This window comes from Sinorhizobium americanum (assembly GCF_001651855.1).
Lineage (GTDB): Bacteria > Pseudomonadota > Alphaproteobacteria > Rhizobiales > Rhizobiaceae > Sinorhizobium > Sinorhizobium americanum.
In genome coordinates, this window is record NZ_LNQC01000063.1 from 1 (window position 1) to 96,661 (window position 96,661).

The following is a 96,661-nucleotide window of genomic DNA, read 5'->3' on the forward strand; positions in this document are numbered from 1 at the left end:
GCGTCCCAAGAAACGATGTCAGCCGGCAAACAACCTTGCAAAACCGCAGAAAAACAGGCGTTTATGGATGGGCACTAGCTAAGGCCGGATTTATCGTCGCCGGTCCCAATCATCCCGGCACGACAAGCGGCGACTCCACCCCCGCCGACACGCCGAAGCTGTGGGAGCGCACACATGATCTGTCCGCCGTGATCGACAGGCTGACGACCGACCCGCATTGGAGCGGCGCCATTGACAAGGACCGCATCGGCGTTGTCGGCTTTTCGCTCGGAGGCGCCGCCGCCATGGAGATCACCGGCGCCCGGGCTAACCTCGAAGCCTACGCCCGCTACTGCGATTCCTACAAGAAGTGGGATTGCGCCTGGTATGCTGGTCGACGAGGCTACGTCGACGACAAACCGGTCGAGGTCGACAAGGTCGACTTGCGCAAGGTCGACCGGGTGCGCTTCGAACAATCGAACCTCGACCGGCGCATCAAATCCGCCGTCCTGGTCGACCCGGGTCTCGCGCAAGCCTATGACGCGCAAAGCCTGAACGAAATCGCCATCCCGATGAATTTCATCAATCTCGGCAGCGGCGGAACGATCCCCGCGGCGGTGATCGCCTCCGGGCTGGCAGCGCTGTCGCCCAATGGCTCTTACGCCACCATCGCCGGGGCCGACCATTTCAGCTTCCTGCCCGAGTGCAAGCAAGGTGCGGCCGCGCTGCTGAAGTCGTTCGGAGAGGTCGACCCGATTTGCGACGACGGCAACGGACGATCCCGCGCTGATGTCCATTCCGAGTTGATCAAGCTCGTACGGGAAGCGTTGTGGAGATCCCTCAAGGAGCGTTCGTGAGATCGAGCCTTAAAGCCGCCGATCATCGAAGCGATGGACCGGGGTTCCCGCCATCGGGCTGCGGGCGGCGAAAATGCCGCCCGCCCGGCTCTCCTTAAGCGTGCCGGCCGGGCGCAGGGAGGTGACGAAAAGCGTCTGGCGATCCGGGCCGGCGAAGCAGGGCATGGTGGGCGCGGGCACAGGAAAGGGATGCGCCTTGATCAGGCGGCCTTCCGGGGAAAAGCAATTGATGACGCCGGCCGAGACGCCAGCGCTCCAATAATTGCCCGCCACATCGGTCGCCGCGCCGTCCGGGCGTCCGCTCGCCTCGTCGAGATCCGCCAGCCGCTTGCGGCCGGAAAGTTCGCCGGTCGCCGGATCGAAGCGCCAGCGGTCGATCCAGGGACCGCGCGAATCGGAGTGGAACAGGACCGTGCCATCGGCGCTCCATGCAAGCCCGTTCGAGCAGACGATATTTTCTATCTTGCGCTCGACGGCGCCGGTGGGCGTCACGCGATAAAGCGAGGCGATCGGCCGCCGGTCGACAGCGACCTCATGCATGGTGCCGACCCAGAAGGCGCCGTCCGGCCCCACCTTGCTGTCGTTCAGGCGCGTGTCCGGCCTGTCCGCTTCGATCGCGGCGATCTGCCGGACGATCGCGCCGCTTTCCGGATCGAACAGCACGATCCGATCGCGCTGGGCCAGGACGAGACGACCGGACCATGCGAGCCCGAGGCTGCAGGCGCCGCCTTCCAAAGACCACTCGATGTGATCGGCCCCGGAAAGATCGGCGCGGTGAAGCGTGCCGCGACCGATATCGACGAAGAACAGGCAGTTCCGGCGGTCGTCATAGACCGGGCTCTCGGCCACGTCGCAGCGCAAGTCCATCATGCACTCAAATGTCAAGTCGAAAGACATGTTTTGCACCACACTCTGAGACCGGGCATTTTTCGGAACGCCATCCGATCCGACTATCTAAAGGAATTCATGAGATTTACCTCTCCCTCTTTTTCTTTAACATTGCTCTTGCCCCGGCTCAACTTGTAAATTAAACATACAGGAAACGGCCAGGGAGATTTCCATGAAAACGACGCCCGTCACTGACGCCGACCTCGGCGCTTCCGTCCTCTCGGTGCCGCCTCTGGCGCGCGACGCGCAGGGCGTGCCGAGCAAGGCGGAAAATCGCCGGCAGGTGGACTGGCTGCGCTCGGGCGGCGTGACGACATATCTCTATGGCGGCAACGCCAATCTCTATAATTTCGGCGTCATGGATTTCGGCCGGCTGCTCGACATGCTCGAGGAGATCGCGCCGGCCGACGGCTGGATGATTCCGTCGATCGGCGCCGATTTCGGCAAGGCGGCCGACCAGGCGGCCATCCTACGAGACCGCGCCTTTCCGACGGCCATGGTCCTGCCGCTCTCCTTTCCGGCAACGCCGGCAGGGCTGGCCTCCGGCTTCGCCAGGCTTGCCGAGATCGGCGGGCGGCCGCTGATCGCCTATATCAAGAATGACGGCTTCATGCAGGCTGCCGACGTCGCCCGCCTGTTCCGCGACGGCGCCATCACGGCGTTGAAATATGCGGTGGTGCGTCCGGAGCCGAAGAAGGATCCATATCTCGCCGACATCCTCGACGCCGTCGGCTCCGGCGAGCGCATCGTCAGCGGCATCGGCGAGCGGCCGGCGATCGACCACATGGAAATGGGCCTGGCGGCCTTCACCTCCGGCTCGGTCTGTGTCGCCCCGCATTTGTCGACGGCAATCCTGAAGGCCGGGCGCGAGGGTCGGTTCGCCGAGGCAAGGGCCATCCGCGAAACCTTCCTGCCACTCGAGGATCTCCGCGACGCCCATTCGCCGATCCGCGTCCTGCACGAGGCGGTGCGGCTTGCCGGTGTCTGCGAAACGGGACCGATCGGCGACTTCCTCACCAATCTCGACGGCGCCGAACGGCTCGATGCGATCGGCAAGGCGGCGCGTGAGCTGAAAGCCAGGAGCGAGGCGGCGGCCGAAGGCACGGCGCGGCGGGCGGCGGGCGCCTGACGAGCAACTGGCGATGGCGTCTGCCCCACCCCCCTCTGGCCTGCCGCACACGACCGATCACGGCAGCTGCCCGCCACCCCTAGAGATCGCCGTAGGACCCGGTGACGCGAGCGCGGGACTCGGTCAGATGATAGCGCATGTGGAGGCGCGCCAGGTCAGCGTTCTGGCTGGAGATGGCAATGAAAATCTTGCGATGCTCCTCGAGAACCCGCCGCCGCCTATCTTCCGAGCCCTGCCGCGTGAGACCGAGCGCCATGCGCATCGAACCGCTCATGATATCGCGCAGGTCCTGCAGCAACCGAGGGAAAAGCTCGTTTCCCGCCGCCGCGGCAACGGCGAGGTGGAAGGCGAAATCCTCCTCCCAGCCGGTCTCGCCGCGCTGAAATGCAGTCTCGAGCGCCGCAAGCGCCTCGCCGATCTGGTTCAACTGGGCTTTCGTTCTGCGCATCGCCGCCAAGCCGGCGGATTCGGTCTCGAGCGCCAGGCGCGGCTCGAAGGCCCTCAGATAGCTGGCGATCTCCGCCGAAGCGGCAAAATCCGTCAGCCTGTTGGAGGGCCGCGACTTGACGAAGGTACCGATCCCCTGGCGCGACACCACCAGCCCGTCCGCCTGCAGCCGCATCAGCGCCTCGCGGACGACCGGCCGGGAGACCTGGAAGTCGCTGCAGATACGCGCCTCGGAGGGCAGCTTCGCGCCCTCGATCAGTTGGCCGCTGGTGATCTGCTCGAGGATCTGGCCGTAAAGCACGTCGGCAAGGCGCTCGCGCCGCGCCGGTTTCAGTTTCAACGATACATCGTTCAAGTGCCTGGTCTCGCCTGTCATCTTTCTGGACAGGTCTAATTTAGCCGAGCGGATCGCGAATGCAAAGGAGGTCGCGGATGACCAAACGCAAACACCCAGAAGACCTTAGGAGCTTCCGCTGGTTCGGCGCCAAGGACCTGCGCTCCTTCGGGCATCGCTCGCGTCTCTACCAGATGGGTTACGACCAGCAGGAAATCGCCGCCAAGCCTGTCATCGCGATTATCAACACCTGGAGCGACATCAACCCCTGCCATGCGCATCTGCGCGCCCGCGCCGAGGAAGTAAGGCGCGGCGTCTGGCAGGCCGGCGGCTTCCCGGTCGAGCTGCCGGCCATGTCGCTCGCCGAGACCTATGTAAAGCCGACGACGATGCTCTACCGCAACTTCCTCGCCATGGAAGTGGAGGAGCTCATCCGTTCGCATCCGGTCGACGGCGTCGTGCTGCTTGCCGGCTGCGACAAGACCACGCCGGCGACGATCATGGGGGCGATCCAGGTCGACCTGCCGACGATCTTCGTGCCGGCCGGGCCGATGCTGCGCGGCAATTATCGCGGCCAGCACCTCGGCTCCGGCTCGGATGTCTGGAAATACTGGGCCGAGAAGGAGGCCGGCCAGATCACCGAGCCGCAATGGAACGAAATGGAGCGCGGCATCGCCCGCTCCTACGGCACCTGCATGACGATGGGAACCGCCTCGACCATGACGGCGCTCGCCGATACGCTCGGCCTCTGCCTTCCCGGAGCCTCCGCCATTCCCGCCTCGGATGCCGGCCATTCGCGCATGGCAGCACTTTCCGGGGCCCGCATCGTCGAAATGGTCTTCGAGGATCTGAAGCCCTCCGACATCCTGACCGCCAAGGCCTTCGAAAATGCGCTGGCGGTGCACATGGCGATGGCCGGCTCGACCAATGCGATGATCCACCTGATCGCCATGGCGCGGCGGTGTGGCGTCCAACTGACGCTCGAAGATTTCGACCGCATGTCGGCAAAGGTGCCGGTGCTCTGCAACATCCGCCCGACCGGCGCGTTCCTGATGGAGGACTTCTATTACGCGGGAGGGCTTCTGGCGCTCTGGAAGCGGCTGGAGCCGCTGCTGAACCTTCGGGAACGCAATGTCATCAGCACGCTCGGCGCGGCAATCGAGCATGCCGAGGTTCACCTGCCCGACGTGATCCGGCCGCTCGACAACCCGGTGGCCGGCCGCGGCGGCACAGCGATCCTCAAGGGCAATCTCGCGCCCGACGGCTGCGTGATGAAGCCGGCGGCCGCCAACCCGGAGTTGCTCAAGCACCGTGGCCCGGCGCTCGTCTTCGATGATTACGACGCCATGATGCGGGCGGTGAACGACGAGGACCTCGACGTCACCGCCGAGACGGTGATGATCCTGCGCAATGCAGGTCCGGTCGGCGGACCGGGCATGCCCGAATGGGGCATGCTGCCGATCCCGAAGAAACTTTTGAAACAGGGCGTGCGCGACATGGTCAGGATCTCCGATGCCCGCATGAGCGGCACCAGCTATGGCGCCTGCATCCTGCACGTGGCGCCGGAATCCTTTGTCGGCGGGCCGCTGGCGGCGGTTCGCAACGGCGACATGATCGCCCTCGACGTCGCCGAGCGGACGATCACGCTCGAGGTCGAGGCGGCCGAGATCGACCGCCGGCTCTCAGAATGGCAGCCGCCGGAGCGCGACTATTCGCGCGGCTATCTGAAAATGCATGCCGAAAACATCCAGCAGGCGCCGGAGGGCTGCGACTTCACCTTCTTGCAGTCGCCCCACAAGCTGCCTGAGCCAGAGATTCATTGAGGCATTCGGATGATCAAGCGACTTCTGGTAACGGGCGCCGGCGGCCGCCTCGGGCATCATCTGCGCGAGCCGCTGAAAGGATCGGCGGAGATCCTGCGCCTCTCGGACATCGTCGATATCTCTCCCGCCGCGCGGGGCGAGGAAGTGGTGCAATGCGACCTTGCCGACCGCGAGGCGGTCGACGCCCTGGCCAGCGACTGCGACATGATCCTGCATCTCGGCGCGATCTCGGGTGAAGCGAGCTTCGACGCGCTGCTTCAGGGGAATTTCCTCGGCACCTACAATCTCTACGAGGCGGCACGAAAGGCGGGCGTCAGGCGCATCCTCTTCGCGAGCACCAACCACGTGATCGGCTTCCACGCCGTCGGCGAAACGCTCGACCACAAATCGGAACGACGGCCGGACAGCCTCTACGGCGTCAGCAAATGTTTCGGCGAGGACCTTTCGCGGTTCTACTACGACAAGTTCGGCCTCGAAACAGCCTGCCTCCGGATCGGAAGTTGCTTCGAAGCTCCGAAGGACCGCCGCATGCTCTCCACCTGGCTCAGCCCCCGCGATTTTCTCTCGCTCGTCCGCAAGCTCATCGAGGTCCCGACGATCGGCCATCTGGTGCTCTACGGCGTCTCGGCAAACCGCGACGCCTGGTGGTCGAACGCCCACGCCGATTTTCTCGGTTGGAAGCCGCGGGACACAAGCGAGCCCTATCGCGAGGCGATCGAGCAGAGCGAAAAGCAGCCCGCCGAAGGCAGCCATTACCAGGGCGGCCGGCTGGCGGCTATAGGGATACTCGGCAAGCGGTGAAACCTGAGCTAGGCACCGGAGCCTGAACACCGGTTTGGACCCGTCGCTGCCATCTGCGGGTGAAGGCGATGAACGACTGGCGTTTGCGCTGAGCGCGAGCTCCAGGATGGCCGGATGCAGACGGAGCGAGCTGGACGGGCCCTCCATATTGGTCTATATTTTATACCATGAATCGACTTCCAAGAAGGTCAGTGCTCATTACCGGCGGCGCCAAGGGCGCTGGAGCGGCAAGCGCCACCCTGTTTGCAGAGGAAGGCGCGCGCGTCATGATCGCGGATCGTGACGCTGACGCGGCGGAGGAATTGACTGCAAGACTTGCCGCTCGCAATCTCGATGTGCGCTTCGTTCACGCGGATGTGTCGCGACCGGAAGATGCCGAGGCCGCCTACCAGGCTGCCCGTGACGCTTTCGGGCAAGTTGATATCCTGTTCAACCATGCCGGAATCATTATCGTCAAACCTTTCCTGGAGTGCACGCTCGAGGAATGGGACGAGCTGATGGACAACAATGCCAAATCGGCATTTCTGATGTGCCGCCTCGTGCTGCCCGAAATGCTCGAGCGCGGAAAGGGCGTGCTGATCTTCACCTCGACCACCGGAGTCCGTGCCGCTACTCACCTGGAGGCGCTTTATTGCGCGTCGAAATCGGCCATGCATCAACTGGCACGGGCGTTGGCGGTGGAGTATCGTGACCAGGGAATCAGGTCGAATCTGATCTGCCCCAGTTTCGTGCGCACCCATCATGGCGAACACGAGATAGAACAATTGCGCAGCTACGGCGTCTTTGCTTCGGAGAACGATGTGAATGCGATGCAGGGTCGAATCTGCGAACCCGAGGAGGTCGCCGAAGTCGCGCTGTTCCTTGCCTCCGACGCATCCAGCTTCGTCAATGGAGCGGAACTCTTCGTCGACAATACGTTCACGGCGGTTTGACCGGTGCTCTGGGGCCTGAGGCAAGTCGAACCCCAGGCGGCCCATGGGCTCGCCGTCGATCTGTTGCAGCGCCAGATCCATTCCGGTCTGCTGTTGCCGGCTGAGCGGCTGCCGGCCGAGCGGCAGTTATCCGACCGGTTCGGGATCAGCCGCGTGACCCTGAGGGAAGCGCTGCGGGTGCTGGAGACCAATCAATACATTACGGTTCGGAGAGGTGCCCAGGGCGGCGCCTTCGTGACCGACGAGGACCGGCTCAGCCAGCTTGCGCGACGCCGGATGGCTCGGGCCCCGGCGGCGACCATGCGTGTGGTCGAATTCCTGGCGGTGAACCAGTTGGCAGCGGCGCGCCTGGCCGCAGTTCGACGCGGCATGGCCGATCTCAAGCGCATGCGCCAGGCGACGGACATGATGCGGTCCGCCGTCAACGGGCCGCAGCGCAAGCAGGCCGAGGCGCTGTTCTTGCTCGCTCTCGGTAACGCCACGCAGAACCCCCTACTCTCGCGCGCCATCGAAGACGGACTCGCGGAGCTGTTCCTTCCCTTCGAGAGGGCGCCGGCAGACGGTGCCGCCTCGCTCGCGCTGAATTCTTTCGAGGACTTGCTCCACGGGCTGGAGGGCGAGGATGCAGCCGCTTCAGAGGCGGCAATGGCGGATCTGCACGTGATTCTGTGGGATACCGTCCGTCGAATTACCAGAAACGCTGCCTGATATTTTACCCGCACCTAAAACAACGCGCTTGACACGGAGCCTAATGGTATTAACCTCATACCAATGATCCATTGGGGAGGTTCCGGAGCATGATGTCCGCTATTGCAAAGAAGCTGGTTGTGGCGGGGCGACTGGAGGGCCGGACGGCGATCATCACCGGCGGCGCGAACGGAATCGGTCGCGCTGCGGCGCAACTGTTCGCAGAAGCGGGCGCCAGAGTTGCGATCCTTGATATCCAGGCGGCTGCAGGACGGCATGCTGCGGCTGAAATCGAGAAAGCCGGCGGCGAGGTCATGTTTCTTGAGACCGACGCGTCGGACACGGCGGCCGTGCGCGCCTCGCTCGATAACATCGTCAAGACCTGGGGCGCAGTCGATACGCTGTTCAGCCACGCAGGCACGATCATCGTCAAGCCGCTGCATGAAAGCACCGACGACGATTACGAGCGCCTCATGAACATCAACGTTCGGTCTTCCTTCGTCGTCTGTCGCGAAGTCGTTTCGCACATGCTCGAAAACGGCGGCGGTTCGATCGTCATCACCTCCTCGATCGGCGGCGAAAAGGGGTTCGGCCTCGAGAGCCTCTACTGCATGACCAAGGGCGCCGTTCTGCAGCTCGCCCGCTCCATTGCCATCGAGTACCGCGACAGGGGCATCCGCGCCAACGCCGTGTGTCCGGGTTTCGTGAAGACGGCCCATGGCCTGCGCGAAATCGATGAGCTCGACGGGCTTGGCCAGAAGTGGAACGAGGCGGATCTGCATAGCGTGCAGGGACGTCTCTGCGAGCCGGACGAAGTGGCCGCAGCGGCGCTGTGGCTGGCGTCAGACGAGGCGAGCTTCGTCAACGGATTGGCCCTCTATGTGGACAACGGCTGGTACGCCAAGGGCTGAAACTGCAGCACCAACAAAAAGAAGGGAACGGACATGAAACGAGTTATTGCATCCGCCATGCTGGCGCTCACGCTGGGCGCAGCGTCACCATCCATGGCCTTCGAGCCGGAATCTGACCAGCCGATCAAGTTGATGATCGCCGACTGGTCTTCGATGCTGATCGACACCGAGATTCTCAACATCATCCTGTCGACCTACGGCTACAACGTCGAGAAGGTGGTCGCCGACGACAGCGCCCGCTATCCCGGCTTCGAGTCGGGCGACCTGACGATCGCGCTGGAAACCTGGCAGACAACGCAGGACAAGGCCTTCACCGCCTCGGTTGCGACCGGCAAGGTGCTCGACATGGGCGAACTCGGTCCGCATGCGAAAGAGGACTGGTGGTATCCGGCTTATATGGAGGAGAAATGCCCCGGCCTGCCGGACTGGAAGGCGCTCAAGGATTGCGCCGCGGCCTTTGCTGCGCCGGAAACCGCGCCCAAAGGGCGCTATCTGAGCGGTCCCGTCAGCTGGGGTGGTCATGACGAAGAGAGAGTGAAAGCGCTGGACCTTCCCTTCGAAGTCGTCCACGCCGGTACCGATGCGGCGATGTTTGCGGAGCTTCAATCGGCTTACGAACGCAAGGCGCCGATCCTGCTGTGGATATACGAGCCGCACTGGGCGCCGACGGTCTATGCCGGTTCCTTCATCAAATTCCCTCCCTATGAGGCGGCCTGCTATAGCGATCCGTCCTGGGGCGAGAACAAGACGGCAGCTTACGACTGCGGCAAGCCGGAAGGCTGGATCAAGAAAATGGCCTGGGCCGAAGGCGAGAAGGTCTGGCCCTGCGCCTACGACATCGTGCGCAAGTTCACCATGGACGGCAAGGAAGTCGGCGAGCTGGTCTACGAAGTCGACGTCAAGGCACGCCCGGTCGAGGAGGTTGCCATGGAGTGGGCGAAGAAGAACGAAGCCAAGTGGCGGTCCTGGGCAGCCTGCGCGCAAAAGTGAGGATGGTGACGCGGGCCGGTTGAACCCGGCCCGCATGCCGGAGGACGAGATGGCAGATATCCTCGCACGGCCGGACGGCGTGGCAGCATGGAGGCGCAATTGGGCCCATGCGGTTCTGCCTCTTGCCATTCTTGCGGCAACACTCTTCATCCAGGGGCCTCTGGCGCATCTGCCCGACTGGGCAGTTGTGCCTCTGGCCGACTGGGTTGGCGGTGGGCTGAATTGGTTCGCACGCGAAGCGACCATCGGCGGTGTGAAAGTCGCCGACATCACCCGTGCGCTGGCGACGGCGGCCGAAATGCCGATCGATTGGCTGAAGGTGCTGCTCGCTGAAGGCTGGGTGACGGGTGCAGGGTTCAACAAGATGCACATCGCGCCGCCATTGAGCTGGCTCGGCGTGATCCTGGCGACTTCGCTTTTGGCGCTGCGCCTCTCCGGACGCGGCCTGGCGCTGCTGACTTTGTTGGCGGGCGCTTACCTTGTCTTCTTCGGTCTCTGGCTTTCGGCCATGACGACGCTCGCCTCCGTCGTGCTTTGCGTGATCACCGCACTTGCGCTGGGGCTTGCGATGGGCATCTGGGCCTATCGTTCGCCCGGCGCAGAAGCCGTATTGCGCGCGGTCATGAACATCATGCAGACCGTGCCCGTCTTTTCCTATCTTCTGCCAACGCTGCTGCTGTTCGGATACGGACCGAGTGCGGCGCTGTTTGCGACGGTGGTCTATGCACTGCCGCCGATGGTGCACGCGACGGTGCTGGCGTTGCGCTCGGTGCCGGCTGAAACGCTGGAACTCGCACGGATGACGGGCTGCAGCCGGGCGCAGACGCTCTTGAAAGTCGAGCTGCCGGTCGCGACGCCGCGCCTCGCCATCGGCTTGAACCAGGTGGTGATGATGACGCTGAACATGGTGATCATCGCTTCCATGATCGGTGCGGGCGGACTCGGCTACGACGTGCTGCGGGCGCTGCGTCGGCTTGATTTCGGAGCGGGCTTCGAGGCGGGCATGGGAATTGTCGCCCTCGCCGTCGTGCTTGACCGGCTGACGCAGGTCGCGGCGCACAATCAGTCGACCGGGCGTCGAGGGCTCTGGAAGCGACGCGACACGGCCATCGCCGTGCTGCTGCTGCTGGTGCCGACGGCCGCCAGTCTTGCGGTGCCTGCGTTCGCAACCTGGCCCGACGGATGGACGCTGACGACGGCGCCGTTCTGGAATGGTGCGGTGAGCTTCATCAACCAGAATTTCTATGGCCCGCTGGAGGCGATCCGCACCGCCACGCTGCTCGGCGTGATGAACCCGTTCCGTGATCTGCTTCTCGCCGCGCCCTGGAGCGCCGTCGTGCTCCTTGTGGCGCTGGCCGGCTACGCGCTGGGAGGTCTGCGCACCGCGTTCAGTGTCGCGCTGTTGATGCTCTTCATCGTGGTGACCGGCTATTGGGAAGCCGCAATGTCTTCGGTCTACCTCACGGTCCTGTCGGTCGCGCTCGCGCTGGCCATTGGCCTGCCCTTCGGGATCTGGGTCTCCGCGCATCCCAGGCTGCACCAGCCGGTGCAACTGGTCCTTGATACGCTGCAGACCCTGCCGACGCTGGTCTATCTCCTGCCGGCGGTCATGCTGTTCCGCAACGGCGATTTCTCGGCCCTGATTGCCATTGTATCCTATGCTATTGCGCCAGCTGTTCGTTACGGCATGGCGGGCATGGCGCACGTTCCTTCGGAGCGCATCGAAGCGGGAATCATGTCCGGCTGCACGCCATGGCAGACTTTTCGTTTCGTGCGCCTGCCCTCGTCCCTGCCGACGCTGATCCTCGGCATCAACCAGACGGTGATGATGGCGTTGTCGATGCTGGTCATTGCCGCCCTGGTGGGCACGCGCGAGCTCGGGCAGGAGGTCTATACCTCGCTCGCCCGCGGTGAAACAGGTCCTGGAATCGTCGCGGGCCTCTGTGTTGCCTGTATCGCGCTCGTCGCTGATGCATTGCTGAAATCCGGCGCCGCCCGCGCCGCCAGGCATGAAGGAGCTGTCCATGTCTGAAGCCCATCTTATCTCTCCAAGCAAGGCTGTAGAAGCCAGGCCCGTTGCGCTCGAAGCGAAGGGTGTCTGGAAAGTATTCGGGCACGGTGCCGGCGCTTTCGGCCAGCTTCCGGCCTCGGCGCGTACCCCCGAGGCGCTTGCTTCCGCCAAGCTTGTCGGCGCCGTGCAGGATGCGACCTTCCGGATCGGTCGCGGTGAAGTGTTCGTCATCATGGGGCTCTCCGGCTCGGGGAAATCCACGCTCCTTCGCTGTCTTACCCGCCTGATCGAGCCGACGGCAGGCGAAGTCCGCTATGATGGCGCGGATATTCTGAAGCTCGGTGACAAGCCGCTGGTCGAGCTTCGCCGCCGCCGCATGGGGATGGTGTTCCAGCATTTTGCGCTGTTGCCCAACCGAACGGTGCTCGGCAATGTCGCCTTCCCGCTCGAAGTTCAGGGAACGCCCCGGGCCGAGGCCGAGGCGCGCGCGCTGGAACTGATCGAAACCGTGGGCTTGAAGGGCCGGGAGGGCCGGTTTCCGGCGGAGCTCTCCGGCGGCCAACAGCAGCGGGTCGGCATTGCCCGATCGCTGACCACCAATCCGGAGTTTTGGTTCCTCGATGAGCCGTTTTCGGCGCTCGATCCGCTGATCCGCGCCGATCTTCAGGCCGAGGTGCTGCGGCTCCAAAAAACCCATACGCGCACGGTGGTCTTTGTGACCCACGACCTGGACGAAGCCATCCGCATCGCCGACCGGATCGCCATCATGGAGGGGGGGCGGATCGTTCAGATCGGCACGCCGGAAGAACTGGTGACCCGGCCGGCGACGGACTATGTCCGCCGCTTCGTTGCCAAGGTATCGCCGGCGCGGGTGGTGCGGGTATCCTCCCTGATGGGTCCCTTCGGAGGTGGAGGCGTTACGGCGGCGGTGAAGGCGGATGCCACGATTTCCGAGATCGCGCCAGAACTCGTCACCGCTACAGGGCCACTGGCCGTGGTCGATCCGGGCGGAAGACAAATCGGATCGCTCGACCGGCAGCGGGCGCTCGCAACGCTTGCTGCAGGCGCCTGATCCTTACGCATCGAAGCGAATTCCGTCTGGGCGCGTTCGATGACGCCGAAGGATGATCGTGTCCGCATGGCCTGCGATTCTCGCGGCGCCGAATTCCTCGCGAGACGGCGACTGTTTCCGATGCCCTCCTGATCCGGTAGAATGGCGACCCGCTGCCCCATGTAGCTCCTCGCCGCTTCCTCGGATTCGTCATCCTCGGCGTAATTCGACCCTCCCGATGACCGTCGGCCCCAGTGACGGTGGGGACATCCTTCGGTTGCGCACTCCCCGAAAGAACTCGACAGAATAAGGCGCGCCTTATGCCGCGCCCATGAAGATCCTCGTTTGCCGAACGCAACCCCGAATACGCACAATGCAGTGTGGTCGGACCTGCCATTGATCAGGAATTCCACCACTCGGGAGGAGCTTCAAATGATCGAACACCGCATAGCGGCGGGCTTCGCCATCAGCGTTGCACGCGCAACGCCAACCACAAAGCGCGGGAAGTACGCAGCACCGGCGCTGTGAGCCTCTTTACAGTCTCAATCCGATCCTCGCGATTGGTTGATTTGTCGCGGCAATGCTCGCAGCGGTGACAATAAACGACTGCGCCGTCACGCGGGTTCGTCCGGAGACTTCCCGAAATGCCGTCGAGCCGTTTGGAAGGAGCCTCGTAACGACCACGGGGCCGGCCAGTGCGACATCCCGCCTCCCGAATACAAGCCGCAGAAACAGGAAAATGTGCATCGTCAGCAATGGAGGAGATCATGCTACTAGAGAGGGAAGCGGCCGCTTCAGGCCCAGCCGTCGGGGAGGAGACATCCGCGGCGTTCAAAAGACGCTTCATGATGAGGATGATCGCCGTCCTTACCGGCGGCATGCTTCTGGACGGCTATATCCTCGGGATCGTCGGCCCGGTGTCCGGCGAAATGGCCGCCGATCTGGGCGTTTCGGCGTTCTGGGAGGGCCTGATCGCCGCGGGCGCGCTGTTCGGCATCCTGATCGGCTCGCCGCTTGGGGGCTGGGCCGCCGACAAATGGGGCCGCAAGCCGCTGTTCATGCTGGACATGGGCCTGTTCGTGGTCTCTTCCGTCATGCAGTTGTTCGTCGGCTTCATGCAGTTCTTCATCGACTCACCCATGCAGCTGTTCGTGGTTCGCCTGTTGATGGGTGTTGCGATCGGCGCCGAATATTCTGTCGGCTGGCCACTGATGTCTGAATTCGCCCCTGCCCGGCTGCGTGGACGGCTCATGGGCCTGACCATCATCGCCTGGTACGCCGGCTTCATGATCGCCTTCGTCGTCGGCCACGTGCTGACCGAGTGGACTGACCTCGGCTGGCGGGCCATCCTCGGCACAAGCACCTTGATCGCGGCGGCCTTGTTCATCGCCCGGCTCGGCATGCCCGAGTCGCCGCGCTGGCTGTGGAACCAGGGCCGGAGGAGCGAAGCCCGCGCCGTCGCTTACCGGTATCTGGAGAGCAGCACCGACATGGCCGACCTGGAGCACGAAGACACCTGCAAGGGCAGCTTCGGCATGCTGTTCTCGCCGCGGTACTGGCGGGCCACGCTGTTCGTGTCGATGTTCTGGTTCTGCGCCGTCACCCCCTACTTCGCGATCGCCACCTTCGCCGACAGCGTGTTGAAGCAATACGGCCTCGGTGGTGGGCTCGCCGGCGGGGTCGGGCTCTCCGCCGTCGCCTTGGCTGGCGTTGTGGTCACGGTCCTGTTGATCGACAAGGTCGGCCGCCGCGTCCTGACCGTACAGCCGCAGTGGCTCGCCACCGTGCTCCTCGCGATCATCGGCCTCTGGGCCGACGCGCCGCCGGTGGTCGTGCTCGCCTTGTTCCTCGCCTTCTCCTTCGTCAACGCGGGGTACAATGTGTTGACCAGCATCTACCCGGGCGAGGTCTTCCCGACCGAGATCCGCGGGGTTGGGACGGGCTTCGCGGCCGCCGTCAGCCGGGTCGGCGCCGGCCTCGGCACATTCCTGCTGCCGTGGTCCATGACCAATCTCGGCGCCTCGGCGTCCATGCTGATCGCCGCCGGGATCGCGGCCCTCGGAGCCGCCTTGTCACAATGGCTGGCCCCCGAAACCAAAGGCAAGAGCCTCAGCGAAACGGCCGCCGGGTATTCCCACTAATGCGCGTCGCGTGCATTAGCCGGGCGGATTTAATCAAAACCGTATAAATCCGGGGTTGAACGAATCCGCTACCCCCCGCACTCCTGCGAGTGCCTTCTGTCTGAGAGAAACGGTGCCGGACCTCACTCTCAGACAGGAGGGTTCAGAAGGCCGAGATTAGCCACCTGCACTTGCATGATGAATGGCCCTGATCGTCTGGCCCGATGCGGCGCAAGCGGTCAGTTGCGCCTCTGGAAGAATCACATTGTGGTTCGAGTGTTACAGCGCCATTTGTGCGACTGTGTAATCGATGTTCCCTTAGGCGATGATGTTGGATGCTGCTCAAACGCCGTTATCTTCCCTCCCTCGGTTCATTCGCCACGTTCGAAGTCGCGGCGAAGCATTTGAGCTTTACGCTCGCCGAGAACGAACTCAACGTGACGCAGGCTGCCATCAGCCAGCAGATCCGCGGCCTCGAGAAATCGCTGGGTGTTACCTTGTTCATCCGCAAGCACAACAGCCTCGAGCTGACGCTTGATGGCCAGCGGCTCTTAACCGCCGTCAGTGGTGGGCTGGATATAATCTGCGACGCGATCAACGATATCAATGCTCCGTCTGACCCTCCGCTCATCACCTGTTCGGGCACCAACGCGGCGATCGCCTGCTGGCTGAAACCCCTCGTGGACAGGTTCCGTTCCGAACGGCCCGACGTCAGGTTCGTTCTTCTGGCCTCGGACGAGGACGACACATTGAGGAATTTCGACGAGGTCGATCTTTCCGTGATTTGTGGCAACGAACGCTGCGAGGTGGGGGAAAGTCTCTATTATCTCTTCTCAGAAATCGTCCAGCCGGTATGCAGCCGCGATTATCTCAATCAGCACGGCCCGTTTCCGGATGCCCAAAGCCTGGTACAGGCGGATCTGTTGGACCTGCATCGGAAGCATTGGACCGCAGATGCCATCGGCTGGCACCCAATCACCTGGGACGATTGGTTCCGGGCGAGCGGTCTCGACCTGCCGCACCTGTCGCCCAGCATGATCAGCAACAATTACCCGCTTCTTGTGAACGCGGCAGTCAGAGGAGAAGGGATCGTTCTGGGATGGCACCACCTCGTCAGATCGCTGATGGACGACGGCGCACTCTGTGCTTTGTTCGATGCGCCCCTTCACGTGGATCGCGGATACTATATGAAGGTGAATCAGGCATCTCTGGACAAACCGCATGTCCAGGAGTTCAAGGATTTCGTCCTCACGGGTCTGGCCGCTTCGGAACAGGAACGCAAGCCTCACGGAGCCGCAACTGGAGACGGCCCGTGAGCTGGCTTTGCCCGCGGCATCCTACATGGACCCAGTCTATCCATCGACTTGGAATTATGGAGCGAGACCGCGGCGCCGCATCTCAAGTCAGCTTTGACATGGCGCCGGTACATATCAGCAGCACATTCAGGCTGCCCGGGACTGCAGATACCGCCGAAAGCGGCCTTTGTCCCTGACTAATCCTACGGTGCCGGCGACGAGATTAAAATCCTCGGGTTCGAATCTTCAATTCGGTGGATATCCCGGACTTGAGTGAACTTCACCGGCCACGGTAGATCAGAGCGGCCGATGACTCTGCCGACAGCTGGTCCGCTTTGCGCGTCAGGCGCTCGCGCAGCGGCGATCGGATACAAACCGGATCCGTCGCGCTCGAATCTCCGGCAAGCGCCATCGCCTGGCAGCGGCAGCCGCCGAAATCGATCGTCTTGCGCTCGCAGGCCCGGCAGAGCTCCGGCATCCAGTCTTCACCGCGATAGGCGTTGAAGGCCTCGCTCTCGTACCAGATCTTCGCGAGCGAGCCCGCGCGGACGGTGTCGAAAGACAGGCTCGGGATCGTTTCGGCCGCATGGCACGGAAGCACGCGGCCTGACGGCGTGACGTTCAGGCCGACCCGTCCCCAGCCGCCCATGCACGCCTTCGGGTAAGTGGAGTGATAATCGGCCGGCACATAGTCGATCACCAGTATCCCCTGATATTTTTCGCGCGCCTCTGCCACGGTTTGCGAGGCACGGTCAGCCTGTTCGCGCGTCGGCAGCAACGCCCCCTTGTTGCGCTCGGCCCAGCCGTGAAATTGCACGGTTGCGACTTCGATACGACGCGCCTTCAGCCGGATCGCCAGCTCGATCATTTCGTCGAGCTCACCCATGTTCTGCCGGTGGCAGACGGCATTGACGGTCAGCGGAATCCCGGCATCCGCAACCCAGCCGGCAACGGCGATCTTCCGCTCGTAGCTGCCTCCATATCCGCTGATCCGGTCGGCGCTTTCGGGGGAAACGCCCTGGATGGAGAGCTGGATGTGATCAAGCCCCGCATCGGCCAGGCCCTCGATCCTGGCTGCCGTCAACCCAACACCCGACGTGATCAGGTTGGTATAAAGGCCGAGCGAAGCGGCCGCCTGCGTCAACTCGACCAAATCCCGCCGCGCCGCCGGCTCCCCGCCCGACAGGTGCAGATGCAGGACACCAAGATCGGCGGCCTGCTCGAAGACGCCGATCCATTCCTTGGTCGAAAGCTCCTCTTTCGCCGGCATCAAGGCGATCGGATTGGAGCAATAGGGACAGGCGAGCGGACAGCGATGGGTCAGTTCCGCGAGCATCGCCATCGGCGGCGGTACACGCGAATCCCTGCCCGTATCGGCAGCCAAGGTGAGGGTCTCCGTCATTCGATGACCTCCAGCATGCGGCGAATGGAAAGCTCCTGGACGAAAGCCATGACGTCGGCGGCGATCTCGCCGACCGGCGCTTCGAACGTTTCGGCAAAGTCGGCAGCGATCTGGTCGAGGCTCCGATTGCCATCAAGGGCACCGACAATTGCGACAGCGATGTCGTCCAACGCCATGGCGCGTTCCGGCGCCAGCAGGACCGTTCGACCGCGAACCGAATCCTCGCGCAGCCGGACCCCACGTGCCAGTTTGACGACGCTTGAGCCGGAAATCACGGGCGCTTCGACGGTCATTCCGCGGCCTCCCTCGCGACCGGTTCACGGACTACCCCCTCCCGGCCGTCCCAGGCTCCAGGTGGAACACGCCCGGGGGTCACATAGGCTGAATAAAGCGCATCAAGCTGGGACCACAGGACATCCGTCTTGAAGGTGAGCGCCGCGGCGCCGGCATCCTGCTTTTCTCTCGTGTCGGCGTGATCGAGGACGTAGGCGAGACCGAATTCGACATCGCTCGGCGCCTCGTTCAGCCTCTGGCGGAAGTAGGCAAGCGCCGCCTCGTCGGCGAACGTATAGTGCTCCAGAAGCCCGGCAATGCGTTCCGAATGAATTTTCGGCGCAAAAAGTTCGGTAAGAGAGGATGCGACGGCCTCGAGGAGCGGCCTCTCACGCACGAACGCCACGTAGGCGTCCACGGCAAAGCGGGTCGAAGGCAGAACGCCGCGTGTCGAGGCGACGTAGTCGGGATCGAGCCCGACGGCCTCGGCAAGGCGCAGCCAGCGGCGGATGCCGCCGCCCTCCTCGGTGCCGCCGTCATGGTCTTCGATCCGCGAGCGCCAGGCCCGGCGCAGGTCGGGATCGTCGCAGCGCGACAGGAAGGCGGCGTCCTTCATCGGGATCCGGCTCTGGTAATAGTAGCGGTTGATCACCCAGGCGCGGACCTGCGAGATCGTACAGCGGCCGCCATGGAGCATCGCATGAAAGGGATGCTTGTCGTGATAGCGCTCCTTGCCGATTTCCAGAAGCCTGGCATGAAAAGCTTGCTTGTCGGTTGCCGTCATCACAGCCGGATCTCCATGCCGTCGAAGCCGACTTCGAAGCCGCGGCCTTCGACGCACTCGCGCTCGGCTCCGGCCCGCCAGATCGGGTTCGTGTTGTTGATGTGCACATAGATCTTTCGCCGGATGCCGAGGGCGCCCAGCGTAACGAGGCTGCCGCCTTTGCCATCAATCGGCATGTGTCCCATGCGCCGGCCCGTTTTGTGTCCCGTGCCGCTGGCGATCATTTCGTCATCGGTAAAGAGGGTGCCGTCGAAGAACAAGGCGTCGGCACCTCTGAGGCGCGTGCCAAGGGCGTCGCTCAGCATGCCACACCCAGGAACATAGAAAACGCGCTTGGAGCCGACGCGCAGCTCTATTCCGACAGTGTTCTCGCTCTCGACGTCAAGCTCCGGTTCGCCGTTTTCGAGAAAGAGCGGAACCTTGCCCGGGACCGCGAAGAGACGCGCCTCGAGTCCCTGAAGCGGGGCGAACGGCTCGTCGATCGCGACGCTCCTCCGTGAAACCAGTTCGGGATCGAGAACGGCGAAGACGGGATTGTCGGCAAGGATCTGGCTGACGGCGGCGGTGGTGAAAACGGCCAAGGCCTGTTTTTCCCGTAACACGAGAAGGCCCGAGAGATGATCAATGTCACCATTGGTCAGCACTACGCTTTTGATGGGTGAGTGGCGCAGTCGGCGCGGTTGCAGGGGGCGATTGTCCTGGATTTGCTGGCGAATGTCCGGGGAGGCATTGAAGACAGCCCAGGCCTCCCCATCGAGACTGACCGCAAGCGACGATTGGGTCTGCGGCCGGAGCGAGGAGTCCGGGTCCCGTGCCATTGCACAGTTCAGACAACCGCAATTCCATTGCGGGAGACCGCCGCCGGCGGCGGCCCCCAGAACGATGACACGAAGTTCGGGCTTTTCGTTCACCGGGATACCTAATGAGTTGTGAGCCGAACGTCGCGCGGTTGAGCCTTAGAAGAGGATCGGTTCGTCCCCGTCCGCGGGCGCATAGCGGGTGATTTCCATAGCGCAGCTAACTTCGATGAATTTTGGTTTATGCCAGGACATGTCTCCTCCATTTGTCCAAAATGAGTGTGCCGCCCTGTGTTGCCGGCGCATCGCAACCAGGCCGAACACGAAACCAAGCTTTGCTATCAGAGCGTCGCCTGGGTGATTAGCCGGAGCAGCCTGTCGCCGTGCCGGCATACCCGGCCTCGCCATTGCCGGGTTCTCGCAAAAACCTTCTCCCGCAGACGGTCCTGAAGGCGCCGTTTGTGCGCGAGTCCTTCTTCCGCCAGGGTGAATGGTATCAACCGTCCTGGGGCCTCACAATTAAGACCAAGGTGGCGGTCGACAGCGATTTTCCGCGTTGGAGCCGGAACGGTGTCCGGCTCAACGGAACGCGTTGAGGGGATAAGGCTTGCTCACCACCGGCAGATATCGCGCCCCGGACGCAAGTACGAACTGCTCGAAGGAGTGCATCGCCGGGGTCGCGACCCGGTCCGAGCGCGATACGGTGAACCATTGCCGGCGGATCGGCGTGTCGACCACGTCGAGAATGACCAGTCGACCGAGCTTCACCTCCTGCTCGATGGTATGGGCCGAGATGAAAGCGATCCCCAGGCCGGCGATAACTGCCTGCTTGATGGTCTCGTTCGAAGCGATCTCGGTGCCGAGCTCCTCCAACTTGTGCGGCGTGTCGCTCAGGAAGATCTCGAGCGAGATACGGGTCCCCGAGCCCTTTTCCCGCACCAGGAACTGTTCCTGCGCAATCCGTTCCCGCGAAATTTCCAGCCTGCCCGCAAGCGAATGCCCGGCGGGAGCAATGAAAACCAGCGGATGATCGCCGAACACCTGTGCGCGCACCTCGAAGTCGCGAGGCGGCCGCCCCATCAACGCGATATCGATTTCGTGGTCCCGCAATTTGCCGATAATTTCGGCGCGGTTGCCGATGAAGAGGTTGATCTCGATCGACGGAACCTGGTCGCGAAAGGCGGCAATCAGCTGCGGCGCGAAATATTTCCCGGTCGACACGACGCCGAGACGCAGACGGCCGGTTCGCAGCCCTTTGATGGCACCGATCGAATCCTCGAGACCGGCGAGGCTGTCCTCCACCGCGCGCGCCGCCTCGAGAAAGGCAAGACCGTAGGCGGTCGGGACCATGCCGCCCCGCGTGCGGTCGAACAGGGGGACATCGGCGTCCCGTTCGAGTTGCTGAATCTGCAAGGTGAGCGCTGGTCCGGTCAGCCCCAGCGCCTCGGCAGCCAGGTTGATCTTTCCCAGACGGCAAACGGCTTCGACCGTGCGAAGTTGGCGAATGGTCACGTTGCGCATCCCAAAGAATAAGAAAATCTAACTGCGAAAGTCAAATGAATAAATTTTACAAACCACACCTTTGAGCCATTCTTGCCTGGACATCGTGTTGGAGGAGACGTCATGTCCGGCGCAACTCTCGAAGCTCATCTCGCTTCATACGCGGCTCACGGCGAGGACATCGCCCAAGACGTCGCTGCAATCGTGCAGAGGCTGGCGAAAGCCGCCCTTGATGTCCGCAAGATCGTCAGCCAGGGGGCGCTCGGCACTGCCTTAGGTGGAGTGCGGGATGGCGGCCTCAATGCGGACGGGGACCTTCAGAAGGATCTTGATCTCCTCTCCGACGACCTGTTCCTGTCGTGCCTGCAGGGCGCGCCGGTCGCCTGCTACGCCTCGGAAGAACTGGAAAATCCTGTCCTGCTCGATCCGAGTGCCCGCCTCGCGGTTGCCATCGATCCGCTCGACGGATCGTCGAATATCGACACCAACATCTCCATCGGCACGATCTTCTCTGTGCTTCCCGCCGCCAAGGGGCCGGAAGTGAACCCCTCCCAGTCCTTTCTGCAACCCGGAAACCGGCAGCTGGCGGCGGGCTTTTTCCTCTACGGAGCGCAAACCGCGCTGGTGCTCTCGCTCGGCAAGGGAACGGAGATCTTCGTCTTCTCCAGCCGGCTCGGCTGCTTCGTCGCGGCCTACAAATCGATCAGCATCCCGGACCGCACGAGCGAATTCGCCATCAACATGTCGAACTATCGACACTGGGAGGAAGCGATCCGCCTCTATGTCGACGACTGCCTGGCGGGTTCGGATGGTCCGCGCGAGCGAGAATTCAACATGCGATGGATCGCTTCGCTTGTCGCCGAGACCTATCGGATACTGGTCCGCGGCGGAATCTTCCTTTACCCCAGCGACGGCCGGAGAGGCTATCATCAGGGGCGGTTGCGGCTGGTCTACGAGGCCAATCCGATCGCCTTCATAATCGAGAACGCTGGCGGCTCGGCCACGACTTGCCTTACCCGCATCCTCGATCTCGTCCCGGACAATCTGCACCAGCGCGTACCGCTGGCTTTCGGTTCGCGTCGCGAGGTAGCGCGCGTCGCCCGCTATCACGTCGACCCCAACATGATTGGCGAACGCGCACCGCTCTTCGGCAAGCGCGGCCTGTTCCGCGCCTGAGGAGATCTCGATGTCAGCCAAGCACCCGATCATCTCCATCACCGGCTCGTCCGGCGCCGGCACCACGACCGTCAAGGACACGTTCGAGAAGATCTTCAAGCGCGAGAAAATCGCGGCGTCTTTCATCGAGGGCGACGCTTTCCATCGCTACGACCGCGAAACCATGCGCCGCAAGATAGCGGAGGAAAAAGCCCGTGGCGTCGACTTCACACATTTCTCGGCCGACGCGAACGAACTGGAAATCCTGGAACGTGTCTTTGCGGAGTACGGCAGGCGCGGCGTCGGACGCACCCGTCACTACGTGCATGACGACTCGGAGGCCGAAAAATACGGCGCTGCGCCCGGCACTTTCACGGAGTGGGAGGAATTCAGCGGAAGCGATCTCCTATTCTACGAGGGACTGCATGGCTGCGCCGTCACGGACATCGTCAATCTCGCCCAGCATTGCGATCTCAAGATCGGTGTCGTTCCGGTGATCAACCTCGAATGGATCCAGAAGATCCATCGCGACAAGGCGACGCGCGGCTACTCCACCGAGGCCGTGACCGACACGATCCTGCGGCGCATGCCCGACTATGTGAACTACATTTGTCCGCAGTTCTCGCAGACGGATATCAATTTCCAGCGCGTGCCGATCGTCGACACGTCCAATCCCTTCATCGCCCGCTGGATCCCGACGGCGGCCGAGTCCATCCTGGTCATCCGCTTCGCCAAGCCGCAAAGCATCGATTTCCCCTACCTGCTGTCGATGCTCAATAACAGCTTCATGTCGCGCGCCAATTCCATCGTGGTGCCGGGCGACAAGCTCGATCTCGCCATGCAGCTGATCTTCACCCCGCTCATCCACAAGCTGCTCGAGCGCAAACACCGCATGTCGTGAGGAGAACACCATGAATGTTTCGCAGCAGATCGAAACCCCAACTGTCGCATCGGAGCGCAACATGGCAGATGCCATCCGGTTTCTCGCCATGGATGCGGTTCAGAAGGCCAATTCCGGCCACCCCGGCATGCCGATGGGCATGGCCGACGCGGTAACCGTCCTCTTCAACCGCTTTATCAGGATCGACCCGTCGCTCCCCGACTGGCCGGATCGCGACCGTTTCGTGCTATCGGCCGGCCATGGCTCGATGCTGCTTTATGCGATCCACCACCTGATGGGCTTCGCCGACATGCCCATGGCCGAGCTATCGGCCTTCCGTCAACTCTGTTCGAAAACCGCCGGCCATCCGGAATACGGCCACGCCCTCGGCATCGAGACCACCACCGGTCCGCTCGGCCAGGGGATCGCAACCGCCATCGGCATGGCAATTGCCGAACAGATGATGACCGCGCGCTTTTCAAGCTCGCTCTGCAATCATTTCACCTATGTCGTCGCTGGCGACGGCTGCCTGCAGGAGGGCATCAGCCACGAAGCGATCGACCTTGCCGGGCACCTTAAGCTGCGCAAGCTCGTCGTACTCTGGGACGACAACCGGATCTCGATCGACGGCTCCACCGATCTTTCCACCTCGATGAACCAGCTTGCGCGTTTCCGCGCAGCTGGTTGGGATGCGCAAGCCGTCGATGGTCACGATCCTGAGGCCGTGGCTAAGGCGATCGAGCGGGCGCGTCGCACCCGCAAGCCGTCGCTGATTGCCTGCCGCACCCGGATCGGCAAGGGTGCTGCCAGCATGGAAGGCTCGCACAAGACCCATGGCGCGGCGCTCGGCGACAAGGAAATCGCGGCCACCCGCGAAACGCTCGGCTGGCCGCATCCGCCCTTCTTCGTGCCGCCCGAGATCAAGTCTGCCTGGGAAAGGGTGGCGCTGCGAGGCCGCATGACCCGCGAGTCATGGGAAATCCGTCTTGACGCCTCGCGCTCGAAGAAGCGCTACGAACAGACCGTCGGACGACAGCTGGACGCCGAGTTCGCCCCACTGCTGGCCAAATTCCGGGCCGCGCACCGCGCAAGATCCACGAAGGTCGCAACGCGGCAGGCCTCGCAGATGGCGCTTGAGGTCATCAATGGAACGACGGCCTTGACGATCGGTGGCTCGGCCGATCTCACCGGATCCAACTTGACGATGACGTCGCAGACCCAAGCCATCCAGCCCGGCAATTTCAACGGCCGCTACCTGCATTACGGTATCCGTGAGCACGCCATGGCGGCGGCCATGAACGGCATAGCCTTGCATGGTGGTTTCATTCCATATGGCGGCACTTTTCTGGTCTTCTCCGACTATGCGCGTGGTGCGATGCGTCTGTCGGCGCTGATGGGCCTTCCGGTCATATATGTTTTGACGCATGATTCCATCGGCCTCGGCGAGGACGGGCCGACCCATCAGCCGGTCGAGCATCTCGCCATGCTGCGCGCCACGCCGAACCTCAACGTCTTCAGGCCCGCCGACATCATCGAGACCGCAGAATGCTGGGAGATCGCGCTCGGCGAAAGGAGCAGGCCGAGCGTCCTTGCGCTTTCGCGGCAGGCCTTGCCGATGCTGCGCCGGACGGACGGGGAGGAGAATCTGTCGTCGCTCGGTGCCTATGTCCTGATGGAGGCGCAGGGCCCCCGCGACCTCACGCTCCTTGCCACCGGATCCGAGGTCGAGATCGCCGTTGCCGCGGCTGAACGCTTGCAGGTGGAGGAAGGCATCGAAGCGGCGGTGGTTTCGATGCCATGCTGGGAGAAATTCGAGGTCCAGGACCCGTCCTATCAAACGCAGGTGCTAGGAGACGCCCCACGCATTGCCATAGAGGCGGCCGGGCGCCTCGGATGGGATCGGTGGATGGGACCGGATGGCACCTTCGTCGGCATGACCGGCTTCGGCGCGTCGGCGCCGGCGGCAGACCTCTACCGGCATTTCGGCATCACCGCCGACCGTGTCGTTGCCGAAGCACTGAAGCTTCTCCGCAAACCATTACCGGAAAAGCCGCTTACCAGGCCCCCGTACCGGTCCGCAAACGGCGCATAACGTCGTCACAACATCGCAGGAGGTTTGACCATGGCCCGCATCACGCTCCGCCAATTGCTCGATCACGCCGCCGAGCGCATCTATGGCGTGCCGGCATTCAACATCAACAATATGGAACAGGGGCTGGCGATCATGGAAGCGGCACGCGGCTGCGATGCTCCCGTGATCCTACAGGTTTCGCGCGGTGCGCGCTCCTATGCGAACGACATCATGCTCGCCAAGATGATGGAGGCGCTCGAAGCGATGTATCCGGACATCCCTCTCTGCATCCATCAGGATCACGGCAACAACGTCGCGACCTGCCTCACGGCGATCCAGCACGGCTTCACCTCTGTGATGATGGACGGATCGTTGAAGGAGGATGCAAAGACCCCCGCCGACTACGCCTACAACGCCGCGATCACTGCGGAAGTGAGCCGCCTCGCCCACATGGTTGGCGCCTCCGTCGAGGGTGAACTCGGCTGCCTCGGATCGCTCGAAACCGGCCATGGCGAGGCCGAGGATGGGCACGGCTTCGAAGGCGCGCTCGACCGGTCGCAGCTCCTGACCGACCCGGACGAGGCCGCCCGTTTTGTCGCAGAAACCGAGGTCGATGCGCTGGCCGTCGCCATCGGTACATCGCACGGCGCCTATAAGTTTACCCGCAAGCCGACCGGCGACGTGCTCGCCATGGACGTGATCGAAAGGATCCACGATCGGCTGCCGAATACCCACATCGTCATGCACGGTTCCTCCTCAGTGCCGCAGGAATGGCAGGATGTCTTCAATGCCCATGGCGGCGAGATGCGCGAGACCTACGGCGTGCCGGTCGAGGAGATCGTGCGCGGCATTCGCTTCGGCGTCCGCAAGGTGAACATCGATACCGACCTGCGTCTCGCGGCGGCGGCGGCCTTCCGCCGGATCGCCAATACGAGCCGGAGCGAATTCGACCCTCGCAAATTCCTGAAGCCTGCCATGGACGCCATGTCGGCCGTCTGCAAGGCCCGATTCGAGGCCTTCGGTACCGCCGGCAACGCATCCCGCATCAAGGTCGTACCGATTTCGGAGATGGCCCGCCGCTATGCCAGCGGCTCGCTGAAACCCCAGACGGCGCGGTCGCAGGCCGCCTGAGCCCATCGACTAAGAGAGAAGAGGACGTGTCATGAACGCCGATGCAAAGACCGAGATCAAGGGCAGGGAACGCTACAGGGCCGGCGTGCTCAAATATGCGCAGATGGGCTACTGGAACGGCGACTACGAGCCGAAGGAAACTGATCTGATCGCGCTATTTCGGATCACGCCGCAGGACGGTGTCGACCCGATCGAGGCGGCCGCCGCCGTTGCCGGCGAAAGCTCGACAGCGACCTGGACGGTCGTCTGGACCGATCGCCTGACGGCCTGCGAACAATACCGCGCCAAGGCTTACCGGGTCGACCCTGTGCCGGGAACGCCGGGGCAGTATTTCTGCTATGTCGCCTACGATCTTATTCTGTTCGAGGAAGGATCGATCGCTAACCTGACGGCATCGATCATCGGCAACGTCTTCTCGTTCAAGCCGCTGAAGGCGGCAAGGCTCGAGGACATGCGCCTGCCCGTCGCCTATGTGAAGACCTTCAAGGGCCCGCCGACCGGCATCGTTGTCGAACGCGAACGGCTCGACAAGTTCGGCAAGCCGCTCCTCGGCGCCACCACCAAACCGAAGCTTGGGCTTTCGGGAAAGAATTATGGCCGCGTCGTCTATGAGGGACTGAAGGGTGGCCTCGATTTCATGAAGGACGACGAGAACATCAATTCGCAGCCCTTCATGCATTGGCGCGACCGCTACCTCTACTGCATGGAGGCGGTGAACCACGCCTCCGCCGTCACCGGCGAGGTCAAGGGGCATTATCTCAACGTCACCGCCGGCACGATGGAGGAGATGTACCGGCGCGCCGAATTCGCCAAGGAACTCGGTTCGGTGATCGTCATGGTGGATCTCATCGTCGGCTGGACTGCAATCCAGTCGATCTCCGAATGGTGCCGGCAGAATGACATGGTCCTGCACATGCACCGAGCCGGTCACGGCACCTATACGAGGCAGAAGAACCACGGCATCTCCTTCCGCGTCATCGCCAAGTGGCTGCGGCTCGCCGGCGTCGACCACCTTCATGCCGGCACCGCGGTCGGCAAGCTGGAGGGCGACCCGTTGACGGTGCAGGGCTACTACAATGTCTGCCGTGAGATGAAGAACGAGGTAGATCTTCCGCGCGGTCTCTTCTTCGAGCAGGACTGGGCGGATATCAAGAAGGTCATGCCCGTTGCGTCGGGCGGCATTCATGCCGGCCAGATGCACCAGCTGCTGGATCTTTTCGGCGATGACGTCGTGCTGCAGTTCGGCGGCGGCACGATCGGCCATCCGATGGGAATTCAGGCAGGTGCCACCGCAAACCGGGTGGCGCTCGAAGCCATGGTGCTTGCCCGCAACGAGGGCCGCGACATCGCCCATGAAGGCCCCGAAATCCTGCGGGCGGCGGCGAAGTGGTGCAAGCCGCTCGAAGCTGCCCTCGATACCTGGGGCAATATCAGCTTCAACTACACGCCGACCGACAGTTCGGATTTCGTCCCGAGCGTAAGCGTCGCCTGACATATAGCAAGTAGCAAGAAGGAGAGACGACATGCGTATCACCCAGGGATGCTTCTCGTTCCTGCCGGACCTAACCGATGAGCAGATAACCGCGCAGGTGGAGTATTGCCTCGGCAGGGGCTGGGCGATCGGCGTCGAGCATACCAATGACCCCCACCCCCGCAACACCTATTGGGAAATGTGGGGCAACCCGATGTTCGACCTGAGGGACGCCAAGGGCGTGATGATGGAACTGGAGGATTGCCGCAAGGCGCACCCGCAGGACTACATCCGCCTCAATGCCTTCGATTCCAGCCGCGGCCTCGAGACCGTGACGATGTCCTTCATCGTCAACCGACCCGACAACGAACCGGAACTCAGAATGACGCGGGCCGAGAGCCGCGGGCGCGGCCAGCGCTATGCCTGGGAAACGCAGCGGTAGAAGGAGTTGACAGATGCTGATGCCGGACGCGCCATCAAACACCGAAAGCCTGCCGACATCGATTAATCTCGCCGAGGAATACAAGGCCTCCGGCGTCGCCGAAATCCTCGACGAACTGGACCAGGAACTTGTCGGCTTGAAACCCGTGAAGCAACGCATCCGCGAGACGGCAGCCCTGCTGCTCGTCGAGCGGGCTCGCCGTGCCATGGGCCTCAGCCACGAGCCACCGTCACTGCACATGAGCTTCACGGGTAATCCAGGTACCGGCAAGACAACAGTCGCCCTGCGCATGGCCAATCTGCTGCACCGGCTCGGTTATATCCGCAAGGGACATCTGGTGTCGGTGACGCGCGACGATCTGGTCGGGCAATATATCGGTCACACGGCGCCCAAGACCAAGGAGATCCTGAAGAAGGCGATGGGTGGCGTGCTGTTCATCGATGAGGCCTACTATCTCTACCGCCCGGACAACGAGCGCGACTATGGCCAGGAAGCGATCGAGATCCTGCTGCAGGTGATGGAGAACAATCGCGACGATCTTGTGGTCATCCTCGCCGGCTACGCCGACCGCATGGATCGATTTTTCGAGAGCAATCCGGGCTTCCGCTCGCGCATCGCCCACCACATCGATTTTCCAGATTACGATGACGGGGAGCTCCTCTCGATCGCCGAGAGCATGCTGGCCCGCCAGGGCTATCGCTTCGACGCCAGGGCGACGGCGGTGATGGGCGACTACATCACCCGTCGCCGACGCCAGCCGCACTTCGCCAATGCACGCTCGATCCGCAACGCACTCGACCGGGCCCGGCTACGACAGGCGAACCGCCTGTTCGAGGAAAGCGCCGGCCCGGTCGATGCCGAGCAATTGTCGACCATCATGGGCCGCGACATTTCCGCGAGCCGCGTGTTCACAATGGTCGAGCCCAATCATCCGGAGATATCGTCATGAACGGGAAAACCATTATCGCCCCTTCTGTTCTTTCGGCTGATTTCTCACGACTTGGGGATGAAGTCGAGGCCGTCTGCCGGGCGGGCGCCGATTGGATCCATCTCGACGTGATGGACGGGCATTTCGTGCCCAATATCACCTTCGGCCCTCCGGTGATCAAAGCGATCCGCGACCGGACGAAAAAGGTGTTCGACTGCCATCTGATGATCGCGCCGGTGGCCCCGTATATCGGCGCCTTCGCTTGCGCCGGCTGTGACATCATCACCGTGCATGTCGAAGCGACCACCCATCTCGACCGCTCTTTGCAGGCGATCCGCGATGTCGGCTGCAAGGCCGGCGTATCGCTCAATCCTTCAACGCCCGAAAGCGTCATTGAGTATGTTCTGGACCGGCTGGACCTTGTCCTGCTGATGACGGTCAATCCGGGCTTCGGTGGCCAGGCTTTCATCCCGGCGGTCGTCGATAAGGTGCGCCGTGTGAAGTCGATGATCGGCAGGCGCCCCATCCACATCGAGATCGACGGTGGGGTGACACAGGAAACCGCGCCACTCGTCTCGGCAGCCGGCGCGGATGTCCTGGTTGCCGGATCAGCCATATTCAAAGGCGGAAGTGAGGAAGCTTACGCCGAGAACATCGCCGCGATCCGCACCGCCTCCGACGGCGCAATGATGAGGGCAGCTTGAGACCATGGCCGCTTCAGCTCCTGTCTGCGATTTCGGCCGGCCGGCTGTGGATGCCAGGCTTCCTGGCGTCGATGGCACCAGTCATTCCATATTCGAGCAGGCGGGCGGGAAGGGGCTGGTGGTTGCTTTCATCTGCAACCACTGCCCCTATGTGAACGCGGTGATCGCCCGTATCGTGCGGGACGCGACCGAGCTCAAGGCTCACGGCGTCGGCTTCGTGGCAATCAGCGCTAATGACGCCGAGGCCTATCCGGAGGATTCGTTCGACAACATGAAGGTCTTCGCTCGACGAAATGCCCTCGCCTTTCCCTATCTCTATGACGAAGACCAGGCGATTGCCAAAGCCTACGGCGCAGTCTGCACGCCGGACTTCTTCGGCTTCAACAAGGATATGAAGCTGCAATATCGCGGGCGACTCGACGCCTCTCGCAAGGAGATCGGCCCTGCCGATCTGCGACGCGACCTTTACGAGGCCATGGTCATGGTTGCGCTGTTCGGCAAGGGGCCGGCGGAACAGCAGCCCTCGATCGGCTGCGCCATAAAGTGGAAAACACCAGCCTCTCAGCTCTGAACCGAAGCAATGCTGTCGTGCAGCGCCGACCGGCGGACGATCGGCGACGCGGCGGTGGAGGACGCCCCTCGTCGACTTCAAGGTGCATCAGACCCCGCCCGGTGGCATGCCTCCCAGGCCGGGAAGCAACGGGCGGGGTCCGAGGGAGGAGGCTTTTGACCTCTCTGCGGCAGCAGTTCAGGGTGCTTTAGCGGCCGCTACGCGTCTAATTGGATGCGCGGCGAGTCAGGACGGCAGGACGCCAGACTGCTTGGCGACATGGGTGGCGATCGCGTCCATCAGCGCAGGAGATAGGCAATCGTAGGGTTGCAGCCCGAGTTCCGTCAGCCGGGCGCGGATCTCAGGCATCCTTTCCGGGTTGACGCCGCTTTCGATGATCGAAGATACAAAGGCGGCAAATTCCGGCGGCGACCAGCCCGTCTGGTCGCTAAGCTCGGTGTGGACGAAATCCAGACCGTAGAAGGCATGCTTGGTGTTCTCGATCCGGCCATACATGTGCGTCCCGCAATCCCTGCAGGCATAACGCTGGATGGTCGCGCTCTGATCGACGACCTGCAGTTTTTCCGAACCTGAGGCGACGTTCACCTTATCGCGGCTGACAACGGCGATTTGCGAAAAGATTGCCCCTTCCGGCTTCCAGCACTTCGTGCAGCCGCACGCATGGTTGTGCGCCGTCTGCGCGTCGATCGCAACGGTCACCGGATTGGTGGTGCATTTGCATTTCAGCGTGCCACCCAGGAAGCCTGGACTTGCCGGCGGGAAGCCGCTGTCGATGGACGGGTGTAGCTTGAGCATTAGTTCCTCCTATCTTCTGAATGTCTTCAGGTCCTTCCCGAAAGCAGGATCAACGCAAATGCCCTCGGCCGCAACATAGCGGAAAGTGTCGGTTTTCGGCGTTGGACGCTGCGACCAGCGTCCGCTCAGGCCTTCGAGCGCGGCATGGCGCGCCCTGCCTCGTCACGATCAGCCGAGTCACGAGCGCGAACAGTGCCGATTTGCCTGCACCGTGCAGCCCAAGCAGCGCACAGAACCGGCCGGGTTCCACGGTGAAGCTGACATCGTCGAGCGCCATGCGCGATCCGCTGACATGGTCTCAAGCCCGGTCATGATGCACCCCAGAAAACACTGATGCCGATCCTGTCGCCAGTTCGCTGGTAATCGTCGCCGGTCTCCCATGGAGGCGCAGATGGCGTCGGGCCAGCCGCTGCGCCTCGACATCCGAATGGGTCACGAGAATGACGGCAGGGCCGGTCTCCGCGATCAGCATCTCCGTCAGGGCCAGCATTTCCTCGGCGGTGGCCGGATCGAGGGAGACATAGGGCTCGTCCATCACGAGAAGGTCGGGCCGCCCGGCAAAGGCGCGCGCCAGCGCCAGCCGCCGCTGCTGGCCGAGCGAAAGCTGCCCGGGAAATAGCCTGGCCTTGTCGAGGATTCCCACCCGCTCCAGCCCCGAAAGCGCCGCTTCCGAACCGAGCTCCGGATGCACCAATGTGAGGTTCTCGGCGACGCTCCGCCATGGCAGGAGAACGGGTTCCTGGAACACCATGCCGATCTTCTCCGGGCGGCGAATTTTGCCGTCGAAATCGTGATCGATGCCGGCGATCAGCCGCAGCAGTGTCGATTTGCCTATCCCCGATGCGCCGACGATGGCGATGGTCTCGCCGACGTCCACCTCGAACTGGATGTCGCGGAGCACCTCCTCCTCGCCGAATGCCTTTCGCCTGACATCAACCTTGATCACGCCGTCCTCCAGCGCCGCACCCGGCGTTCCGACGGCTGCAGGATCAGCGCTTCGACGAGCAACATCACGCCGATGAAAGAAAGCGCGTAGACCAGCACCATGGCCACGTCGAAAAGCTGGAAATAAAAATGGATCTGGAAGCCGATACCGCTGGAGCGGCCGAGAAACTCGACCACCAATACGATCTTCCAAATCACCGCGATGCCGGAGCGGGCGGCACCGGCAATGAAGGGTGCAAGCTGTGGCAGGATCACGTGGCGCAGCCGCGCCAGCGGCCGCATGCGGTAGACCTCAGCCATCGCCCCGAGGCTCGGATCGAGTGCCCGCGCGCCCTCGCGCAAGATCGTGGCGACATTCGGTACCTTGTTGAGCACGACCGCAAGGATGGCCGCGGCCTCGTTCAGCCCGATCCAGAGATAGCAAAGCACAATGAGCACGAGGGCCGGCAGGTTGAGGAACACGACGAGCCACGGATCGAGCCATTGATCGACGGCGGGAACGCGTCCCATCAGAAAGCCGAGCGCCGCGCCGATGGCCATCGCCGGCACAAAGGCGCAAACCACGCGCCAGAGTGTCATGCCGAGGTGATAAGGTAGGGCGCCGGAGGCAAGGGCTTCCGCAAAGGGTCCCAATAGCATCCACGGCTGAGGCAGGACGGATGCGTCGGCCGTCAGTTCAGCCGCGGCAATCCAGAACGTGAGCAGAAGCCCCAACGACAATGCGCGCGCGACCGCGGGGTGTTGCAGCGTTTTACTCAAGGCGCAGGAACAATCCACTGGGCAGGCTTGTCGCTTTGCCCACGAGCTCCGCTCCGCCAAGCTCTGCCATCAGCCGCAAAAACCGGTCGGCGGCGGCCTCGTCAATCGGCTTGCCGCTCGGAATACCGGCGCGATAGCCGTCGCGCAACGCAATGAATTCGGCGTCGTCTCCAGCATTCATCTTGCCGCGCAAGCCGTCCCACACCTCATCATTGTCGCGCAGCAGATCCTTGGCCGCGCGCGATGACTTGTAAAGCCCCTTCACGATGTCCGGATGGGCTGTGGCATACTCGCCCTTCAACACATAGCCAAGCAGCGGCGTGTCGGGGTCGAGCTTGAGCGCCGCTGCGGCATCGGCGACAGAGATCACCTCGCGCATGCCCTTCGCCTTCATCTTCGCCAGGAAGTGCCAGAAATTGATTGTTCCCGCCGTCTCCTCGGAAAAGGCCGACTTGAAGATCAGCGGCGGCGCTGCGAACACCTGCTCGGTTTCGGCGGCGAGATCCATGCCATGTTGCTGCTTGGCATAGGCGCGCAGGATCAGCCAGCTCTTGTCGAGCGGCCCGCCGGCAATGCCGATCTTCTTGCCGGCTAGGTCCGGCAGCGTCTTGATGCCGCTGTCGTCCTTGACCACCAGCCCGCCGACCGCCCGCGAATAGGGGATGAAAACGTAATCCTTGCCGGCGGCACGCTGGTTGGCAACCCATATCCAGTCGGCGACCATGGTGTCGGCCTCGCCGCCCTCGAAAGCGACGCGCGTCGCCCCGTTATCCGCATAGTCATGGACCTCGAGCTCGAAGCCGTTCTTGCGATCGAACTCGTGGGTCTTGATGGTGGAGATTTCCCAGTTGACGGTGCCAGAGGCGAGCATCGCTGCCCGCAATTGCGGCAGATCCTCGGCCATGGCAGCCGCCGGCGCGAGCGCAAAAAGGCACGCGGTCAGAAACTGTTTCAAGGCGTTCATTGTCTCCCCCCAACTGACATCCCCGGCCACCTCACTCAATGGAAATCTGCACCTTCTGGCTGTCGCTCTTGGTGTCTGGAATCTTTATCTCATAACTGCCGGGCTTGATGGCGACAAATGACAGCGTCGCCGTGCCCGCCTCGTCGAATTCGAGGCTGTCGATCGCCATGGGGCGCACTTCAACGCCGTTGACGACGATCTCGTTCATCCAGATCGCGCGAAAGAACGGCGCACCGGTTAATGCCAGCTCCGCCGATCCGTCCGCGGTGATGCGCATTTCATAATAGGCGCCGGACTGTAGCGCGACGGCACCCTTGCCGAGCGGCTTGCCTGAACTGAGCGTAATCTCGATAGGTTCGCCCCGGTTGCATTTGGCGAGGAGCCCTGCAAAGGCGAGCTCGCCGCAAAGCGGCGCGGCAACGGCAGGGATTGTTGCAAAGAGCGCGGCCAGCACCGCGAGGATCAGTCTATGCACGATGAAAATCCTCCCCATGTGTCCTATTGCACCGGCCCCGCTCAATTCGGAGCGACCACCACTCCCCAGGGCTGCTCTCCGACTTGAACCGAGCGGATCACCGTTTCCTCTTTGACATCGACAATGCTGACATCGTTGGAATTGCCATTCGTGGTGATCAGGAATTCTTCGCCCGGGGTGAACGCCATCTGCCAGACGCGTTGCCCGACAAGCAGGTAGTCGAGAACCTCGTCCGTTGCGGCGTCGATCACCGCGACCCGGTTGGCCGGACCGAGCGCGACGAAAACGCGGGAGCCGTCCCTGGTCGCCTTGACGCCCACCGGCTGCAACCATTCCGGCAGAATGCCCGGCACGGCAAAGCCGATTTTCTTGGCAATTGCCGGTTCGGGCGCCGTCAGGTCGATCACCGAAACGGTGCCGCCGATTTCAGAGCTGACGTAAAGCTTCTTTCCGTCGGCTGTGAATTCGGCATAGCGCGGGCGCTGGTCCACCCGCACGTTGTGCACGATCTGGTAGGTGGAGGCATCGATGAAATGCGCCATATTGGTGGTTTCGGAGGTATTGATGATGGTCTTGGCGTCTGGGCTTACCGCGACGCCTTCCGGCTCGACGCCGACGGGGACTTCGGCCAGAACCTGGCGCGTCTTGACATCGACCACGGTCACCAGATTGTCGTCCTCATTCGCGACGTAGAGCGGATTGCCGGAAGGGTCGAGAGCGAAAAGCTCGGGATCAGGGCCTGACGGCAACGTATGCAGCTCCTTGTAGGTCTCGGGATCGAACACCCGAACGGTATCGTCGTCCGAAGCGCAGACATAGAGCTCCTTGCCATCTGGGCTGATCGTGATGCCGCGCGGCCTGTTGCCGGCCGGGAAGGTGGCGATCACCTCCCAACTTTCGCTGTCGAGCACCGTCACGTTGTTGCTGCGCTCATTGGTCACGAACACCTTGTTCGCCGCGGCAGGGTCGGCGAACATCAAAACTGCCGGCAGAAGCACCAGTGCGGATCTCAGCATCCTATCCTCCAAAGGCCTGGCAAGCGGTTTCAGGTGCATCGGTTCCCAGCGTGTCGAGCGGCGAATGCTGGTGCAGATAGCCGTCCTGGGGCGAAATCGACACCGTCACCCGACCGTCGGTCAAAAGGATCGGCTGGCGCAGTTGCCCGTTCCAGGCGCGGAAGGTCAACTTCTGGCCCTTGAACGCCGCCAGCTCGAAATCAGCCGAAAGCGCATAGGCCCTGACCGACACCGGATCGGCCTTGCCTGACTGCGTCACCGCCTCGCCGATCACGCGCATGGCAAGCCAGGCCTGGTAATCCTCCTCGCGCATGTTGCGCCCGCTCAGTTTTTCAAAGCGGCGTTGAAACTGCGTCGCGCCCCAGGCTTCATGCGCGGCATGCCAGGACACCGGGCGCAGGCCCGAAGATCCTGCAACGGGCCTCGCTTCCCAGGAATGATAAGGCAGGTAGGGTGCGAAGACGCCGGCCTCGTCGGCTGCGATGATCACGTCGTAGTCCTCGGCATCCTGGGTGAATACGGGGATCTGTTTTTGCACCATGACGTGGCCGGTATCAGTGCGCCGGGCGCCGCCGGTATCGACGAATTCGCGCTCCTCGACGATGGTCGCGCCGAATTTGGTGGCTGATTTCCGATAGCTTTCGGCCAGGAGACCATCTTGCGGATGCGAGCCGTGTATCAGCAGGATACGCGACCATTTCTTCCACATGAGGAACTGGACAACACTGTCGGCGAGCATAGAGCGGCTCGGCGCGACATGAAGGACATTGGCCCTGCAGTCGGCATCGCGCAGCGCCTCATCGCGAGCACCGGCATTCAAGAGCAGCACATCAGGTCCCGCCCGGTCCGACAGTGCCTTGAGGATGTCGCCTTCAGCGATCACCGTGATCAGACCGAAGCCTTCGGCCTTCAGCGCATCGAAGGCTGCTGCCGCGTTCTCCGGCGAAACCGCCTCCGTTTTCAGCGTATAGCCCATGCCGGTGAATGCGCCGGTCGTCCGATTGTCCTCATTCCCCAGCATGCCGCCGGCAAAACCCAGATCGGCAGGCGGCGCATCAAGGCGAGAGATCGGCGGCCCGGCGACACGGTCGACCCGCAATATGGCCGTCCTTACCTCGGCCGCCCGCGAAGGCAACGAGACAAGCATCGCCATGCAAAATGCAGCGAGCACAAGCGATAGGTTAGGCATTGCCGGAATGAACTCCCGATCTTCCTGACACTTTCTCGAGGAGGAGACTAACAGCGCGATTTGTGTCGCAAAACCGATACTTAAGGAGCGTAATTTAGCGAAACGGCAGCGCTCAACCGCTTAGCCCGCCGGCTCCTCGGCAGTCTCTGCCGGAAAGACTGCCGCAGGCGGATCAATCCGTCGGCTCGAGCGGCCCCGTTCCCATGTCGTTCAGAAGCGGCACGCCCGCATTCGCAAGGATGGCGTTGATCTCGGGCTGGTTGCGACGAATGAGCGAATTCAGCTTGCCCTCCCAGACCTTTTCGCCCTGCCGAACGCCCATGGTGATGCGGTAGAAGAGTTTGGGCGGTGCAGATTCCGACAAGAGCGGTGTCACCTTCATATCCGGATGGCTCGCCTTGACCAGCGGTGCACCGATAGGTCCCCAGAGGATGGCAGCGTCAATTGCACCGGCCTTAAGGTCTGCGAGCATCTCATCGGCTGGATCCTCGTGACGCCGATCGACCATCAGATGATAGCCCTTCGCCTTGGGCAGCAGTTCGTTTCTCGCCATATGGGTCGCCGGCGGCGTTCCCGCGACGATGCCGATCCGCTTGTCCTTGAGACGGGGATCGGACAGCGTCTTGACGCCTGCCAGCGGACCGGCCGACGCCACGACCAAGACATAGGCCGAGGTATAGTAGTGGTTGGTGTTCAGCACCAGTTCGTCGCCTTGGGCGTAGCCAATGACCACATCGCAGGCATTGGCCTGCAGCGTCTTTCGAATAAAGCCGGTCGCCATTGGGAACCAGGAATATTCCAGCGGCAGCCCGAGCTTGGACGCTATCAGCTCGGCAATCTTGTTCTCGAATCCCGTACCTGAGCGATCCGACATCGGCAGATTGGCAGGATCGGCACAGACCCGAAAGGCCCGCTTCGCGACGAGGTCGGACGTCTGAGCCGCAGCCGGCGCCGCGCCGGCAAACATCGACAGGAAGACGCCGGCGGCAGCGGCCAAGCTAGTTGTTGCCGAGGCAAGAGTTTTCAGCATCGCGGATCGCATCCGATTTCGGCTCCTTCTTGGCCGGGCGCCCCCTCGGCAGCGCGTCGGCTCCGCGGGCCTTCAGATACACATAGATGTCATCGAGATAGCACATCACGTTGACGTTCTCGCCAAACGCGGGCATCACCGAGTGCTCGGCAACGTTCACCTTCTTGCGTCCGTTCGTGACCACATCGATGAAGGCGTAGTAGTCCAGTGCTATCGCCGACTTCTTCAAGGCCGGGGCATAGCTCGAGCCCTCGCCCTCCGGACCATGACAGACATGACATTCCGCATGATAGCGGCGAAAGCCCGAATAGGTCAGCCAGTCGACCGTGCCGTCCTCGGCGATTTTGAAGGTGGGAACGTCGTCGGCGGTGTAGTAACGACCGTCTTCGTCGCGGACGGCGGTGATATTGTCCTTTGGCGCCTGCGCGTCTTGTGCGCCCGCGGCGCCGGCCAGAAGCGTCAACACGGCAAGAGTCATCGGTACGGCAGGTGTTATCTTGGTCATCTTGCGTCCTTTTAGGCGGAGAACGAACGGGCGCGGGTTCAGCGACCCGCGCCCGTTCATGGGCGAATTTGCCGGTTAATCTGGCAGCTTGAAAACGGTGAGCGTGCCGCCGAGCGCGGTGTAGTTGCTGAGGGCGGAATAGCCCCCCACCGCGCCGAGACCTTCAGTCGGATTGGTCAGGCCGGCCGCCAGACCGATGCCGGCCCAGCCGCCGACACCCGAGAGCACCGCCACATACTGCTTGCCGCCATGGGCATAGGTCATCACGTTGCCAATTACGCCGGATGCCGTCTTGAACCGATAGAGCTCCTTGCCCGTCGTGGCATCGACGGCTTTAAGGTAGCCCTCGAGCGTTCCATAGAAGACCACGTCACCGGCTGTTGCGAGAGCACCCGACCAGACGGAGAACGGCTCCGGCAGGGACCACTTGATCTTGCCTTCCTTGTTGTCCCAGGCAATGAAATTGCCCATGCCACCATGGCTATCCTTAGGCGGGTACATCGACAGCGTCGCGCCGACATAAGGCTGGCCGGCCGTATAGCTTACCCGGAACGGCTCGTAGTCCATGCAGACGTGGTTGGTTGGCACATAGAACAGCTCGGTCTTCGGCGAATAGGCCGCAGGCTGCTGATCCTTGGTGCCCAGCGCCGCCGGGCAGACGCCGGTCGTGTTCGTGTCCTCGCCGTTCTGCTCGGTGGAATACTGGGCCACGACCTCCGGCCGGCCGTATTTCTCCGATTTCGGATCCATATCCACTTTGGTCGCCCAGTTGACGACGGGATCGTACTTCTCCGCAACCAGGAGCTCGCCGGTTACGCGGTCCATCGTATAGCCGAAGCCGTTGCGGTCGAAATGGGTCAGCAGCTTGCGATCCTGGCCGTCGATCTGCTGGTTGGTCAGGATCATCTCGTTGACGCCGTCATAATCCCATTCGTCATGCGGCGTCATCTGGTAGACCCATTTGGCCATGCCGGTATCGACGTCGCGCGCAAAGACCGTCATCGACCAGCGGTTGTCGCCGGGCCGCTGGGTGGGGTTCCAGGTCGAAGGATTGCCGGATCCGTAATACATCAGGTTCAGTTCCGGATCGTAGGCATACCAGCCCCAGGTCGTGCCGCCACCGATCTTCCACTGATCACCCTCCCAGGTGGTGAGGCCCGAATCCTTGCCGACGGGTTTGCCCAAATGGGTGGTCTTTTCAGGGTCCATCAGCGTGTCGCTGTCCGGGCCCATGGAATAACCGCGCCACAGGAGCTTGCCGTCGGCCATCGAATAGGCCGTCACGTGCCCGCGGACGCCGAACTCGCCGCCTGATATGCCGACGAGAACCTTGTCCTTCACCGGCATGACGGTCGCGGTGTTGGTCTCGCCCTTGGAAGCATCGCCGTTCTTGACGCTCCAGAGCACCTTGCCGGTCTTGGCGTCGAGCGCCACGACCGTCGTGTCGGCCTGGTGCAGGAAGATCTTGTTATCCGCATAGGCCACGCCGCGATTGACCGTATCGCAACACATCACGGGAATGACGTTCGGATCCTGTTTCGGCTCGTATTTCCAGGCGATCTGGCCATCCTTGCTGAGATCCAGCGCATAGACCGTGTTCGGGAACGGCGTGTGAACATACATCATGTCGCCAACGACCAGCGGCGCACCTTCATGACCGCGCAGAATGCCGGTCGAGAAATTCCACGCCACCTGCAGTTTGCCGACATTGTCCTTGTTGATCTGGTCGAGCTTGGAGTAGCGCAGGTTGGCATAGTCGCCGGTTTGGATGGCCCATTGATTGGGGTCGTCGATGAGCTTCTGCAATTCCGAGTTGGCGAGAGCGATCTGCGCGCCGCCGCCTATCGACACCAAGGCAAGCATTGTAAGAAGTCGTTTCATTTCATCCTCCTCTTGGGTGCTGCCGATCAGGGCCGTTCAAACCTCTCGCCCCGGGAAAACCTTTCGGTCTCCTCAACTCCCGGTGTCGGCTTGCGATGCTGCTCCCCCTGCTGCTGGCAATTCATGAGCTTCCGGGGGCATCTTCCTCCTGCTTCCGTTTCGGCTCCTCCTTTTCACCGTTAGGGATACTTCGCCAAGTATGCGATTAGATCGGCGCGCTCCTGATCCTTGCGCAAGCCCGCAAAGGTCATCTTGGTACCTGGCAGGAACGCCTTAGGGTTTGTCAGGAATTCGCCGAGCTTGTCCGGCGTCCAAGTCAGCCCGGCCTCGGCCTCCTTGCTCATCGCGGCAGAATAGGAAAAGCCGTCGACCTTGCCGGCTGGCCGTCCGATAACGCCGGTGAGCATAGGGCCTGTCTTCGATTTGGCATCCGGACCGATCGCGTGACAGGCCTGACACTTGCGAAACACTTTTTCGCCCGCCGCCGGATCGCCTTGAGCGGGATCGAGTGCGAGTGCAGGCGCGGTCGCGCCTGCATAAATCGCGCCGAACACGGCAATAGCGGTCAATGCGGCACCAAGTCTTGAAGCCATACCTTCCTTCTCCCTTACGCGGCGTTCAGCCGCTCTGCATGCCAGCGCACGTGGTCTTCGCCAAAGCTCGCCACGAAGTAGTAGCTATGATCGTATCCGGCTTGCAGCCGCACGACGCCGGCCTGCCGGCGCTCCGCCAGCAGCCGGGCCATCGCCTCGGGTTGCAGCTCCGCCAGGAACTGATCCGCCGCGCCCTGATCGATGAGGATGTCGCCACGCCAGCCGAGTTCACTCAACAGCAGGCAGGCGTCGTAGTTGCCCCAATTGGCTTCATCGTCACCGAGATAGGCCGAGAACTGCTTACGGCCCCAATTGGACCGGGTCGGATTGACGATCGGTGCGAAAGCGGAAACCGAGCGGAACTTTTCCGGATTGCGAAAGGCGATCGTCAGCGCACCGTGGCCGCCCATCGAATGACCGGTGATGCCGCTGACCCCATTGAGCGGTAAGTGCTCCTCAAGCAAGGCGGGTAATTCCGTGACAATGTAGTCGTACATCTGGTAGTGCCGTGCCCAGGGCTTCTGCGTCGCGTTGACGTAGAACCCCGCACCCTGACCGAGGTCGTAGGCCTCGTCGTCGGCGACCCCTTCGCCGCGCGGCGACGTATCGGGGAAAGCCAGCGCCAGCCCCTCTTGCGCCGCGTGGCGCTGCAGGCCCGCCTTGATCATGGCGTTCTCATGCGTACAGGTGAGCCCCGAGAGATACCACAGAAGCGGCACCGGGCGCGTTCGCGCCTGCGGTGGCAGATAGAGGCCGAAGGTCATCTCGACGCCGCAGACGTCGGACGCGTGCCGGTAGACCGACTGCGTCCCGCCGAAACATTGATTTTGCGTTACGAGTTCCATCTTCACGCTCAATAGACGACCACGCTTCGGATGCTTGTCCCCGAATGCATCAGTTCGAAGCCCCTGTTGATGTCGTCGAGCGGCAGGGTGTGGGTGATCATCGGGTCGATCTCGATCTTGCCTTCCATGTACCAGTCGACGATCTTCGGTACGTCGGTGCGGCCGCGGGCGCCGCCAAAGGCGGTCCCCATCCATTGGCGGCCGGTGACCAACTGGAACGGCCGCGTGGCAATCTCCTGGCCGGCGCCGGCGACGCCGATCACCACCGACTTGCCCCAGCCGCGATGCGAAGCCTCCAGCGCCTGGCGCATCACCTTCACATTGCCGGTGCAGTCGAAGGTATAGTCGGCGCCGCCGATCTGGTCGGCGCCGCGCTTCGTCATGTTGACCAGATAAGCGACGATGTCGCCGTCGATCTCGGTCGGGTTGACGAAGTGGGTCATGCCGAACTTCTCGCCCCAGACCTTCTTGTCGTTGTTCAGATCGACGCCGATGATCATGTCGGCGCCGGCAAGCCTTAAGCCCTGGATGACGTTGAGGCCGATGCCGCCGAGACCGAAGACGACGGCGGTGGCGCCCATCTCGACCTTGGCGGTGTTGATCACCGCGCCGATGCCGGTGGTGACGCCGCAGCCGATGTAGCAGATCTTGTCAAACGGCGCGTCCGGATTGACCTTGGCGACGGCGATCTCCGGCAGCACGGTGAAGTTGGCGAAGGTCGAGCAGCCCATATAGTGGTGGATCTTGTCCTTGCCGATCGAAAACCGCGAGGTGCCGTCCGGCATGACGCCTTGCCCCTGGGTGGCGCGGATGGCGGTGCACAGATTGGTCTTGCGGCTGAGGCAGGACGGGCAGGCGCGGCATTCCGGCGTATAGAGCGGAATGACGTGGTCGCCCTTCTTCACGCTGGTGACGCCGGGGCCGACATCGACGACGATGCCGGCGCCCTCATGGCCGAGGATCGCCGGAAACAGCCCTTCCGGGTCGGCGCCCGACAGGGTGAAATCGTCGGTGTGGCAGATGCCGGTGGCCTTGACCTCGATCAGCACCTCGCCGGCCCGCGGGCCTTCGAGCTCGACTTCAGTCACAACAAGGGGTTTTCCGGCTTCAACAGCCAGAGCAGCGCGTGTGCGCATGAATGCCTCCGAGTAACGGCGTTATGTCAGGCGGCCAGCGGGCCTTGTGAGCAGATTACAGACGGACCAAAGCGCAAAGACAATTGCGACCTTAGTGTGTAAAACGCGACCTTTGGCTTCTCCCGTGGTCACCCTATACTGACGCTCATGCGACCACGGAGACGTCAAAGATGAGAGCCGCCCGTCATGCGCTTGGTCTGGCGCTTTGCCTAGCGCAAGTTCCCGCCATCGCAGGCGCCGCAGATTTTTCCGATCCCGACTGGCCCTGCATTCAGCGCAAAGTCGAGAGCCTATCCGCGGGTCTGATGTGGCCGGGGCCGGTCGTCCGTGTCCAGCTTTCGCCTGCGGCAGACGAGCTCGTGGAGACACTGTCGCTTCGCCGAGTGACCCTCGAAGAGGCGGAGACGCTTGTTGCGGCCTTCGTGGAGCGGAACAAGCAGGTCGACGGTCAAGTGCTCGGCACCATTTTTTACAGCGTTTTTGACAACATCGCCGGGACGCGTCAGCGGCTGATCGCGGGTATTGCCCGCTATTCCCGCAGCCAGATCGCGCTCTCGTCCCGCATCGACGGCAGCCGGGTCGAGATGGCGGGGCTTGTGCGCGAGAAGAACCCGGATTTCGACCGTATCGACAAGCTGGAGGAACAGATCGACTGGGACGAACGCATCTATCGCGATCGCTCGCAGGCGCTCACTTATGTCTGCGAAACACCGGTGATTCTCGAGAAACGCGCCTATGCCATCGCCCAAATCCTGCTCAAGCACATGCCGCGCTGAGCGTACCGACAACGACGCCCCGGCCTGCAGCGCCCGTGACGTCGACACGGACGGCTTCGACGACGCTCTGCAGAAGTAGCCGCCCGGCTACAGTGCCGCGTCGTTCAGACGCGCAAAGGACGCTGTAACACTTTGAATCCCGCATCGTGCTTTCCGAAAATCGATTCCGATCCGATGCGCTAGACTAAGGCATGTCGCCCATTGGCTGTTTTTCTCAAAGCCTACCCGGTTCAAAACAATGACTCAGCGGTCGACAGTGCCCAGTGACCGTCGCGCGTCCGAAAAGACGCGCGCCGCTGCAAAAGCTTGGGTTCAGAAGCAGAGCATTTCCGCCTCTGCCTGGGCACGCCTCAGATCGGCCACCATCGTGCGGGGAACCACCGCCGACTTGAACATGGCCACCTGCTCGCCTCCTGCCTGCTGGAGAGACAGTACGGTTTCGGCCTGGACATATTTGTCATAGGGCAGGATCGATGCGATCACATCAATCGAGCAGGAACATTTGCCGAGCACCGCTCGGCTCTGGCCGCTGACCGCCATGCAACCGAATATATAATCAGCCCGGACCTCGGTCGGATAATCGTTCAGCCGCTCGGACATGCTCTGGGCGTCCGCCGGCAGCGACCATGCGGCGATTGCCAGCGCCGATATGACAGCGCGCATCATCATGGCTTCTCCCCGGTCGCTTTGAAAGTGATCGCGTTGGAATAGCCAGCCTCATTCCCTCCGGAGGCGGCAGGAACGGTTGCAGCCAGCGAATAGTACCAGCCAGGAATGTCTTCCGACACGGTTACCGTGAGCGCCAGTTCGGAAAACCGCCCCATCCGCTCGCGCGCCTTGTCGTTCCTGAAGGGTCGAATCGTCACCACCCGTGCACGAATATCTGCGTTCTGATGGCGTAGCGACACCCGCATGATCTGCGCATCCCGCAGCAAGGCCTCCTTGATGCGGTTGCGCAGATAGTAGGGGCTGCCGCCCGATTGATTGGCAATATCGGCAAGGACGCTTTCAAGGAAGTACATGATGAGGGGATTGCCGACCGAAGCCGGATAGTCGCCAAGTCCGCGCGATCGGCCGCCGCGATGAAGTGTCATGGCGACATTGCCACTGGATATAATCTTGAGGTCGATGCTGTCGCTGCCGCCCACCTCAACTGTGTCGGCGCCCGAAACGACCCTCTCATAAACGATTGTGGTCTCACCTGTAGCCGCCTCGAGATCCTTCAGGGCTGTCGATCGGAAGAGAAGCTCGTAAGTCTGAGCAGCCGCCAGCGGTTCCGACGCGACACACAGCAGCGATAGGGCAAGCAGAAAAACAGCACGCACCGCGGACCTCCCGTTGTGAACCCGTGTTTGGGCTTGGCGCTTAGGCTAGCAATGGCTGCTTCGATGTCACGGGAGACCTTTGTATGTGTTTATTCAAGCCACGCGGGCGCGGGTGTTCCAATCGATCAGAGCGCGCAGCCGTGACAGTTGCACCGGCTTCGGGAGCACCGCGAACGACAATTCGTTGCAGAGCTGCAGAAATTGCCGCTGCCGATTGGCGGATATGATGATCGCAGGGATTTCGTCCCCCGCCAGCGCCCGCATCGTACGGATCGTTTCGATGCCATTGTCGCCGTCGTCCAACTGATAATCGACCAACACGATGTCCGGTGCTGTGCCGAATTCCTGCATCAACGTTGCCGCCTCGGCGGTCGAGCCGGCTGCCAGGACACTCGCTCCCCAGCTCTCGAGCATCTGGGTCATTGCGTGAAGCTCGTCGGCGTCGTTTTCGACGACCATGACGATGAGATCCAGACTGCCATCGAGTGCCGGCTCTGCCTTCTCGATCGGAGGAGCGCGAACACAGCCAGCCGCTGCGAGCGGCACCTCGATCGAAAAGGCCGACCCACGGCCGGGCCGTGAGATCAGACGGATCGGATGATCGAGATGCCGACAGGCCCGCTCGACGATGGACAGGCCGAGCCCCATACCGGTGCCTTTTCCCACACCGCCGCCGCGGGTAAATTCATTGAAGATCCGGCTCTGGTCCTCCTCCGAAATTCCAAGACCGGTATCCCAAACCTCGATCCTGAGCCGGCCGCCGCGCGGACGGCAGCCGACGAGAACACGGCCCTGCTCGGTGTATTGGATGGCGTTCACCACCAAATTCTGGACGCAACGCATCAAGTACCGCTGGTCGCTGGTCACCCAGCGAGTCGAAGGGACAAGGCGCAGGTCTATGCCCTTTTCTGCCGCCAAGGGGGCCAGATCTTCGACTACGCCTTGAAGCTGACGTCCAAGGTCGAACGAGGTGATGTTGAACTCTGCCGCCGAGCTGTCCAGGCGCGAAATATCAAGCAGCGCCTGCAAAAGCGACTCTGTCGAGGCAAATGAACGATTCAGGCGATTGACCACGTCCTCTGCTGCCGGCTGGTCAACCATGTCCGTCAGCATCGAGAGATAGAGTTTCGCGGCGTTGATCGGCTGGAGAAGGTCATGGCTGGCTGCGGCCAGAAAGCGAGTCTTGGAGGTATGGGCTGCTTCGGCCGCCTCCTTGGCCTGGCGAAGCGCTGCCTCGATCTGTGCTTGCTCATTGGCATGGATCTGCAGCAGGCGGTTGGCCTCGGTCAGTTCGGCGGTTCGCTCCACTACACGTTGTTCAAGCAGCTCCGCCGCTTCGGTTTCCTTCGTCACGTCCATGATCGACACTATGAAACCGTCGTCAGGCGAGGAATGAATGCGAATGTCGAGGCTCATCCCGTCGCGACGCCTCAACCGTTCCTGCACCGTCGCGCCGCGCCGCAGCGCTTTGAACCAGCCGGCGAATTCGGCTCGGCGGCCCTTACGCTCGAGTATCTCGTGGCGCTCGACATGTTCGACGATCCGCTGGAAGCGGCTTCCCTTCTTCAAAAGCGCAAGCGGCACGCCGAGAAGTTCGCCGAAGCGTTCATTGCGAACCAGCAAGTCCCCACGGGAGGAAAACGTGCAAATCCCAAGCGACATGTGATCGAAAGCGGCCTGCAGAAAATGCGTGTGCTGGTCGATGAGACGGTTCTTCTCGCGCCGGTTCTCCCTGACGATGTCGGTCACCTCGGTCTGCAGGACGGCAATGTTGCCGGAACTGGTCTGCCTGCACGAGATTTGGAACCAACGATCGTTTCTCAGCACCATCACGAAAGACGAAAAGCGCCGACCAGGCCTCTGGCCCGTCAGCAATAGCTGGGCGCGGCCGATAACCCCGTTTAAATCAGGGCTCAGATACCGGCTGGCATTGACGGCCGCGAGATAGTCATCGAACTCGAGCCCTGGCTTGATCAGTGGCTCGATATCCGGAAGCAAGTTCCGGAACTGGGCGTTGCAGACCTGCAGCCGGTCTTCGGAGAAGAGGGCGAAGCCGCCTTCCATCGCGACCATGGCGTCGGCAAGATTTCGCTGTATGCGCTCCTGCGCCTGGCGGGCAATTTCGAGCTCACTCGATGCTCGGTCGAGCGTGTCGAGGGCCTCTTCGAGATCCTTGGTCTTCTCCCAGACCGCGGTCTGCAGTGCGATGGCCGATTCGAAGAGCGAATAGGCGGAACCTCCGACTTCATGGCCACGCTCGGCGCGGTTAATCAACGCCTCGATGATCTTGGCCTGCTTGGCGATCTGGACTTCGTAGGGTTCGTCCGGATTGATCACAGCGGCATGCTCCCTTTCGGTCGGAAGAAGGCGACACCGACAAAGGTCTGGTTCACATGCACGCCCAGATGCTGTTCCCCATAGGTGTTGAACCCCACCACCCGGCGTTGCCGGAACTGTTCGGACGCTGCAGCGTCCAAGCCCTTGCGCTTGATCTCGAGCTTGCGCAGGTAGCAGTCGAAACCCAGAATGAAGTCAGGCGCTTCACCGTCCTTGTCTGCCACCGCAAGTCCGGAATCCAGCGTACGGATGATTTCCTTGCCGCGACCGAGCCGCAACAGCAGGCCGTCGTCGATTGCGGAAAGGAAGGTGAGCCCATGCTTGCCCTGATTCTGCTGGATTGCCCGCACATGATAGAGATTGCCGTTGCGCACGAGAACGGGGTTCTCGGCGAAGATCGTCGGCGACAGCTCAGCAACCGGCACTTTTACGAGCCTCGCATATTCCTCCGCTGCCGGGGAACCATTGATCTCCAGAACCAGCCGCTCTTCGGGAACGGCGCTCGTCACCACCATACAGGTTTCCGTGGGCTGAAAATGGTCGAAGCCCAGACCGTTGAAGGCGAGGTCGGTTTCCAGCAGCAGAAGAAGCGCGGCGTTGCTGTGGAACTCGCCATTGCGCAGGACATGCGTCCTCTCGAACCTGAGCCCGTCGCCGGCCGATCCGCCGAACACCGGGACATCCTTCAATCCGGCCTCCAGGGCCGCCATCAGGATATCCTCCTGTTTCGACAGCCCATCGGCAAAAATCAGCGCAAGCCGCTTTCGGCCCGGCGTTGCGCGAAACTGCGAGGCGAGCCGTTCCGTCTGCGACACGACCTCGGCAATTGAAACCGGGGAGATCGGTTTGAACAAGGTGGAGGCTACCCGGAAGTGCCGCCGCTCGAAGGCGATCGCCAGCAACGCGTCGTCCTCATACCCCCTTGGTGTTATCTGGCCCGCCGTTGTACAGCCGAAAACGACGGTATCCGGAAAGCCCGTCCGGACGGCCTGGGCCAGATCGTCGAGTTGAAGCCGGTGGGGCACGAACAAAAGGATGAAGCTCGGCCTTGCCGCCGTCAGTTGGCCTTTGAGCTCGGCAACGACAACCGCCGCATTGTCGGCACGCGAGACGGCGAGCCGCACGGCCTCCGGGGGTTTGCTGTCAAGATCATCGACAGCCGTCATGCGCCGTCATCCTCCGCGCCTACTGAAGGCTATGGCGGATTGAGACTTCGCGCACCAGCATCGCCGCCTGTGTGCGATTATGAACGCCCAGCCGGCGCAAAAGCGCGGTGATATGCGCCTTGACCGTCGCCTCGGCCAGCTGCAACTCGTAGGCGATCAGCTTGTTTGGCATCCCTTCGCAGATCAGCCCCAATATGCGGGTCTGCTGATGCGACAAATGGGCAATCTTGCGCGAAATAGCTTCCAGCGACAGGTCCGAAGCTGCCGGGGTGCGGGCAGGCATCGTATAGCCGGGCGGCACATAGGTCTTGCCGTTCCAGATATCATGCATCGCCTTGTAGAAGCTCTCCCGACCGATATCCTTCGGAATAAACCCCGCGGCACCGGCGGAAAGGACCGACTGGATGATCCCCTGCGACGTCATCGCTGAGATCACGATCACCGGAATCTCGGGTGTCTTCTCCTTGATCTTGAGAAAGGCGCTGAGGCCTGATGCATCGGGCAAGTTCAAATCAAGCATGATCAGGTCGGGTGAAAACCGTAGGCGCAATTGCTGCAGGGCTTCAGCCAGCGAGGTCGCCATTCGAATTCGGCGCGTGTTGAATGCGCTCTCCATCGTCGCAGCCAAGGCATCGCAATAGAGCGGATGATCATCGATCACCAATGCGGATTTTATTGAAAGCGGGTGAACGGACGAATCGGTCCGTGGCATGGCTCTCCTCCCAAGCATATTTGGGCGACGGGACCAGCCTCCGCTGCGTCACGCATTGCCGGAAATATCTCTGCTCCCAACGCTCTCATGCTCTCCCAGCACGACAGCGAGGAATTTGTCGCACAATTTTCGGGGGCAGGCAATTCCCGAACATGATGGCGTCCAGCCGCCCTAACTCCCTCAAGGTGGCGCGATGGCGCCGATATCGCCAGCGACACGCCGAGTCCTTTGGCTGCGGATTTCCTACGTGAACCTCCCTATGCTTGCGGCCAAGCCGGGACCATGGCCATCGGCGGGGTCTCGCGGATGATCGGGTGATCGATTTTGAGGCTGCCCGCCTGGAAATCGTGTCCGTGACCGGGGTGACGACGAAGGTGGCGAAAGTCAGCAGGTAGGAAAGCGCATTGTCCGTCCTTTAGTATTGGCGGCCGCGCCAGCCGAGCAGGCGCATCGCGTTTGCGGTCACCAGAACCGTAGCTCCGGTATCGGCGAGAATGGCAGGCCACAGCCCGGTCATGCCGAGGATGGTCGTCACCAGGAAAACTCCCTTCAGTCCGAGGGCGATGGTGATGTTCTGCCAGATGTTGCCCATGACGGTGCGGGACAGATGCACCATGTCGGGGATGTCCGCCACGCGGCCATGCAGCGCGGCCGCATCGGCCGTCTCGAGCGCGACGTCGGTGCCACCGCCCATGGCGATGCCGATGTCCGCCGCAGCGAGGGCGGGCGCGTCGTTGATGCCGTCACCGACCTTGGCGACGACGGCTCCCCCGGCCTTCAGCTCTCTGACGATCGTCTGCTTGTCTTCCGGCAGGAGCTCTGCCCGTGCCTCGATGCCCAGCCTGCCGGCGATCGCGCTGGCGGTACGGCGGTCGTCGCCGGTCAGCATCACCGTGGCTATCCCGTCCTCCCTCAGCGACCGGAGCGCAGCCGCAGCGTCGGGACGCGGCTCATCCCGCATGGCAATGAGACCCGCGACATCGGTCCCGACCAGCAGAACCGACACGGTCTTGCCTTCGTCGTTGAACGCCGCGATGCGGTCCTTCATCTCCTCCGGGAGGGGCGCGATCTGGTGGGCGGCCTGCGGCGAAGCCAGGATCGCGGTTTCTCCGCCGACGCTGCCGGCGACACCCCTGCCCGCCAAGGCCTTAGCGTTGAACGCGGGCGGAATCGGGGCCTTGTCGGCCTTCGCCCGGTTGAGGATCGCGAGCGCCAGGGGATGTGACGACCCCGCTTCGAGTGCGGCGGCCATCGCAAGGACCTGCTTTTCGCTGCGGCCGGCCGCGACGATGTCGGTCACCACGGGCTTGCCCAGGGTCAGTGTGCCCGTCTTGTCGAGCGCCACCGCCGTCACCCGGCGAAACTGTTCGAGCACGGCACCTCCCTTCATCAGCAGGCCCCGCCGTGCGCCAGCGGAGAGTCCCGCCGCGATCGCCGCAGGCGTCGAGATGACGAGCGCGCAAGGGCAACCGATCAACAGAACCGCCAGCCCCTTGTAGACCCATTCCAGCCAGGGTTCTCCCATGGACGCAGGCGGCAGGACGGCAACCGCAACGCCGATCAGGAGCACGAAGGGCGTGTAGTACCTGGAGAAGCGGTCGATGAACCGTTCGGTCGGGGCCTTGCTTTCCTGCGCTTCCTCGACGAGCTTCACGACGCGGGCGATGGTGTTGTCCGCCGCGGTCGCGGTCACCCGTACCCTCAGCACGGCATCGACGTTGATGGTGCCCGCGAATACCGTATCGCCGACCGACTTGCGTTTTGGGACGCTTTCCCCTGTCACGGGGGCCTCGTCGACCGCGCTCTCGCCGTCCACGATGGTGCCGTCGGCGGCGATCCGATCACCGGGTCGTACCATGATGGCAGCGCCGATCGGCAGCGCCTCGGCGGCGACCTCCTCGAAGCCGCCGTCGCGCTCGACGAGCGCCTGTTTCGGGACGAGGTCGGCCAGTCCGCGGATGCTCTGCCGCGCGCGTCCGGCGGCAACGCCTTCCAGCATCTCGCCGACGAGAAACAGCAGGACGACGGTTGCGGCCTCCTCCGTCGCGCCGATGAACACCGCGCCGATCGCGGCAATGCTCATCAGGGTTTCTATCGAAAACGGCGTTCCTGCAAGTGCCGCGGTGACCGCCCGGCGCGCCACGGGCACAAGACCCACGGACAGAGCCGCCAGAAAGGCCCAATGCTCGACCTGTGGAACGGCCTTGCCGAGCAGATAGGCAAGCCCGAGCGCGACCGCACAGCCGATCGTCAGCTTCGCCTTGGTGGTTCTCCACCACGGCGCCTCCTCGGCCGGTGGATGATGATCCCCCGCAAGCTCCTGCTTCGCGGGTGCGTCTGCCGCAGCGATCGTGAAGCCCAGAGCCTTCACCTGGCGTTCCACCGCCGCGAGATTGAGCGCCGGCTGGTGAAGCACGGAAAGCGTTCCAGCCGAGACCGACACGCCGACCTCGTTGACACCGGGGAGACGGGTTACGGCATTCTCTATCTTCCCGGCACACGAAGCGCAGTCCATTCCTCCGACTCGGTAGCGAGTTCTGACAGGCAAGCCCTCGTTCATGACGTCTCCTTTTACCAACGATCCGCACCCTACAACCTCTAGCCACTGGAGGGACAACAGCGTGGGCCGAAAAAATGTCCGTGGCACTGGGCGCGACAGCCGGACTGTCGGCGGATCGTCTGCTTGCTTCTAAGAAGACGACAGTTTGCTTCCCTTTGGACTATTCCGGGAGCCGGTGCGGCGCTTTCGGAAATGCGGCGCGTGCTCAGGCCGGGGCAGGCTGCTGTTCGTCGAGCAGGACGCAATCACGAGCGCGATGACCAGCAGCGCGAGGATGACGCCGCCGCCCAAATCATGCCGCTGCCCATCCTGCAGGTCGAGGATCTGAGCTCGTGCGCTGGAGCGCACGAGCGGTTCGGAGCAATGTCCAATACTCCTGCTGGACCGCCCTAAATCTTCACCAGCATGGCCGTCGCGTACATGAATGCGACGCCGACGGCGATCCCGGACATGACTGGCGTGGTCAGCAGGCCAGACAGGCGTCCCTCGTGCGTCCGGATCATCGATGCCGAGACCTCGACGATCACCTGCAGGATCGCGCCAGCGCCGATGGCGAGGGCAAGCGCCGCCCAATGGGGGGCGTAGGCGAGGCTGCCGAGCCACATGCCGAGAACGGCCGGTCCGCCTGCGAGCAGCGCCAGGGCGGCGAACCGCCAGAGCAGCGGCCTCGCCTTCAAGATTGGTGCGGCGATGGCGATGCCTTCCGTGATGTTGTGCAGCGTGAAGCCCATCACGAGGAAGGCGCCGAGGCCCGCGGCACCCGCGGCGAAGGCCGCACCGATCGCCAGGCCTTCGCCGAGGTTGTGCAGCCCAATGCCGAGCGCGATGTAGGTGGCGAGCGCAAGGCCGCTCGGCCTCCCCTCCCGCCGCGAAATCGCCATCAGCAACAGGAACGCCGCGGCGGCCGCGAGAAACACCATCGCCGAGCCCTGGAAGATGGCGGCGGATTGCCCCGCGAACTCCAGCGCCTCCTCAAGCGTGTCGATGAACAGGAAGCCGAGGAGGCCGACCGTCATCGCCAGCAGGAAGCGCATCATCCACGGCCCCGCTCCCCGGAGGGCCGGATAGAACATCAGGCCGATCGCCACCGGGAGGATGCCGACGAAGGCACCGAGCAGCGCCTGCGACGACAGGGTTGCGGAAGTCGCGACTGGCGTCGGCACGGCGACGGGAATCTCGTGTTCGAAGGTCGCGCCCGTATTGGTGACAAGGGTGACCTTGTGGGCCTCGCCCAGAACCCATGGGAAGGGGACCGAAATCCAGGCGGTGCTGCCGCGTGCGATCGGTCCGGGAGGGGTCTGCTCGAACTGCCAGTAGGCCGCGTCCACCTGAACCTGGGCAATGTTCATGGCCTCGGAGCCGCCGCCACGGACAAGAAGGCGCAAGCCGTCCTGATCAAGGACCGTGCGCTCGACCGTCAGGTTCTCCACGGGCGGCGCGCCGTTGTTGAAGCCCGCGAGCGGGTCGGCCGCCACCAGCCCCCAAAGCGCGGCGGCGAGGACGGCAAGGGGAGCCAGCAGCCACAGCAGGCCTGCGCGACGAGCGCGTCGTTCGGCGACCGGAATATCGTGATCGACGACCACTCGCTCGTTCATGACAGCGTCTCCACGACATCGAACATGCCCATCCAGCCGAGCTCGGTGAATTCTGACTGGTGTGCGTGAAACATATAGAGACCGGGCTCATGGCCCTGGTCTGCATAGTTGAATTCGAGAATGCCGCGCTGCGCCTGGCACTGGGTGATGAGGTCGACGGTTTTCAGCGTCGGCGTTAGCGTCGTTCCCTGGTCGAAATAGTTGAAGAAGTTGCCGTGCAGGTGGAACGAGTTGATCGGGTCGAACTCCGTCACATTGACCAGATAGACGCGGACCGGCCGGTCTCGCGCGATCTTGATCGGCCGCTTGGCGTAGCAGTGGGCAATCGTGTTGCAGGCGTAGAACTCGTTCTCGCCATCGAAATTGGTGTCGAAGGCGTTCATCACCATCGCCAGTTCCTGCCACTTACCATTCTCCGGCGAGCCCAGCAGCCGCGAGCGGGCGACGTCGGCGAACTCGGGATGCCGATCGGGGTCGGGATCGACGACGAACATGCCATACATGCCCTTGTGCATGTGTCGGGCAAGCGGCAGCGCATGGCAGTGGTAGAGGTGGCAGCCGAACGGCTTGGCGTCGAACTCGTAGACGAACTCCTCGCCCGGCTGGATGACGCCAGCGCCCGGAACGCCGTCCATCCGAGCACCGTGGATGCCGTGGAAATGCATCGAGTGCGGATGCGATCCGTAGTTCTTGAAGACGATCCTCAACCGCTCGCCTTCGGTGGCGCGGAGAGCGGGACCGGGAACGCGGCCGTCGAACGTCCAGGCCGGGAACATCACGCCCGGCGCGATCTCGATCTCCTTTTCCTCCGCCGTCACCTCGAAGCTGCGCAAGCGGCGGCCGCCGGGCAGCGTCGAAACCTCGCCTGTATACCAGTCCGTCAGCATGGAAGTCGGGTCGAAGCCGTTCCGTGCATAATCGACGTCACCGACGGTGATCATGGCGCCGTGGGAGGCTGCATGATCGGGGGTTGCGGGGTTAGGAGCGTACGGCCCGCCATGACTGCCGTGTCCCTGCGGCGCGCCCGCCTGTCCGAGAGACTCGCGGGCGGTCACCGAGGCCCCTGCCGTCGCGAGAAGGCCTGCGCCGAGAAAGCCCCGGCGACTGAGAAGGGATGGCAACCAGCCGCGCATGAACGAACCCTCATATAGCAAACTCAATCTATAGAAGCACGGTACCTATAATATAGCAATGGCTATAAGTGCGATTTGTCAGTTTCGGCTGCCCTCATCGTCGATGTGAGGAATTTTAGTGCGTTGCAATCTGGTATAGCCGCAGCTAAGATTTTTTCGGTAATGCGCAGAGGAAATGGCATGTCGATCAAGCCGACACCGGAGACATTTCAGGGCGTCCTCGTCGACGCGGATACGCAGGTCGAGAGCTTTCGCCAGACGCGAAACAGCCGGCGCACCGAACTCATCGAGGACTACGTCGAGTTGATCGCCGACCTGATCGCCGATGGCGGCGAGGCACGCCAGGTCGACATCGCGCAGAGGCTCGGCGTCGCCCAGCCGACGGTCGCCAAAATGTTGAAGCGGCTGGCGGCGGACGGCTTCATCCAGCAGAAGCCCTATCGCGGCGTCTTCCTGACCGCGCAAGGCAGGGAACTCGCCGAGCGAAGCCGGGATCGACATCAAATCGTCGAGAATTTCCTTCGTGCCCTCGGCATTAGCGCCGAGACCGCGCGCATCGACGCCGAGGGCATCGAGCACTACGTCAGCGGTGAAACACTGCAGGCGTTCAAGTCCTATCTCTCGAAGCAAGGCTGAGTCCGGCGGCGGGCTGTTGCTTGCCTGATCCGCGGATCGGCTAGCGCATCGGCCCGAAAATCGGAATCGATTTTCGGAAAGCACGATGCGTAGATTCAAAGTGTTACAGCGTCCTTTGCACGTCTGAAAAGACGCGCGGCGCTGTAGCATCGTATCGGCTCGGGACGGTCGGGGCTGTTCACGGAGGTTGCCTTTCCGGCGGACAGGGATGCTTGTCATCCTTTGCGCGCCTGCGCTGCTCGCCCCGACAATCTCCAATGCCCACTCGGCGGGCAAATCCTGGACCTATCCCCAGCTGCGATGCGCGGATGGCGGCGGCGGGAAGAAAATGCTTTCCGGCGCCGGCGGCTATCACATCTGTCTGAATCCGATCGAGGACGATTTGAACTGCTTCTTCGCGCCGCCCGGCGACGTTTGAAGCCATCGTCCTTCGCGACTGATGTTTAGGCTGCGCCTCAGCTCCCGTCGTAAGGGTCCGCGAGCGCCGCATCCGGCCGGCTGATCGGGTACTTGGTCGTCGAAATCTTCGCGGCCAGCTTGGCTGCGCCGTTTTCCTTCAGGAGCGCCCGGAAGGTCGGGTGCATGCCGCCGTCCACATAGCCGTTGACCGGAGTGGATGAATCCTCCGCGAGGAGCCCGCTGAGCTTCTTTTCTTCGGTCGCCAGCCTCGCGACCAGCCCGGCGTCGGTTTCTCCGGGTGGGCACGCAGCGAGAGGGTCTTTCGGCTCCCCTTCCACGAACTCCCTATTGAAGACGTACCTGCCGCCGCAGGCAGACACTGTCGGCTGGCGCTTCGTCACTTCGAAAATGTCGTAGCCCTGCTTCAGGTTGCGCCAGAAGCCGAAATTCGGATCGCTCCTGTGGCGGGCCATGTTTTCCGCCGTCATGCGGAACGGATAGGCCTGAACCTGGAACTGCTGCTGCCCGCCCGCGAGCGCGCGCTGGACAACCGCGTAGATTTCGCTGACGCCCTGGTCCGTCAGCGCGTAGCACCCCGACGACGAGCATGCGCCATGCACCATGAGGGCCTCGCCCGTATAGCCAAGCGCCGCCTCAAGCTTGTTGGGATAGCCGAGATTGAACGAAAGGTAGTACTGAGACTTGGGATTCAGCATCCAATTCGAGACGTGGTAGAAGCCTTCCGGTGCCTGGCGGTCTCCTTCCCTGGTCTTCGCGCCGAGCTTCCCCGACCATCGGCACATCGGGTAGGTCTTGAGCAAGGCATACTCTCCCGCCCTGTTCTGCTTCCAGACCTCAAGCTCGCTTTCCTGCTTGAAAATGCGCACAAGCACAGGGCTTTGCGGCGTACTGCCCTTCTTCGCCATTTGCGCGATCAGCTTCGACGAAAGCTCCGGCGTCGGATCGCCGAGGTCGTCGAGGGTCACGCAGCCTGAAAGCGCCAGCGCGAGCGCCGCAGCCACGAGGCTGCGACGGCATTGCCTCCTGCCGTGGAGCAGTCCGGCAAAGTGATATTGGGCAAAGGAAGCCACAGTTCGGATCATGCTTTCGTGATTCGTTGCGAGCATTGCGGATTGGTGAGTTCATATCATGGCGATGGTTGCGCCAGGCGGAAAAGTAGGTCGGTGGGGCGACCGGGTTGCACGCGAATATAAAACCTCAAGCTGCCCGAGACGCAAGGCATTGCCTGCCCTACACCACTTCCCGAGGGGCCTGAGGACATGCATGCTCACCAGTTTCCACCTGAAGTGTCGAGTGTCCTATGTTGTGGTCATGGCGCAGAGCCGCGTGGACATCGAACAGGAATTCGTCGCCGGGGCTTCCGGCTGGCATCACCAGGTGAGCCGTGAGAGCCGTTTGCGTTGTGCTGATCGGCCAGATGTGCAGGTCGTGAACTTCGGCTACCCCCTGCAATCCGCTCAGGAACGCGCGCACGCCCTCAGCGTCGACATTGTCGGGAACAGAATCAAGGGAGAGCGCGACGCTCCCGCGGAACAGCCCCCACGTCCCCCACAGAATGACGGCCACAACGACGAGGCTCACGGCGGGGTCGACCCAGGTCCAACCAGTCTGGATGATCAGCAACCCGGCGATGACTACCCCTGCCGAGACAGCCGCGTCGGCCACCATGTGCATGTAGGCGCCGCGTATGTTCAGGTCCCCCTTGCGGCCTGAAGCAAACAGATACGCGGTCAGACCGTTGATCAGAATGCCTATTCCGGCCACGAACATCACCGTCATACCTCCGACGGCCATCGGCTCCCACAGGCGCTGCACCGCCTCCCAGGCGATCGCGCCAACCGCCACCAGCAACAGCATGGCGTTTGCGAGGGCCGCCAGTATCGATGACGCTCCGAGGCCATAGGTGTATTTCGGCGTAGGCAGCCTTCTCGCCAGGAGCACGGCGATCCAGGCGACGACCAGCCCCAGGACGTCGGACAGGTTGTGACCTGCGTCGGCAAGCAGCGCCATGGAGTTCGCGTAGAACCCGAACAGGGCTTCGATGGCCACAAAGGCGGTGTTGAGCCCGATGCCGACGGCAAAGGCCGTCCCGAAGCTCGCTGGCGCGTGGACGTGGCCAAGGCCGCCGTGGAAGTGCTCGTGGTCGGAGCCGGCGCGTCGGTGGTCATGTACGTGGCCGGGAGCATGGTTCTGGCCGTTTTGCTTAGATGGCATCGGTTCACCCGCCACTGGTTGGTTCAGACTGCTTCCCTTCTAATCTCTCTAGTTACTAGAGGAACAAGGGTCAGGACTCAAAATTCATTGCCGAAAAATATCGTGCGACCTCGATCATGCCCGCGCTGAAGCGCGCTGTGCTCCCCGCATGGATTTCTAAGAAATCCCGTCCGTTCTGGAGGCGAGCGCAAGGGGCTGAAATCACCAGCGACATGATGGGCGTATTGTGCGCCCTGCGCCATCGTCGGGCGTAGTTTGAACGCGTATGCGCTGACAGCCGCGCAAGACAAGTCTCAGCTTAAATAGCTTCACGGCGACCAACAAACCAAACAACATGCTTGCGAATCCGCAGAATGCCGCAGCCCACCGCTTGTACAGCTGTGTAAGATATCACTCGTTGCCTGGAGACCTGAGGCAAAGCTATCGAAGTCATCCACGCGCATGTTCCCCTCCCTCCTCCCAGGGTAGACTGGCTACCGTCGAACAGGTCCCGACGGTAGCCGCATTTTCTTGGGAGGCCAGACCGCGTCAAACGCGAACCCTCTGGCACTAGGCTTTGGCACTCAGGCCCGCGCAGGAAGGTTGTTGTGCCGTAGCCAAGATCACCGCCTACCCTCCATGCATTCCCCGACGCGCCCTTCTATCAGGTCAGCCGCTCACGAGGACGCACAAGCTGAAATCGAGGCGGTAATCGCGCTCTCCCGAACCCGGGCGACGAGCTTGGATGAGACCTCCCCGATCATGCAAGCGCCGCGTACTTCGCCAGATTGCGCCGCAGCAGGTTCAGCATCGCATCCCTGCTCGGATCGCGCACCGCCTTCATCCAAGCCACTGCCAGGGGGAGTTTCTGCATCGGTTCGCCCGCCTCTCCTTGCAGCGGCAAGAACCGGACCCCGCTGGCCGCAAGCGTCGACGTCCAGCGAGGCACTATCGCGAGACCGATACCGGCCGCGACCATACTCACTATGGTTTGCTTCTCGTCCGCGACCTGGGAAATGCGCGGGTGCAGGCCAGCTTCCGCAAAAAGCATCAGCGTCAGGTCGTAACTATGTGGCCTGGATCTTCTGTCGGGCACGATGAGCGGCTGCTCTTTCAAATCGCTGACCGAAACGTTTCCCCTTTCGGCCAATCGATGCATGGTCGGAACGGCGACGACGGCTGTTTCGTACAATAGCTGCTCCACCACAAGATTGCGGCTCATTCCGGCTCGCGGCCTGATGAATGCCAGGTCCAGACCACCCGCCAAAAGCTTGGGGATGAGCCGGATGGATTTGTCCTCGAAGAGCTGCGTTGTCACATCCGGCAGGACGTCGCGAAAATCTTGGAGGAGCATCGGCAGCAGGCCAGCCGCCGCGCTGTCGATCGCTCCGATGCGAAAGATTTGGGTGCGTCGGCGTTGACTGGCTCGAAATCGCTCCGCCAGGCCATCTAACCGTGCCAGGATCGGCCGCGCCGCTTCCAGAAGCGCGACGCCGTCCTCGGTCAAAGCGACGCTACGTGTCGTTCGGCTGAGCAACTGGCTCCCGAGAGATTCTTCCAACAACCGCACATGCCGACCGAGTGAAGCGGGAAGCAGTCCCAACTTTTGGGCCGCCCTACCGAAATGAAGTTCCTCCGCCACGGCCACAAAGCATCTCAACTGTTCCAGTTCCAATTGCCGTACCCCCCAAGATTATATCGCTTGTTTATATAATCTTTTATCCATTGAGGAAACCGATTTGGCCGGATTACGGTCGAGAGAAGCCCAGCTCAAGGAGAAGTTGATGCGTGAATATTCCATCGCAACCATACCCGCCGACGGCATCGGACCTGAGGTTATCGCTGCCGGCCGGACAGTTCTTGCGAACCTCGAGAAGCGGCTCGGCGACGTCAAATTCACCGTCGAAAATTTCGACTGGGGGTCCGACTACTACAAGAAGCACGGTGTGATGATGCCGTTGGACGGGCTGGAGCAGCTCAAGAAATTCGACGCGATTTATTTCGGCGCCGTCGGAGCACCGGATGTCCCAGACCACATTACCCTTTGGGGACTCAGATTGCCGATCTGCCAGGGTTTTGACCAGTACGCCAACGTCCGGCCAACCAAGATTCTGCCTGGCATAACCCCTCCCTTACGCAATTGCGGCCGCGGCGACCTCGACTGGGTGATCGTGCGTGAAAACTCCGAAGGCGAATATTCTGGCCATGGCGGCCGCGCCCACCGCGGCCTGCCCGAGGAGGTAGGAACCGAGGTTGCCATCTTCACCCGCGTCGGCGTCACCCGCATCATGCGCTATGCCTTCAAGTTGGCCCAATCCCGCCCGCGCAAATTGCTCACGGTCGTTACGAAGTCGAATGCCCAGCGCCATGGCATGGTCATGTGGGACGAGATCGCCGCTGAGGTGGCGGAGGAATTCCCGGACGTGACCTGGGACAAGATGCTGGTCGATGCGATGACGGTCCGGATGACGCTCAAGCCGCAGAGCCTCGACACCATCGTGGCAACCAATCTGCACGCCGACATCCTCTCCGATCTCGCTGGCGCGCTTGCTGGCAGCCTCGGGGTCGCACCGACGGCGAATATCGATCCGGAGCGTCGCTTCCCCTCGATGTTCGAGCCGATCCATGGCTCAGCCTTCGACATTACCGGTAAGGGCATCGCCAACCCCGTCGCCACCTTCTGGACGGCTGCCCAGATGCTCGACCACCTCGGCGAGCAGGAGGCTTCGGCCCGCCTGATGCGCGCTGTCGAACGGGTCACTGGCGCCGGAATCCTTACCCCTGACGTAGGCGGTACCGCCACGACTCGGGAGGTTACCGGGGCCGTCTGCGACGCGATTCATTCCTCCAACGTCTAGGGACACGTGGCCGACGATGGTGTGGGACGATCAGAAAGCAAGGAAGGCATTGCGCCGGATCTTTGACGCTGCCGTCGGCAGTGCCGACCCGGCGTTGATCGTCCCGCAGCATCTGCCGCCGCCGCCGAAGGGTAGATGTGTCGTGATCGGCGCCGGAAAGGCATCCGCCGCGATGGCCGCCGCTTTGAATGCGTCCTGGCCGGAAGTCACTCTGACGGGCGTCGTTGTCACGCGATACGGCCACGCCGTTCCTGCCGGGCGCATCGAGATCATCGAAGCCGCTCATCCGGTGCCGGATGAGATGAGCCTCGTCGCATCGACGAAAATGCTCAAAGCAGTCCAGGGCCTCGCGCCTGACGACTTGGTGATCGCCCTGATCTCGGGCGGGGGGTCGGCCTTGGTGGTCGCGCCGGCCGGCGCGATGAGCCTTGGGGACAAGCAGGCCGTCAACCAGGCACTGCTTTCGAGCGGTGCGACAATATCGGAAATGAATGCGGTCAGAAAACATCTGTCGCGCATCAAGGGCGGGCAGCTCGCCTTGGCCGCCCGGCCTGCCAGGCTGCTGACCCTTGTCATCTCCGACGTGCCTGGGGACGATCCGGCCGAGATTGCCTCTGGTCCGACGGTCGCAGATCCGTCCACGGTCGAGGAAGCTCGCGAGGTCGTAAAGCGGTACAAGCTGGTCTTGCCAGCGTCTGCGCTTCGGGTGCTCGAGCAAGGGGAAGAAACGCCGAAGAGCTTGAAGCCGGAGCCGGACGTGCGTGTTGTCGCGGCCCCTGATCTTGCGCTTGCCGCCGCCGCCGAAGCTGCGGCGAGCCTCGGATTGAGACCGCTCATCCTGGGTGATGCGCTTGAAGGCGAAGCGCGCGAAATGGGTAGGATGATGGCCGGGATAGCGCTTTCGTCACAGGCCCGCGGGCTGCCGGTGGACGGCCCGGCTGTCCTGCTCTCAGGGGGCGAAGCGACGGTCACGATCGGGTCGGGTCCAGCCGGTAAAGGGGGACGCAACACCGAATTCCTATTGAGCCTGGCGCTCGCCTTGAAGGCGCGCGACGGGATATGGGCCTTGGCTGGGGACACGGATGGCATCGATGGGGTCGAAGACACTGCGGGCGCTCTCATCGCGCCGGACACACTCGTGCGCATGCACCGGTGCGGTTTCGATCCGAAGAAGATGCTCGCGCACCACGACAGCTATACGGCCTTCCAGGCGATCGGGGATCTCGTGGTCACTGGCCCGACTCTGACCAATGTCAACGACATCCGCGCCATCCTCATCAGCGGGAGCTAGCCCATGAAACTTGATCGGATCGACATCAAGATTCTCAACGCGTTGCAGAAGAATGGCCGAATGACGAATGTCGAGCTTTCGGAGATAGTCAATCTTTCGCCGAGCCCCTGTTTGATGCGCGTAAAAAAGCTGCAGACTGAGGGCTATATCGAGGGTTATTCGGCGCGGATCAATATTGGAAAGCTGGGGGAGACCCTGACTGTTTTCACCGAAATCACCCTGAAGAACCACCGCCAGATCGACTTCGCCCGCTTCCTGGCTACGATCGAGAAGGTCGATCAGGTAATCGAGTGCCACCTGGTCTCGGGAGGCTACGATTATCTTGTGAAATTCGTTACCACTGGAATTGAGGAATACCAGACGATAATGGAGCGGCTGATCGATAGGGAGATCGGTATTGACAAATACTTCAGCTTCGTCGTGCTCAAATCTCCTCTGGTCAAGGCGCACATGCCGTTGACGAATCTGTTTCGGCCGTAGTCTCTCATCAACACTTCGTCCTGCGGCAACGATGCCGTAGACCCGTTTGCTTTGGGCACAGACGAGCCGCTGTTTGAGCGTTGCGGATGGTTTTTGAACCGTTCAGCAGAAAATTCTGTGAACGGCGGCCCAGGCAGCTGTTTCTGCTTTGCCGGTCCGCGCGAAACGAATCGACACTTCAGCCGCTGTGCTAGCATGGTACCGGAGACACTCGCGGCGTCACGTGCTGCGTCGTTAGCCTCGCAACTAACGGAGGGGGCCCCGATGAAACTCGACCGGATCGACGTCAAGATCCTCTCCGAATTGCAGAAGAACGGCCGCATCACCAATGTCGAGCTCGCAGAGCTGGTCAATCTCTCAGCGAGCCCCTGTCTGATGCGGGTGAAGAAGCTGCAAGCAGAAGGGTATATCGAGGGCTATTCTGCACAGATCAATGTCGGCAAGCTCGGGCAGACGTTGACGGTTTTCACCGAAATCACTTTGAAGAACCACCGGCACATAGACTTCGCGCGTTTTCTCGCCGCCATCGAGAAGGTCGACTCCGTTGTGGAGTGCCACCTGGTGTCTGGCGGTTACGACTATCTTCTAAAGTTCGTCACTGGCGGTATCGTCGAATACCAGACGATCATGGAGCGGCTGATTGACATGGATGTCGGCATCGACAGATACAACAGCTTCGTTGTCTTGAAGTCGCCGATTGTCAAAGCACACATGCCGCTGACCAGCCTTTTTCCGGTTTAGCATTGCATGGGACGTTCCGTCCTGGCTCGAGCGTCCTCGGCTCGTGTCCGCCCAATCGCGCCGTTCCTTCAACGATGGGAGGGAGGGGACGTGCATTGTCTCCTCATTGGAGCGCGGTTGTGGTCCCATCGGCGAACGTGCTCTGATCCGCAGCAGCTCCTATGCAGGCATTCTCGGCGCGCAAGCCGGCGCCTTAGCACCGGCTTGCGTTCAATGGCCGGTTCGTCGTCGCTATGCGCGACGGTCGCCCGTCAGGCTTTCACGGCAGCGCGGACATCCGGGTCTTCGAGGGTCTGGTCGAGTGTCCTGCGGGTACGTTCGACGATGGCATCGACGTCGGCGTCGGTGCAGCAGAGCGGCGGCGCGTAGCCGAGGACGCCGTTGGCGAAGGCGCGAATGATGAGGCCGTTCTCCCAGGCGCGATCGAAGACACGGCGCGCCGGGTCGGCGGCGGCCGGCAGCGGGGTTTTCTTCTCCTTATCGACCACCATTTCGACCGCGGCCAGCATGCCACGGCCGCGCACATCGCCGACGAGCGGGTGCTCCTTGAGGCTTTCGAGGCCCGCCATCAGCCGAGCGCCCGCCTTGCGTCCGTTGTCCAGAAGTCCTTCCTCATAGAGCTTCAGGACCTCGAGCGCGACGGCGGCGCTCACCGGATGGGCCGAGTAGGTATAGCCGTGACCGACGGCGGCGGCACCGGCACCATCTGCGATCGTCTGGTAGACGTGGTCGGCCATGAACACCGCGCCCATGGGCACATAGGCGGAGGTGAGGCCCTTCGCCGTGGTGATGAAGTCCGGCACGATCTCGTCGTCCTGGCATGCGAAGAGCGGGCCGGTGCGGCCAAATCCGGTGATCACTTCGTCGGCGACGAACAGGATGCCCAGTTCGCGGCAGAGCTCACGCATTGCCTTCATCCAGCCCTTCGGCGGCACCAGCACGCCGCCGGAACCCTGGATCGGCTCGGCATAGAAGGCGGCGACGCGCTCGGGACCGATCTCCTCGACCTTGCGGCGCAGGGCAGCAAGGGAGGCATTGATGATTGCCTGTGGATCCTCGCCCACGGGATTGCGGTAGATGTAGTGCGACGGGATCTTGTGCTGCCAGTCGAAGGGGATGCCGAAGCCCGCATGAAAGAGGGGAAGCGCCGTCAAGCCGGCGCCAACGGTCGATGAACCGTGATAGCCCTGCTCGACCGAAATGAACTGGTCGCGCTGCGGCTCGCCGCGCGCGATCCAATAATAGCGGATGAAGCGGATCGTGCTATCGACCGCATCGGAGCCGCCAAGGGTGAAATAGACATGGTTGAGATCGCCTGGTGCGCGCTCGGCCAAGGCGGCGGCGAGCCGGATCGCCGGCTCGGAACCAAGCCCGAAATAGGTCGTCGCATAAGGAAGTTCGCGCATCTGACGGGTAGCCGCCTCGATGATCGTTTCGTGGCCATAACCCGCGTTCACGCACCATAGGCCTGCGAAGCCGTCGACGAGTTGTTTGCCAGATGCGTCGGTGACCGTCGCGCCCTTGGCAGAGGCGAGCACGCGTACGCCGAGCTTCTCATGGCCGCGATAGGAGGCGACCGGGTGGATCAGATGGGCGCGGTCGAGTTCGATGAGGGAATTGCTGTACATGGATATCTCCGGGGTCAGCCCAGCGCCTGGTTGGCGAGGGCAAAGATGGTGGGAACGGTCTGGGCAGGTTCGACCGGTGGTTTCATCATTGCGACGCCGTCGCCGACATGGGCGAGCCCCTGTTCGGCAAGCCAGCCGGACAGGCCGGCGGCGGCGGTGGTGTCCACCCTGAGGAATCGGCCGGGCCGCAGGGCGATGAAATGCGCGACGAGCGCCTTTGCATCCTCCAGATTGTCGGCGACGACTGGACCGATCACCTCGCCTCTGCCGAAGGGGCGGACGACCGCAAAGCCGGCGACCCGTCTTTCCCGGCGGACCACCGCAAACTCGCCGACCTTTGAAAGGCAGGAGAACAGATCGCCACGGTCGGCGCCAAAGGCGAGCCTATCGAGGTCGCCGATGGCGGTCATGTCAGCGGCGGATGCAGGCTCGGCTTCTGCTGGCGCGGCGATCTCTCCAACCACACCCTGGTGCTGCAGTATGCGACCGGTCTCCTGAAAGCCGAGCTTCTCATAAAGTGGCAGGCCCTCGGAGGTCGCCACCAGCCGGAGCGGCCGATCGCCGGCAAGCCGCAGGGCTTCATCCATCAGCCTGCGGCCGAGCCCGCGGCCGCGCATCGCCTCATCGACGATGACCATGTTGATCGTAGCGCCATCTTCCTTGTAGCACGTGACGAGCACGGTGCCGACCACCCGCTCGTGCTCGATCGCGACAACGCCCTTGCTTAAAGCGAGCGCCATCTGCCAGTCTTCCGGCCTATGCGGCCAACCTAGCTGGCTCGACAGGCTTACGGCTGCATCCAAATGTTTGGGCCGAAACGCGGCAACGCCGATCTGACTTGTCTGCATGGCTCCTCACTTCCTGCGTGGAAGTGTGGAGGAGTGACCTCTGACATATCATCTGAAGGCTGCTTTGTTCGCGGTATCTTATCGCTTTGGCTTCATCGGGAACCGCATCTTCTGCGGCATAGGAGATCGTTTGCACAGTTCCGGTGAGTTTGAACAGCCAAGTCGCCGCTGATCCCGGCTATGGAGGACGAATTTGTCTGCTCATGATAGCATCCTCGGCGACAGCTCCTCCAGTGACCCGTGAGTTCCTCAAGCAGCGGCAGGACGTCCAAAGTGGCGTTGAGGAATGCCGCGAGCGCGAGCGGCAGTGCCGCACCCCCCAGGTCAACCGCATGAGACGGCTAGAGTTGTGAGCCGCGGTCACCTATAGCCAGCCGTGCCGCTTGCGCGGGTGCGGCAAAGCCAAGCGGCCGAAAGCGTCGCTTCATTGGCGTAGTCGCGATCTGGATATCAGTGAGTGACGGCGGCGCATGTCTCGCCGGCTCTCTGCGTCCGACGCCCCGATGCAGCTCCGCAAGCATCTGCCAAAGCCGCCTCTGCATACGACACAATCTGCTTCTAGCGCCGCCAGATTCAGGCGACCCGAGGAGCCGAGCCGCCCGTATCATCATAACACATGCCCGCTCCATTTTTTCAAAGGATATGTACATGACAACCTTCCGTCCGAAATACGTCACCTTCGACTGCTACGGCACGCTGACCAACTTCCAAATGGCCGAGGCGGCGCGCGACCTTTACGGCGAGCAGCTGGACGAGCCACGCATGGCCGAGTTCATCAGAAATTTCGCCGCCTATCGCCTCGATGAAGTCCTGGGAGATTGGAAGCCCTATGCCGAGGTGGTGCACAATTCGATCGAGCGGACCTGCAAGCGCAACGGCATCAAATTCCATGAGGAAGCCGCCCGCATGGTCTATGAGCGGGTGCCGACCTGGGGCCCACATGCGGACGTGCCGGCCGGCCTTGCCAAGGTCGCCAAGGAGATCCCGCTGGTGATTCTCTCGAATGCGATGAATTCGCAGATCATGTCGAATGTCGAAAAGCTCGGCGCGCCGTTCCACGCGGTCTATACGGCCGAACAGGCGCAGGCCTACAAGCCGCGCCTCCAGGCGTTCGAATACCTGTTCGACATGCTCGGCTGCGGCCCGGAAGACGTCGTGCACTGCTCGTCCTCCTTCCGCTACGACCACATGTCGGCGCACGATATCGGCATCAAGAACAAGGTCTGGGTCAACCGCGGCCACGAACCGGCCAATCCCTATTACGGCTATGTGGAGATTAAAGATATCTCCGGTCTGCCAGGCGTCTTCGGTCTCTGAGCGAAAAGTGCGGGCGTTCCGCCCGCACTTTCGATCCCCCTCGATTGGAACGACACCGGTCTCGCGAAAGGTCCGGCTGGTCACCATCACACTTACCGGTGATCGGCGCGCTTTGAACAGTAATGGCTGCCGTTTGAACAAAACGGGCGGAGCTATCCGCTATTAAAGATATGTCTCCCGAGGATCTGGCATTGGCAATGCAGGGATCCGCGGAATCCCCAAGACTTCTATGAGAGGCTCACCCGCCGATCGCGCTCGCGCCCCCAACTCGCGATCTTGGCCATCCACAAAGGGTGAGGCCGGTGTGTCGAAATACTCGAGCTAAGATCGAACGACTGAAGTTGCCACTGCGTGCTCGCCTTGATCTTCCACCGAGGTCAGAAGGCAGCAGCAAGCGATCCACTGTCCCGTCAAGCTGTCATCGGCGGGCGCGGTACAGGGCGATGCGGTCCTGCATCCGATAGCCCTCAATGATCGCCGGCATAAACCACGGATTGCCACGGTAAAGGGGGATGAAGGCAGGAGGACGGAAGTCAAAGGCTGTGCGCGCTTGCTCGCCATGTCCTAGCAGCTTATGCGCCGCACGCGTTCCGATCCATGGCGCCCAGACGACGCCCGAACCGCAGAAACCGGTCGCATAGACCACACCATCCTTTTCGAAGATGCGGGGCAGCATATCGCGGTGCATGGCGACATTGCCAAACCAGGTGTGCGACAGGCGCACGTTTTCCAGTTCCGGGAAAAGGTTGATCAGGCCCCGTCGCAGAAACAGCTTTGGCGCAGCCGGATCGCCTACGCGCGAACTGTCGCGCCCTCCCAACAGAATGCGTTTGCCGTCGGGCGTCGGGCGGTAGTAGAACCCAAGCTGCCGGCCCTCGATCATCATCATCCGCCTTGGCATCAGCTGCGCCATCACTTCTGGCGCGAGCTCCTCGGTGACAATGATCCGGCTGCGCACCGGGACAAGCCGGCGGCGCAAGAAGGGAACCGCGCCGTCGGTATAGCCGTCTGTGCAGACCAGAACCTGGCGGGCCTGCACTGTGCCGGCTTCGGTCACGACACGGAATTCGGAGCCATCCCTCTCTACCGAAGTTACGCGTGTACCTGCATGGACGGTCAGTCCCGAAGCCAGCGCCACCCGCAGGAGTTCAGCGTGAAACTTGGCCGGGTGCAGCCCACCGATATCCATCCGGACCATGCCGCCGCGGTAGAAATCCGTGCCGATGTAATTGCGCTGTTCCGAATACGGCACCGCATAGGCGTCGATCCCCAGTCTTTTCGCCAGTACTTCGGCACTCCGGGCCGTCTTCTCGTAATCGTCGTATCCGATTACGCCCTTGAATTGGCCGACCAGCTGAAAGTCGCACTCGAGCCCTTCGGTCTTGATGAAATCATAAAGGAATTCGCGGGCGACCTTGCCCTCGGCCTCGATTGCAATGGCCTTCTCTTCGCCGAAGCGCCGGGTGATCGTGGCGTAATCTGGTCGAATGCTTCCGCTGGTGATTCCGCCATTGCGCGTCGAGGCCCCCTCGCCCGAGTTCATCGCATCGAAGGCGGCAACCGAACGCCGCTCGCGCGCCAGAACGAGCCCCGCCGACAGCCCGGCGTATCCGGCGCCTATGATCGCCACGTCGAGCTTCTTGGCCAGCGGCTGTCGCGGCAACGGTCTGACGGGTGCCTCCTCCCACCAGTAGGGGGTGTTCTTGTCTGCAATTCCGGATTCTTCCATGGTACTAACTTCTCGTTGCGTCCGGGGTTGCTGACGAAATGACAGGCGACGTACGACCGACCATTTCCGTCAGGTGTGATCACCGCGAACATCGAGCGCATCCCGCAGCCCATCGCCGATGAAGTTGAAGCTGGTGACCGCGATGGTAATGGCGGCACCGGGAATGATCGCCAGCCAGGGCGCGGTGCCCAGATATTGCTGCGCGCCGTTCAGCATGTTGCCCCAACTGGGCAGCGGCGGCTGAATTCCATAGCCGAGAAAGCTGACATACGCCTCCATGAGAATGGCGCGGGCGACGGTCAGGGTGGCCGCGACGATGATCGGGCCCATCGCATTGGGAAGGATCTCGCGGAACATGATATGCGTTCCGCTCAACCCCAGCATGCGACCGGCCTGAACGAATTCGCGCTCGCGAAGGGAGCGGACCTCGGCCTCGACGATCCGGGCCACTTCCATCCAGCTGGTGGCTGCGATGACGACGGTAATCATCATGGGGCTGGGCTTCAGGGCTGCGGAAAGCGCCAGCACCAGGAAGATCGACGGAAACGACAGAAATCCATCCACCGTGCGCATCAGCGTCGTGCCGAGCCAGCCGCCCCGGTAGCCCGCGAGCACGCCGACAAGGGTTCCGATCAGCGTCGACAACAGCATCGCGGAGAAACCGACCAGCAGGGAAATCCGTCCCGCCATGAACAGCCGCGCCGCCAAATCACGACCCAATGGATCGGTGCCCAGATAGTGGTGGCCGGTGAACGGCGGAGCAAAGCGTGCACGCAGATCGATATGGAGTGAATCATAGGGCAGCAGGTACGGGCCCAAGACGCACGCCAGCGTCAGGACGGCGATCATCACCATCCCGATGAGGGCCAGATGGTGGCTCATGAAGCGGTGTGCGGTTCGGCTGTTCCACCAACGCTCCTGGCGTGAATTTGCGACGATGGCGGTCATAACGGCGGCCTCCTGTTGAGCGTTCATGGCGCTTAACTCAGACGGATACGGGGATCGATGATGGCGACGACGATGTCGGCGACCAGGTTGCACAGCACCACAAGTATTGCCGAGAACATGAGCAGTCCCATTACCACCGGATAGTCGCTGTATCCGAGACTATCGAGAAACAGCCGGCCCATTCCCGGCCAGGTAAAAACGGTCTCGGTGACCAGAGCGCCGGTCAGGACGCTCGGAAGCTGCATTCCCGCCAGCGTGATCATTGGCAGCAGCGCATTGCCGACGACGTGCTTCATCAGGATCCGGCGCTCGCTCAGCCCCTTGGCGCGGGCGGTCTTGACGAATTCCTGACTGATGACATCAAGTGTCGCCGTGCGCATGTAGCGGCTCCAGATGGCGACATGCACCAGCGCCAACACAATGCTCGGCATGATTAGGTGATGGAGATAATTCAGGGCCGAGCCGTCGCCTATCGTGTACATGTTGCCGGCCGGCAGCCAGCCCAACCGGAGCGAAAAGACGTAGATGCCGACCAGCCCGAACCAGAAGGTCGGGATCGACAAGGCCACCATCGCGCCGACCGTCGCCAGATAGTCGAAAACCGAATAGCGGTGCGTGGCGCCACGAATGCCGATCCACGTACCTATGGCGATCGCGATGACGGTGGATGAACCCATCAACAACAGCGTTGCAACGAGGTGACGGCCAATCACATCCAGGACCGGCGCGCCGTCGCGGAAGGAGTGACCCCAGTCGCCCTGTACGAGGCGCCAGGCCCAGTCCAGATATTGCATCCACAGCGGGCGGTTGAGCCCCAGCTGCTCCCTCAGCCGATCGAGATCGTCCTGGGTCATGCTGGGATCAAGCCCGAATTGCGCCAGGGGGCCGCCCGGAATGAGATTCAGGACGACGAACCCGATGACCGAAACGATCAAGAGCAGGACGAGGCTCTGTGAAAGGCGATTGAGCAGGAAGCCGCGCATTGGCTCTCCTCCTTCATGACAGCGTCAATGAATGGCCGCCGCAAGCGGCGGCGGCCGCTTTAGGTCAGCTCTGCCAACGCCATGTTGTGGCATGCCACGAAGCGGTGCGGGTGTTGGCGTTGGGCTCGAAGCCCTCCAGCCCTTCCTTGCGCCCCAGCACGTTTGTGTAGGCAAACAGCGGCAGGAACGGCAGGTCCTCACGGACGATTTCCTGGACACGGTTGTAGATCGCCCGCCGTTCCTCCGGATCAAAGGTGCGGGCACCTTTTTCGAGCAGCGCATCGACCTCCGGATTGGAGTACTGGCCTGTGTTCGAACCCTTCCCGCCCTTCGCGGCAATTGCGCCGGTGTGTAGGCGGTTGGTGGCGTCCGGATCCGCCGCAATGAGATAGGTGACACCGGCGATCGCCGAGTCGAATTGCGACTTGAGCCAGAATTCGCCCCACATGACGGCCGCCGGCAGATTCGAAATGGTCATCTCGACGCCGATTTCTGCAAAGGTTTGCTGCAGGAACTGCTGCACCTGTTCACGCAGATTGTTCCCTGCCGTGGTCGCATTGGCGAAGGACAGCCGCACCCCATCCTTCGCACGTATTCCATCCGATCCCGGCACCCAGCCCGCTTCGTCGAGGATCTTGCGCGCCAGGTCGAGATTGAACTCCTGTGCCGGCAGGTTCGGATTGTAATAGTAGGACTCCTTCGGCATGAAGGTTTCGGTGAGGGTGCCGACACCGAAGTAGATCGCGTCGATAATCGCGTTCCTGTCCATCGCGGCATAGAGCGCCTTGCGCACCGCCGGGTCTTTGAATTGCGGCTTCTCAAGATTGAGATAGATCGACTCGAGCGATGCCCCGGGCTCCAGAGTCACCACACGGCCCGGCAATTTGCTCGCTTCCTCGTAGTGGTCGGCGGTAATGTATGCCTGGTCGACAACATCGATGTCGCCACTCTTGAACTGGGTGTAGAGCACCGTCATGTCAGGGATGTACTTGAATACGAGCCGCTCGACATAGGGGCCGTCCCCGAAGTATTCAGGGTTGGCGACGAGCTCGAGATGGTCGCCGGCAACGCGCTGCGCCCATTTGAATGCACCGGTGCCGACAGGCGCCTGGTTGAAGGCGGCAGCGTTGGGATCGGCCTCTTTCTCCAGAATGTGCTTGGGCACCATGAAGGTTTCGGCGAGGAACGACAGGTAGGGCGCGAAAGCCTCCTCCATGCGCCAGGTGATCTCAGTCGGCGAGACCACCGTGACGTCACGCACCAGGGAATGCCCACCCGTGCGCCAAGCGCGGAATTTCGGGTTGGTGATGAGTTCAAGCGTGAACTTAACATCCTCGGCGGTGAAGGGCTTACCGTCGTGCCAGCGAACGTCGTCACGCAGGCGGACGCGCCACTTCAGACCGTCCTCCGAGATGCCGCCGTTCTTCTGTGTGGGCACTTCGGCAGCAAGATTGGGCTGGAGAACACCCTTGGGATCCATGCGGAAAAGGGCGTCGAACAGGGAGAAATGGACCGCGTCGTCGACTTCGATATGTGCCATCAGCGGATTGAAGACGGTGGGTTCCTGCGAAAGTCCCACCACGACGCGGCCGGTCGGGTTTGCGGTTTCGGCAAAGGCGGGCTTGCCGAGCAAGTTTGGTGCGGCAAAGCACGCAACGCCGCCTGCTGCCATTAAGCGTAGCGCGTCGCGTCGCGAATAGGTCGATGTGGTCGTATGATCTTTAGTCATGATGTCTCCTCCCTAGTGACAAAATGAAGGTCGGCGGCTCTTAAACGTTCGCAGCAGCCGGCCGGGTGCTCCTCGGTCGCTCCCCGGGAATCGCGGTCACCAGCTCGCGCGTGTACGCCGATTGCGGGTTCAGAAAGATTTGGGACGGCGGGCCGTGCTCGACGATCCGCCCTTTTTGCATCACCGCAATTTCGTCGCAGATCTGGCTTGCGACGCGCAGATCATGGGTGATGAAAATCATCGACACGCCGGTTTCCCGCTGGATCTGGTCTAGCAGCTTGAGGATCTGGGCCTGGATAGAGACGTCGAGCGCAGAGACTGCCTCGTCGGCAATCAACAGCTTGGGCTTGAACATCAAGGCCCGGGCGATGCCGATGCGCTGGCGTTGCCCACCGGAAAACTCGTGCGGATAACGTCCGAAGGCGCCGGCATCGAGACCGACACGGGCCAGCAGCCCCCGCGCCTCCTCACGCGCCTGAGCGTAGGGCATGCCGTGCGCGACGGGGCCTACGGTCAGGATTTGTCCTATAGTCGAACGCGGATTGAGCGACGCGAAGGGATCCTGGAAGATCATCTGGATCCGCGGCCGCAGCGGACGGAATTCCGATTCCGACAGCCTGGCGATGTCGCGGCCCTCGAACAGAATGCGGCCGCCATCGCTGTCCTGCAGCTTGATCAAAAGCCTTCCGAGCGATGACTTGCCGGAGCCGCTTTCGCCGACAACGCCGAGCGTGCGTCCTGCGGCCAGTTCGAATGAAACATCCTTGACAGCCGGCACGATACGCTGGCTGCCGAACAGGGCACTGCCGCTGCAATAAGTCTTGGACAATCCTTCGACCTTCAGGATCGTCTCGTTGCTCGCCTTTTCCTGAACGACTCGATCCTCGCCAGTCAGGTGCGGGACGGCGGCGATCAGGCGCTGGGTGTAGGGGTGGGTGGGGGATTTGAGAACCTGCTCGGCGGTGCCTTGCTCGACAACGCGGCCCTTTTCCATCACCACGACACTGTCGGCGATCTCAGCCACGACACCGAAGTCATGGGTAATGAACATCACGCTCATGCCCTTGCGGCGCTGAATGTCTCGGATCAGCTTCAGGATCTGCGCCTGCGTGGTGACGTCGAGGGCCGTGGTCGGTTCGTCGGCGATCAGGACCGTGGGCTCGAGCGCCAGCGCCATGGCGATCATCACGCGCTGGCGTTGCCCGCCCGAAAGCCGGAACGGATACTGGTAGTACATGAGCTCCGGATCGGGCAGACCGACTTCGCTCAGCAGTTCGATGGCGCGGCTGCGCCGCGACGCCTTCGTGCCCACACCATGTGCCGTCAGGACTTCGGTAATCTGCTCGCCGACCGTCATCAGCGGGTTAAGCGCCGAGAGCGGATCCTGGAAAATCATGGATACGACGCGGCCGCGCAGTCCTCGCAGTGTTTTCGCCGGTGCGCCGATGATGGCCGTGCCATCGAGATGAATAGCACCGGACGAGACGGGGATCAGCTTCGGCAGAAGCCCCATGATCGTGTTTGCCGTTACCGACTTGCCTGAGCCGGACTCGCCGATAATGCACAGGATCTGGCCCCGCTTGAGATCAAACGAGATGTTCTCGACGGCGTGGGTCCGCTCCATGCCTTTCGGCAAGTCGACTGTCAGCCCACGCACCGAAAGCGCTGCGTCGTGTACGGAAACAGCCTGGATGCTAGCGGCCATCGAGATCTCCTCCCTCTTTAGGGGCGCCGGTTTTTCTGCCGTGGTTTGCGCGCCGTTCGCGGTTGCGCAATCCATCAAATGGCCAGAAACCGGCCGCTTATGTAAGCATCTGCTTTAATTCCCCGCCAGACCTTCTTGGTCTGTGGCGAAGGATGTCAGCCTGCAGCGTCGACTGCGTCACCAGGGCAATGATCGAACGGTACTGACGGTGCTTCTGTTACGGGTTGCTCGTACACAAAGCTCACGCCGATTCCTCCACTTACGGTATTTGATCGAAACTGCCTTGACGAAAGCTGCGGCGCTGAGCCGATAGGACTGCCGTCGAGGCCCTGGAGCAAGCGACCTCCTCCAGGTGCCGCTCCGATGCCAGTCACTATGACTGTATCTGTCCTAGGCGAGTCGCCGAAAACAGCTGCTGAGGCAGCACGAACTTCCGAACAGAATGCCGGTATTGGCATATTCTGTGCTTGGCGAACTCAGGAACTCGCCTGTGTGCAAAAGCCCCCGACGAAGATGGCCGGCAGCGGTCGACGAACACGACGGCCGTGGGATCGGGCTGCGACTGCAGAGTCATGTGGATCAACGCGGCAGAGAGACGGGTAGGGCGAACTCCATCGCCGCTCAGACGTATGCAAAAACGCGGAAGACTTGCGGACGGGGGGCAGCACGCTGCCTCATTGCCGTGGCTTCTTCGTGCGTTTCGCTGGGCGGAGCTCCACGAGCCTTCTGACGCGGCGCAAACATGGTTCAGGGAAGCATGTCCTTCATCCGGTAATAGGCACCCACAATCGGCAGGAACCAAGGCTTGCCGGTGTGCATCGGCACGGCGCGCCACGCCATGCCCTCAAGCGGATTGGCATCCTTTCGCCCCATCGCCATATCGGCCAGGGCGTTGCCCATCAAAGTCGACAGCTGAGCTCCGTGTCCCGAATAGCCCATGCTGTAAAGCACACCGTCGGCGCCGCCAGCCCGCGGATAACGATCTTGGGTGCATCCCACGAGGCCGCCCCAGCAATAGTCGATCTCGACACCCTCAAGCTGAGGAAATATGCCGACCAGTTGCTTGCGCAAGAGCTGACCGGAGCTGACGTCGGTCTTCTGGTTCGACTGTGCCGAAAATCTCGCCCGACCGCCGAACAGCATCCGGTTATCCGGTGTTAGGCGAAAATAGTTCGCGATGTTCAGCGAGTTGGTGAAGTTGCGGTTTCCCGGCACAGTGGCGGCAATCTCCTGTTCGGTGAGCGGGCGCGTGGCGATGATGAAGGAAGCGATCGGCATCATCCTTCGGGAGAAATAGCCGAACGCGCTAGATGTATAGGCGTCAGTCGCCAGAATAACCTGGCGAGCTGTAAGCGAACCGGTCGGTGTTGTCAGCCTCCATCCATTTGCTGCGCGCTCGCGGCCAATGACAGGGTTCCGTTCCCAGATTGCCGCACCATAACGATGGGCGGCATCGGCCACACCATTGGCGTAGCGGCCCATGTGCATCATGGCGGATTTCGGAGACAGGATCGCCCCGTGGAATGCATCCGAACGGACCTCATTGCGAAGATCCTCACGAGTGAGCCATTCGGCCGACGGGTCGATCTCGCGGCGGATCTCTTCGCACGTCGCCTGCAGCTTCTCGACGTGAGAGGGCTTGGATGCGAGCTTGAGTTTTCCGCCTCTGCGGAAGTTGCAGTCGATCTTTTCCTCCTCAATGAGCGCTTCGATCATGTCGATCGAGTCATCGTAGGCCCGCCACAACCGGCGCGCCTGGATTTCCCCGAATTGGAGCCTGGCGGCACTGAAGCTCGCGAAATGCCCGCTGTTGAGGTGCCCGCCATTACGGCCAGACGCGCCATAGCCGACATGCTCGGCTTCGAGCAAAGCGACTTTTACCCCGGACTTCGCGAGGTTGCGCGCGGCACTGAGGCCGGTGAAGCCGGCACCGATCACCGCGACCTCGAAGTCACCTGAGACAGGCCCGACCACGCCCCCGGCGAATGGAACGGAGGTTTCATGCCAGTAGGAGGCGAATTTCATTGCTGCACACCCTTCATGCTCATCTGAGCCTGCTTCGGAGACATAGAGTGTACGCCAGCTTCTACGGGTGAGGTGCGGCACAAGCGTTCTTGTTTCGCAACAACTACCTGCGTTGAATGGCGCAAACCACAGGATCTTCTGTTTGCGCGCAAACTCCGCGGCCTGCCTCTGCGGACCGCAGATTAGGATGCCGAAGAATATTGGTAATCGCGAGGGCCGCCCGTCGGAGCAAAGGGCGAAGTGCGGATGAAGATTCTACGGCCGAAATATGCTCGTCAGTGGCAGATGTCCCTTCACGACCGGCGATTTCTACGAAGCTGAAATATTTATCAATACCGACGTCCAACTCGACCAGCCGCTCCATGATCGCTTGATATTCGCTGATCCCGGCGGTCACGAATTTCAAGAGGTAGTCGTAGCCACCGGAGACCACATGGCACTCAATGAGCTGTTCGATCTTCTCAACGGTTGCGAGGAAGCGTGCAAAGTCGGTCTGCCGGTGGTTCTTCAGGGTGATCTCGGTGAACACCGTCAAGGTCTGCCCCAACCTGGCGACATTGATCTGCGCCGAATAGCCCTCGATATAGCCCTCCGACTCCAGCTTCTTCACGCGCATGAGGCAGGGGCTCGGCGATAGATTCACCACCTCCGAAAGCTCCACATTTTCATTCGGCCATTCTGCTGCAGGACGTGCAGTATCTTGATGTCGATCCGATCGAGTTTCATGGCGTTAGCTTTTGCTGATGAGAATAGCGAGCCTATTCGGCTGCCGAGGCAGCCGACGTTACACCTGCGCAACGGCCTCCTTGAGCGCGCATTCCATGGCTTCGAGGAACCGATCCACATGCTCCGCTTGGCAAATCAGTGGGGGACGCACCTTCAGCGTATCCTCGTTGGCGCCCGTCGTGCTGATGAGAACGCCATCATCACGCATGAGGTTTACGATATCCAATGCCATGGCGCGCCGGCTGGCCTCTCCCGTTCCATCCAAGCCGATGTCGATGCCGAAGAACAGCCCGGCATTTCGGATGCCGCGAATGCCGGGATGCAGCTTGGCAAGATGCTCCAACCCCACCCTCAGGCGCTCACTCATGGCAAGCGCATGCTCGGGAATCCGGTCCCTGTGCAAGATTGTCAGGACGGCGTCGGCTGCCGCGATTCCGACTGTATTGCCGCCGAAGGTATTTGAGTACCGGGCAGTAGCGCCAAAGCGATCCATCGGTGCCTTACGGCCGACGACCCCGCCGATTGGAAATCCATTGCCCATTGGCTTGCCGAGGGTAACGAGGTCCGGAACAACTTCGTGCCGCCCAAAACCCCACATGTGTGTGCCCGTCCGTCCGAATCCCGGCTGAACTTCATCGGCAATGAGGAGGCCACCCGCCTCCCTCACCGCCTTGACGCCACCTGCGATGAAGCCAGGGGGGTCCACCCAGACGCCGTCGCTCGAAAAAATACTGTCGATGAGGAGAGTTGCAACCCCGATGCCGCGCCGGTTCAGGTCTGCAATGGCAGCTCGCACTTGCGCTTCAAAGAAATCCGCTGCCTGCGATTCCGAAATGCCTGCCGGGCCAGGTAGAGACACCATGCGAACGGCATGACTGAGCGTGACGGCGTAGCCGAGGTTTGGCGACACCATCGACGTGGCCGCGCTCGTGCCGTGATAGGCATGGGAAGAAACGATCACGCCCTCGCTGCCGCTTGCCAGCCGGGCGATCCGGAGCGCCAGATCGTTCGATTCGCTTCCCGTGCAGGTAAAGACAACGCGGTTCAATTCCTGGGGAAAGGTGGCCACGAGCCGCTCGGCATAGTCGACAAGCCTCGGTTCGAGATAGCGGGTATTTGCGCTAATTCGGCTGGCTTGTTCCGCCATGGCAGCGTTGATCTCCGGATTGCAATGCCCGAGAGACGGCACATTGTTATAAAAATCCAGATAGCGACGTTCGTCCGGGTCGTAGAGCCACATGCCCTCGCCGCGGACGAAATGCACCGGTCGGCGGTATTGGAGCCTGTAGGAGGCTCCCAGTACGCTGTCGCGCCGGGCGATCAGTTCAGATTCGCGGGGTGGAATTGATGCTTCCCCAGGCGTAAAGCGGTTGGGCATGAGATCGGTGGACATAGCTTTGATCCTGCTTAAGTTTCCATCCGCGAGAAGGTCGCGAGTTACCGTACTGATTTCCAAGGCGTGTGACTAAACACTCGGAGGGCCCCCGCGCGGGCTAAGGCACCGGGCAACGCACAGCATCTCCGCCTCCCCGACGTCTAACGCCGACAGGATAGAGAGCCCGCGTTCGGCTCGGGCCACGTTCTTCTTGATGTATGCTGCCTCGGCCGGAAACAGCCCGGCTCGCCAGTAGTTGATCAGGATGAGCGCGCTCTGCCGCGCCTTTATCAGTCCGACGAGCAGGTTTGCCTCGAGCGCGGAAAGCGGAAGCACCGAAGCATAACCCGCGATGAGATTTTCTGCGCCGCCCAGAGCCAAGGACGGGTCGGTCACCATGTGGCTTGCCGCAATCGCGAGATCCTGAATCCGTGGGCCCCAGCAGCCGTCGCCGAAATCGATGAACGCGACACCATTATCGGTCAGGAGTGTGTTGAACGGGCTGGGGTCATTGTGCGTGACCTGCCATCCTATCTCGCGCAGTTGCGGCTCGATGAGCTCGACGTAATTGCTCATGGAAAGACGCACGGAATCTGCAACGGCCCCTGTAGGCAAATGCTTCTCCAGTTCCATTAGCCTCGGCCAGCATCCGACATGCCAAAGGACTGGGCGGTGCACAGCGGGCAACGTCAGAGGCTCGAGAGCCAAATTGAGCCTGCCAAGCGCCTGGCCGACCCGGTAAAGGACGTCCGGAGTTGCGTTCGCCTGGTGCAGCGGCACCCCCGAAAGTCGGGTCTGCAGGTAGCCGCAAACATCCTCCTCTTCGAACATAAGCGTGCCGCTGCCGGTACGCACGATATGAGGTACTGCGAAACCGCAAGTGCCTTCCAGCCCTGCGAGGGCCGCAACCTGAAAGCGGAAACTGTCTCTTCCTTCCGGCTGCGCTGACGTTTTGAGGATCAGCCGATCGCCGTTCCACAGCGCGACCTCAGCGGTACACTCGACTTCCGAGGACAGAACCCTGACCGTTCCCGTTAGACCGTAGTGGCGCAATAGCAGCTCACCCAAGACTCGTGCGTCCGCAGGGCTCGGCTTTGTCGCCAGAATAGCGGCAGCAGCCCCAAAATATGCTCTGGTGAAAGGGGCGCGGATCGACTGGTTGCCGTCGAGATAATCCTCGCCGTGGTCTGGAACCGCATCGTTACAAGCACTCAAGATTGAGACCCTCGCACTGTTTGGAGCGGACGCATGCTCATCCGAAATGCGACCATCGAGATGGCATCCAGTCCGCGGCGCCAGCCACGATAAAGGCCGGGCGTTTGCTGCTGATGGCGGGACCACAGTCGCCGCCTTCAGCACGATTGTCTCGGTCCCGGTTTCGGAAATTACCTCATCCGCGCCGGGCTGGTGATGCCACCGCCGTACAAGGCGGCACCGTAGTCGCCCCTCGGCTCCTCGACACTCGGGCAAACCGAGGTTCGTTATCGGGCCGCTGGAAGGGAGATTTTCAGATGTATTCGGACTTCCTCAGAGCCCGACAACGCCCGGCAATTCCGAGATGCCGGCGATCTCGGTGTAGCCGTAATAGGGATTGGCCGGCTCGTGACCGCGATTGACCCAAACCTTGTTCTTGATCCCGAGGTCATGTGCGGACATCAGATCGTAGCGGAACGAGGAGGAGCAATGCAGTATGTCCTCCGGACCGCAGCCAAGCATATCCAGCAAATATTCGAAGGCCCGGAAGTGCGGCTTGTAGGCCTGAGCCTGTTCGGCGGTGTAAACGGCGTGGAAAGGCGCGCCGAGCTTCTCGACGTTGGACATGATCTGCGAATTCATTGCATTTGACAGGATGACCAGCGGAATTTCCTTGGCGACCTTGGCAAGGCCGGCCGGAACGTCCGGATGCGGCCCCCAGGTGGGAACGCGTTCGTATACCATCTGGGCGTCTTCGTCCTTGAAGTCGATGCCGTTGCGCTTGCAGGTCCTCGCCAATGCGTTATGGACCACCTCCGCATAGGGCTTCCAGTCGGCGATGACTTCATCGAGCCGATACGCAGAGAAGTCCGCAATGAATTGCAGCATTTTCTGCTCGCTCATCCTGTCGCCGTAAAGGTCGCGTGCTGCCTCCGCCATCTGAAAGTTGATCAGCGTACCGTGGCAGTCGAAGGTGATGTATTTTGGGCGGAAAGTGGTCATGCGCTTCGTCCTTTTTTGGCGGGGATCTGTTTCCGTCACGAGCAATTGTAGGCTGGCCCCAGCCGCTGTATCGTTCGGATTTCTCGACTCAGGAGCAGAAAATTCTGGACTGGAAGTCCGGTCGTGCCTTTGGATTGCGCGTGGACGCTGATCCGACCGTCGAGGTGCCCAGGGCGGGGCCGCCATTCCCCAGGCAACCAAGAAAGAGACGAACCCGCTTTTCAGCACCTGCCGCAAGCGCTAATCATGCCGCCATGCATATTCGACCCGCCTCATCCGCAGACGCTCCCGCCGTCTGGTCAATCATCGAGGCCATGATCCGAGCGGCAGAAACCTATGCGCTCGATCGCAAACTGAGCCGGGCGGAGGCTCTTGCCTAATGGATGGGAGCAGACAAGGAAGTCTTCGTTGCCGAGCAAGCGGGCGCCATTTTCGGCACCTATTGCATGCGTCCAATCAGGCTAGCGGCGGCCAGCATGTTTGCAACTATAGATACAGCAGCAGATGCAACCGTTAGAGGCGTCCCACGCGGCATGTGCGAACACTCAATGGCAATCGCCCGCGCCCACGGGTATCGGGCAATGCAGTTCAACTTCGTCCTGAGCACCAACCGCCAGGCTATTTCGCCATGGCAGAAAATGGGTTTTGAAGTCGTGGGGCGCGTTGCCCGGCGCGCTCAGGCACCCAACACATGGCTATGTCGACGCCTTCTCATGTATCAAACGCTGTAGACGAAATTGGCATTCGCGACGTTGGATGACGCTGTCCTGGTCCGCAACCAGCATCGACGCACCATAGACCCGCGAACCCCTCGGCCAGCTTAACGCGTGTGAGCTAATCTTTGCCGCCCGCGCCGCCGCGTCGTGCCGACCGTGGCGGAGCTACGCGCTGACGCCTCAGCTCGGAAAGACGCCTGCGCAACTCTATGCCGAAGCCCCTATACGACACAAGACAATCTGCTTCAGGTCGCGGTGAATGCGGGCACTAGTCTCGCGCTCGCCCACTATAATACTGGACCGAAGCTCCCATTCTATTGGGAATTGCCCTACGAGGGCGTTGTCAGGTGAAGCGAAGCACTTCCTGTCGGTAGGTGCACCCGCTGTCGGACTCACCTGCGGCTGCAGTCAATCGTAAACGCAAACGTAGATCTTGCGAACAGTCTCGATCGTGCGCCAGACGCCGACAAAACCGGGCTTCATCACGAAGCTGTCGCCAGCGCGGTAGGTCTTCGTCTCACCGTCCTTCTCCTCGATTTCGACCAAGCCCGAAATGATGTGGCAGAATTCGTAGGTCGTGCCTTTGATCGAATGGTGCTCGCCGGGTGTCGCTTCCCAGACACCGGTCAACACCTTCTCTCCCTTCGAAGCGTCATGTGCCCAGGTCTTGAACTTTGGATTGCCGGAAATATGCCGTTCGGGGCCCGGAACCGCATCCTTGGGCGCGAAGTCCGGGGCAGTGTCGATGGGGATCAGAAGTGACATGTAATCGTCCTTTGGGTTAGTAGCCGCGTGTCCGATCGACGAGGCCGACCAGATTCTTTCCGGCGCGGTGCCGCCGAATATTTTCTACGACCGCTTGAGCCGCCGTATGCGGTTGCGTCACCGAGGCGATATGCGGCGTTAACACTACCTTCGGATGCGACCAGAGCGGATGATTTTCCGGTAGCGGCTCCGGATCGGTGACATCGAGCATCGCTGCGGCCAGATGGCCGGCGTCGAGCGCCTCGATGAGCGCGCTCTGATCCAGCTGCGGCCCTCGGCCAACATGCAGCAGCCGAGCGCCCTGCGGCAGCAGCGAGAAGAGCTCGGCATTGAGGATGCCGCGAGTCTCGTCGGTCAGTGGCAGCAGACAGACGAGAATATCCGTCTGCATCAGAAAGCCGGCAAGTTCATCTGCGCCATGGAAGCAGGTGACGCAATCCAGCTTCTTGCTGCTGCGGCTCCATCCGGATAGCGGAAACTGAAACGGCTTCAGGCGTTCAATTGCTGCCTGGGCCAACATGCCAAGACCCAGGAACCCCACTCGGCGTTGGCTGGCCTGAGGAGCGGCAAGAGCCCGCCACATATGCTGTTTCTGCTGTTCCCGATAGGCAGGCAACTCCCGGTGCAGCGTCAGGACGCCGAGAGCAACATATTCCTGCATCATTCGAATGATGCCATCCTCGACCATGCGAACGATTTTTACATGATCAGGGACGCCGTCCTGGTTGAACTGGTCGACGCCTGCGCCGATGGAAAAAAGCACTTCCAGATTGCCATAGCGCGAGATGTCAGCGGGAACCGTCCAGGTCAGGAGATACCGCACCTTGTCCGGGTCTACGGTTTCGCTGTGATGGAAGAATTCCACATCCGGGAGCTCGCGCGCAAAGAGCTCACGAAAAACTGCCCCGCGTGCGGCATCGGAATTGAAGAGAAATGCCATGGAATCACCATCTTCCGTCAAGCGGCAAGGCGCACGCCGAGAGCCTCGATCCTGGTTTTGGCAAACAGATTGGAGCGATCGCCCTCGGGGCCGGGCTGGACCGTCACTTCGGCTCCCACTGCCAGGCAGTACGAACGAATCCAGTCGACAATCGCCCTGTTTGGAGTGCCCACGACAGAGGGAAATGCGATCAACCTTGCGAGGATCTCTTCGACGTTCATGGGGACCTTGCCTTCAAAGTTGACCCGTGACAGTCAGGCTAAGCCGAGGCAGGAGTTTTCTCTGCCGAACATAGCCTCGGTTCGGCTGAAGATTTCGAATAGTTGACGCGAACAAGTGAAACCTGCCGGCCGCTGCGTGCAATAGTGTAGCTATGTTGCAATCGGCGGTGGGATCAAAGACACTGCTTGACCGAGAGTTGGGCCTCCGATGACGGAGCGGATTAAGCTGAAATGCAAAAATCAGTGCGCCTGAAATCCTTTGAATTGATTGCGCGGGACATCAACGATGTCGACGTGAGTTTGCTTCACGCGTTGTCGATCGGCGTTGGTTGGCCGCATCGGCCCAAGGATTGGGATTTCCTGCGGCGCGCCGGCCACGGCATCGTCGCCGTTGATGGTATCGGACGCGTGTTCGGAAGCGCGATGTGGTTTCCTCACGGGGACGACTTCGCCACGGTCGGCCTGGTGATCACATCGCCTCGCACGCAAGCGCAGGGAAACGCCCGATGGCTCATGGAACAAGTGTTTGAACGCTGCGCCGGCCGCAATTTGAGCCTAAATTCCACCGATGCGGCCTATAAGCTGTACCTTTCGCTCGGCTTTACGAAGGAAGCGATTGTATACCAGTACCAAGGGGACGTCGCACCGACGCTTCCGATGCTGCCACCCCTGAACGGTGAGTTGAGTGAACCGTCAAGGGAAGAGCTCGATGAGATCACCGCTCTCGATGCGCGGGCCTTCGGCGTAGATCGCGGGAAGCTGCTCGCACTGCTTTCGGAGAATGCTTCAATTTGCGTACTGCAACGAGGTGGCGAACTTGTTGGCTATTCCATGTGTCGTGAGTTCGGGCGGGGCCAGGTAGTCGGCCCGATAGTGGCAAGCAATGATCGTGACGCAATCCATCTCACGGCGGTGCATTTGAAGCGGCTGGCAGGACAGTTCGCCCGCGTCGACACGCGTGATACCGGGGCATTTGCCGAATTTCTGCAGCAGTGCCGACTCGCGGTTTCCGAGACGGACACGACTATGTCCAAAGGCCGCCGGTTCCTGAACCGAAAAGACAACGAGCCGTTGGTCTATGGCTTGGCTGGCCATGCGTTGAGCTGAAATACAAGAACCCAAAAGGCCGCGGCCTTCTTACGCATCATCAGCCATAGGACGCCACCGCCTCGGAGTGCGTGACGTTTGGCGCGCCGTCGAAGCAGGAGCCGACGAGCCGACGCCATTCCTGGAAATCGTCAGAGTTGCGGAAATCGACCAGGTGATTGTCGAGCGTTTCCCACTTGACGATCAGGCGGTAGACCAGCGGCGTCTCGACGACGTGGTGCAAGGATAGGCCATGGCAGCCCTTGGCCCGCAGGAACAGCGGTGCGGCTTGACGGACGCCATTCTCGAAGACCTTCTCAGACCCTGGTTCAACGGTGATTTCGGCAATCTCGACGATCACTTGCCGCCCCCTACGCCAGGCTGATGGCCGTGCTCGGCGTCGATCGCCCGCTCCTCGCCAGTGGCGATCAGCGTCCGGGTCGCATCGATCGAGGCATAGATCCAGAAGATCCGCATCGGTTCGGTCGCCGAGGCGTTGATGAACCGGTGCGGTACGTTCGCCGGGATCCAGCTCGTGTCGTTCGGCCCGAGTACGTGCTGGATGCCGTCGATCTCAGCGATCGCCTTGCCGTCGAGAACCATGACGCTCTCTTCGCAATTGTGCTTGTGGAGGCCGATCGCCGCGCCCGGATCGAAGGCGGTGATGCCGTTGATCATGCTGGTCGAGCCGCACTTGCGGGTGACGAGCGGCGTTGTCCGGGCGCCGCCGCCGCGATCGCTCGATTTCATTTCCCTGGGACGCAGGATGGCTGGCTTTGCAGTGGTCATGGCGCTCTCCTTACTCCCGGGCCATCGGCGTCGTCGCGGCTGCCTTCGTGGGGCCGATCCAGACGGTTTTGATGTTGACGAATTCACGAATTCCGTAGACGCCGAGCTCGCGGCCATAGCCGGAGCGCTTGATGCCGCCGAAGGGGTAACGCGGGTCGGAGGCGACCATGCCGTTGATGAAGACGGCGCCGGCGTCGAGATCACGGGCCAGCCTGCGGGCCCGTTCGATATCGCCGCTCCAGATCGCCGAGCCGAGACCGAATTCGGTGTCGTTGGCGAGCCGGATGGCTTCGTCGGCATCCTTCGCCCGGATGATTGCGGCGACCGGTCCGAAGGTTTCTTCGCGGAAGGCCGTCATCTCCGGCGTCACGTGGTCGAGCACCGTCGGCGGATAGTAGAAACCTTCCCCGTCGATCGGTTTGCCGCCCGTCCTCAGCGTTGCGCCGGCAGCGACGGTCTTTTCGACCTGCGCATGCAGGCCGTCCATCAGATTGGCGCGCGCCATCGGACCGATGTTCGTGTCGCGCTCCAGCGGGTCGCCGATCTTCAGCTTCGCGACGCCGGCGCAAAAGAGTTCGACGAAGCGATCGGCAACCGCATCCTCGACGATGAACCGCTTCGCATTGACGCAGGACTGGCCGACATTGATGTAGCGCGCCTTGACGGCGACGGCCACCGCCTCCTCGAGATTAGCGTCGGCGAGCACGATGAACGGATCGGAGCCGCCGAGCTCTAGCACCTGCTTCTTCAGCGCCTTGCCAGCCTGCGACGCGACGATCGCACCGACCTCGGTCGACCCGGTCAGCGTGACCGCGGCAATGCGATCGTCGGCGATCAGGTTGGCGACCTGCTGTGGCTCGATCAAAATCGTGCGGAAAAGGCCTTGAGGGCAGCCCGCCTCCGTCATGACCTCCTCGATCGCGAGCGCGCATTGCGGTACGTTGTTGGCATGCTTGAGGATCGCGCCATTGCCGGCGGCAAACGCCGGCGCGGCAAAGCGGAAGAACTGCCAGAAGGGATAGTTCCACGGCATGATGGCGAGGACGACGCCGAGCGGGTCGAAGGCGACGACGCTTTCGGAGGCGTTCGAGACCACCGGCTCATCGGCAAGATACTGCGGCGCGCGCTCGGCGTAAAAGTCGCAGTTATAGGCGCACTTCTCGATCTCGGCCTCCGACTCGACGATCGGCTTGCCCATCTCAAGCGTGATCATCTCGGCATATCGGTTCTTTCCGGCGCGCAAAACCTTTGCCATGCCGCGGAGCAGCCCGACCCGCTCTTCGACCGAAACCTTCCGCCACGCCTTCTGGGCGTTCGCGGCTGCGGTCAACGCAGCATCGACATGGACGTCATCGTGGAGCTTGTACTCGGCGAGCTTCGCGCCGGTCGCGGGGTTCGTTGTGATGATCATTTCAATCTCCTGCATTCTTCTGGGTGACACCCGCGGCGCGCCGAGACCAACCTCCAGCGGCCGAAAGTCGCTTCACGCGCACCTGCTTGAACAAACGGAGTCGGCGGTGTTCTTCCGCCGCTCAACACAAATCGCGACTGCTCGCCAGCACTCCGTCGGCATCGACATAGACGTAGGCTCCGGGCGCGAAGGTTACGCCACCAAACTGGACGGGAACGCCGGCTTTGCCCGCTCCGTCCTTCTCGGATTTCTTGGGGGAGACGGAAAGGCAGAAGACGCCGACATCCATTTCGTTGATTTCGGCACTGTCGCGCACCGAACCATTGATGATGATGCCGGCCCAGCCATTGTCCTTCAGGATCGTGGCGATCTGGTCGCCGAGCAAAGCCACCCGGCTTGAGGCACCGCCGTCGACGACCATCACGTGGCCGTTGCCAGGCTTTTGCAGTTCAGCCTTGAGAAGCGCATTGTCCTCGAAGCATTTCACGGTAGCGATCGGACCAGCAAAGGATTTGCGCCTGCCGAGCTTCAGGAACGGCAGATTGCAGAAGTGAACGGCCTCGCCATGGGCGTCGACCAGGTCGGCAGTCTTCATGGTTTTCTCCTAGTAGGCACCGAATACGGTCTGAAGTTCCTCGACGTTTTCGCGCGTGAGCATCCGCTTAGGAGATTCGCGAAGCAGAAGGAGCAGCTTGGCGGTCTCCTCCAGCTCTTCGGCTGCGTAGACGGCCGAGGCGATATCCCGGCCGGAAACGACCGGTCCGTGATTGGCGAGCAAGACAGCGGCGTAGCGGCCACCGAGCAAACGGATCAGATCCCCCGCCCCTGCATCACCCGGACGGAAATAGGGAACGAGCTTTACCCGCCCGACGCGCATCACCACGTAGGGGGTGATCGGCGGAATGCAGTCGTCCTCGTCGATATCGCTCACGCACGAGAGCGCCGTCGCGAAGGTCGAGTGCAGGTGCACGACGGCTCCTGCCTGCGGCCGCGTTTCGTAGAACGCACGATGCAGGAACATCTCCTTTGACGGTTTGTCCCCGGAGATGTGATTGCCATCGCCGTCAAGCTTGCTGATCCTTGCCGGATCGAGAAAACCGAGGCATGAGTTGGTGGGCGTAATCAGCATCCCATCCTCGACGGCAGCGCTGATGTTCCCCGCCGATCCGACGGAAAAGCCGCGATCGAACAGCGACTTCGAGAGCCGAGCGATCTCTTCTCTCAATTTGCTTTCGCTGCTCATCGACCGGCGAGCCTTTCCAATGCCTTGCTGAAGAAATCGGGTGAGCCGAAGTTCCCAGATTTGAGAGCAAGTGCCACGGACCGCTCGCCCTCCGACACGAGGACCGGAACACCCGGATCTATCTCCGGACCGATCGTCAGCGCACCGAGGTCGAGCGCGGATACGACGGCTCCGGATGTCTCGCCGCCGGCGACAACGAGACGCCGAACGCCAGCAGCGACGAGCCTCCTCGCCGTTTTTGCAAAGAGCTGGTCCAGTGCGTGGGCGATCTCTTCGCGGCCGTAACGATCCTGAATTCTGCGCACCTCCTCGGGCGTTCCGGAGGAAAAGGCGAGCGGTGCATGGCCGTCATTCTCGCGAAGGAAGGCGACCACGTGCTCGGCCGTCGTCCGGCCGTCCATCACGGCATCGACCTCGATGGCGAGGGTTGGATACCGCTTCCGATGAAACTCGACCTGCTCGCGGGTTGCTCCCGAACAGCTCCCTGCAAGAATCGCTTCCGGTCCTTCGAGACCAAGCCGTGCCGATCCGTTGCCCTTCGCCAGGCCTCGGACGATGAAGTTCGCCGGCAGGCCGATGGCGATGCCTGAACCACCCGTAATCAGAGGATGATCGGCAACCGCACGTCCGATCGATATGAGGTCATCGTCGTTGATGGCATCCAAGACAACGAGTGTTTGCTGCTCTCCCGCCGCGTGCTCGAGGGCCGCCGCAATGGCGTGAGCCCCCGCCCGCACCGTTTCGATGCCGACGTGCCCCACGCTCGATTTGGTCTGGCAGCTCAGCCAGCGACGAATGTCGGCGTCGGTCATCGCATTGAGTGGATGGTTCTCGAGGCCGGACTCGTTCAACAGCTTGTCGCGGACAAAGAGATGACCCTGGTAGACCGTTCTTCCCGCACCCGGAAAAGCCGGGCAGGCCACCACACCCTTCACGCCCAGGGCGTCGGCCAATGCCTCTCCCACGGGGCCGATGTTGCCTGCCGGCGTTGAGTCGAAGGTGGAGCAGTATTTGAAAACGATCTGCTCGCATCCTTGCTTCAGCAGCCACTCAAGTCCCCGAAGCGACTGGTCGACCGCGGCCTTGGCGGCGATCGAGCGGCTCTTCAGGGCAATAACCCCGGCCTCCACGTCCGCCGCCGCGTTCTGGGCCGGCAATCCGAGGTATTGGACCGTTCGAAGTCCGCCCTGTTCGGGAAGGCCCTTGGCGAGCGTGTTGGCAATATCGCTCGCTCCGGTGAAGTCGTCTGCAATGACACCAATCAGCATCGCCATGTATCCTAACGTCTAGCCATCTCAGAAGCCGTACAGCTTGGCGGGGTTCTCCACGAACAGCTTCTCCACCGCGCCGGCATCGGCGGCACAGTCGGCAGCAAGGTCCATGAGTTGGGCATCGTCGGGCTTTCCGTGCTTGCCCGGAGACGGATGCGGCCAGTCACTCCCCCAAAGGACCTGGTCAGGCGCTGACTTGAGGTAGGCCACGGCCAGCGCGCTCATATCTTCATAGTTCGGCGGACCAACCTTAGTGTCCTGGTAGATGCTTGAGATTTTGACATAGGCCTTCCCGGCGCTGAGCAGGTTGCTGACGACCGCGTAGGCCGAATGTGCCAGCGCATCCGGCTGGGGAATGCGCCCCAAATGGTCGAACACGAGGGTCACCGGCAGCGAGCGCAACAGATCCGCGTGCTTCGCGATATCGTCGCCCTTCATGTGCAGCTGCACGTGCCAGCCGAGTTCCGCGACGCGTCTCGACAGCGGCGCAAGCATATCGACGGTCGTCGCCCCTGCGCGCGCCAGATTGAAACGGATGCCGCGCACGCCCGCTTTATTGAGCTTCTCCAGCTCGGCGTCCGTCACCGAAGTGTCCACGACAGCGACGCCGCGCACATCGCCTCCCAATTGCTGCATCGCCTCAAGCATGCAGGAATTGTCCGTTCCGTAGGTGGACGGCTGAACGATGACACTGCGGGAGAAGCCGAGCCGATCCTTGAGACGGCGATAGTCGCTTACGCTTGCATCCGGAGGAACGAGGCTTGCATTGGCAGCCGCAGGAAACTTGCTGTTGTAGATGTGGAAGTGGGAGTCGCATGTATTGGCCGGGACCTTGAACTTCGGACGGGCTGTCCCGGCGGAAAAGGGCACGTCCCCGGCAATCGCGTTGGTTGTTGAGAGAACCAGGCCTGAAGCAGCGATCGTCGCCGTTTTTTGCAGCACTTGCCTGCGTGTCAAATCTACATTGCTCATCAAAGTCTCCTCCGTTTCCAGGTTACGTCTCCGGTGACAGCTTGTTGCCGATCTAGGTCAGCAGGGGGCGAAGTTTTGCCACGGCCGCGTCGGGGCTCGTCAGCACGGGAATAGCGGTGACCTCGCGCACGGCGTGAATCGCACGCGCCATCGAGAAATGGGCGAGCGTGATCGCGTCGAAGCCCTCGAGTTTCGCCGCTGCTTCCGCCACCAGACGGTTGTGCGTTGCCTCGTCGCCGGCCCTGACGGCTTCGATCGCGCTCTCGACGAAGAAGCTCACGATCTCAGCGGAAGGATCCACGCGGGCGGCTTCCTCCCGAAACTCTGCCTCCATGCCATCGCGCGACGGCGGGAAGGTGTAGAGCATGGCTGTCCGCCCGCCCTGCCGGATGGCCGCTTCGAACATCGCTTCGTTAGGCTTCAGGACGGGAATATCGATTAGCGATGCCGCGCGTTCGATAGCCCTGCCAAAGGAAGAGCAGGTGAAGAGAACCGCATCGCTGCCGATCATGCGGGCGTACCTGGCCAAGGCAACGATACGGTCAGTCAGCTCGTCTGTGAGGTTGGGGTGCCTAGCCCTGTCGGGGGACAGGCTGTCTTCGAGAATGTTGACCCTTTCTGCTTCGGGCCAGGCGTTATCGAAAGCGACCCGGATCGGCTCCATGGCGATCGGGGTCGCGTGAACGAGCGCGATCCTTGGATGTTTAGTCATTGTTCGTGTCCTGGAAAAAAAAATGGCGGCCGCCAGGGAGGAGCGGCGACCGCCGAGGAAGGCACCTATTGCTGCGTGCCCGCCGAAAACACCCAGACGCTGTCGGCCGGAATGCGCGCCCACACCTTGCCGGAAGTGAGCTGCTTCGTGCCATGCGCCTTCGCCACGAAGTCGCCGCGGCGCAGGCGGTACTCCCAGCGATCGCCGAGATAAATGCTGTCGTCGAGGTTCATTTCGAGGCCGTCCGCCGCCGGGCTGTCGGTGACGCTGATCTGTTCGACGCGAATGACGGCGCGCGCATCCTCGGCCGCATTGAGCCCGCTTGACTCGCGCACGGTCCCGTTGAGGCTCCAGTTGTCGCCGCCGATCACCGCAGCCTTGCCGTCCACCGCTTTCACCTTGGCCTTCACGATGTTGTTCGCGCCGAGAAAGTCGGCCGAGTAGAAGCTGTTCGGGTTCGAGTAGATCTCCTGCGGTCCGCCCTGCTGGACGATCCGACCGTCCTGCAGCAGGAGAATGTTGTCGGCCGCCGCCAGCGCCTCGCTCTGGTCGTGCGTCACCAGGATCGCGCAGATTTCCAAGTCGAGAATGAGCTTGCGGATCCAGTAGCGGGCTTCCTCGCGGAGCTTCGCGTCGAGGTTCGAGAGCGGTTCGTCGAGCAGCAGCACGCGCGGTTCGTAGACCAGCGCGCGGCAGATCGCGACGCGCTGCTGCTGGCCACCGGAGAGCTGCGATGGGAAACGATCGGCAAGATGGCCGAGCCCCATGCGGTCGAGGATCGCCTGCACCCGTCTTTCGATGTCAGCCTGCGAGACGTTGCGCAGCTTCAGCCCGTAGCCGACGTTTTCCTTGACGGTGCGATGCGGCCAGAGCGCATAGGATTGGAATACCAGGCCGATGTTGCGCTGCTCCGGCGGAAGCGCGAGCTTCTTCTCGCCATCGAGAACCGTCTTTCCGCCGATGACGATCTGGCCGATCTCGGGCTGCTCGAGGCCGGCGACACAGCGCAGCAGCGTCGTCTTACCGCTTCCCGAGGCTCCGAGAAGAGCCACGATCGAGCCGCGCTGGGCCGTGAACGAGGCTCCTTTGAGGATCTGAAGACCGCCCAACCACTTCTGGACATTGTTTACGACGAGTTCAGTCATGGATTCTTGCTCCCAAACGAAGGGCGAGTGCGAGGCCCGCGCCGGTCAATACGATGCTGATGAGAGAGAGGGCGGCGATCGTGTTCATGGCTCCGGTCTGAAGAAGGGAAACCATCAGCGAACCGATCACTTCCGTGCCTGCGCCCATCAGGTAGACGCCCGTCGCGTATTCGCGAAGGAATATGATCATGATCAGGGCCCATGCGCCTGCCAGGCCCGGACGGATGATCGGGATCACCACATCCTTCCAGGTGCGGCCGATCGTTGCTCCGGTCGTGCGGGCGGATTCCTCGAGCTCCGGGGCGACCTGGATCAGCGTGCCCTGCAGCAGTCGCAGGCCATAGGAGAGCCCGACCACGACATAGGCGACGAAGAGGCTGACCAGTGTCGGGCGCAGCGGCGTCAGGAAGGGCACGAATAGGAACACCCAGAAGAAGGCCAGACCGACGACCAGACCGGGCAGCGCGCGCGGCAGCAGGACGATGTAGTCGAGTACGGTGTTCGACGTGCCCCAGTTGCGGTGCCCCGCCAGGCCGACAAGCAGATAGATGCCGACCGCGAGCGCGCCACCGACGACCGCAAGCAGGACCGTATTAATGACGCCGCGGACGAGGCTTGGCACTTCGAGCATGCGGTCGAAGTTCGCGAAGGTGAGTTGGTCCCAAAGGTTGACCCCCTCGCCCCAGGCATCGACGAAAGCGCGCACGGTGATGCCGCCGATCGGCAGGACGACCGACACGAACAGCCAGCAGCCGATGATCGAAAGCGCGATGATCTGGCCGCTCTTGCCGAGCTTGAGGGTGGCGACACGAGCGCCTTTGCCGCCCATCGCCGCGTATTTGCGGGCATTGCGCAGCAGCTTGCGCTGCATCCACACCAGCGGCAGGGTGATCAGGATAAGCACGACTGCGACGACGGCCATTAACTGGTAGGTCGGCGTGCCGAAGAGCGTCGTCAGCTTGTAGATATAGGTGGTCAGCACCATGATCCCGTTCGGATCGCCAAGCACCAGCGGAATGCCAAATGTTTCGAAGCCGAGAAGGATGTTGAGTGCGGCGGCGAAGATCAGCGACGGGAGAACCATCGGCAGCGTCACGTCGCGCGAAACCTGCCAGATCGAGGCGCCAGTGGTGCGGGCTGCCTCCTCCAGATCGGACGGCAGATTGCGCATCGCCGAGGATACATAGAGATAGACGTGCGGGACGTGGCTCAAGCCCGCGATCAGGATCATCCCTGGCAGACTGTAGATGTTCCAGGGCACGACGCCGACGAGGTCGCGGACGAACAGCGAAACGAAGCCGGTCGGTCCGACGGAGACGGTGTAACCGAAGGCCAGAACGATCGACGAGATGAACATCGGCACCAGCACGAGGATCTCGAGCAGTCGCTTCGCCTTAATGTCGGTACGGGTGATCAGAAAGGCCAGCAAACCACCGAGCGGTACGGCGATACCGACCATCCCGAACGAGAATACCGCCGTCGTCCCAAGCGCCTTGTAGAAGTTCTTGTCGGTGAAGACATAGCGGTAGGCGTCGAACCCAAACGCCGCGCGCGGGCTGAAGAAGGCCGCCGTCAGGAAGCTCTGGTAGATGATGAGCCCGACTGGTGCCAGGACGGCAATGGCGAGCAGGCCGATCACGATGGTTCGGTAGGCATTGGCGTTGCCCTGCCTCGGCATCTTCGCCGGATATTTCTTTTCGGCCGCGGCTTTGGTGATGGGCAGCGCCGCCGGGGCTTGAGCGTGGGTAGACATTACTTGCCTCTCGCAAATGGTGTCGGGGCTGCGGCGAGAGAGCACGCCGCAGCCGGCGGAGCATCAGCGACCGAGCGCTGTCTTCCAGTCATTGAGGAACTGGACGCGCTTCATCTGGTCCATGTATTCGAGCACGCCTTCGTCAACGGCGATCGGCTTCAGCCCGCCGCCGACACGCTCGTTGAGCGTCTTGACATTCAGACCGGCGGTCACGTCCTCGCGCACCGACGGCAGACCGCCCTCGGCGAGCAGCGACTGGCCTTCCTTCGAGAGCATGAAGTCGACGAAGAGCTTCGCGGCGTTCGGATGCGGTGCATTGTCGGTGACTAGAGCCAGCCGCGAGAAGGCCGGGGTGTAGTCCTTGGCGAAATGGACGCCGAGATTGGGGCTTTCCTTGACCCATTCGAGGGCGTAGGAACCGATGATGTTGATCGCGATCACATTCTCACCAGAAACGACGGTTTCCTTCATGCCGCCGGAGCTCGAATAGATCTTGGCGCCGTCCTCGCCCATTGCCTTGGCGAGATCCCAGAAGTCAGGGCGCTGACGGGCATCGTTCGAATGGTGCAGGAACCCTGAACCGCTCTTCTCCGGGTCGAAGGTGGCGACTTTTCCCTGGAGGGTGGTCTTGTTGTCCCTGAGGAACGTGATCATTTCAGCATAGGTCTTCGGGAGCTTGTCCTCCGACAGCGCCTTAGTGTTGTAAATCACGCCGATCGGCTCGACCGTCGTTCCGTAGAGCGTGTTCTTGTAATTCGCCCATGATGGAAGATTGCCGGCTTCGGGCGAGGCGTATTCGATCGCATAACCATCCTGGACCAGCGTCATCTGCAGGTCCATCGCCGAACTCCAGACGACGTCCGCGGTCACCTGGCTCGCCGCCGCTTCAGAAATCACCTGATTGTAGGCGCCGTTGGTGCCGAGGTCGTTGTAGGCGATCTTGATGCCGTATTTCTTCGTAAAGGCATCCTGCAGCTTCTGGGACTGGGCAGCATCGGTCGAGGTGTAGACCGAAACCGTGCCTTCCTGCTTTGCGGCCTCGATGAGTTTTGCGTATTCCGCCGGATAGCCGGCCGGGACCTCCTGGGCGAACGCCGCCGTGCCGAGGGTTACGGTTAGCGCCGTCGTGGCAACGAAGTAGGCGGAACGGCCCGATACTTTCATGTTCATTTTCTCTTCTCCCTAATGCGCCCGCGCTCCAAGCTCCTCCGGGCGGTGATACGAGGGCTCAGCCGCCCTCGTATTTCGTGACATCTTGAATTGGATTTTTCGATTATAAAGTACAACCGCTATGCGCTGACAGCTTTCCGCACGCTGCCGTCGTTGCGAACCGCCTTGGCCACCAATGAGCCGAAGACATCAGTGCTGGTGTTGCCGCCGAGATCACGCGTGCGCGTCGCGGGATTGGCCAAGACCTCGTCCACCGCCCGTTCGATTTCCGTGCCGGCGGCCTCGAACTGCGGCAGGCCACGCTGCTCACCGAGCCAGCTCAACATCATCGCTGCGGACAGGATGAGAGACGTCGGGTTAGCGATGTTCTGGTTCTGAATATCCGGTGCAGAACCGTGCTGGGCCTGGGCGCAAACAAGGCCGGTTTCGGCATTGGCATTGATGGAACCGGCGAGGCCAAGGCTGCCGGAAAGCTCGCTGGCGAGATCCGACAGGATGTCGGAATAGAAGTTGGTGGCCACGATCACGTCGAAGCGCGAAGGATCGCGGACGAGGTGCGCCGCCATTGCATCGATGATGAAGTCGTTGAGCTTGACCTCGGGAAACTCGGCTGCAACCTTGCGGACCTGCTGCAGGAACAAGCCATCCGTCAGGATGAAGTTGTTGGCCTTATGAACCGCGGTGACGCGCTTGTCGCGCTTCATTGCCAGCAGGAAGGCCTGGCGGGCGATGCGCTCGCAGGCAGAAGCCGTGATCTTGCGAACCGAAAGCGCGACATCCGGCGTCGGCATGAACTCGCCGGTTCCAGCATACATGTTGCGGTCGGGATAGAAGCCTTCCGTCGCCTCGCGCATGATGACGAGGTCCATCTTCTTGGCGTTGTTCAGGAAGGGACGGGAACGCGCAGGCCGGACGTTTGCATAAAGATCGAGCTTGACCCGAAATCCGGCGGAAACGTTCACTCCGCCCTTGTCGCGGGCCGGGTAGTCCATGTGGGACTGCGGTCCGAGAATAATGCCGTCGAAGGTGCGAGCAAGTTCGATCGTTTCGTCCCGAAGGGTAGAGCCGTGTTTCTCCAAGCTGGTGAAGCCGGTGTCCTCGAAGTGGTATGCGAGGCCGAGAGAGAACGCAGCGTCTGCGGCCTTCATGACCTCCATGGTCGCCGCAGTGATTTCCGGGCCGATCCCGTCACACGGCGTAACAAAAATTTTCATCAGACAATCTCCCATGAGGCGACGAGCACCCTCGCCGCAAAACATCACGGGAGAACTATTGGCTTTTTAAATTCAAAAATGCAATTGGAAAATTCACTCCAGCGTTTTTTCTTGCATCTGATGGGACCACGACCAGGTGATCGGCGACTTCTTTGAAAGGGCTCCGCCGAGGTGCCGGCGCATCGCATAGGACGCCTCGATAACTTCCCCTCTTTCCAAAAGGTCAAGAATATCAAGATGGTCCTGGCACTGGCGGACGAGGCGGCTGCGATCGACGCGGGAGCGATATTCAAGCAGGCGGCGCATCCGGTTGACGCGCACGAGCGACAAATGGAAGAAGGGATTATTCGACATCTTGATGAGCTCTTCGTGGAACAGCGCACCGTTGTGAAGCAGTCGCTCGGCCGGCAGGCGCTCGATATCGGTTTCCAGCATGCGGCTCTGAATGCGCCGCTGCTCCTCGATAATCTTGCGATCAAGCCTGAAGTCGGGCTCCAGCATCGCGGCTGGCTCGATGAGCATGCGGAAGCGATAAATTTGCTCGAACGCCTCGGGAGTCTTCGCGACCGGGAGGAAACGCCAGCCATAGCCCTGCTTGCGCTCCGCCCAGCCTTCGCGAACCGCGCGCATCAGAATGTCGTTTAATTGCATCTTGGTCAGATCATACCGTTCGCGCAGGACCTGCTCGGTCACTTCCGCGGGAATGCGGTCCGTCAGCCAGTCCTCAGCCAGGCGCTGGTAGTCGTTGGCGACCTCGAAAGGCCGCGCTTCGTCGCTGACCGTTTCGGCGAGCGCGCCCGCCGACTCCTTGACGAAGAATCCCCTATTTTCCTTTTGCTCGAGCACGCCCTGCTCCGACAGCATTTGCAAGGCCTCGCGAACGGGTGAGCGGGAGACGCCGAAGCGATCGGCGAGGTGCTGCGTCCGTAGGGGATCCCCCACGGCAAGCTCGCCGGAAGTCACAAGCAGCGTGATCTCGTTTGCAATATTCTGGGCCAATTGGCTTGAGCGCATCTTTTGTGCCTACATTCGACGCAGCCGCGCGTCCTTGTCTGATCACGCCGACCTTAAGCGGCCCGCAGGCGAATTGGAACAGAGAACCCTTTCTTTGGATCAATTTCGGCGCCAAATCCAATAATATGGCGCATAACGGCTTATTGGCATTGTCTTTTGGCTTTTTGATTTTCCAAATGCACTCTCATGCCCCCCCTACTGCGACGTGATCTGAACCGGAAAGTTCGACCGAGGACGTGTGAAAACGCGGGTGCGTGACTGTCAATGACTGCTACTTTTTTCGCGTGTCGTGACGGCGCGCGCTGTCGGC

General features: G+C 61.9%; 88 protein-coding genes and 4 pseudogenes. 31 read left to right on the plus strand and 61 right to left on the minus strand.

Features of this window, described 5'->3' with window-relative positions:
* Positions 1–836 (plus strand): alpha/beta hydrolase family protein (locus ATC00_RS18420; RefSeq protein WP_234782353.1); only part of this gene is annotated, 836 nt, incomplete at its 5' end.
* Positions 837–845: 9 nt separating this feature from the next.
* On the opposite strand, the gene ATC00_RS18425 is transcribed toward ATC00_RS18420, so the two are convergent.
* Entirely contained in the window at positions 846–1,733 is an 888-nt protein-coding gene (locus ATC00_RS18425; RefSeq protein WP_064253879.1) for an SMP-30/gluconolactonase/LRE family protein, read from the minus strand.
* Between the two features lie 163 nt (positions 1,734–1,896).
* On the opposite strand from ATC00_RS18425, the gene ATC00_RS18430 reads away from it, so the two are divergent.
* Positions 1,897–2,853 (plus strand): dihydrodipicolinate synthase family protein, encoded by a 957-nt coding sequence (locus tag ATC00_RS18430; RefSeq protein ID WP_064253880.1) that lies wholly within the window; start codon positions 1,897–1,899, stop codon positions 2,851–2,853.
* Positions 2,854–2,932: 79 nt separating this feature from the next.
* Here ATC00_RS18430 and ATC00_RS18435 read toward each other — a convergent pair whose 3' ends face one another.
* Positions 2,933–3,655 carry a FadR/GntR family transcriptional regulator gene (locus ATC00_RS18435; RefSeq protein ID WP_064253881.1) on the minus strand — a complete coding sequence of 241 codons (723 nt, stop codon included), beginning with the start codon at positions 3,653–3,655 and terminating at the stop codon, positions 2,933–2,935.
* 77 nt (positions 3,656–3,732) lie between these two features.
* On the opposite strand from ATC00_RS18435, the gene araD reads away from it, so the two are divergent.
* The 10 genes from araD (at position 3,733) to ATC00_RS18485 (ending at position 16,276) form a co-directional block, all read left to right on the plus strand.
* Entirely contained in the window at positions 3,733–5,457 is a 1,725-nt protein-coding gene (gene araD, locus ATC00_RS18440) for an L-arabinonate dehydratase (RefSeq protein WP_064253882.1), read from the plus strand.
* Between the two features lie 9 nt (positions 5,458–5,466).
* Entirely contained in the window at positions 5,467–6,258 is a 792-nt protein-coding gene (locus ATC00_RS18445) for an NAD-dependent epimerase/dehydratase family protein (protein ID WP_082912416.1), read from the plus strand.
* Positions 6,259–6,449: 191 nt separating this feature from the next.
* Positions 6,450–7,190: an SDR family NAD(P)-dependent oxidoreductase gene (locus ATC00_RS18450; RefSeq protein ID WP_234782354.1), complete on the plus strand. Its 741-nt coding sequence runs from the start codon at positions 6,450–6,452 to the stop codon at positions 7,188–7,190.
* Between the two features lie 3 nt (positions 7,191–7,193).
* Entirely contained in the window at positions 7,194–7,898 is a 705-nt protein-coding gene (locus tag ATC00_RS18455) for a FadR/GntR family transcriptional regulator (RefSeq protein WP_064253884.1), read from the plus strand.
* 119 nt (positions 7,899–8,017) lie between these two features.
* Complete coding sequence (locus tag ATC00_RS18460; protein WP_199275552.1) at positions 8,018–8,788, plus strand: SDR family NAD(P)-dependent oxidoreductase; 771 nt, start codon at positions 8,018–8,020, stop codon at positions 8,786–8,788.
* A gap of 33 nt (positions 8,789–8,821) precedes the next feature.
* On the plus strand, positions 8,822–9,778 hold the full coding sequence (locus ATC00_RS18465) for an ABC transporter substrate-binding protein (protein ID WP_064253885.1): 957 nt from the start codon (positions 8,822–8,824) through the stop codon (positions 9,776–9,778).
* A gap of 49 nt (positions 9,779–9,827) precedes the next feature.
* A complete protein-coding gene (locus ATC00_RS18470; protein ID WP_064253954.1) occupies positions 9,828–11,810 on the plus strand; it encodes an ABC transporter permease in 1,983 nt (660 codons plus the stop codon).
* Positions 11,803–12,861 (plus strand): quaternary amine ABC transporter ATP-binding protein, encoded by a 1,059-nt coding sequence (locus ATC00_RS18475; protein ID WP_064253953.1) that lies wholly within the window; start codon positions 11,803–11,805, stop codon positions 12,859–12,861. The genes ATC00_RS18470 and ATC00_RS18475 overlap by 8 nt, the downstream gene beginning before the upstream one ends.
* An 824-nt stretch (positions 12,862–13,685) precedes the next feature.
* Complete coding sequence (locus ATC00_RS18480; RefSeq protein WP_199275551.1) at positions 13,686–14,981, plus strand: MFS transporter; 1,296 nt, start codon at positions 13,686–13,688, stop codon at positions 14,979–14,981.
* A gap of 314 nt (positions 14,982–15,295) precedes the next feature.
* Positions 15,296–16,276: a LysR substrate-binding domain-containing protein gene (locus ATC00_RS18485; RefSeq protein ID WP_064253886.1), complete on the plus strand. Its 981-nt coding sequence runs from the start codon at positions 15,296–15,298 to the stop codon at positions 16,274–16,276.
* A 259-nt stretch (positions 16,277–16,535) separates the two neighbouring features.
* Here the strand turns inward: ATC00_RS18485 and pqqE are convergent, their stop codons facing one another.
* From pqqE to ATC00_RS18515, 6 genes are all read right to left on the minus strand, one after another.
* A complete protein-coding gene (gene pqqE / locus ATC00_RS18490; protein WP_064253887.1) occupies positions 16,536–17,657 on the minus strand; it encodes a pyrroloquinoline quinone biosynthesis protein PqqE in 1,122 nt (373 codons plus the stop codon).
* Entirely contained in the window at positions 17,654–17,950 is a 297-nt protein-coding gene (gene pqqD / locus ATC00_RS18495; protein WP_037388106.1) for a pyrroloquinoline quinone biosynthesis peptide chaperone PqqD, read from the minus strand. Before pqqD ends, pqqE begins: the two co-directional genes overlap by 4 nt.
* Complete coding sequence (gene pqqC, locus ATC00_RS18500) at positions 17,947–18,717, minus strand: pyrroloquinoline-quinone synthase PqqC (protein WP_064253888.1); 771 nt, start codon at positions 18,715–18,717, stop codon at positions 17,947–17,949. The genes pqqD and pqqC overlap by 4 nt, the downstream gene beginning before the upstream one ends.
* Entirely contained in the window at positions 18,714–19,625 is a 912-nt protein-coding gene (gene pqqB, locus ATC00_RS18505) for a pyrroloquinoline quinone biosynthesis protein PqqB (protein ID WP_064253889.1), read from the minus strand. The genes pqqC and pqqB overlap by 4 nt, the downstream gene beginning before the upstream one ends.
* A 45-nt stretch (positions 19,626–19,670) precedes the next feature.
* Positions 19,671–19,766, minus strand: coding sequence for a pyrroloquinoline quinone precursor peptide PqqA (pqqA, locus tag ATC00_RS18510; RefSeq protein ID WP_026187092.1), 96 nt, complete (start codon positions 19,764–19,766; stop codon positions 19,671–19,673).
* A gap of 324 nt (positions 19,767–20,090) precedes the next feature.
* Positions 20,091–21,032 (minus strand): LysR family transcriptional regulator, encoded by a 942-nt coding sequence (locus ATC00_RS18515; protein ID WP_064253890.1) that lies wholly within the window; start codon positions 21,030–21,032, stop codon positions 20,091–20,093.
* Between the two features lie 102 nt (positions 21,033–21,134).
* Here ATC00_RS18515 and ATC00_RS18520 point away from each other — a divergent pair, with 102 nt between their 5' ends.
* The 9 genes from ATC00_RS18520 to ATC00_RS18560 are packed head-to-tail and all read left to right on the plus strand — an operon-like array spanning position 21,135 to position 30,364.
* A complete protein-coding gene (locus tag ATC00_RS18520; RefSeq protein ID WP_064253891.1) occupies positions 21,135–22,187 on the plus strand; it encodes a class 1 fructose-bisphosphatase in 1,053 nt (350 codons plus the stop codon).
* A gap of 10 nt (positions 22,188–22,197) precedes the next feature.
* A complete protein-coding gene (locus tag ATC00_RS18525; protein ID WP_064253892.1) occupies positions 22,198–23,067 on the plus strand; it encodes a phosphoribulokinase in 870 nt (289 codons plus the stop codon).
* A 10-nt stretch (positions 23,068–23,077) separates the two neighbouring features.
* Entirely contained in the window at positions 23,078–25,138 is a 2,061-nt protein-coding gene (gene tkt / locus ATC00_RS18530; RefSeq protein ID WP_064253893.1) for a transketolase, read from the plus strand.
* A 30-nt stretch (positions 25,139–25,168) separates the two neighbouring features.
* A complete protein-coding gene (gene fba, locus ATC00_RS18535; protein WP_064253894.1) occupies positions 25,169–26,248 on the plus strand; it encodes a class II fructose-bisphosphate aldolase in 1,080 nt (359 codons plus the stop codon).
* Positions 26,249–26,279: 31 nt separating this feature from the next.
* Entirely contained in the window at positions 26,280–27,740 is a 1,461-nt protein-coding gene (locus tag ATC00_RS18540) for a form I ribulose bisphosphate carboxylase large subunit (protein ID WP_064253895.1), read from the plus strand.
* Between the two features lie 31 nt (positions 27,741–27,771).
* The gene (locus ATC00_RS18545; RefSeq protein ID WP_064253896.1) at positions 27,772–28,161 is read left to right on the plus strand and encodes a ribulose bisphosphate carboxylase small subunit; all 390 of its coding nucleotides are present in this window, start codon (positions 27,772–27,774) and stop codon (positions 28,159–28,161) included.
* A gap of 13 nt (positions 28,162–28,174) precedes the next feature.
* Positions 28,175–29,110: a CbbX protein gene (cbbX, locus tag ATC00_RS18550; RefSeq protein ID WP_037388135.1), complete on the plus strand. Its 936-nt coding sequence runs from the start codon at positions 28,175–28,177 to the stop codon at positions 29,108–29,110.
* On the plus strand, positions 29,107–29,793 hold the full coding sequence (gene rpe, locus ATC00_RS18555; protein ID WP_064253897.1) for a ribulose-phosphate 3-epimerase: 687 nt from the start codon (positions 29,107–29,109) through the stop codon (positions 29,791–29,793). The genes cbbX and rpe overlap by 4 nt, the downstream gene beginning before the upstream one ends.
* A gap of 4 nt (positions 29,794–29,797) precedes the next feature.
* Positions 29,798–30,364: a thioredoxin family protein gene (locus ATC00_RS18560; protein WP_064253898.1), complete on the plus strand. Its 567-nt coding sequence runs from the start codon at positions 29,798–29,800 to the stop codon at positions 30,362–30,364.
* 225 nt (positions 30,365–30,589) lie between these two features.
* On the opposite strand, the gene gfa is transcribed toward ATC00_RS18560, so the two are convergent.
* The 14 genes and pseudogenes from gfa to ATC00_RS18625 all read right to left on the minus strand — a co-directional run bounded on the left by gfa (position 30,590) and on the right by ATC00_RS18625 (position 42,497).
* Positions 30,590–31,159 carry an S-(hydroxymethyl)glutathione synthase gene (gene gfa / locus ATC00_RS18565; RefSeq protein WP_064253899.1) on the minus strand — a complete coding sequence of 190 codons (570 nt, stop codon included), beginning with the start codon at positions 31,157–31,159 and terminating at the stop codon, positions 30,590–30,592.
* 151 nt (positions 31,160–31,310) lie between these two features.
* Positions 31,311–31,436 (minus strand): annotated as a pseudogene (locus ATC00_RS33590) (ATP-binding cassette domain-containing protein); the annotation flags it as partial.
* Positions 31,437–31,457: 21 nt separating this feature from the next.
* On the minus strand, positions 31,458–32,105 hold the full coding sequence (locus ATC00_RS18570; protein WP_064253900.1) for an ABC transporter ATP-binding protein: 648 nt from the start codon (positions 32,103–32,105) through the stop codon (positions 31,458–31,460).
* A complete protein-coding gene (locus ATC00_RS18575; protein WP_064253901.1) occupies positions 32,102–32,863 on the minus strand; it encodes an ABC transporter permease in 762 nt (253 codons plus the stop codon). Before ATC00_RS18575 ends, ATC00_RS18570 begins: the two co-directional genes overlap by 4 nt.
* On the minus strand, positions 32,856–33,827 hold the full coding sequence (locus ATC00_RS18580) for an ABC transporter substrate-binding protein (RefSeq protein WP_064253902.1): 972 nt from the start codon (positions 33,825–33,827) through the stop codon (positions 32,856–32,858). The genes ATC00_RS18575 and ATC00_RS18580 overlap by 8 nt, the downstream gene beginning before the upstream one ends.
* A 31-nt stretch (positions 33,828–33,858) precedes the next feature.
* Positions 33,859–34,320 carry a cupredoxin domain-containing protein gene (locus ATC00_RS18585; RefSeq protein WP_082912420.1) on the minus strand — a complete coding sequence of 154 codons (462 nt, stop codon included), beginning with the start codon at positions 34,318–34,320 and terminating at the stop codon, positions 33,859–33,861.
* Positions 34,321–34,343: 23 nt separating this feature from the next.
* Entirely contained in the window at positions 34,344–35,318 is a 975-nt protein-coding gene (locus tag ATC00_RS18590; RefSeq protein ID WP_037388147.1) for a YVTN family beta-propeller repeat protein, read from the minus strand.
* A 1-nt stretch (position 35,319) separates the two neighbouring features.
* Positions 35,320–36,507 carry an ABC transporter substrate-binding protein gene (locus ATC00_RS18595; RefSeq protein ID WP_064253903.1) on the minus strand — a complete coding sequence of 396 codons (1,188 nt, stop codon included), beginning with the start codon at positions 36,505–36,507 and terminating at the stop codon, positions 35,320–35,322.
* Positions 36,508–36,679: 172 nt separating this feature from the next.
* Complete coding sequence (locus ATC00_RS18600; protein WP_064253904.1) at positions 36,680–37,549, minus strand: substrate-binding domain-containing protein; 870 nt, start codon at positions 37,547–37,549, stop codon at positions 36,680–36,682.
* Complete coding sequence (locus tag ATC00_RS18605; protein WP_064253957.1) at positions 37,506–38,042, minus strand: c-type cytochrome, methanol metabolism-related; 537 nt, start codon at positions 38,040–38,042, stop codon at positions 37,506–37,508. Before ATC00_RS18605 ends, ATC00_RS18600 begins: the two co-directional genes overlap by 44 nt.
* A gap of 75 nt (positions 38,043–38,117) precedes the next feature.
* Complete coding sequence (xoxF5, locus tag ATC00_RS18610; protein ID WP_064253905.1) at positions 38,118–39,923, minus strand: lanthanide-dependent methanol dehydrogenase XoxF5; 1,806 nt, start codon at positions 39,921–39,923, stop codon at positions 38,118–38,120.
* A gap of 179 nt (positions 39,924–40,102) precedes the next feature.
* Complete coding sequence (locus tag ATC00_RS18615) at positions 40,103–40,516, minus strand: c-type cytochrome (RefSeq protein WP_064253906.1); 414 nt, start codon at positions 40,514–40,516, stop codon at positions 40,103–40,105.
* A 14-nt stretch (positions 40,517–40,530) separates the two neighbouring features.
* The gene (gene fghA, locus ATC00_RS18620) at positions 40,531–41,361 is read right to left on the minus strand and encodes an S-formylglutathione hydrolase (protein ID WP_064253907.1); all 831 of its coding nucleotides are present in this window, start codon (positions 41,359–41,361) and stop codon (positions 40,531–40,533) included.
* A gap of 8 nt (positions 41,362–41,369) precedes the next feature.
* A complete protein-coding gene (locus tag ATC00_RS18625) occupies positions 41,370–42,497 on the minus strand; it encodes an S-(hydroxymethyl)glutathione dehydrogenase/class III alcohol dehydrogenase (protein ID WP_064253908.1) in 1,128 nt (375 codons plus the stop codon).
* Positions 42,498–42,667: 170 nt separating this feature from the next.
* On the opposite strand from ATC00_RS18625, the gene ATC00_RS18630 reads away from it, so the two are divergent.
* On the plus strand, positions 42,668–43,273 hold the full coding sequence (locus tag ATC00_RS18630) for a hypothetical protein (protein WP_064253909.1): 606 nt from the start codon (positions 42,668–42,670) through the stop codon (positions 43,271–43,273).
* A gap of 312 nt (positions 43,274–43,585) precedes the next feature.
* Here the strand turns inward: ATC00_RS18630 and ATC00_RS18635 are convergent, their stop codons facing one another.
* The 8 genes from ATC00_RS18635 to ATC00_RS18675 all read right to left on the minus strand — a co-directional run bounded on the left by ATC00_RS18635 (position 43,586) and on the right by ATC00_RS18675 (position 54,101).
* Positions 43,586–43,939, minus strand: a complete 354-nt coding sequence (locus ATC00_RS18635; protein ID WP_064253958.1) for a hypothetical protein — start codon at positions 43,937–43,939, stop codon at positions 43,586–43,588.
* Positions 43,939–44,598 carry a hypothetical protein gene (locus ATC00_RS18640; protein WP_064253910.1) on the minus strand — a complete coding sequence of 220 codons (660 nt, stop codon included), beginning with the start codon at positions 44,596–44,598 and terminating at the stop codon, positions 43,939–43,941. The genes ATC00_RS18635 and ATC00_RS18640 overlap by 1 nt, the downstream gene beginning before the upstream one ends.
* A 93-nt stretch (positions 44,599–44,691) precedes the next feature.
* The gene (locus tag ATC00_RS18645) at positions 44,692–46,935 is read right to left on the minus strand and encodes a hybrid sensor histidine kinase/response regulator (RefSeq protein WP_064253911.1); all 2,244 of its coding nucleotides are present in this window, start codon (positions 46,933–46,935) and stop codon (positions 44,692–44,694) included.
* The gene (locus tag ATC00_RS18650; protein ID WP_064253912.1) at positions 46,932–48,101 is read right to left on the minus strand and encodes an FIST signal transduction protein; all 1,170 of its coding nucleotides are present in this window, start codon (positions 48,099–48,101) and stop codon (positions 46,932–46,934) included. The genes ATC00_RS18645 and ATC00_RS18650 overlap by 4 nt, the downstream gene beginning before the upstream one ends.
* Before the next feature lie 19 nt (positions 48,102–48,120).
* Positions 48,121–48,813 (minus strand): response regulator, encoded by a 693-nt coding sequence (locus ATC00_RS18655; RefSeq protein ID WP_064253913.1) that lies wholly within the window; start codon positions 48,811–48,813, stop codon positions 48,121–48,123.
* Between the two features lie 415 nt (positions 48,814–49,228).
* Positions 49,229–51,373, minus strand: a complete 2,145-nt coding sequence (locus ATC00_RS18660) for a heavy metal translocating P-type ATPase (RefSeq protein WP_064253914.1) — start codon at positions 51,371–51,373, stop codon at positions 49,229–49,231.
* A gap of 389 nt (positions 51,374–51,762) precedes the next feature.
* Positions 51,763–52,968, minus strand: a complete 1,206-nt coding sequence (locus tag ATC00_RS18670) for a ZIP family metal transporter (RefSeq protein ID WP_082912421.1) — start codon at positions 52,966–52,968, stop codon at positions 51,763–51,765.
* Positions 52,965–54,101, minus strand: a complete 1,137-nt coding sequence (locus ATC00_RS18675) for a multicopper oxidase domain-containing protein (RefSeq protein ID WP_064253916.1) — start codon at positions 54,099–54,101, stop codon at positions 52,965–52,967. Before ATC00_RS18675 ends, ATC00_RS18670 begins: the two co-directional genes overlap by 4 nt.
* A gap of 180 nt (positions 54,102–54,281) precedes the next feature.
* Here ATC00_RS18675 and mntR point away from each other — a divergent pair, with 180 nt between their 5' ends.
* Positions 54,282–54,737, plus strand: coding sequence for a manganese-binding transcriptional regulator MntR (gene mntR, locus ATC00_RS18680; RefSeq protein ID WP_052035327.1), 456 nt, complete (start codon positions 54,282–54,284; stop codon positions 54,735–54,737).
* A gap of 208 nt (positions 54,738–54,945) precedes the next feature.
* Entirely contained in the window at positions 54,946–55,155 is a 210-nt protein-coding gene (locus ATC00_RS18685; protein ID WP_064253917.1) for a hypothetical protein, read from the plus strand.
* A gap of 37 nt (positions 55,156–55,192) precedes the next feature.
* Here ATC00_RS18685 and ATC00_RS18690 read toward each other — a convergent pair whose 3' ends face one another.
* The 3 genes from ATC00_RS18690 to ATC00_RS18700 all read right to left on the minus strand — a co-directional run bounded on the left by ATC00_RS18690 (position 55,193) and on the right by ATC00_RS18700 (position 59,025).
* Complete coding sequence (locus ATC00_RS18690) at positions 55,193–56,239, minus strand: L,D-transpeptidase family protein (protein ID WP_234782355.1); 1,047 nt, start codon at positions 56,237–56,239, stop codon at positions 55,193–55,195.
* Between the two features lie 148 nt (positions 56,240–56,387).
* Positions 56,388–57,371, minus strand: a complete 984-nt coding sequence (locus ATC00_RS18695; RefSeq protein ID WP_064253918.1) for a cation diffusion facilitator family transporter — start codon at positions 57,369–57,371, stop codon at positions 56,388–56,390.
* Between the two features lie 739 nt (positions 57,372–58,110).
* On the minus strand, positions 58,111–59,025 hold the full coding sequence (locus tag ATC00_RS18700; protein WP_064253919.1) for a LysR family transcriptional regulator: 915 nt from the start codon (positions 59,023–59,025) through the stop codon (positions 58,111–58,113).
* A 109-nt stretch (positions 59,026–59,134) separates the two neighbouring features.
* On the opposite strand from ATC00_RS18700, the gene ATC00_RS18705 reads away from it, so the two are divergent.
* The 4 genes from ATC00_RS18705 to ATC00_RS18720 all read left to right on the plus strand — a co-directional run bounded on the left by ATC00_RS18705 (position 59,135) and on the right by ATC00_RS18720 (position 62,720).
* Positions 59,135–60,208, plus strand: a complete 1,074-nt coding sequence (locus tag ATC00_RS18705) for a tartrate dehydrogenase (RefSeq protein ID WP_064253920.1) — start codon at positions 59,135–59,137, stop codon at positions 60,206–60,208.
* Between the two features lie 16 nt (positions 60,209–60,224).
* A complete protein-coding gene (locus tag ATC00_RS18710; RefSeq protein WP_064253921.1) occupies positions 60,225–61,499 on the plus strand; it encodes a glycerate kinase type-2 family protein in 1,275 nt (424 codons plus the stop codon).
* 3 nt (positions 61,500–61,502) lie between these two features.
* Positions 61,503–61,979, plus strand: coding sequence for an Lrp/AsnC family transcriptional regulator (locus tag ATC00_RS18715; RefSeq protein WP_064253922.1), 477 nt, complete (start codon positions 61,503–61,505; stop codon positions 61,977–61,979).
* Between the two features lie 264 nt (positions 61,980–62,243).
* Entirely contained in the window at positions 62,244–62,720 is a 477-nt protein-coding gene (locus ATC00_RS18720; RefSeq protein WP_064253923.1) for an Lrp/AsnC family transcriptional regulator, read from the plus strand.
* Between the two features lie 251 nt (positions 62,721–62,971).
* Here the strand turns inward: ATC00_RS18720 and ATC00_RS18725 are convergent, their stop codons facing one another.
* Positions 62,972–64,348, minus strand: coding sequence for an aspartate aminotransferase family protein (locus ATC00_RS18725; protein ID WP_064253924.1), 1,377 nt, complete (start codon positions 64,346–64,348; stop codon positions 62,972–62,974).
* A 14-nt stretch (positions 64,349–64,362) separates the two neighbouring features.
* Positions 64,363–65,196 (minus strand): GNAT family N-acetyltransferase, encoded by an 834-nt coding sequence (locus ATC00_RS18730; RefSeq protein WP_064253925.1) that lies wholly within the window; start codon positions 65,194–65,196, stop codon positions 64,363–64,365.
* Positions 65,197–65,844: 648 nt separating this feature from the next.
* Between ATC00_RS18730 and ATC00_RS18735 the strand changes: the two genes are divergently transcribed.
* Positions 65,845–66,513, plus strand: a complete 669-nt coding sequence (locus ATC00_RS18735; RefSeq protein ID WP_064253926.1) for a haloacid dehalogenase type II — start codon at positions 65,845–65,847, stop codon at positions 66,511–66,513.
* Positions 66,514–66,931: 418 nt separating this feature from the next.
* Here the strand turns inward: ATC00_RS18735 and ATC00_RS18740 are convergent, their stop codons facing one another.
* From ATC00_RS18740 to ATC00_RS18785, 10 genes and pseudogenes are all read right to left on the minus strand, one after another.
* On the minus strand, positions 66,932–68,242 hold the full coding sequence (locus tag ATC00_RS18740) for an NAD(P)/FAD-dependent oxidoreductase (RefSeq protein WP_064253927.1): 1,311 nt from the start codon (positions 68,240–68,242) through the stop codon (positions 66,932–66,934).
* 69 nt (positions 68,243–68,311) lie between these two features.
* Positions 68,312–69,190 carry an ABC transporter permease gene (locus ATC00_RS18745; protein ID WP_064253928.1) on the minus strand — a complete coding sequence of 293 codons (879 nt, stop codon included), beginning with the start codon at positions 69,188–69,190 and terminating at the stop codon, positions 68,312–68,314.
* A 32-nt stretch (positions 69,191–69,222) separates the two neighbouring features.
* Positions 69,223–70,173, minus strand: coding sequence for an ABC transporter permease (locus ATC00_RS18750; protein ID WP_064253929.1), 951 nt, complete (start codon positions 70,171–70,173; stop codon positions 69,223–69,225).
* 64 nt (positions 70,174–70,237) lie between these two features.
* Entirely contained in the window at positions 70,238–71,902 is a 1,665-nt protein-coding gene (locus tag ATC00_RS18755; RefSeq protein ID WP_064253930.1) for a peptide ABC transporter substrate-binding protein, read from the minus strand.
* Between the two features lie 40 nt (positions 71,903–71,942).
* The gene (locus ATC00_RS18760) at positions 71,943–73,607 is read right to left on the minus strand and encodes an ABC transporter ATP-binding protein (RefSeq protein ID WP_064253931.1); all 1,665 of its coding nucleotides are present in this window, start codon (positions 73,605–73,607) and stop codon (positions 71,943–71,945) included.
* A 747-nt stretch (positions 73,608–74,354) separates the two neighbouring features.
* Positions 74,355–75,632, minus strand: coding sequence for an NAD(P)/FAD-dependent oxidoreductase (locus ATC00_RS18765; protein ID WP_064253932.1), 1,278 nt, complete (start codon positions 75,630–75,632; stop codon positions 74,355–74,357).
* Positions 75,633–75,887: 255 nt separating this feature from the next.
* Positions 75,888–76,358 (minus strand): annotated as a pseudogene (locus ATC00_RS18770) (Lrp/AsnC family transcriptional regulator).
* A 58-nt stretch (positions 76,359–76,416) separates the two neighbouring features.
* A complete protein-coding gene (locus ATC00_RS18775) occupies positions 76,417–77,751 on the minus strand; it encodes an aspartate aminotransferase family protein (protein ID WP_064253933.1) in 1,335 nt (444 codons plus the stop codon).
* 72 nt (positions 77,752–77,823) lie between these two features.
* The gene (locus ATC00_RS18780) at positions 77,824–78,801 is read right to left on the minus strand and encodes a phosphotransferase enzyme family protein (protein WP_064253961.1); all 978 of its coding nucleotides are present in this window, start codon (positions 78,799–78,801) and stop codon (positions 77,824–77,826) included.
* Between the two features lie 459 nt (positions 78,802–79,260).
* Positions 79,261–79,929, minus strand: coding sequence for a haloacid dehalogenase type II (locus ATC00_RS18785; RefSeq protein ID WP_064253934.1), 669 nt, complete (start codon positions 79,927–79,929; stop codon positions 79,261–79,263).
* A gap of 254 nt (positions 79,930–80,183) precedes the next feature.
* Between ATC00_RS18785 and ATC00_RS18790 the strand changes: the two are divergent.
* Positions 80,184–80,660 (plus strand): annotated as a pseudogene (locus ATC00_RS18790) (N-acetyltransferase family protein).
* A 393-nt stretch (positions 80,661–81,053) separates the two neighbouring features.
* On the opposite strand, the gene ATC00_RS18795 reads toward ATC00_RS18790, so the two are convergent.
* The 3 genes and pseudogenes from ATC00_RS18795 to ATC00_RS18805 form a co-directional block, all read right to left on the minus strand.
* Positions 81,054–81,410: a cupin domain-containing protein gene (locus tag ATC00_RS18795; RefSeq protein WP_064253935.1), complete on the minus strand. Its 357-nt coding sequence runs from the start codon at positions 81,408–81,410 to the stop codon at positions 81,054–81,056.
* Positions 81,411–81,426: 16 nt separating this feature from the next.
* Positions 81,427–82,350: a 2-hydroxyacid dehydrogenase gene (locus tag ATC00_RS18800; protein WP_064253936.1), complete on the minus strand. Its 924-nt coding sequence runs from the start codon at positions 82,348–82,350 to the stop codon at positions 81,427–81,429.
* A 59-nt stretch (positions 82,351–82,409) separates the two neighbouring features.
* Positions 82,410–82,571 (minus strand): annotated as a pseudogene (locus ATC00_RS18805) (acetylornithine deacetylase); the annotation flags it as partial.
* 231 nt (positions 82,572–82,802) lie between these two features.
* Between ATC00_RS18805 and ATC00_RS18810 the strand changes: the two are divergent.
* Positions 82,803–83,678: a GNAT family N-acetyltransferase gene (locus ATC00_RS18810; RefSeq protein ID WP_064253938.1), complete on the plus strand. Its 876-nt coding sequence runs from the start codon at positions 82,803–82,805 to the stop codon at positions 83,676–83,678.
* A gap of 40 nt (positions 83,679–83,718) precedes the next feature.
* On the opposite strand, the gene ATC00_RS18815 is transcribed toward ATC00_RS18810, so the two are convergent.
* The 13 genes from ATC00_RS18815 to ATC00_RS18875 all read right to left on the minus strand — a co-directional run bounded on the left by ATC00_RS18815 (position 83,719) and on the right by ATC00_RS18875 (position 96,351).
* Positions 83,719–84,018, minus strand: a complete 300-nt coding sequence (locus tag ATC00_RS18815) for an antibiotic biosynthesis monooxygenase family protein (protein ID WP_064253939.1) — start codon at positions 84,016–84,018, stop codon at positions 83,719–83,721.
* Positions 84,015–84,446, minus strand: coding sequence for a cupin domain-containing protein (locus ATC00_RS18820; RefSeq protein ID WP_064253940.1), 432 nt, complete (start codon positions 84,444–84,446; stop codon positions 84,015–84,017). The genes ATC00_RS18815 and ATC00_RS18820 overlap by 4 nt, the downstream gene beginning before the upstream one ends.
* A gap of 10 nt (positions 84,447–84,456) precedes the next feature.
* Positions 84,457–85,857, minus strand: a complete 1,401-nt coding sequence (locus ATC00_RS18825) for an NAD-dependent succinate-semialdehyde dehydrogenase (RefSeq protein WP_064253941.1) — start codon at positions 85,855–85,857, stop codon at positions 84,457–84,459.
* 121 nt (positions 85,858–85,978) lie between these two features.
* A complete protein-coding gene (gene rraA / locus ATC00_RS18830) occupies positions 85,979–86,452 on the minus strand; it encodes a ribonuclease E activity regulator RraA (protein WP_064253942.1) in 474 nt (157 codons plus the stop codon).
* Between the two features lie 9 nt (positions 86,453–86,461).
* Entirely contained in the window at positions 86,462–87,100 is a 639-nt protein-coding gene (gene otnC, locus ATC00_RS18835) for a 3-oxo-tetronate 4-phosphate decarboxylase (RefSeq protein WP_064253943.1), read from the minus strand.
* Positions 87,097–88,368, minus strand: coding sequence for a 3-oxo-tetronate kinase (gene otnK / locus ATC00_RS18840; protein WP_064253962.1), 1,272 nt, complete (start codon positions 88,366–88,368; stop codon positions 87,097–87,099). Before otnK ends, otnC begins: the two co-directional genes overlap by 4 nt.
* A gap of 27 nt (positions 88,369–88,395) precedes the next feature.
* Positions 88,396–89,343, minus strand: a complete 948-nt coding sequence (locus ATC00_RS18845; RefSeq protein WP_064253944.1) for an amidohydrolase family protein — start codon at positions 89,341–89,343, stop codon at positions 88,396–88,398.
* A 52-nt stretch (positions 89,344–89,395) separates the two neighbouring features.
* The gene (locus ATC00_RS18850; protein WP_064253945.1) at positions 89,396–90,055 is read right to left on the minus strand and encodes an aspartate/glutamate racemase family protein; all 660 of its coding nucleotides are present in this window, start codon (positions 90,053–90,055) and stop codon (positions 89,396–89,398) included.
* A gap of 65 nt (positions 90,056–90,120) precedes the next feature.
* Positions 90,121–91,200, minus strand: coding sequence for an ABC transporter ATP-binding protein (locus ATC00_RS18855; RefSeq protein ID WP_064253946.1), 1,080 nt, complete (start codon positions 91,198–91,200; stop codon positions 90,121–90,123).
* Positions 91,193–92,953, minus strand: coding sequence for an ABC transporter permease (locus tag ATC00_RS18860; RefSeq protein ID WP_064253947.1), 1,761 nt, complete (start codon positions 92,951–92,953; stop codon positions 91,193–91,195). Before ATC00_RS18860 ends, ATC00_RS18855 begins: the two co-directional genes overlap by 8 nt.
* 63 nt (positions 92,954–93,016) lie before the next feature.
* Positions 93,017–94,123 carry an ABC transporter substrate-binding protein gene (locus tag ATC00_RS18865; RefSeq protein ID WP_064253948.1) on the minus strand — a complete coding sequence of 369 codons (1,107 nt, stop codon included), beginning with the start codon at positions 94,121–94,123 and terminating at the stop codon, positions 93,017–93,019.
* Positions 94,124–94,242: 119 nt separating this feature from the next.
* The gene (locus ATC00_RS18870; RefSeq protein WP_064253949.1) at positions 94,243–95,337 is read right to left on the minus strand and encodes an isocitrate/isopropylmalate dehydrogenase family protein; all 1,095 of its coding nucleotides are present in this window, start codon (positions 95,335–95,337) and stop codon (positions 94,243–94,245) included.
* Between the two features lie 93 nt (positions 95,338–95,430).
* The gene (locus ATC00_RS18875; protein WP_064253950.1) at positions 95,431–96,351 is read right to left on the minus strand and encodes a GntR family transcriptional regulator; all 921 of its coding nucleotides are present in this window, start codon (positions 96,349–96,351) and stop codon (positions 95,431–95,433) included.
* Positions 96,352–96,661: the final 310 nt, after the last annotated feature.

What these genes read in the sequence shown, in the direction of transcription:
- ATC00_RS18545 (WP_064253896.1), top strand. Translation starts at nt 27,772, where the DNA reads ATGCGTATCACCCAGGGATGCTTCTCGTTCCTGCCGGACCTAACCGAT.
- ATC00_RS18475 (WP_064253953.1), top strand. Translation starts at nt 11,803, where the DNA reads ATGTCTGAAGCCCATCTTATCTCTCCAAGCAAGGCTGTAGAAGCCAGG.
- ATC00_RS18795 (WP_064253935.1), bottom strand. Translation starts at nt 81,410, where the DNA reads ATGTCACTTCTGATCCCCATCGACACTGCCCCGGACTTCGCGCCCAAG.
- ATC00_RS18430 (WP_064253880.1), top strand. Translation starts at nt 1,897, where the DNA reads ATGAAAACGACGCCCGTCACTGACGCCGACCTCGGCGCTTCCGTCCTC.
- pqqA (WP_026187092.1), bottom strand. Translation starts at nt 19,766, where the DNA reads ATGTCCTGGCATAAACCAAAATTCATCGAAGTTAGCTGCGCTATGGAA.
- ATC00_RS18855 (WP_064253946.1), bottom strand. Translation starts at nt 91,200, where the DNA reads ATGACTGAACTCGTCGTAAACAATGTCCAGAAGTGGTTGGGCGGTCTT.
- ATC00_RS18760 (WP_064253931.1), bottom strand. Translation starts at nt 73,607, where the DNA reads ATGGCCGCTAGCATCCAGGCTGTTTCCGTACACGACGCAGCGCTTTCG.
- ATC00_RS18740 (WP_064253927.1), bottom strand. Translation starts at nt 68,242, where the DNA reads ATGGAAGAATCCGGAATTGCAGACAAGAACACCCCCTACTGGTGGGAG.
- ATC00_RS18865 (WP_064253948.1), bottom strand. Translation starts at nt 94,123, where the DNA reads ATGAACATGAAAGTATCGGGCCGTTCCGCCTACTTCGTTGCCACGACG.
- ATC00_RS18580 (WP_064253902.1), bottom strand. Translation starts at nt 33,827, where the DNA reads ATGAACGCCTTGAAACAGTTTCTGACCGCGTGCCTTTTTGCGCTCGCG.
- ATC00_RS18520 (WP_064253891.1), top strand. Translation starts at nt 21,135, where the DNA reads ATGTCCGGCGCAACTCTCGAAGCTCATCTCGCTTCATACGCGGCTCAC.
- xoxF5 (WP_064253905.1), bottom strand. Translation starts at nt 39,923, where the DNA reads ATGAAACGACTTCTTACAATGCTTGCCTTGGTGTCGATAGGCGGCGGC.
- ATC00_RS18590 (WP_037388147.1), bottom strand. Translation starts at nt 35,318, where the DNA reads ATGCTGAGATCCGCACTGGTGCTTCTGCCGGCAGTTTTGATGTTCGCC.
- pqqD (WP_037388106.1), bottom strand. Translation starts at nt 17,950, where the DNA reads ATGACCGTCGAAGCGCCCGTGATTTCCGGCTCAAGCGTCGTCAAACTG.
- ATC00_RS18560 (WP_064253898.1), top strand. Translation starts at nt 29,798, where the DNA reads ATGGCCGCTTCAGCTCCTGTCTGCGATTTCGGCCGGCCGGCTGTGGAT.
- rraA (WP_064253942.1), bottom strand. Translation starts at nt 86,452, where the DNA reads ATGAAGACTGCCGACCTGGTCGACGCCCATGGCGAGGCCGTTCACTTC.
- ATC00_RS18720 (WP_064253923.1), top strand. Translation starts at nt 62,244, where the DNA reads ATGAAACTCGACCGGATCGACGTCAAGATCCTCTCCGAATTGCAGAAG.
- ATC00_RS18540 (WP_064253895.1), top strand. Translation starts at nt 26,280, where the DNA reads ATGAACGCCGATGCAAAGACCGAGATCAAGGGCAGGGAACGCTACAGG.
- ATC00_RS18710 (WP_064253921.1), top strand. Translation starts at nt 60,225, where the DNA reads ATGGTGTGGGACGATCAGAAAGCAAGGAAGGCATTGCGCCGGATCTTT.
- cbbX (WP_037388135.1), top strand. Translation starts at nt 28,175, where the DNA reads ATGCTGATGCCGGACGCGCCATCAAACACCGAAAGCCTGCCGACATCG.
- ATC00_RS18615 (WP_064253906.1), bottom strand. Translation starts at nt 40,516, where the DNA reads ATGGCTTCAAGACTTGGTGCCGCATTGACCGCTATTGCCGTGTTCGGC.
- fba (WP_064253894.1), top strand. Translation starts at nt 25,169, where the DNA reads ATGGCCCGCATCACGCTCCGCCAATTGCTCGATCACGCCGCCGAGCGC.
- gfa (WP_064253899.1), bottom strand. Translation starts at nt 31,159, where the DNA reads ATGCTCAAGCTACACCCGTCCATCGACAGCGGCTTCCCGCCGGCAAGT.
- ATC00_RS18470 (WP_064253954.1), top strand. Translation starts at nt 9,828, where the DNA reads ATGGCAGATATCCTCGCACGGCCGGACGGCGTGGCAGCATGGAGGCGC.
- pqqE (WP_064253887.1), bottom strand. Translation starts at nt 17,657, where the DNA reads ATGACGGAGACCCTCACCTTGGCTGCCGATACGGGCAGGGATTCGCGT.
- ATC00_RS18655 (WP_064253913.1), bottom strand. Translation starts at nt 48,813, where the DNA reads ATGCCACGGACCGATTCGTCCGTTCACCCGCTTTCAATAAAATCCGCA.
- ATC00_RS18605 (WP_064253957.1), bottom strand. Translation starts at nt 38,042, where the DNA reads ATGACCAAGATAACACCTGCCGTACCGATGACTCTTGCCGTGTTGACG.
- fghA (WP_064253907.1), bottom strand. Translation starts at nt 41,361, where the DNA reads ATGGAACTCGTAACGCAAAATCAATGTTTCGGCGGGACGCAGTCGGTC.
- ATC00_RS18850 (WP_064253945.1), bottom strand. Translation starts at nt 90,055, where the DNA reads ATGACTAAACATCCAAGGATCGCGCTCGTTCACGCGACCCCGATCGCC.
- ATC00_RS18595 (WP_064253903.1), bottom strand. Translation starts at nt 36,507, where the DNA reads ATGCCTAACCTATCGCTTGTGCTCGCTGCATTTTGCATGGCGATGCTT.
- mntR (WP_052035327.1), top strand. Translation starts at nt 54,282, where the DNA reads ATGTCGATCAAGCCGACACCGGAGACATTTCAGGGCGTCCTCGTCGAC.
- ATC00_RS18650 (WP_064253912.1), bottom strand. Translation starts at nt 48,101, where the DNA reads ATGACGGCTGTCGATGATCTTGACAGCAAACCCCCGGAGGCCGTGCGG.
- ATC00_RS18875 (WP_064253950.1), bottom strand. Translation starts at nt 96,351, where the DNA reads ATGCGCTCAAGCCAATTGGCCCAGAATATTGCAAACGAGATCACGCTG.
- ATC00_RS18515 (WP_064253890.1), bottom strand. Translation starts at nt 21,032, where the DNA reads ATGCGCAACGTGACCATTCGCCAACTTCGCACGGTCGAAGCCGTTTGC.
- ATC00_RS18670 (WP_082912421.1), bottom strand. Translation starts at nt 52,968, where the DNA reads ATGAACGAGCGAGTGGTCGTCGATCACGATATTCCGGTCGCCGAACGA.
- ATC00_RS18635 (WP_064253958.1), bottom strand. Translation starts at nt 43,939, where the DNA reads ATGATGCGCGCTGTCATATCGGCGCTGGCAATCGCCGCATGGTCGCTG.
- tkt (WP_064253893.1), top strand. Translation starts at nt 23,078, where the DNA reads ATGAATGTTTCGCAGCAGATCGAAACCCCAACTGTCGCATCGGAGCGC.
- ATC00_RS18725 (WP_064253924.1), bottom strand. Translation starts at nt 64,348, where the DNA reads ATGTACAGCAATTCCCTCATCGAACTCGACCGCGCCCATCTGATCCAC.
- ATC00_RS18825 (WP_064253941.1), bottom strand. Translation starts at nt 85,857, where the DNA reads ATGATCATCACAACGAACCCCGCGACCGGCGCGAAGCTCGCCGAGTAC.
- ATC00_RS18820 (WP_064253940.1), bottom strand. Translation starts at nt 84,446, where the DNA reads ATGACCACTGCAAAGCCAGCCATCCTGCGTCCCAGGGAAATGAAATCG.
- ATC00_RS18625 (WP_064253908.1), bottom strand. Translation starts at nt 42,497, where the DNA reads ATGCGCACACGCGCTGCTCTGGCTGTTGAAGCCGGAAAACCCCTTGTT.
- ATC00_RS18425 (WP_064253879.1), bottom strand. Translation starts at nt 1,733, where the DNA reads ATGTCTTTCGACTTGACATTTGAGTGCATGATGGACTTGCGCTGCGAC.
- ATC00_RS18775 (WP_064253933.1), bottom strand. Translation starts at nt 77,751, where the DNA reads ATGTCCACCGATCTCATGCCCAACCGCTTTACGCCTGGGGAAGCATCA.
- ATC00_RS18630 (WP_064253909.1), top strand. Translation starts at nt 42,668, where the DNA reads ATGAGAGCCGCCCGTCATGCGCTTGGTCTGGCGCTTTGCCTAGCGCAA.
- ATC00_RS18870 (WP_064253949.1), bottom strand. Translation starts at nt 95,337, where the DNA reads ATGAAAATTTTTGTTACGCCGTGTGACGGGATCGGCCCGGAAATCACT.
- rpe (WP_064253897.1), top strand. Translation starts at nt 29,107, where the DNA reads ATGAACGGGAAAACCATTATCGCCCCTTCTGTTCTTTCGGCTGATTTC.
- ATC00_RS18585 (WP_082912420.1), bottom strand. Translation starts at nt 34,320, where the DNA reads ATGGGGAGGATTTTCATCGTGCATAGACTGATCCTCGCGGTGCTGGCC.
- ATC00_RS18675 (WP_064253916.1), bottom strand. Translation starts at nt 54,101, where the DNA reads ATGCGCGGCTGGTTGCCATCCCTTCTCAGTCGCCGGGGCTTTCTCGGC.
- ATC00_RS18860 (WP_064253947.1), bottom strand. Translation starts at nt 92,953, where the DNA reads ATGTCTACCCACGCTCAAGCCCCGGCGGCGCTGCCCATCACCAAAGCC.
- ATC00_RS18480 (WP_199275551.1), top strand. Translation starts at nt 13,686, where the DNA reads ATGATGAGGATGATCGCCGTCCTTACCGGCGGCATGCTTCTGGACGGC.
- ATC00_RS18750 (WP_064253929.1), bottom strand. Translation starts at nt 70,173, where the DNA reads ATGCGCGGCTTCCTGCTCAATCGCCTTTCACAGAGCCTCGTCCTGCTC.
- ATC00_RS18800 (WP_064253936.1), bottom strand. Translation starts at nt 82,350, where the DNA reads ATGGCATTTCTCTTCAATTCCGATGCCGCACGCGGGGCAGTTTTTCGT.
- ATC00_RS18845 (WP_064253944.1), bottom strand. Translation starts at nt 89,343, where the DNA reads ATGAGCAATGTAGATTTGACACGCAGGCAAGTGCTGCAAAAAACGGCG.
- ATC00_RS18730 (WP_064253925.1), bottom strand. Translation starts at nt 65,196, where the DNA reads ATGCAGACAAGTCAGATCGGCGTTGCCGCGTTTCGGCCCAAACATTTG.
- ATC00_RS18465 (WP_064253885.1), top strand. Translation starts at nt 8,822, where the DNA reads ATGAAACGAGTTATTGCATCCGCCATGCTGGCGCTCACGCTGGGCGCA.
- ATC00_RS18600 (WP_064253904.1), bottom strand. Translation starts at nt 37,549, where the DNA reads ATGCGATCCGCGATGCTGAAAACTCTTGCCTCGGCAACAACTAGCTTG.
- ATC00_RS18695 (WP_064253918.1), bottom strand. Translation starts at nt 57,371, where the DNA reads ATGCCATCTAAGCAAAACGGCCAGAACCATGCTCCCGGCCACGTACAT.
- ATC00_RS18445 (WP_082912416.1), top strand. Translation starts at nt 5,467, where the DNA reads ATGATCAAGCGACTTCTGGTAACGGGCGCCGGCGGCCGCCTCGGGCAT.
- ATC00_RS18525 (WP_064253892.1), top strand. Translation starts at nt 22,198, where the DNA reads ATGTCAGCCAAGCACCCGATCATCTCCATCACCGGCTCGTCCGGCGCC.
- ATC00_RS18765 (WP_064253932.1), bottom strand. Translation starts at nt 75,632, where the DNA reads ATGAAATTCGCCTCCTACTGGCATGAAACCTCCGTTCCATTCGCCGGG.
- ATC00_RS18690 (WP_234782355.1), bottom strand. Translation starts at nt 56,239, where the DNA reads ATGATCCGAACTGTGGCTTCCTTTGCCCAATATCACTTTGCCGGACTG.
- otnK (WP_064253962.1), bottom strand. Translation starts at nt 88,368, where the DNA reads ATGCTGATTGGTGTCATTGCAGACGACTTCACCGGAGCGAGCGATATT.
- ATC00_RS18810 (WP_064253938.1), top strand. Translation starts at nt 82,803, where the DNA reads ATGCAAAAATCAGTGCGCCTGAAATCCTTTGAATTGATTGCGCGGGAC.
- ATC00_RS18715 (WP_064253922.1), top strand. Translation starts at nt 61,503, where the DNA reads ATGAAACTTGATCGGATCGACATCAAGATTCTCAACGCGTTGCAGAAG.
- ATC00_RS18485 (WP_064253886.1), top strand. Translation starts at nt 15,296, where the DNA reads ATGCTGCTCAAACGCCGTTATCTTCCCTCCCTCGGTTCATTCGCCACG.
- otnC (WP_064253943.1), bottom strand. Translation starts at nt 87,100, where the DNA reads ATGAGCAGCGAAAGCAAATTGAGAGAAGAGATCGCTCGGCTCTCGAAG.
- ATC00_RS18685 (WP_064253917.1), top strand. Translation starts at nt 54,946, where the DNA reads ATGCTTGTCATCCTTTGCGCGCCTGCGCTGCTCGCCCCGACAATCTCC.
- ATC00_RS18705 (WP_064253920.1), top strand. Translation starts at nt 59,135, where the DNA reads ATGCGTGAATATTCCATCGCAACCATACCCGCCGACGGCATCGGACCT.
- ATC00_RS18785 (WP_064253934.1), bottom strand. Translation starts at nt 79,929, where the DNA reads ATGACCACTTTCCGCCCAAAATACATCACCTTCGACTGCCACGGTACG.
- ATC00_RS18660 (WP_064253914.1), bottom strand. Translation starts at nt 51,373, where the DNA reads ATGAACGAGGGCTTGCCTGTCAGAACTCGCTACCGAGTCGGAGGAATG.
- ATC00_RS18745 (WP_064253928.1), bottom strand. Translation starts at nt 69,190, where the DNA reads ATGACCGCCATCGTCGCAAATTCACGCCAGGAGCGTTGGTGGAACAGC.
- ATC00_RS18735 (WP_064253926.1), top strand. Translation starts at nt 65,845, where the DNA reads ATGACAACCTTCCGTCCGAAATACGTCACCTTCGACTGCTACGGCACG.
- ATC00_RS18755 (WP_064253930.1), bottom strand. Translation starts at nt 71,902, where the DNA reads ATGACTAAAGATCATACGACCACATCGACCTATTCGCGACGCGACGCG.
- araD (WP_064253882.1), top strand. Translation starts at nt 3,733, where the DNA reads ATGACCAAACGCAAACACCCAGAAGACCTTAGGAGCTTCCGCTGGTTC.